Annotated in this window: 119 protein-coding genes, 2 tRNA genes, 2 pseudogenes, 2 riboswitches and 1 other annotated feature (2 of these 126 cut by a window edge); of the genes and pseudogenes, 16 read left to right on the top strand and 107 right to left on the bottom strand. The window is 34.1% G+C overall.

Annotation, left to right across the window (positions count from 1 at the left end; translation table 11 throughout):
• From EJN67_RS01135 to EJN67_RS01105, 7 genes are all read right to left on the bottom strand, one after another.
• Positions 1 to 570 carry the 5' portion of a YncE family protein gene (locus tag EJN67_RS01135; protein WP_129721450.1) on the bottom strand. Its footprint begins 342 nt before the window's first position, so only the first 570 of its 912 coding nucleotides appear in the window; the start codon lies at positions 568 to 570; the stop codon falls past the left edge of the window.
• 63 nt (positions 571 to 633) lie between these two features.
• Positions 634 to 870: a hypothetical protein gene (locus EJN67_RS01130; protein WP_129721449.1), complete on the bottom strand. Its 237-nt coding sequence runs from the start codon at positions 868 to 870 to the stop codon at positions 634 to 636.
• Positions 871 to 923: 53 nt separating this feature from the next.
• Positions 924 to 2,216, bottom strand: a complete 1,293-nt coding sequence (locus tag EJN67_RS01125) for a bifunctional folylpolyglutamate synthase/dihydrofolate synthase (protein ID WP_129721448.1) — start codon at positions 2,214 to 2,216, stop codon at positions 924 to 926.
• A 3-nt stretch (positions 2,217 to 2,219) separates the two neighbouring features.
• Positions 2,220 to 4,877: a valine--tRNA ligase gene (locus EJN67_RS01120; RefSeq protein WP_129721447.1), complete on the bottom strand. Its 2,658-nt coding sequence runs from the start codon at positions 4,875 to 4,877 to the stop codon at positions 2,220 to 2,222.
• A 14-nt stretch (positions 4,878 to 4,891) separates the two neighbouring features.
• Positions 4,892 to 5,095, bottom strand: a complete 204-nt coding sequence (locus tag EJN67_RS01115) for a hypothetical protein (RefSeq protein ID WP_129721446.1) — start codon at positions 5,093 to 5,095, stop codon at positions 4,892 to 4,894.
• Positions 5,096 to 5,139: 44 nt separating this feature from the next.
• Positions 5,140 to 5,362 (bottom strand) — a binding site (T-box leader).
• Between the two features lie 60 nt (positions 5,363 to 5,422).
• Positions 5,423 to 5,499 (bottom strand) — tRNA-Pro (locus tag EJN67_RS01110).
• A gap of 5 nt (positions 5,500 to 5,504) precedes the next feature.
• A tRNA-Thr gene (locus EJN67_RS01105) sits at positions 5,505 to 5,580 on the bottom strand.
• Positions 5,581 to 5,723: 143 nt separating this feature from the next.
• Here EJN67_RS01105 and EJN67_RS01100 point away from each other — a divergent pair.
• From EJN67_RS01100 to EJN67_RS01080, 5 genes are all read left to right on the top strand, one after another.
• Positions 5,724 to 6,707, top strand: coding sequence for an ABC transporter substrate-binding protein (locus tag EJN67_RS01100; protein WP_129721445.1), 984 nt, complete (start codon positions 5,724 to 5,726; stop codon positions 6,705 to 6,707).
• A gap of 12 nt (positions 6,708 to 6,719) precedes the next feature.
• A complete protein-coding gene (locus EJN67_RS01095; protein ID WP_129721444.1) occupies positions 6,720 to 7,493 on the top strand; it encodes an ABC transporter ATP-binding protein in 774 nt (257 codons plus the stop codon).
• Positions 7,483 to 8,307 (top strand): ABC transporter permease, encoded by an 825-nt coding sequence (locus tag EJN67_RS01090; RefSeq protein ID WP_129721443.1) that lies wholly within the window; start codon positions 7,483 to 7,485, stop codon positions 8,305 to 8,307. Before EJN67_RS01095 ends, EJN67_RS01090 begins: the two co-directional genes overlap by 11 nt.
• A gap of 113 nt (positions 8,308 to 8,420) precedes the next feature.
• Complete coding sequence (locus tag EJN67_RS01085; protein WP_165000670.1) at positions 8,421 to 10,538, top strand: SpoIID/LytB domain-containing protein; 2,118 nt, start codon at positions 8,421 to 8,423, stop codon at positions 10,536 to 10,538.
• A gap of 3 nt (positions 10,539 to 10,541) precedes the next feature.
• Positions 10,542 to 11,819 carry a CCA tRNA nucleotidyltransferase gene (locus tag EJN67_RS01080; protein WP_129721441.1) on the top strand — a complete coding sequence of 426 codons (1,278 nt, stop codon included), beginning with the start codon at positions 10,542 to 10,544 and terminating at the stop codon, positions 11,817 to 11,819.
• Here the strand turns inward: EJN67_RS01080 and EJN67_RS01075 are convergent.
• The 8 genes from EJN67_RS01075 to htpG form a co-directional block, all read right to left on the bottom strand.
• A complete protein-coding gene (locus EJN67_RS01075) occupies positions 11,806 to 12,843 on the bottom strand; it encodes a YkvI family membrane protein (RefSeq protein WP_129721440.1) in 1,038 nt (345 codons plus the stop codon). The genes EJN67_RS01080 and EJN67_RS01075 overlap by 14 nt on opposite strands.
• Before the next feature lie 55 nt (positions 12,844 to 12,898).
• Positions 12,899 to 14,617, bottom strand: a complete 1,719-nt coding sequence (locus EJN67_RS01070; RefSeq protein ID WP_129721439.1) for a tetratricopeptide repeat protein — start codon at positions 14,615 to 14,617, stop codon at positions 12,899 to 12,901.
• Between the two features lie 90 nt (positions 14,618 to 14,707).
• A complete protein-coding gene (hslO, locus tag EJN67_RS01065; RefSeq protein ID WP_129721438.1) occupies positions 14,708 to 15,595 on the bottom strand; it encodes an Hsp33 family molecular chaperone HslO in 888 nt (295 codons plus the stop codon).
• 37 nt (positions 15,596 to 15,632) lie between these two features.
• The gene (locus EJN67_RS01060; RefSeq protein ID WP_129721437.1) at positions 15,633 to 16,367 is read right to left on the bottom strand and encodes a class I SAM-dependent DNA methyltransferase; all 735 of its coding nucleotides are present in this window, start codon (positions 16,365 to 16,367) and stop codon (positions 15,633 to 15,635) included.
• A gap of 50 nt (positions 16,368 to 16,417) precedes the next feature.
• Positions 16,418 to 16,612 carry a small, acid-soluble spore protein, alpha/beta type gene (locus tag EJN67_RS01055; RefSeq protein WP_394347498.1) on the bottom strand — a complete coding sequence of 65 codons (195 nt, stop codon included), beginning with the start codon at positions 16,610 to 16,612 and terminating at the stop codon, positions 16,418 to 16,420.
• Positions 16,609 to 17,430: a YesL family protein gene (locus tag EJN67_RS01050; RefSeq protein WP_129721435.1), complete on the bottom strand. Its 822-nt coding sequence runs from the start codon at positions 17,428 to 17,430 to the stop codon at positions 16,609 to 16,611. The genes EJN67_RS01055 and EJN67_RS01050 overlap by 4 nt, the downstream gene beginning before the upstream one ends.
• Positions 17,431 to 17,528: 98 nt before the next feature.
• Entirely contained in the window at positions 17,529 to 18,677 is a 1,149-nt protein-coding gene (locus EJN67_RS01045) for a M20 metallopeptidase family protein (RefSeq protein WP_165000669.1), read from the bottom strand.
• 127 nt (positions 18,678 to 18,804) lie between these two features.
• A complete protein-coding gene (gene htpG, locus EJN67_RS01040) occupies positions 18,805 to 20,667 on the bottom strand; it encodes a molecular chaperone HtpG (RefSeq protein WP_129721433.1) in 1,863 nt (620 codons plus the stop codon).
• 238 nt (positions 20,668 to 20,905) lie between these two features.
• Positions 20,906 to 21,087, top strand: a riboswitch (Lysine riboswitch).
• A 179-nt stretch (positions 21,088 to 21,266) separates the two neighbouring features.
• Here htpG and EJN67_RS01035 point away from each other — a divergent pair.
• From EJN67_RS01035 to dapB, 3 genes are read left to right on the top strand one after another with little or no spacing between them, the layout of a single operon-like run.
• The gene (locus EJN67_RS01035) at positions 21,267 to 22,283 is read left to right on the top strand and encodes an aspartate-semialdehyde dehydrogenase (protein ID WP_129721432.1); all 1,017 of its coding nucleotides are present in this window, start codon (positions 21,267 to 21,269) and stop codon (positions 22,281 to 22,283) included.
• A 7-nt stretch (positions 22,284 to 22,290) separates the two neighbouring features.
• Positions 22,291 to 23,169: a 4-hydroxy-tetrahydrodipicolinate synthase gene (gene dapA / locus EJN67_RS01030; RefSeq protein ID WP_129721431.1), complete on the top strand. Its 879-nt coding sequence runs from the start codon at positions 22,291 to 22,293 to the stop codon at positions 23,167 to 23,169.
• Between the two features lie 36 nt (positions 23,170 to 23,205).
• Complete coding sequence (gene dapB, locus EJN67_RS01025; protein WP_129721430.1) at positions 23,206 to 23,976, top strand: 4-hydroxy-tetrahydrodipicolinate reductase; 771 nt, start codon at positions 23,206 to 23,208, stop codon at positions 23,974 to 23,976.
• A 6-nt stretch (positions 23,977 to 23,982) separates the two neighbouring features.
• Here the strand turns inward: dapB and EJN67_RS01020 are convergent, their stop codons facing one another.
• The 11 genes from EJN67_RS01020 to EJN67_RS00970 form a co-directional block, all read right to left on the bottom strand.
• Positions 23,983 to 24,324 (bottom strand): phage holin family protein, encoded by a 342-nt coding sequence (locus tag EJN67_RS01020; protein ID WP_165000668.1) that lies wholly within the window; start codon positions 24,322 to 24,324, stop codon positions 23,983 to 23,985.
• A 25-nt stretch (positions 24,325 to 24,349) separates the two neighbouring features.
• Positions 24,350 to 24,709, bottom strand: coding sequence for a hypothetical protein (locus EJN67_RS01015; protein ID WP_129721428.1), 360 nt, complete (start codon positions 24,707 to 24,709; stop codon positions 24,350 to 24,352).
• A complete protein-coding gene (locus EJN67_RS01010) occupies positions 24,678 to 25,076 on the bottom strand; it encodes an SHOCT-like domain-containing protein (protein ID WP_129721427.1) in 399 nt (132 codons plus the stop codon). Before EJN67_RS01010 ends, EJN67_RS01015 begins: the two co-directional genes overlap by 32 nt.
• Before the next feature lie 202 nt (positions 25,077 to 25,278).
• Positions 25,279 to 26,538, bottom strand: coding sequence for a phosphoribosylamine--glycine ligase (gene purD, locus EJN67_RS01005; protein WP_129721426.1), 1,260 nt, complete (start codon positions 26,536 to 26,538; stop codon positions 25,279 to 25,281).
• Between the two features lie 21 nt (positions 26,539 to 26,559).
• Positions 26,560 to 28,107, bottom strand: a complete 1,548-nt coding sequence (purH, locus tag EJN67_RS01000; RefSeq protein WP_129721425.1) for a bifunctional phosphoribosylaminoimidazolecarboxamide formyltransferase/IMP cyclohydrolase — start codon at positions 28,105 to 28,107, stop codon at positions 26,560 to 26,562.
• Positions 28,108 to 28,124: 17 nt separating this feature from the next.
• Entirely contained in the window at positions 28,125 to 28,742 is a 618-nt protein-coding gene (gene purN / locus EJN67_RS00995) for a phosphoribosylglycinamide formyltransferase (protein ID WP_129721424.1), read from the bottom strand.
• Positions 28,739 to 29,767 carry a phosphoribosylformylglycinamidine cyclo-ligase gene (gene purM, locus EJN67_RS00990; RefSeq protein WP_129721423.1) on the bottom strand — a complete coding sequence of 343 codons (1,029 nt, stop codon included), beginning with the start codon at positions 29,765 to 29,767 and terminating at the stop codon, positions 28,739 to 28,741. Before purM ends, purN begins: the two co-directional genes overlap by 4 nt.
• 13 nt (positions 29,768 to 29,780) lie before the next feature.
• Positions 29,781 to 31,193 (bottom strand): amidophosphoribosyltransferase, encoded by a 1,413-nt coding sequence (gene purF, locus EJN67_RS00985; protein WP_129721422.1) that lies wholly within the window; start codon positions 31,191 to 31,193, stop codon positions 29,781 to 29,783.
• Between the two features lie 43 nt (positions 31,194 to 31,236).
• A complete protein-coding gene (purE, locus tag EJN67_RS00980; RefSeq protein WP_129721421.1) occupies positions 31,237 to 31,734 on the bottom strand; it encodes a 5-(carboxyamino)imidazole ribonucleotide mutase in 498 nt (165 codons plus the stop codon).
• Positions 31,735 to 31,826: 92 nt separating this feature from the next.
• A complete protein-coding gene (locus EJN67_RS00975) occupies positions 31,827 to 33,242 on the bottom strand; it encodes an NCS2 family permease (RefSeq protein ID WP_129721420.1) in 1,416 nt (471 codons plus the stop codon).
• 191 nt (positions 33,243 to 33,433) lie between these two features.
• A riboswitch (purine riboswitch) is annotated at positions 33,434 to 33,535 on the bottom strand.
• A gap of 91 nt (positions 33,536 to 33,626) precedes the next feature.
• Positions 33,627 to 34,892 carry an HNH endonuclease family protein gene (locus EJN67_RS00970; protein ID WP_129721419.1) on the bottom strand — a complete coding sequence of 422 codons (1,266 nt, stop codon included), beginning with the start codon at positions 34,890 to 34,892 and terminating at the stop codon, positions 33,627 to 33,629.
• Positions 34,893 to 35,368: 476 nt separating this feature from the next.
• On the opposite strand from EJN67_RS00970, the gene EJN67_RS00965 reads away from it, so the two are divergent.
• Positions 35,369 to 36,322, top strand: coding sequence for a hypothetical protein (locus EJN67_RS00965; RefSeq protein WP_129721418.1), 954 nt, complete (start codon positions 35,369 to 35,371; stop codon positions 36,320 to 36,322).
• 21 nt (positions 36,323 to 36,343) lie between these two features.
• Entirely contained in the window at positions 36,344 to 36,892 is a 549-nt protein-coding gene (locus EJN67_RS00960) for a hypothetical protein (RefSeq protein WP_129721417.1), read from the top strand.
• 468 nt (positions 36,893 to 37,360) lie between these two features.
• Here the strand turns inward: EJN67_RS00960 and EJN67_RS00955 are convergent, their stop codons facing one another.
• The 13 genes from EJN67_RS00955 to EJN67_RS00895 form a co-directional block, all read right to left on the bottom strand.
• Positions 37,361 to 39,319, bottom strand: coding sequence for a M56 family metallopeptidase (locus EJN67_RS00955; protein WP_129721416.1), 1,959 nt, complete (start codon positions 39,317 to 39,319; stop codon positions 37,361 to 37,363).
• A 13-nt stretch (positions 39,320 to 39,332) separates the two neighbouring features.
• Positions 39,333 to 39,695, bottom strand: coding sequence for a BlaI/MecI/CopY family transcriptional regulator (locus EJN67_RS00950; RefSeq protein ID WP_165000667.1), 363 nt, complete (start codon positions 39,693 to 39,695; stop codon positions 39,333 to 39,335).
• An 807-nt stretch (positions 39,696 to 40,502) separates the two neighbouring features.
• A complete protein-coding gene (locus EJN67_RS00945; RefSeq protein ID WP_129721414.1) occupies positions 40,503 to 41,681 on the bottom strand; it encodes a hypothetical protein in 1,179 nt (392 codons plus the stop codon).
• Positions 41,674 to 42,627, bottom strand: coding sequence for a hypothetical protein (locus EJN67_RS00940; RefSeq protein ID WP_129721413.1), 954 nt, complete (start codon positions 42,625 to 42,627; stop codon positions 41,674 to 41,676). The genes EJN67_RS00945 and EJN67_RS00940 overlap by 8 nt, the downstream gene beginning before the upstream one ends.
• Before the next feature lie 32 nt (positions 42,628 to 42,659).
• Entirely contained in the window at positions 42,660 to 43,769 is a 1,110-nt protein-coding gene (locus EJN67_RS00935) for a restriction endonuclease subunit S (RefSeq protein ID WP_129721412.1), read from the bottom strand.
• Positions 43,759 to 45,633: an HsdM family class I SAM-dependent methyltransferase gene (locus tag EJN67_RS00930; protein ID WP_129721411.1), complete on the bottom strand. Its 1,875-nt coding sequence runs from the start codon at positions 45,631 to 45,633 to the stop codon at positions 43,759 to 43,761. Before EJN67_RS00930 ends, EJN67_RS00935 begins: the two co-directional genes overlap by 11 nt.
• Before the next feature lie 6 nt (positions 45,634 to 45,639).
• The gene (locus EJN67_RS00925; protein WP_129721410.1) at positions 45,640 to 45,855 is read right to left on the bottom strand and encodes a helix-turn-helix domain-containing protein; all 216 of its coding nucleotides are present in this window, start codon (positions 45,853 to 45,855) and stop codon (positions 45,640 to 45,642) included.
• 78 nt (positions 45,856 to 45,933) lie between these two features.
• Positions 45,934 to 46,275 (bottom strand): plasmid mobilization protein, encoded by a 342-nt coding sequence (locus tag EJN67_RS00920; RefSeq protein WP_129721472.1) that lies wholly within the window; start codon positions 46,273 to 46,275, stop codon positions 45,934 to 45,936.
• 338 nt (positions 46,276 to 46,613) lie between these two features.
• Entirely contained in the window at positions 46,614 to 47,861 is a 1,248-nt protein-coding gene (locus EJN67_RS00915; RefSeq protein WP_129721409.1) for a VapE domain-containing protein, read from the bottom strand.
• Positions 47,848 to 48,792, bottom strand: coding sequence for a hypothetical protein (locus EJN67_RS00910; protein WP_129721408.1), 945 nt, complete (start codon positions 48,790 to 48,792; stop codon positions 47,848 to 47,850). Before EJN67_RS00910 ends, EJN67_RS00915 begins: the two co-directional genes overlap by 14 nt.
• Before the next feature lie 93 nt (positions 48,793 to 48,885).
• On the bottom strand, positions 48,886 to 49,206 hold the full coding sequence (locus tag EJN67_RS00905) for a plasmid mobilization protein (protein ID WP_243641194.1): 321 nt from the start codon (positions 49,204 to 49,206) through the stop codon (positions 48,886 to 48,888).
• On the bottom strand, positions 49,199 to 50,320 hold the full coding sequence (locus EJN67_RS00900) for a tyrosine-type recombinase/integrase (RefSeq protein WP_129721406.1): 1,122 nt from the start codon (positions 50,318 to 50,320) through the stop codon (positions 49,199 to 49,201). Before EJN67_RS00900 ends, EJN67_RS00905 begins: the two co-directional genes overlap by 8 nt.
• Before the next feature lies 1 nt (position 50,321).
• Complete coding sequence (locus EJN67_RS00895; RefSeq protein ID WP_129721405.1) at positions 50,322 to 50,510, bottom strand: helix-turn-helix transcriptional regulator; 189 nt, start codon at positions 50,508 to 50,510, stop codon at positions 50,322 to 50,324.
• A gap of 274 nt (positions 50,511 to 50,784) precedes the next feature.
• Between EJN67_RS00895 and EJN67_RS00890 the strand changes: the two genes are divergently transcribed.
• Positions 50,785 to 51,213: a helix-turn-helix domain-containing protein gene (locus tag EJN67_RS00890; protein WP_129721404.1), complete on the top strand. Its 429-nt coding sequence runs from the start codon at positions 50,785 to 50,787 to the stop codon at positions 51,211 to 51,213.
• A gap of 312 nt (positions 51,214 to 51,525) precedes the next feature.
• On the opposite strand, the gene guaA is transcribed toward EJN67_RS00890, so the two are convergent.
• The 5 genes from guaA to nth form a co-directional block, all read right to left on the bottom strand.
• Entirely contained in the window at positions 51,526 to 53,061 is a 1,536-nt protein-coding gene (gene guaA / locus EJN67_RS00885) for a glutamine-hydrolyzing GMP synthase (RefSeq protein ID WP_129721403.1), read from the bottom strand.
• Positions 53,062 to 53,285: 224 nt separating this feature from the next.
• On the bottom strand, positions 53,286 to 54,743 hold the full coding sequence (gene guaB / locus EJN67_RS00880; protein ID WP_129721471.1) for an IMP dehydrogenase: 1,458 nt from the start codon (positions 54,741 to 54,743) through the stop codon (positions 53,286 to 53,288).
• Positions 54,744 to 54,905: 162 nt separating this feature from the next.
• The gene (locus tag EJN67_RS00875; protein WP_129721402.1) at positions 54,906 to 55,772 is read right to left on the bottom strand and encodes a DNA-3-methyladenine glycosylase family protein; all 867 of its coding nucleotides are present in this window, start codon (positions 55,770 to 55,772) and stop codon (positions 54,906 to 54,908) included.
• 108 nt (positions 55,773 to 55,880) lie between these two features.
• On the bottom strand, positions 55,881 to 56,705 hold the full coding sequence (locus EJN67_RS00870) for an Asp23/Gls24 family envelope stress response protein (RefSeq protein ID WP_129721401.1): 825 nt from the start codon (positions 56,703 to 56,705) through the stop codon (positions 55,881 to 55,883).
• A gap of 11 nt (positions 56,706 to 56,716) precedes the next feature.
• Entirely contained in the window at positions 56,717 to 57,355 is a 639-nt protein-coding gene (nth, locus tag EJN67_RS00865; RefSeq protein WP_129721400.1) for an endonuclease III, read from the bottom strand.
• Between the two features lie 114 nt (positions 57,356 to 57,469).
• Between nth and EJN67_RS00860 the strand changes: the two genes are divergently transcribed.
• Positions 57,470 to 58,606 carry an aminotransferase class V-fold PLP-dependent enzyme gene (locus tag EJN67_RS00860; protein WP_129721399.1) on the top strand — a complete coding sequence of 379 codons (1,137 nt, stop codon included), beginning with the start codon at positions 57,470 to 57,472 and terminating at the stop codon, positions 58,604 to 58,606.
• 38 nt (positions 58,607 to 58,644) lie between these two features.
• Here EJN67_RS00860 and EJN67_RS00855 read toward each other — a convergent pair whose 3' ends face one another.
• From EJN67_RS00855 to EJN67_RS00845, 3 genes are read right to left on the bottom strand one after another with little or no spacing between them, the layout of a single operon-like run.
• A complete protein-coding gene (locus EJN67_RS00855; RefSeq protein ID WP_279387706.1) occupies positions 58,645 to 59,397 on the bottom strand; it encodes a S8 family peptidase in 753 nt (250 codons plus the stop codon).
• Positions 59,398 to 59,418: 21 nt separating this feature from the next.
• A complete protein-coding gene (locus EJN67_RS00850; protein WP_165000665.1) occupies positions 59,419 to 61,014 on the bottom strand; it encodes a recombinase family protein in 1,596 nt (531 codons plus the stop codon).
• 12 nt (positions 61,015 to 61,026) lie between these two features.
• On the bottom strand, positions 61,027 to 61,209 hold the full coding sequence (locus EJN67_RS00845; RefSeq protein ID WP_129721396.1) for a hypothetical protein: 183 nt from the start codon (positions 61,207 to 61,209) through the stop codon (positions 61,027 to 61,029).
• Positions 61,210 to 61,914: 705 nt separating this feature from the next.
• On the opposite strand from EJN67_RS00845, the gene EJN67_RS00840 reads away from it, so the two are divergent.
• Positions 61,915 to 62,337, top strand: a complete 423-nt coding sequence (locus EJN67_RS00840; protein WP_129721395.1) for a helix-turn-helix domain-containing protein — start codon at positions 61,915 to 61,917, stop codon at positions 62,335 to 62,337.
• Between the two features lie 34 nt (positions 62,338 to 62,371).
• On the opposite strand, the gene EJN67_RS13960 is transcribed toward EJN67_RS00840, so the two are convergent.
• Both EJN67_RS13960 and cptIN read right to left on the bottom strand, forming a co-directional pair.
• Positions 62,372 to 62,509, bottom strand: a complete 138-nt coding sequence (locus tag EJN67_RS13960) for a hypothetical protein (protein WP_165000664.1) — start codon at positions 62,507 to 62,509, stop codon at positions 62,372 to 62,374.
• 47 nt (positions 62,510 to 62,556) lie between these two features.
• Positions 62,557 to 63,096: a type III toxin-antitoxin system CptIN family toxin gene (cptIN, locus tag EJN67_RS00835; RefSeq protein ID WP_129721394.1), complete on the bottom strand. Its 540-nt coding sequence runs from the start codon at positions 63,094 to 63,096 to the stop codon at positions 62,557 to 62,559.
• 664 nt (positions 63,097 to 63,760) lie between these two features.
• On the opposite strand from cptIN, the gene EJN67_RS00830 reads away from it, so the two are divergent.
• Entirely contained in the window at positions 63,761 to 64,123 is a 363-nt protein-coding gene (locus tag EJN67_RS00830) for a helix-turn-helix domain-containing protein (RefSeq protein WP_129721393.1), read from the top strand.
• 40 nt (positions 64,124 to 64,163) lie between these two features.
• Here EJN67_RS00830 and EJN67_RS00825 read toward each other — a convergent pair whose 3' ends face one another.
• Together EJN67_RS00825 and EJN67_RS13955 are read right to left on the bottom strand one after the other, a co-directional pair.
• Positions 64,164 to 64,883 carry a Fic/DOC family protein gene (locus EJN67_RS00825; protein ID WP_129721392.1) on the bottom strand — a complete coding sequence of 240 codons (720 nt, stop codon included), beginning with the start codon at positions 64,881 to 64,883 and terminating at the stop codon, positions 64,164 to 64,166.
• Positions 64,884 to 64,890: 7 nt separating this feature from the next.
• Complete coding sequence (locus tag EJN67_RS13955; protein WP_165000663.1) at positions 64,891 to 65,058, bottom strand: hypothetical protein; 168 nt, start codon at positions 65,056 to 65,058, stop codon at positions 64,891 to 64,893.
• 581 nt (positions 65,059 to 65,639) lie between these two features.
• Here EJN67_RS13955 and EJN67_RS00820 point away from each other — a divergent pair.
• Positions 65,640 to 66,014, top strand: coding sequence for a helix-turn-helix domain-containing protein (locus EJN67_RS00820; RefSeq protein ID WP_129721391.1), 375 nt, complete (start codon positions 65,640 to 65,642; stop codon positions 66,012 to 66,014).
• A 193-nt stretch (positions 66,015 to 66,207) separates the two neighbouring features.
• Here EJN67_RS00820 and EJN67_RS00815 read toward each other — a convergent pair whose 3' ends face one another.
• From EJN67_RS00815 to EJN67_RS00585, 48 genes and pseudogenes are all read right to left on the bottom strand, one after another.
• Positions 66,208 to 66,915: a hypothetical protein gene (locus EJN67_RS00815; RefSeq protein ID WP_129721390.1), complete on the bottom strand. Its 708-nt coding sequence runs from the start codon at positions 66,913 to 66,915 to the stop codon at positions 66,208 to 66,210.
• Between the two features lie 78 nt (positions 66,916 to 66,993).
• Positions 66,994 to 67,317, bottom strand: coding sequence for a hypothetical protein (locus EJN67_RS00810; RefSeq protein ID WP_243641193.1), 324 nt, complete (start codon positions 67,315 to 67,317; stop codon positions 66,994 to 66,996).
• Between the two features lie 556 nt (positions 67,318 to 67,873).
• On the bottom strand, positions 67,874 to 68,455 hold the full coding sequence (locus EJN67_RS00805) for a hypothetical protein (RefSeq protein WP_129721389.1): 582 nt from the start codon (positions 68,453 to 68,455) through the stop codon (positions 67,874 to 67,876).
• Positions 68,456 to 68,750: 295 nt separating this feature from the next.
• On the bottom strand, positions 68,751 to 69,506 hold the full coding sequence (locus tag EJN67_RS00800) for a hypothetical protein (protein WP_129721388.1): 756 nt from the start codon (positions 69,504 to 69,506) through the stop codon (positions 68,751 to 68,753).
• 215 nt (positions 69,507 to 69,721) lie between these two features.
• Positions 69,722 to 69,979 (bottom strand): hypothetical protein, encoded by a 258-nt coding sequence (locus EJN67_RS00795; protein WP_129721387.1) that lies wholly within the window; start codon positions 69,977 to 69,979, stop codon positions 69,722 to 69,724.
• A 51-nt stretch (positions 69,980 to 70,030) separates the two neighbouring features.
• Positions 70,031 to 70,297 carry a hypothetical protein gene (locus EJN67_RS00790; RefSeq protein WP_129721386.1) on the bottom strand — a complete coding sequence of 89 codons (267 nt, stop codon included), beginning with the start codon at positions 70,295 to 70,297 and terminating at the stop codon, positions 70,031 to 70,033.
• Positions 70,274 to 70,382, bottom strand: a pseudogene (locus EJN67_RS14485) (UPF0236 family transposase-like protein); the annotation flags it as partial. The gene EJN67_RS00790 and the pseudogene EJN67_RS14485, both read right to left, overlap by 24 nt.
• A gap of 124 nt (positions 70,383 to 70,506) precedes the next feature.
• On the bottom strand, positions 70,507 to 71,478 hold the full coding sequence (locus tag EJN67_RS00780) for a hypothetical protein (RefSeq protein ID WP_129721385.1): 972 nt from the start codon (positions 71,476 to 71,478) through the stop codon (positions 70,507 to 70,509).
• Positions 71,479 to 71,575: 97 nt separating this feature from the next.
• On the bottom strand, positions 71,576 to 72,274 hold the full coding sequence (locus tag EJN67_RS00775) for a Fic family protein (protein WP_129721384.1): 699 nt from the start codon (positions 72,272 to 72,274) through the stop codon (positions 71,576 to 71,578).
• Positions 72,275 to 72,343: 69 nt separating this feature from the next.
• Positions 72,344 to 73,363, bottom strand: coding sequence for a hypothetical protein (locus tag EJN67_RS00770; RefSeq protein ID WP_129721383.1), 1,020 nt, complete (start codon positions 73,361 to 73,363; stop codon positions 72,344 to 72,346).
• A 4-nt stretch (positions 73,364 to 73,367) separates the two neighbouring features.
• The gene (locus tag EJN67_RS00765; protein ID WP_243641192.1) at positions 73,368 to 74,150 is read right to left on the bottom strand and encodes a C39 family peptidase; all 783 of its coding nucleotides are present in this window, start codon (positions 74,148 to 74,150) and stop codon (positions 73,368 to 73,370) included.
• A gap of 150 nt (positions 74,151 to 74,300) precedes the next feature.
• Positions 74,301 to 76,124, bottom strand: coding sequence for a VirB4 family type IV secretion system protein (locus tag EJN67_RS00760; RefSeq protein ID WP_129721381.1), 1,824 nt, complete (start codon positions 76,122 to 76,124; stop codon positions 74,301 to 74,303).
• Positions 76,125 to 76,235: 111 nt separating this feature from the next.
• Positions 76,236 to 76,925 (bottom strand): hypothetical protein, encoded by a 690-nt coding sequence (locus tag EJN67_RS00755; RefSeq protein ID WP_129721380.1) that lies wholly within the window; start codon positions 76,923 to 76,925, stop codon positions 76,236 to 76,238.
• A gap of 107 nt (positions 76,926 to 77,032) precedes the next feature.
• Positions 77,033 to 79,486 (bottom strand): carboxypeptidase-like regulatory domain-containing protein, encoded by a 2,454-nt coding sequence (locus EJN67_RS00750; protein ID WP_129721379.1) that lies wholly within the window; start codon positions 79,484 to 79,486, stop codon positions 77,033 to 77,035.
• Positions 79,487 to 79,564: 78 nt separating this feature from the next.
• Positions 79,565 to 80,377, bottom strand: coding sequence for a hypothetical protein (locus EJN67_RS00745; protein WP_129721378.1), 813 nt, complete (start codon positions 80,375 to 80,377; stop codon positions 79,565 to 79,567).
• A gap of 68 nt (positions 80,378 to 80,445) precedes the next feature.
• Positions 80,446 to 81,306 carry a hypothetical protein gene (locus tag EJN67_RS00740; RefSeq protein ID WP_129721377.1) on the bottom strand — a complete coding sequence of 287 codons (861 nt, stop codon included), beginning with the start codon at positions 81,304 to 81,306 and terminating at the stop codon, positions 80,446 to 80,448.
• Between the two features lie 68 nt (positions 81,307 to 81,374).
• A complete protein-coding gene (locus EJN67_RS00735) occupies positions 81,375 to 82,796 on the bottom strand; it encodes an RCC1 domain-containing protein (RefSeq protein ID WP_129721376.1) in 1,422 nt (473 codons plus the stop codon).
• A 58-nt stretch (positions 82,797 to 82,854) separates the two neighbouring features.
• Positions 82,855 to 83,388: a hypothetical protein gene (locus EJN67_RS00730; protein ID WP_394347497.1), complete on the bottom strand. Its 534-nt coding sequence runs from the start codon at positions 83,386 to 83,388 to the stop codon at positions 82,855 to 82,857.
• 5 nt (positions 83,389 to 83,393) lie between these two features.
• On the bottom strand, positions 83,394 to 83,798 hold the full coding sequence (locus tag EJN67_RS00725; RefSeq protein ID WP_207207935.1) for a DUF4320 family protein: 405 nt from the start codon (positions 83,796 to 83,798) through the stop codon (positions 83,394 to 83,396).
• Positions 83,799 to 84,668: a secretion protein F gene (locus EJN67_RS00720; RefSeq protein WP_243641191.1), complete on the bottom strand. Its 870-nt coding sequence runs from the start codon at positions 84,666 to 84,668 to the stop codon at positions 83,799 to 83,801.
• An 11-nt stretch (positions 84,669 to 84,679) separates the two neighbouring features.
• Positions 84,680 to 85,612, bottom strand: a complete 933-nt coding sequence (locus EJN67_RS00715) for a type II secretion system F family protein (protein ID WP_243641190.1) — start codon at positions 85,610 to 85,612, stop codon at positions 84,680 to 84,682.
• A 12-nt stretch (positions 85,613 to 85,624) separates the two neighbouring features.
• The gene (locus EJN67_RS00710; protein ID WP_129721374.1) at positions 85,625 to 86,959 is read right to left on the bottom strand and encodes an ATPase, T2SS/T4P/T4SS family; all 1,335 of its coding nucleotides are present in this window, start codon (positions 86,957 to 86,959) and stop codon (positions 85,625 to 85,627) included.
• Positions 86,952 to 87,773 carry an AAA family ATPase gene (locus EJN67_RS00705; protein WP_129721373.1) on the bottom strand — a complete coding sequence of 274 codons (822 nt, stop codon included), beginning with the start codon at positions 87,771 to 87,773 and terminating at the stop codon, positions 86,952 to 86,954. The genes EJN67_RS00710 and EJN67_RS00705 overlap by 8 nt, the downstream gene beginning before the upstream one ends.
• The gene (cpaB, locus tag EJN67_RS00700; protein WP_129721372.1) at positions 87,754 to 88,530 is read right to left on the bottom strand and encodes a Flp pilus assembly protein CpaB; all 777 of its coding nucleotides are present in this window, start codon (positions 88,528 to 88,530) and stop codon (positions 87,754 to 87,756) included. Before cpaB ends, EJN67_RS00705 begins: the two co-directional genes overlap by 20 nt.
• A 41-nt stretch (positions 88,531 to 88,571) precedes the next feature.
• Positions 88,572 to 88,982 (bottom strand): prepilin peptidase, encoded by a 411-nt coding sequence (locus EJN67_RS14480; RefSeq protein ID WP_129721371.1) that lies wholly within the window; start codon positions 88,980 to 88,982, stop codon positions 88,572 to 88,574.
• Between the two features lie 2 nt (positions 88,983 to 88,984).
• Positions 88,985 to 89,302, bottom strand: a complete 318-nt coding sequence (locus tag EJN67_RS00690) for a hypothetical protein (RefSeq protein WP_129721370.1) — start codon at positions 89,300 to 89,302, stop codon at positions 88,985 to 88,987.
• Positions 89,303 to 89,319: 17 nt separating this feature from the next.
• Positions 89,320 to 89,532, bottom strand: coding sequence for a mercury transporter (locus EJN67_RS00685; RefSeq protein ID WP_129721369.1), 213 nt, complete (start codon positions 89,530 to 89,532; stop codon positions 89,320 to 89,322).
• An 11-nt stretch (positions 89,533 to 89,543) separates the two neighbouring features.
• On the bottom strand, positions 89,544 to 90,371 hold the full coding sequence (locus EJN67_RS00680) for a conjugal transfer protein TrbL family protein (RefSeq protein WP_129721368.1): 828 nt from the start codon (positions 90,369 to 90,371) through the stop codon (positions 89,544 to 89,546).
• 64 nt (positions 90,372 to 90,435) lie between these two features.
• Positions 90,436 to 90,672: a DUF6133 family protein gene (locus EJN67_RS00675; RefSeq protein WP_129721367.1), complete on the bottom strand. Its 237-nt coding sequence runs from the start codon at positions 90,670 to 90,672 to the stop codon at positions 90,436 to 90,438.
• A gap of 19 nt (positions 90,673 to 90,691) precedes the next feature.
• Positions 90,692 to 91,018, bottom strand: a complete 327-nt coding sequence (locus tag EJN67_RS00670; RefSeq protein ID WP_129721366.1) for a hypothetical protein — start codon at positions 91,016 to 91,018, stop codon at positions 90,692 to 90,694.
• A 23-nt stretch (positions 91,019 to 91,041) separates the two neighbouring features.
• Positions 91,042 to 93,007: pseudogene (locus EJN67_RS00665) on the bottom strand (VirD4-like conjugal transfer protein, CD1115 family).
• On the bottom strand, positions 93,000 to 93,281 hold the full coding sequence (locus EJN67_RS00660) for a hypothetical protein (protein WP_129721365.1): 282 nt from the start codon (positions 93,279 to 93,281) through the stop codon (positions 93,000 to 93,002). The pseudogene EJN67_RS00665 and the gene EJN67_RS00660 overlap by 8 nt, the downstream one beginning before the upstream one ends.
• Complete coding sequence (locus EJN67_RS00655) at positions 93,278 to 93,847, bottom strand: HD-GYP domain-containing protein (RefSeq protein ID WP_165000662.1); 570 nt, start codon at positions 93,845 to 93,847, stop codon at positions 93,278 to 93,280. Before EJN67_RS00655 ends, EJN67_RS00660 begins: the two co-directional genes overlap by 4 nt.
• Before the next feature lie 90 nt (positions 93,848 to 93,937).
• Positions 93,938 to 95,929 (bottom strand): hypothetical protein, encoded by a 1,992-nt coding sequence (locus EJN67_RS00650; RefSeq protein WP_129721363.1) that lies wholly within the window; start codon positions 95,927 to 95,929, stop codon positions 93,938 to 93,940.
• A 53-nt stretch (positions 95,930 to 95,982) separates the two neighbouring features.
• On the bottom strand, positions 95,983 to 96,141 hold the full coding sequence (locus EJN67_RS14110; protein WP_207207934.1) for a hypothetical protein: 159 nt from the start codon (positions 96,139 to 96,141) through the stop codon (positions 95,983 to 95,985).
• Positions 96,142 to 96,243: 102 nt separating this feature from the next.
• Complete coding sequence (locus EJN67_RS00645; protein ID WP_129721362.1) at positions 96,244 to 96,891, bottom strand: hypothetical protein; 648 nt, start codon at positions 96,889 to 96,891, stop codon at positions 96,244 to 96,246.
• A 280-nt stretch (positions 96,892 to 97,171) separates the two neighbouring features.
• On the bottom strand, positions 97,172 to 97,282 hold the full coding sequence (locus EJN67_RS00640; protein WP_129721361.1) for a putative holin-like toxin: 111 nt from the start codon (positions 97,280 to 97,282) through the stop codon (positions 97,172 to 97,174).
• A 354-nt stretch (positions 97,283 to 97,636) separates the two neighbouring features.
• Positions 97,637 to 98,728 carry a relaxase/mobilization nuclease domain-containing protein gene (locus tag EJN67_RS00635; protein WP_129721360.1) on the bottom strand — a complete coding sequence of 364 codons (1,092 nt, stop codon included), beginning with the start codon at positions 98,726 to 98,728 and terminating at the stop codon, positions 97,637 to 97,639.
• Between the two features lie 134 nt (positions 98,729 to 98,862).
• Positions 98,863 to 99,192 (bottom strand): plasmid mobilization protein, encoded by a 330-nt coding sequence (locus EJN67_RS00630; RefSeq protein ID WP_129721359.1) that lies wholly within the window; start codon positions 99,190 to 99,192, stop codon positions 98,863 to 98,865.
• 202 nt (positions 99,193 to 99,394) lie between these two features.
• The gene (locus tag EJN67_RS00625; RefSeq protein ID WP_129721358.1) at positions 99,395 to 100,099 is read right to left on the bottom strand and encodes a JAB domain-containing protein; all 705 of its coding nucleotides are present in this window, start codon (positions 100,097 to 100,099) and stop codon (positions 99,395 to 99,397) included.
• The gene (locus tag EJN67_RS00620) at positions 100,087 to 100,326 is read right to left on the bottom strand and encodes a hypothetical protein (RefSeq protein ID WP_129721357.1); all 240 of its coding nucleotides are present in this window, start codon (positions 100,324 to 100,326) and stop codon (positions 100,087 to 100,089) included. The genes EJN67_RS00625 and EJN67_RS00620 overlap by 13 nt, the downstream gene beginning before the upstream one ends.
• A 302-nt stretch (positions 100,327 to 100,628) precedes the next feature.
• Positions 100,629 to 101,609, bottom strand: coding sequence for a DUF3991 domain-containing protein (locus EJN67_RS00615; RefSeq protein WP_129721356.1), 981 nt, complete (start codon positions 101,607 to 101,609; stop codon positions 100,629 to 100,631).
• Between the two features lie 12 nt (positions 101,610 to 101,621).
• Positions 101,622 to 102,047 carry a hypothetical protein gene (locus EJN67_RS00610; RefSeq protein ID WP_129721355.1) on the bottom strand — a complete coding sequence of 142 codons (426 nt, stop codon included), beginning with the start codon at positions 102,045 to 102,047 and terminating at the stop codon, positions 101,622 to 101,624.
• 99 nt (positions 102,048 to 102,146) lie between these two features.
• Positions 102,147 to 102,932: a Fic family protein gene (locus EJN67_RS00605; protein WP_129721354.1), complete on the bottom strand. Its 786-nt coding sequence runs from the start codon at positions 102,930 to 102,932 to the stop codon at positions 102,147 to 102,149.
• 75 nt (positions 102,933 to 103,007) lie between these two features.
• Positions 103,008 to 104,021 (bottom strand): ParB/RepB/Spo0J family partition protein, encoded by a 1,014-nt coding sequence (locus EJN67_RS00600; RefSeq protein WP_243641186.1) that lies wholly within the window; start codon positions 104,019 to 104,021, stop codon positions 103,008 to 103,010.
• Positions 104,018 to 104,815: a ParA family protein gene (locus EJN67_RS00595; RefSeq protein ID WP_129721353.1), complete on the bottom strand. Its 798-nt coding sequence runs from the start codon at positions 104,813 to 104,815 to the stop codon at positions 104,018 to 104,020. Before EJN67_RS00595 ends, EJN67_RS00600 begins: the two co-directional genes overlap by 4 nt.
• Before the next feature lie 86 nt (positions 104,816 to 104,901).
• A complete protein-coding gene (locus EJN67_RS00590; RefSeq protein WP_129721352.1) occupies positions 104,902 to 105,411 on the bottom strand; it encodes a hypothetical protein in 510 nt (169 codons plus the stop codon).
• Between the two features lie 89 nt (positions 105,412 to 105,500).
• Positions 105,501 to 105,725, bottom strand: coding sequence for a hypothetical protein (locus EJN67_RS00585; protein WP_129721351.1), 225 nt, complete (start codon positions 105,723 to 105,725; stop codon positions 105,501 to 105,503).
• Positions 105,726 to 105,913: 188 nt separating this feature from the next.
• On the opposite strand from EJN67_RS00585, the gene EJN67_RS00580 reads away from it, so the two are divergent.
• Entirely contained in the window at positions 105,914 to 106,858 is a 945-nt protein-coding gene (locus EJN67_RS00580; RefSeq protein ID WP_129721350.1) for a hypothetical protein, read from the top strand.
• Between the two features lie 362 nt (positions 106,859 to 107,220).
• Here the strand turns inward: EJN67_RS00580 and EJN67_RS00575 are convergent, their stop codons facing one another.
• The 8 genes in view from EJN67_RS00575 to fmt are tightly spaced (at most 25 nt apart) and all read right to left on the bottom strand, a layout consistent with a single transcriptional unit that may run on beyond the window.
• A complete protein-coding gene (locus EJN67_RS00575) occupies positions 107,221 to 107,856 on the bottom strand; it encodes a thiamine diphosphokinase (protein WP_165000661.1) in 636 nt (211 codons plus the stop codon).
• Positions 107,856 to 108,509, bottom strand: a complete 654-nt coding sequence (gene rpe / locus EJN67_RS00570; RefSeq protein ID WP_129721348.1) for a ribulose-phosphate 3-epimerase — start codon at positions 108,507 to 108,509, stop codon at positions 107,856 to 107,858. The genes EJN67_RS00575 and rpe overlap by 1 nt, the downstream gene beginning before the upstream one ends.
• Before the next feature lies 1 nt (position 108,510).
• On the bottom strand, positions 108,511 to 109,380 hold the full coding sequence (gene rsgA, locus EJN67_RS00565) for a ribosome small subunit-dependent GTPase A (RefSeq protein ID WP_129721347.1): 870 nt from the start codon (positions 109,378 to 109,380) through the stop codon (positions 108,511 to 108,513).
• A complete protein-coding gene (gene pknB / locus EJN67_RS00560; protein WP_243641196.1) occupies positions 109,377 to 111,335 on the bottom strand; it encodes a Stk1 family PASTA domain-containing Ser/Thr kinase in 1,959 nt (652 codons plus the stop codon). The genes rsgA and pknB overlap by 4 nt, the downstream gene beginning before the upstream one ends.
• Positions 111,336 to 111,343: 8 nt before the next feature.
• Positions 111,344 to 112,105, bottom strand: coding sequence for a Stp1/IreP family PP2C-type Ser/Thr phosphatase (locus tag EJN67_RS00555; protein ID WP_165000659.1), 762 nt, complete (start codon positions 112,103 to 112,105; stop codon positions 111,344 to 111,346).
• Positions 112,106 to 112,130: 25 nt separating this feature from the next.
• Positions 112,131 to 113,195, bottom strand: a complete 1,065-nt coding sequence (rlmN, locus tag EJN67_RS00550; protein ID WP_129721464.1) for a 23S rRNA (adenine(2503)-C(2))-methyltransferase RlmN — start codon at positions 113,193 to 113,195, stop codon at positions 112,131 to 112,133.
• Position 113,196: 1 nt separating this feature from the next.
• Positions 113,197 to 114,531: a 16S rRNA (cytosine(967)-C(5))-methyltransferase RsmB gene (rsmB, locus tag EJN67_RS00545; RefSeq protein ID WP_129721344.1), complete on the bottom strand. Its 1,335-nt coding sequence runs from the start codon at positions 114,529 to 114,531 to the stop codon at positions 113,197 to 113,199.
• Positions 114,532 to 115,343, bottom strand: the 3' portion of a protein-coding gene (gene fmt, locus EJN67_RS00540; protein ID WP_207207933.1) for a methionyl-tRNA formyltransferase. It continues 157 nt past the right edge of the window; the window shows 812 of its 969 coding nt (coding positions 158-969); its start codon lies off the right edge, out of view — the gene reads right to left on this strand; its stop codon occupies positions 114,532 to 114,534. It lies immediately after the preceding gene.

Raw genomic sequence — 115,343 nt, 5'->3', positions numbered from 1 at the left:
ACATCCTATATTATCACAGTGACTAAAAAAGCATCCTATATATAAATAGTTACCATCTTTTGAAAATTTGACTTTACAAGGATAATGATATGCATCTATTTTTTTTATTACATTATATTTATGACCATCCATAATCCATACATCATTTGAATTGGTATTGGCAACCGCCAATATATTCTTATAAATGTTGTAATCTATTGATTGTGGCATATATCCTGCTTCTATCTGTCCTATTGTCCTCATGTTTTTCATATCTATTATTGAAATACAATCTGAATCTGCATTGCATACATATGCCAACCCTATATTATCCAGTGCAATACTACTAGGACTGCACCCTACATAAGCCTTGCCCATGATATTGAAACTTTTCTTATCTATAAAAATTATGCTGTCATCATATAATCCAGTTACTATAATACGGTTATAGATATTATCCAATGCAAGACAATAAGGACCAAAACCTTCTTCAAGATGTACATCACTCAGTCTAGTATTATTTTTTAGATCTATTATGGATAATGTGCTATCAGCTGTATTAGCTACAATAATCTTGTCTTTTATTCCCATATATAGGCATCCCCCTACGCAAATAATGTTAATTCATTATATGGCAGGGAGATGCAAAATGTACTAACGAGAAGTCTTAAACCATGATTTTTGAGGACAGGAAGAAAGTATAAAATCTAAAAGTTCTTCGCGACTCAAAGTCAAATTACGTTTTTTTGCTTCCTTTAAGAGACATTCATACTCTTCCTTTAGAATATCAGATACAATCCCATCACCAGAAGCTCTCCATTTATCTTTTGCTTCTACTATTGCCTTTTTAAGGGTTTTATCGTCCATGTTTTCCACATCCAATTGCATCATACATCATTCCTTTTTCCATGGGTATATAATATTGTATGATAACAACTAGACAATCATTCATTATATTTTTTTAGTATGCTTCTCGCTTCACCTACGAGATATAAGGAACCGCATATGAGTATTAGGTGTTCGGGCGTAGCAATCTCAAGGGCTTTCTCAATGGCTAAATTAATGCCCTCTATATACACTACATTTTTACAGTATTTAAATGCCCTATGACCCAATTCTTCAGGCAATAGGGCCCTTGGATTATCAGGAGCAGTTGCAATTATATAATCTCCCAAAGGACATACATTGGATAATATATCATCCACTGCCTTATCCTTCAATATACCTATGATCAATATTATCCGTCTGCCTTTGTAATATGCCCTTATTGCATCGGAAAGCACAGCCGCCCCTGAAGGATTATGAGCTCCATCTAATATTATATCCGGCCTTCGCCTTACAAGCTCCAACCTACCAGGCCATCTCACATGCGCCATACCATCATATACCGCCTTATCTGGTATATCAATCCCCTGCTTCTGTAGAAGCATAATGCATGTAAGGGCAGTCGCAGCATTTAATACTTGATGATGTCCTGAAAGATGGAGCACTATATTTTTATAGATTTTATCATAAAACGTAAAATCAAAGACTTGGCGCTCAATTTCTAATGACACCTCTTTAATATTTTTAATATCTACAGGTATTATAGGTGCATTACGTTGCTTTCCTACATCGGATATTACAGACATTACACCCTCCTGTTGGGGATATACAACTACCGGTCTAGATTTTTTTATTATACCAGCCTTTTCAAAAGCTATGGCCTCAAGGGTATTCCCTAATATATGCATATGATCATAGCTTATTGAGGTAATAACGGAAACCATTGGATCTATCACATTTGTAGAGTCTAGCCTCCCGCCTAGCCCTACCTCCACCACAGCAAAATCTACATTATGCCTTGCAAAATATACAAAGCCTATGGAGGTTATAATGGCAAATTCATTGAAATAAATCCCCTGCCCATTTAGATAATCCACTTCTTTCTTCACCTGCTCAGTAATACTGCACAGCTCTTCCTTAGGTATGGGATTAAGACCTATCTGTATCCGTTCGGTAAACTCCTCTAAAAATGGTGATATAAACATTCCCACCTTGTAACCGGCTGATATCAATATATTGCCTATCATGGCGGTTACAGAGCCTTTTCCATTGGTACCTGCAACATGGATGCATTTAAATGCCCTTTGAGGCTTTCCTAATCTATCCAAAAGTCTATTCATATACTCCAAATTCTTTTGGTGTCCCAATTTGGGCATACCATGAATATAGCTTAAAGCCTGCTCATAGTTCATATATTATTTCCCCATCATATTTTTTAGATGCTCAATCTGTCCAAGTACCTTATCCATCATATCCTTATACTTTACCAATTTACCCCGTTCTTCTTCAACTATATTAGCTGGTGCCTTTTCCACAAAATTTCGATTGGATAGCTTGCCATTGGCCCTAGCTAGTTCCTTCTCAAGCCTATCCCTTTCCTTTAGCAGCCTATCCATTTCCTTATCAAAATCTATAAGATCCTCTATAGGCATAAATATCTCCGCCTTGGAAGCTACTGCTGAAACTGCCGTCTCTGGTATACCTGTTTTCTCTGCCTTTATAATTACCTCAGATGCATTAGCCAATTTTTCGATATATATCTTTTCACTACTAAATATATCCATATATTCAGAAGATGGAATCAGTATTATCTTCGCCGGCTTTGATGGTGCTACTTCCATCTCTGCCCTTATATTTCGTACACTTTTTATAATTTCCATTATGGACTCCATCTGTCCTTCCGCTTGTTCATCTATCTCACTAGCATTTGCAATAGGCCAATTAGATATCATTATGCTTTCCCCTTCATGTGGCAGGTACTGCCATATTTCCTCGGTAATAAACGGCATAAACGGATGAAGCAATTTTAAAGTATTTGACAATACATATGTCAATGTATACATAGCAGTTTCTCTCGCCTCGTCATCCTGCCCATACAGCCTTGGTTTTACCAGTTCTATATACCAGTCGCAGAATTCACTCCATATAAAGTCATATAACTTCTGGACTGCTATACCTAGCTCAAATTTTTCAAGATTCTCAGTAACTTCTCCCGCCAGCTTATTATATTTGCTTATTATCCACTTATCGGGTAGTTCCAGATTACCCTGTTTAGGATTTGTAATATTAAAATTTCGCAAATTCATAAGTACAAACCTTGAAGCATTCCAAATCTTATTTGCAAAATTTCGACTGGATTCTACCTTTTCCCAATAGAATCTCATATCATTACCAGGTGAGTTACCCATTATAAGACTAAATCTTAGTGCATCTGCACCATATTTATCTATTACCTCCAATGGATCTATACCATTGCCAAGGGATTTACTCATCTTACGACCTTCAGAATCCCGTACTATGCCATGTATCAATACATGACTAAAGGGTACCTCACCCATATGCTCAATACCTGAGAATATCATCCTGGCTACCCAGAAAAATATTATATCGTATCCGGTTACCAACATACTGGTAGGATAGAAATACCTAAGATCCTCAGTATCATCTGGCCATCCCAATGTCGAAAAAGGCCAGAGTGCAGAACTAAACCATGTATCCAAAACATCCTCATCCTGCTTAAATGCATTTTTACCACACTTAGGACAAACCTTTGGTATTTCCTTAGCCACTACCATCTCACCGCATTCTTCGCAGTAATATGCAGGTATGCGGTGACCCCACCAGAGCTGCCTGGATATACACCAATCCCTTATATTCTCCATCCAATTGAAATATATCTTTTCAAATCGTTCAGGTACAAACTTTACCTCACCTTTTTTTACTGCTTCAATAGCAGGCTGGGCTAAAGGCTCCATCTTTACAAACCACTGCTTTGATATTATAGGTTCAACAACCGTATTGCATCTATAGCAATGGCCTACATTATGATTGTGTGATTCTATTTTTACAAGGAGTCCTATGGATTCTAAATCCTCTACTATGGCTCGCCTAGCTTCATATCTGTCCAATCCCGCATACTTACCGGCGTTATCAGCCATACTCCCGTCATCATTCATTACCCTAATCATGGGCAATTTATGGCGCAGACCTACTTCAAAGTCATTTGGGTCATGGGCGGGAGTTATTTTTACCACACCTGTACCAAATTCCATATCTACATAATCATCGGCAACTACAGGTATCTCCCTATTTACCAACGGCAATATAACAGTCTTGCCTATTAGATGGGCATACCTTTTATCCTTCGGATTAACAGCAACTGCAGTATCTCCCAGCATGGTCTCTGGACGGGTGGTAGCTATAGTTACCATATCTTCCCCATCCTTTACAGGATAGTTTACATACCAAAACTTTCCTTCAGCCTCCTCATATTCAACCTCTGCATCTGACAGGGCTGTTTTACATTCAGGGCACCAGTTTATTATCCGGTCACCCCTGTAGATAAGTCCCTTTTCATACAGTTTAACAAATACCTCTACAACAGCCTTGTTACACCCTTCATCCATAGTAAAACGTTCCCTAGACCAGTCAAGGGAAGATCCCATCTTTTTGAGCTGATCTACTATACGCCCCCCATATTGATCCTTCCATGTCCATGCCCTGTTTAAAAACTCTTCACGACCTAGATCATTCTTAGTCTTACCCTCTTTTGCAAGACTCTCTACAATTTTTACTTCCGTAGCAATGCTTGCATGGTCGGTACCAGGCAGCCACAGCGTGCTATAACCCTGCATTCTCTTCCATCTTATTATGATGTCTTGCAGTGTATTGTCAAGGGCATGCCCCATATGCAGCTGTCCCGTAATATTCGGTGGAGGAATAACAATGCAAAATGGTTCCTTATCCTTATCTACTTCTGCTCCAAAATACCCTTTCTCCATCCATGTATTATATAGCCTATCCTCTACCTGTTTAGGATCATACGTTTTAGCAATGATCTCTTCTTGACTCATAAATAAAACCTCCTTTATAGAATTCCAAATATCTTAAGCATCCCCAATATGGCAAAAATATTGCCTGCAATTTTTAATCCAATATTTATCTTTACTGCACTATCCCCCTCAAGATTTAAAACCCGTTGCGTTATAAACTTAGAGCCATATCCTAAAAAAAGTGCCAGAACCATCATGCATATACCCACCTTATTCACCGGGAGTATTCTCTTGGTCATATAATCCCCCCAATCAGCAAAAACTAAAAAAGCCTCCATCCTTTTAAAAGGACGAAGACTTACTCCGCGTTACCACCTTAATTTTTGTACATAAATATATACAAACGCTCCCATTGTATAACGGCATTACCCGTTTTGGCCTAACCAATTTCAGCCAAAAAGCTCAAAAGCGACATTCCATCCATCGTTCACTAGAAAATCTCTCAGCCTATGGATCTTCCTCTCTTTAGCTATATGTGATGTACTCCTCTTTTTCATAGCCATAAATATATGAATATCCCTTTTATAAAATATTATAACCTAATTAATCTATCTGTCAATACAAAATGGTCGGGGTGACAGGATTTGAACCTGCGACCTTCTCGTCCCGAACGAGACGCGCTACCAAACTGCGCCACACCCCGACAAATGGAGCCAACGAGGGGACTCGAACCCCTGACCCGCAGTTTACGAAACTGCTGCTCTACCAGCTGAGCCACGTTGGCACTTATGTTGCGTACAGTTAGTTATTATAGCATACATCTCCAGAAATGTCATCCCCATTTTTTCATGATTTTTGCCATTTGCACATTTTTAATTTATCGGAATATTATAAAGTATTAGTGAAGTGTATCAAGGAGGTCAAATCATGAAAAAAATAGTATCCCTTTGCAGTATAGTAATTTTAATTTTTGCATTGATAATACTATCCACGGCTTGTGGTAAACAAAAAGTAGATAAAATCAGGCTCTGTGAGGTTACCCATTCTATCTTCTATGCCCCACAATACGTAGCTATAAATAACGGCTACTTCAAAGAACAAGACATAGAGATAGAACTAACAAATGGCGGGGGTGCTGACAAGGTCATGACAGCAGTACTTTCGAATCAGGCAGATATAGGATTTATGGGACCGGAAGCCTCTATCTATGTGTATAACGAAGGAAAAGAGGATCATCCCGTAGTATTTGCACAGCTAACTCAAAAAGACGGTTCTTTTTTAGTAGGGCGGGAACCTGAACCGGATTTTGAATGGGAAAATCTTAAGGATAAAACCATCATAGGAGGACGAAAAGGCGGAGTACCCGAGATGACATTGGAGTTTGTACTTAAAAACTATGGTCTAGTACCTGGAGAAAATGTAGAAGTGCTAACCAATGTTCAATTTAATCTAATGGCTGGGGCTTTTACAGGTGGAACAGAAGATTATGTAACATTATTTGAGCCCACTGCTTCCATGATAGAAATGGAAGGCTCAGGATATATAGTAGCATCTGTAGGTGCAGCCGCTGGTAATGTACCCTACACGGCATATACAGCTAAAAAGAGTTATATAAACAAAAACAAGGATTTGATAACCCGTTTTACAAAGGGTATATCCAAAGGATTAGAATATGTTCACTCCCATAGCGCAGAAGAAATTGCGGAGATAATAAAGCCTTCATTTCCAGATTCCGATATTGAACTTTTGACCAAAGTAGTTGAAAGGTACAAACAACAAGATACCTGGCCCAGTACACCTGAAATGACAGAAGATTCATTTAACCATCTCCAGGATATAATCGAGATGGCAGGAGTACTTGATAAAAGGGCACCCTTTGATGATGTGGTCACCAATGAATTTATAAAATAGAAAGGTGATAGTATGGCAAAAGGTATAGTGAGTTTTGATGATGTTTCAATGACTTATCATAGTCTTGAAGGAGAAACCAAGACACTTGAGAAAATATCGTTCAATGTTGAGGCGGGAGAATTTATAGGAATAGTAGGTCCTAGCGGCTGTGGCAAAACCACTATACTCTCGTTAATTGCCGGACTTATAGCTCCTACATCCGGAGATGTGTATGTAGATGGGAAAAAAGTAAATGGCCCTTCCCCTCTAGTTGGTTATATGCTACAGCAGGACCATTTGTTTGAATGGCGTACAATATGGCAAAATGTAATGCTAGGGCTTGAGATACAAAACAAGGTCACCAGTCAAAATATAGATAAAGTCAACAAATTATTGGATATCTATGGCTTGGGAGAATTTAAAAATCACTACCCTCACCAACTTTCCGGCGGAATGAGACAGAGAGTTGCTCTAATAAGAACTTTAGCAATTGATCCTAAAATACTCCTTTTAGATGAACCATTCTCCGCATTAGATTATCAGACTAGATTAGCAGTGTCAGATGAGGTAGGTACTATTATAAAAAAGGAAAACAAAACAGCACTCTTAGTAACCCATGACATAGCAGAGGCTATATCTATGGCTGACAGGGTAATAGTGCTTACAAAAAGGCCGGCAAAGATAAAGAGTATTCATACCATAAATCTTACCTGTCAAGATCATAGTCCAATAAAATGCCGTCAAGCTCCTGAATTCCGCCAATATTTCAATAAAATATGGGAGGAGCTGGATATACATGTACAATAAAAATATAGATAACATTACTGCCATATCCAAGGAGCATGAAGCCTATCTGAAAAAGATTAAACAAAGGAATAGAATGATAGTCATAACTCAAATCGCAATATTGGTAGTGATATTTGCATTATGGGAGATCGCCGGCAGACTAGGTTGGATTGATCCATTTATTACCAGTCAGCCTTCAAGAATGATAAAAACCCTTCATAACCTAGCACGGGAAGGGCAATTATTCCACCATATATATGTAACTATTATGGAAACTATTATAGGTTTTGTACTAGGTACTGTACTCGGTACTGTCATTGCCATCCTCCTTTGGTGGTCAGATTTTGCTGCCAAGGTATTGGACCCATACCTGGTTATATTAAATAGTCTGCCGAAAGTCGCCCTTGGTCCGGTATTAATAGTATGGATAGGCGCTGGCCCTAGTTCTATAATAGCCATGGCATTATTTATATCTTTAGTAGTTACAATAATAAGCGTTTTAAATGGATTTTTAGAAGTAAGTCCTGATAAAATAAAACTTTTAAAGACATTTGGAGCCTCAAAGTGGCAAATATTACAAAAAGTCGTGCTCCCTGCCAGCATACCAACCATAATATCCGCTTTAAAAATAAATGTTGGTATGTCATGGGTAGGTGTAATAGTAGGAGAATTCCTAGTATCAAAGGCCGGTTTAGGTTATTTGATAGTATATGGTGGTCAGGTCTTTAAATTAGATCTTGTTATGGCCAGTGTTCTTATACTAGCAATTGCAGCCGCCCTGATGTACAAAGGAGTGGCATGGTTAGAGAAAAAATATGTCAAAGGACGATACTAGCATCTAAAATAGATGCTAGTATTATTTTTATTCCTATTACCATATATTATATAGATAGACAATACTATAATAGAATTAATCGTATACAGTTATCTATATACTGGAGGGATTATATGAACAAACAGTTCTTAATATTTTTTATATGTATACTCACCTGTGCCATAGTTTTTTTGTCTTATCAGGCATTAAACGCTGAAAAAGAAGTGGTAAAAAGATTTTTAAATCGGCTTTTCACTGGTAATGAAGAATATACCCTTTTTATATCCAAGGAAATAAGACAGCATCCATTTATAAGCTTTGGAAAGGGAAAAACATCTTTCATGGGATATAAGATATTAAAACGCCAAAAATCAGAAAAAGGATGTACAAAGATATGGGTAACCATATATTTTGACGACAATCCCATAGATATTCCTATCACTTTGGAAAAGCAGCACAGGCAATGGGTAATTACATCTTTGCCTAGTATAACCTATGTACCTTGTGCATTGCCCTTATCCAATAAAAGTAGAAAAGACAATTGGACCGAGTTAGTCATGCAAACATTCGAAGGACAGATAGTATGTATGCAGTCATCTAAGGAACAAATACAGATAAACAAGCCCATATCTGTACTATTATTGGAAGACCATATAATAAATTTTAGTCCACTTAAATCTATACATATATCAAAAGTAGTTTCAATGAATGACAGCTTTATAGAAGATACACTTCTGGGTAAAATCCCCATACTAAATGATTTTTGGACATTCGGAGATTCAAAAACTCTGCCTATAGGAAGCCAAGATTTTGATTTGTACTGCAATCCTGATATGAAAGGGCAAATGGCCATAATAAATAAAGACAACCTACCTAAGACAGAAATTCGTATAGTACTTAATAACACTGACACCAATAGTCTTGTTCATCCCCAGGTTAAAATAAAATGCACCCATACATTTGAAGTACAGACCCAATCAAGTATTCATCCTATAAATTATATATTTGATAAGGAAGATATATTGTTATTAAAACCTAGCTCAGAAGGCATTGCAATATATAAAAATGGTGGAAGGTTAGATATCTCACCCTGTAGAATATATATATATTCTAATAATAACGATGGCGCTTTTTGTATAAATCAAAGTAAAAATTTATATAGTGGGAAAATAGAGATATCAAAATTTGAAGATGCCCTTATAGTTAATAATGAATTGGATATAGAAGAATATCTATATGCGGTGGTACCAAGTGAAATGCCCGTATCTTTTGGTGTAGAGGCATTAAAGGTACAGGCCATAGCTGCCCGGGCATATGCTATACGTTCCCTTCTGAACACTGGGTTTGCTCCATTTGGTGCCCATGTAGATGACAGCGTAGCTAGTCAGGTATATAATAATGTAGTAGAACAGACCTCAGCTATACAGGCAGTAAATGATACACGGGGTATGGTACCTGTATTTGACGGCAAAATAGCCGATACACGTTTTTTTTCAACATCCTGCGGTTATACTGCCAATTTTCACGAGGTATGGAGCGATAAGCAAAATCAATTTCCAAGTGATAAGGTACCATACCTCATATCCCTACCCCAATATCCTGGTAATGCTCCTAGTCTATATAACGAAGAAAATTTCAGGGCATTCATAAATAACAAAAATATACAATCCTATGATAGATTTTCCCCATTTTTTCGATGGAATGTTGTTTTTTCAAGGGAAGAACTAGAAGCTATACTGGATAATACGCTACACCTACTGCAGCAGAGGCAACCCTTTTTTATACTAACTAAAGTAGATAAAGATACTTTTATACAAAAAGAAGTACCTAAAGATTTAGGAAAACTATTAAACCTTCAGGTAATAAAGCGAGGACAGGGTGGAAACATTATGGAACTAGAGATAACTACTACTAAGGGTGTGTTTAAAGTAATAAAAGAACTTAATATACGCGAAACTCTAAAGCCTGTAAACTATGTCGAAGGTGGTAAGCCCATAGAAATACAATGTCATGATAATACTATAAAGAAGGATTTCCCTATACTGCCTAGTGCTTTCGCGTATATTGATTTAGATAGAAATAACGATGGTCATATTACAAATATATCCATAGTAGGAGGTGGATATGGCCATGGCGTAGGTATGAGTCAGCAAGGCACCTATGGCTTAACCCTCATTGGATATTCATATTCCCAAATAATAAAACACTACTATCCAGATACTCAGTTAGTAAATATATATGAGGAGAGATAAACTATGCAGAATTATCCCAATAATATATACATACCAGATCAAATAATTTATATAATAAATAAAATCATGGCCGCAGGGGGGCAGGCTTACATAGTAGGTGGTGCCTTAAGGGATGTAATATTAGAAAAAAAACCTACAGACTGGGATATTGCTACCTCCCTCCCGCCTAAAAAAGTAGAAATAATATTTGATAATACCATCCCAACTGGCAAAAGATTTGGCACCATAACTGTCATAGTAGATGATATGACTATAGAGGTTACTACATTTCGCGGAGAATGCAATTACAGTGATTTTCGCCATCCTGATCAAATAGAATTTGTAGAAAACATAGAAGCAGACCTCTCGCGCAGGGATTTTACTATAAACGCCATGGCATATAACCCCTTTACATCAAAAAAGTGGGTAGATCCATTTTTGGGCATAGAAGATATTAAATATAGTAATATAAAAACAGTAGGAAATCCCAATGAACGCTTTCAGGAAGATCCTTTGAGAATGATGCGGGCAATACGTTTCGCCTCCCAACTAGGCTTCGATATTGATATTAATACCAAGAAATCTATATACACAAACAAATTACTAATAAATAATATACCTAAAGAAAGGACAGGCGATGAACTCTATAAGATACTTATATCACCTTATGTAATAAAAGGTATAAGTCAACTTAATATATTAGGGCTGTCAAAAATAATTTTAGGATACGATATTTCTCCATCTCCAAGTATTATATCCTATTGTCCACCAGATTTTCCTCTACGAATGGCAGCCTTCCTATACACAGGAATCATAAATCGAAAAGATGTAGCACTGGATTACGCAAAAAAAACTATGCGAAATTTACGTTATAGCAACAAATTGGTAAATGATGTAATATGCATATTACGCTTTGCATCTATAGAACTTGATGAACATCAAGATGCCTATCAGGTTAGAAAAATGATGTCTAAAATAGGTGTAGTTAACACTATAAAAGGGCTACATTTGAAGCGGGCAATTTTAATGGATAATAACCCATCTAAGTATCAGAAAGGGCTTTTAGAACTCTACAAAATAGAATATATTGTATATGAAATAATGCAAAATAAAGATCCCCTATCTATCTATCAATTAGCCATAGACGGGCATGACATAATAAGGCTTGGCATTGGACAAAAAGATAAAAAAGATATAGGAAAGGCATTGGGCATGGCCCATGAATGGGTACTGAAAGATCCTTCCCTAAATAACAAAGAAGTTCTACTCTCCCGCCTAAAGTACACCTTTAGGATAGAATAATAATAAGTCCTATCAATATATATCCTATAAGTCCTAATAGGGGATACATTAGTTTCACTATAAGGGACAAACCGAATTGGGAAAAGTATAAAAGCAATCCGGTAATAGATATTACATTTATAGACCATGGAATATCTATTACTTTGTCTACTATAGAACAAATGGAAAACAACGTGCCTACACATGTGGTAAATATTGCACTCCATACTACAAATATATATACAGTGCTAAATATGGGATGCATCTTATTTACTATATGTAATATGGGGATTTGCATCTCTTTTACCTCGGATATATTGATGCAAACACAATAATTTAACATGGATATCAAAACTAAGATTATTATTCCTCCCAAGATTCCCCCTTTTTTTAATGAATCTCTGTCGTCGATTTTCCCGCCTAACGAAACAATTACACCTATACTCATTATAATATTATATGATGCATATAAAATACCTGAGTTTATCACTTCCAATGGTTTTGCATCTGGCAATAGATCTATCGAATATTGATAGTGTGTATTTAGTACGCCATATATGAATACTCCAATATTAAATATGATTATACAAGGTACAATAAATGAATTGGCAGTTATAATACCATCCATGCCAAACATGGCGGTTATCATTGTTATTATGGCCATTATAAATGCTCCCGCCCAAAAACCTCCTGGTATATTATGTTCCACAAATAAAGCCCCTGCTCCAGCTAGCATGGCACAACCCATAACTAGAAATGCAAAAAACATATATGCGTTTACAAAAGTCGATAATTTACCAAACACATAGTTAATAAATTCGTGAAACGATCTTACCTTTAGCCTATTTCCTATGATTAGCATTTTAGTACCAACGCAAATAAATAATATAGAGGCACATATTATTCCGAAGATAGAATACTTACCATATATGCTAAAAAAGGTCATAATCTCCTGACCAGAAGCAAAACCTGCCCCTATTATGGTACCTACATATGTAAATGCAATCTTATAAATATCCCTATGTTCATCTTTATACTTAGACAAAAAATATCCCCCTTAGAATATACTCAATATAATGCATATTCTAAGGAGGTATCTATCATGCCTGTACTTCCAATACATTTACCAATTTCTTATAGTTAGTATCAAGGGTTTTATAGCTTATTCCATAATAATCAATTATTTCGCCCTTGCTTATCTTTATATCATTTTTCATACAATAGTATAATTCCAATGCTGCTGCCCATGCCTCTTTTTTCCGTATCCTAGGAACTTTGTCCGGATATTGAGCCTTTATAAATTTGACCCATAAATCCTTTATCTGTTCCTGATAACCACTGGAATATCTATCTTCCATATTACTTATGGTAAAATCCGCAATATTTTGAAGCTCCTTGGGTATCTTTATGCGGCTCATGTCTATTATATTTACCTTTACCTCTACTATATTATCATCTACGTATGCAATATAAGGTTCCTTTGCCCCTATTTGCTTTAGCATAGTCAAAGCATCTTTTTTTAAGTCTTTGTTTTCATCCCGTCTCAATATAAAATCCCGTAAAAAGCGTTCAGCATTCTGATCTCCAAAGGAAGCAACAGTATTTAATATGGCCCTTTTTATGGTGTCATCATTGAGCTCCAATCCCCAGATAAGTAAAGCCTTTAGAGAGTCATTACTCTCCCATTTTTCTTTTAGTTCGCTTTTAGGTGTATTGAATATTTCGTTTATCTTTTTTACCCTAAAAACTACTTCTTCATATGGTACTTGAAATCCATAAGGCAATTCCTTAAATTCTCCATTATATCTCAAAAGATTCTGAGTATAGCGTTTATAAAAATTGCTTATGGTATTGTATGGGGACAATTTATCAACTTTGTCCCAATACTCCATTGCTTCTCGAAATCTTCTTAAATTGAAAGCAGATACAGCTGTATAATGTAATATTTTAACATCATACGGTTTATACTGTAAAAGCATTTTTAGATATATATTAGCTTTCTGATGCTCCTTTAATTCACACAGAGTTACAGCCATCTTATGGAGATCCTCCACATCATCGGTGGGAAGGTTTAAAATGCTGTTTGTATATTTTTGCTTTCCTTCACTATCTCCTTTTTCCTGCAAAAATATAGCCATATTGCAGTTTGCATGAACATTAGATGGAAATACATCCAGTACTTCTTTACTCAATTCTATAGCCCTATCCAGTTTGCTCATACAAAAATATGCAAGTGCCAGATTATTCTTAGCGAATACCAGCGTTGGATCTAACTTTAACACTTTTTGCAGCTGTCTTGCCGCCTTTTCATATTCTCCATCATCCAATAATACCTTGCCCTTGCTCGCCATTTTATATATCTTTGGATCAATAAATTCAAATTCATCAAAAACATCTAGATAAAATTGCTCATCCCTTAAAATCTCCAGAAGTTCCTTTGCATCTTCATAGTATACTCCATTAGGCGCCCTATCTAGATATTTTTCAAAACATTCCTCAGCCTTATCGTATTCCTGCAATCCTAAAAAGTTGCAACCTAAGCCAAAATAGCAGTCAGATACAGAGTCATCATTTTCCAAAATGGAAAACAACAATTTGTTCGATTCGTCAAAATATGTCATCTCTGTAAAAACCTCTGCTAAGTCCAACATATAATCTATATTCTCTGGTTCCTTTTCCACTGCCTTGCGATAAAAATTTAAAGCATCTATATATCTATTATCTTTTACATACTTACACGCTTTTCTATAAAAAAATTCTCCATCCTGATCGAATGGAATAACGTTACTTTTATTCCTTGCAAATAATTCTTTTGCCATAATAATCTCCCATTTAAACCAATAGTATTTACATATTATTATAACACAATATATGTTGGTGCTCCATACCTTATAGGATTTTTTGGAAAGCTATTTGTCCAATGCCTGTTTAAGCAATATCTCCAGCTCATCCTTCGTAAACACATATTTATTATTGCAATAGTGGCAAGTAAGCTCAGCCAGACCATCCTTTTCTATCATATCCTCTAATTCGTCCTTACCAAGGCTTATAAGAACAGATTCCAAACGTTTTTTGTTACAATCACATTCGAAATATGGATAAACCTTATCGTTTATTTTTAAACCATAATCTCCAAGCATATCCCATAGAATATCCTCCGGTTTCTGCCCTTCAGCTATTCTATGGGATATAGAACCTACAGAAGAGATCTTGTTTTCTATATGATCTATAACCTCATCAGGTGCACCCGGCATAGGTTGTAAAATTATTCCTCCTGCTCCATCTATGCTGAAATCCTTATCTACCAATACCCCTAAAATAACTGCCGACGGCTTTTGCTCCGAAACTGCAAAATAGTATGTAATGTCTTCTGCTATCTCTCCTGAAACTAATTTAGTCTGGCCTATATATGGTTCTTTTAATTTATAATCCTTTATAACAGTAATAGTACCATTTTTGCCGACTGCAGATGATACATCTAGTTTCCCATTAGGTTTTAAAGGTAAATCCAATTTAGGATTTGATACATAGCCTTTAATTCTTCCACTTGACACTGCTACTACAACTATATTACCTATTGGCCCTCCTCCTTTTATTATCGTGGAGACTTCTGCATTATCGTCCTTTAAGTCTATCGCCATCATGGTCGTAGCTGTCATTGTACGCCCTAAAGCAGCTGATGCCACCGGAGATAGTCCATGTATTTTCCGTGCATTGTCTACCATAACAGTTGTATTTGCAGCAAAAGCCCTTATATATCCATCTGCTGCCGTTGCCCTCACTATATAATCTTTCATAGTCAATTTATCCTTTCTACCAAATTCTTATTTAAGGCTATCTTTGAGCTACAAAGACTAAACGATGCGCCCGCTTTTTGGCTTGATCGAAAGTAAACGGGTGATAACAAGATACACTATCAAAACCAACATGATAAATAGCTTCCGTTATCTCTTCCCTAGTATAAGCCCGTTGAAAATGCACCTCATCAAACCTTTTATATAGATCTCCTTTAGCTACGAAAAAAGTAAGCTCCATTTGGCATATCTTATCACTTTTGTCAAAATGGTTTTGCCATATAAAGCTTATCTCATTATCAGTATCTACCATAGTATTGCTACCCAAAATACTGGATAATTTATAATATGAACTTATATCAAATATTAATATTCCACCTGGATTTAGCAATTTGTATATATTTTTAAACGCTTCTTCAAGCTCTTGAAGGGACAGTATATAATTAAATCCATCACACATGCATGTTATGGCATCTACTGGATGGTGGAGCATTATATATCTTATATCCTGACATATAAACTGTATATCAAAACCCTTCGCCCTAGCCTTTTGTTTTGCCACATTAAGCATATCTGCCGATTGATCTATACCTGTTATAGCATAACCTTTATCTGCCAGGCCTATGGTTATACTTCCAGTACCGCATGCAAGGTCCACTACATTATTTGGTACTACGCCACATCTATCGAATATTTTTCGTATGTAATTTATCCACTTCGGATAATTGTAATCTTCCATAAGATTATCATATACATATGCAAAATTCCTGTACACTGTATTCACCTCCTAAAAAAAGCCTTCTTATAAGAAGGCTTTTTTTAATACTATTTATCCTTTTTCATGGCTTTTTTTCTTTTACCAATAAAACCGCCTATGCGCCCCGTCTCCTGTGCCGTAAGTCCGCTCCATCCTTCCTTTTGTACCTTCTCCCACAATCCAAGTTCTTTTGCTACCTCTATTTTGATTGGATCTACCTTAACAGCCTTCTTCAAAACTGTTCCTCCTCTATCTTGTGTTATTCCAGTTCTTCTACTTCATCTTGAGCTTCATTTTGTTGTTTCAGTCTCTTATTTATATATTTGTCAAAAACCCAATTAGTATACGAATTCACTACCAAAGCAGGTAACGTAAATCCTATAATAAATACTGGAATAGTATAAAGTTCAACAGTTGCAATAAATATGCCTACAGCTATTGCAAATATTCCGAGGGTCCTAGGTAGTTCTGCCATGGTAAATATAAAGGCATTTTTAAGTATCTGTCTAACATTTAGCGTATAGGTAACCAACATGGGAAATATAAACATATTCATCATGGAATAGATTATACCTATGCACCAGATAAAATAATAGAGCACTAAAAATCCAAAACTCTTTGCCACCATTCCCCTATAAAATCTAATATTTACATAGAACAGCATAAGAGCTAAACCATTTATTAGCATTATTATAAGGCTTTCTTTCCAATTTTGCTTCCAGGCGTCCTTAAAATCACTCCATATCCAAGCATGCTCGTCCCTTGCCCAATTACGTATAACATATGTTATCCCAGCTGTAGCTGGACCCGTAAGTAATAAGCATGGAATAAGCAGTAAAAAGAACAGAAGACTCAGTGGTTCTTGGAGCTTTATGGATACCAAAGCTTGAGTATATACTAAAAAGAATGTAGGTATCCAAAAAAGTACATACATCAGGTTAAGCTGTACCAATTTCCAAAAACGCACCTGAAGTACGGTAAAGAACAGTTTAAAACGGCCTACGTTTTTTACATCCTCTTTATCTAAATCGGGCTTACGAGGATCACCATAGTACATCTTATCAAAAAATCCACCAAACATTAAAAAACCCTTCCTATTTTGATTATTCTATATAATTCATTGTAACAGCCTTTAACTTCAAGTTCAATACATTTTTAAATCAAAGCTCTGTACTTTATTCAATAGCCAGAGCAGGCTATTTTTATGCATAATTTTATTCCATCCATCAATATTTTTTCATCAAAATCGAACTTGTTGCTATGAAGGGGCATTGTATATCCCATTTTCTGATCATTGCTACCTAAAAAAATATATACTCCGGGCACATTTTGTTGATAATAGGAAAAATCATCCGCTATCATAATAGGCGTTATCTCCATTACTTTATGATCATCTATCATATGTTTTATCGTATTCGTCCAATAAGCATCATTTTGCACTGGGGGATAATATACTACCTCTTTATAGCTGCTGACTGTTTTAAATCCCCTATCTATTCCCTTCAAAAGACTTTGTATGTCATCTTTTATCTTTTTATAGTCCGCATCTGAAAACGTACGTATAACACCCTGTATTGTTGCATATTCTGCTAATATATTGCGATTATCTCCCGCCTCTAATTTGCCTACCGTTATAACTGCATTATGCATAGGATCTATCATCCTACTTGTGACAGATTGAAGGGATGATATAAAAAAGCTAGTGGCAAGTATGGCATCCACCCCTTTATGTGGCATGGCACCGTGGGCACTTTTACCCATTATCTCTATGTCAAATTCACAGGTTTGTGCCATAATAGTCCCCGGACTTATACCAAAAGACCCTTGTGGTATCTCGGGCATTATATGAAATCCAAAAATTGCATCTACCTCTGGATTTTCCAATACTCCCCCATCTATCATATTAAGTGCCCCACCTTCTGTCTCTTCTGCCGGTTGGAATATAAGCACAACATTGTGCTTTAAATGCCCTTTATTATCGCCAAGCCACCTGGCAAATCCTAAAAGCATGGCCATATGCCCGTCATGTCCACATGCATGCATATATCCTTCCCATTTAGAAGCAAATGATAATTTCGTCTCTTCAGCTATAGGGAGTCCGTCCATGTCAGCTCGAAAAGCGAATGTATAGCCTGGGTCTTTTGCCACCATAACTGCCTTTATACCGCAGGCTATAACTTCTATCCTGTCAAAATTGCATCTTATTAGGTGCTTTAGTATGTATTCTCTAGTATAATCTACATCATTATCTATCTCTGGATGCTCATGAAGCTGTCGCCTGTACTTTACCACTTCATCCTTTAAATATTCTATATTTGTAAATTCCATGCCACCCTCCATAAACGCTTCATTTTTTAGTATATTATAACATATACAAGATATATCTTCATATTTATCTTTAAATTATAAAAATCATGGGCAATACAATTAAGTATTGCCCATGATTTTTAACACACTATTTAATTAAACTGCATACATCATTTGCAAATTGTACAGGATCATCTATGGGAAGCCCTTCAATTAATAATGCCTGATTATATAAAAGGTTTGCATACATCTTTAGTTTATCCTTATCCTCTGAAAAAGCCTTCTTTATGGCATCAAACATTTCATGATTCGTATTTATTTCTAATATTTTATCTGCCTTGATATTTGGATTATCTGGCATCATATTAAGTACCTTCTCCATCTCGATGGATACCTCTCCCTCATTTGCAAGACAAACGGGATGGGTCTTTAAGCGTTTTGAAGCCCTAACTTCCTTAACCTTACCATTTAAGGCCTCCTTCATAAAATCAAATATATCCTTGTTTTCATCGGTATTTTTGCTATCAGTATCAAAATCTAAATCTCCACTGGAAACGGACTTAAATTCCTTATCCTTATAATTCATAAGCATCTTGATTGCAAATTCATCGATATCATCTGTAAAGTATAATATCTCGAAGCCCTTATCCTTTATCATTTCCGTCTGTGGTAATTTTTCAATCTTTTCTATACTTTCACCCGTAGCATAATATATATGTTTTTGATCCTCTTTCATACGGGAAACATATTCATCGAGGCTTACAAGCTTTTTCTCCGTAGAAGAATAGAACATCAACAAATCTTGCAATTCTTCCTTATGCGTTCCAAAATCAGAATAAATTCCATATTTAAGCTGTCTACCAAAATTCCCATAGAATTCCACATACTTTTCCCGTTCATCCTTAAGCATGGATAAAAGCTCTTTCTTGATCTTATCATTTATTTTCTTTGCAATAAATCTAAGCTGCCTATCATGCTGCAAAAGCTCCCTTGAAATATTGAGAGAGAGGTCAGCAGAATCCACTAAGCCTTGTACAAAACCAAAATAGTCAGGAAGTAGATCGGCACATTTCTCCATTATCAACACACCATTTGAGTAAAGTTCAAGTCCCTTTTGAAATTCCTTTGTATAAAAATCATAGGGTGCTCTAGAAGGAATAAAGAGTATGGCATTATAGCTTACCACCCCTTCTACCTTTGTATGTATTACTTTCAACGGTTTTTCATAGCCAAAGTGTTTGTCCATATAGAACTGATCATAATCCTCTGGCTTTAATTCATTTTTGTTCTTTCGCCAAATTGGCACCATGCTGTTTAAAATCTCATCTTCGAAATAGTCTTCATACTCATCCTCGCTGCCCTCTTTTAACCTACTTTTCTTTACAATCATTTTTATTGGATATTTTATAAAATCAGAATATTTCTTTACCAATGATCTTATCCTATATTCATCCAAAAAATCATCATAATTCTCATCTTCAGTATTTTCTTTAATCCTTAATATAACATCCGTTCCTACAGTCTCTTTTTCACAAACCTCAATATCATAGCCTTCTGGACCACTTGATTCCCATTTATATGCCTTATCAGAATCTATGGCACGGCTCTTTACAGTTACTAAATCCGCTACCATAAATGCAGAATAAAAACCAACTCCAAACTGTCCTATAATATCTACTCCGTCTTTCATTTCATTCTCGTTTTTAAATGCAAGGGACCCACTCTTTGCAATGGTACCAAGATTGTTTTCCAGTTCTTCTTTTGTCATACCTATGCCTGTATCGCTTATAGTAAGGATTCTTTTTTCCTTGTCTGGAGTGATCCTAATATAAAAATCATCCTTATTAAAAGTAATATTTTTATCTACAAGGGAGCGGTAATAGCTCTTGTCAATAGCATCACTTGCATTTGATATGAGCTCTCTCAAAAAAATTTCTTTATTTGTATAAATTGAATTGATCATCAAATCAAGCAATCTTTTAGACTCTGCTTTAAATTCTTTTGTAGCCATTTTTATCATTTCCTTTCATAATATTTTATTATTTATAACAACCTCTTCTATTTAGTAGAGGCCGTTTTACATCCATTATGTATATATTATTAGCACTCTCCTGTATTGAGTGCTAATAATATATTAGCAATTATTTCTGTTATAGTCAAGAACAAGATGCTTAAATCTGCAAAATATCAAAAAATATTTGACAACAACATATATGAATGTTATTATTAAAAAAATGTATGATGTTTTTAGACAGTTTAGAGGTGCGTTTTCTATAAGTAGGTCATATGAGGAGTATGGGCTCCTATGAACATGATCAAAAGGAGGAATCGCCGAAGGAAACTACCCTCCCATATGGTCGTTTCCTGGTTCATGGATGAATAATCTTTGGACTGTCATCAGTTTTTTAATTGATGGAGCGCTGACTGTCTTCGTTGGACGGGTTTTGCTACCCATATATCATTTGCGACGGAGGCGGCTGGTGTTCTATCAGCCGTTTTTATTTTTTAAAAACTAATCTCACAACCGTTTTTTATAGTGCATATCATAATTATTGAGGATGGTTTAAACTCATAGGTTGTGGATATTATAAATAAACAGGAGGAAATCAAATGAAAAAATACAATATTGCTATAGTTGGAGCTACTGGCATGGTAGGTCGGACCTTTTTAAAAGTATTAGAAGATAGAAAGCTACCTGTAAGCAAATATTATCTGTTTGCCTCCTCAAGATCAGCTGGCAAACAAGTAGATTTCATGGGAGAAAAACATACCATTCAAGAACTTACTGAAGAATGTTTTGATGACAAGGATATAGATATAGCACTATTCTCTGCAGGTGGTTCTGTTAGTAAAAAATTTGCTCCCATAGCTGCCAAAAAGGGCATAGTAGTAATCGACAATAGCAGTGCATGGCGTATGGATGACAACGTGCCCCTCGTAGTTCCTGAGGTAAATCCAAAGGATATATTAAAACATAATGGCATAATAGCCAATCCAAACTGCTCTACTATTCAAGCCATGGTGCCATTAAAACCACTTTATGATGCATATGGCATAAAAAGAATAGTATATTCCACATATCAGGCAGTATCCGGTGCAGGCCGCGGGGGCTATCTGGATCTTGAAAATGGCATAAAAGGCGAAGCTCCACAAAAATTTCCCTACCCCATTTTTTCAAATTGCCTGCCCCATATAGACAGTTTTCTAGATAATGGGTATACTAAGGAAGAAATGAAGATGATTGATGAAACCCACAAAATATTAGGAGATCCTAATATAAAAATAACAGCTACTACTGTAAGGGTCCCGGTATTCAATTGCCATAGTGAAGCTATAAATATAGAATTTAAAAAGGATTTTAAACTTGATGAACTAAAAAAATTATTGTCTGATTTCCCTGGCCTGATGGTAGTAGATGATCCAGAAAACAACCAGTATCCAATGGCTGTGACAGCAGACGGCAAAGATGAAGTCTTCGTGGGTCGAATAAGACGAGATTTCAGTGTGGACAGCGGCGTAAATCTATGGGTGGTGGCAGATAATATCAGAAAAGGAGCAGCCACAAATACCATCCAGATTGCTGAAAAGGTCATTGAATATTGGGAAAATGGAATGTTAGAAAGGTGATAATATTATGAGTATTTTTACCGGTAGTTGTGTTGCCCTATCTACCCCGTTCAATGAAAGTGGTGTAAACTTTGATACTCTAAAAAACCTTTTAGAATTTCAAATATCCCAGTCTACCGATGCCATACTGGTATGCGGTACGACAGGAGAACCTTCCACTATGTCACTAGAAGAACGGAATGCAGTAATAGAATTTACCGTTGAGCAGGTAAATGGAAGAGTACCCGTCATAGCCGGTACAGGTGGGAACTGTACAGATTCAGTCATAAAAGCTTCAAGAGATGCGGAAGGATTGGGTGCAGATGCCCTTTTGATAGTTACACCCTACTATAATAAGACATCGCAAAAGGGTCTTGTAGCTCATTACAATGCTGTTGCTGAAAAAGTAGATCTACCTATAATAATATATAATGTGCCTGGGCGTACAGGACTTAATATAAAACCGGAAACATTATTAGAACTATCAAAGATCAAAAACATCACTGGCATCAAGGAAGCTAGCGGCAATATAACCCAGGCTGTTGAAATGGCTAGGTTATGTCCAAATATGGACATGTATTCCGGAAATGATGATATGGTAGTTCCTATACTTTCCCTAGGTGGTAAGGGTGTAATATCTGTAGTGGCAAATATAGCACCTAAGGATACCCATGACATGGTCATGAAATTTTTGCACGGCGATGTAGGCGGGAGCAGAGAGTTACAATTCAAGTTAAAGCCTCTTATAGATGCACTGTTTTCAGAAGTAAATCCCATCCCCGTAAAAACTGCACTTAACTTAATGGGATTCAATATGGGGAACTTACGTCTGCCTCTGGTTGAACTCTCTGAAAAGAACCTTCAACTGCTTAAAACTCGCATGATGGATTATGGACTTGAAATATAGATTAGTATATAGTTAACAATGAGGAGAGAATAACAAATGACAAATATCATAATACATGGCTGTAATGGTACAATGGGTAAGGTAGTAACCCGGGTAGCAATGTCCGATCCAGATATAAATATAGTAGCTGGCATCGATAAGATAAGTGACAAAGTAGAAAAAGATTTTCCCGTATATCAATCCCTGGAAGAATGCAAAGTATCTGCGGATGTTATAATTGATTTTTCAGTGCATACAGCCGTACCAGCACTAATAGAATCGGCAGAAAAGCGAGGAATACCTGTAGTAATAGCAACTACTGGTCTTTCAGAAGATAATATGAATCTTATAATAGAAAAATCAAAAAACATCCCCATATTCCAATCAGCCAATATGTCACTGGGTATAAATGTAACAGGTGAAATGGCTAAACTAGCTGCATGCGTACTTGGAGATAAATTCGATATAGAGATAGTTGAAAAACATCATAACCAAAAGGTGGATGCGCCCAGCGGCACCGCATATATGCTGGCTGATACCATAAACAGTATGCTTAATCCTAAAAAAGAGTACACATATGGAAGGCACTCTAAAAATGATAAGCGCTCTAAAAACGAGATCGGGATACATGCCATACGCGGTGGTACTATAGTAGGTGAACATAGTATAATTTTTGCCGGTCAAGATGAAGTCATAGAGATAAAACATACCGCTTTTTCAAAACAGATATTTGCAATAGGTGCAATTCAAGCTGCAAAATTTTTGATAGGTAAAACACCTAATCTTTATAATATGGATGATCTAATAGAAACAGGGAGCCTAAACTAGGCTCCCTTATTGTTTTATTGAGTTTATAATTTCATTTAATAATGTTACTATAAGGGCAATCAAAAATGCTGCCCAGAATCCATATATAGTAAGACCATTCACTATTTTACCAGTTAACATTATCATCCAGCTATCCACTACCAATGTGAATATGCCCAGTGTAAATACATTTATCGGTATGGTTATAAGCAGCAACAAAGGTCTTATGAGGATATTGATCACCCACAACACCAAAGCTGCAATAACCAAACCCTCTCCTCCACTTATACTCACACCTGAAGGTATAATCAAGGAAGCTAGATAAAAAGCTAATATATTGCATGCCAATTTTAAAATCTGTTTTTTCAATTTTAAATCCTCCAATTCAGATAAATCAACATAGCTTTATGGATACTCTAGTATCATCACTTTGTACATTTACAAGATCTACACGCCCACATCGTCTTAGTACACGCAGTATATAGTAAAGGGCATTTAATGCCTTATATAAACTCATTTCATTTAATGCTGTAATATTTACCTTCTTTAAAACGGCTTTTTTAAGCCCAGGAATAAATCTCTCCAGAACACAAACTAAATCTGCAACAGAATCAATTGTAGTTTCCATAGCCCATAGGGATAATGGTATTACTATTCTCTTGCCTTCGTCCGTCCTAACCTTTACCAATAGAGTATGATTAAAACAAAATCTAGATAATATGTCATTCCACATATATACGTACCTTGTCTTCACCGTCATTTACATCCACCAATGGTCCATCTAGTACTCCATTATCTATCATGTTTAAAAGCTCATCAATATCTATCTCTTCCAGATCTATTCCCTTATCCCCTAATTCATTTTGGACATCTTCGGGAATGAATTTAAATGCTACATTTTTAAATTTAGCCCCCACCTTTAAAAGAGCCAGCGGTATATTAACATTTACTTTGGTTTCCTCACCATCTTGTACATCAATCCGCAAAAATCTCTTTCTACCATCTTTGCCATACTTTTCAGATTGATTTTCATCCCCCAATGCCTTTAAAAGTTCCATCCCCTCCTCGGCCGTTATCTTACCTTCTTCTACCATAGTCAAGATCTTTAATTTCTCATCCATCTTTATCCCCCTTTTATTATTTAAAGTTGAACTTTAATATATATTATCAGTATAGTTTTATATCTTATAATTGTCAATCTTAATATTAATCTTTTTAATTTTAGTATAAATTTTAAAACGTATATTCCCAATTCCTTATAATTATTATATCAAAAAGCATAGATAAAAGTCCCTGAATTTCTAGAAATTCAGGGACTTTTATCTATGCTCTGCCAATATCTGTACGATAAAACATATCTTTAAAATTCACTTTTGTTATATTATCATATACCTTCTCTGCAGCTGATATTACATCTTGTCCTATGCATGTTATTCCTAGCACTCTCCCGCCATTGGTATAATACTTATCCTCTTTCTTTTTGGTACCGGCATGAAATATAAACAAATCCCCATGTTTTTTTATTTCATCTAGCCCCTCTATCTCATAGCCTTTTTGATATGTCTTTGGATAACCTCCAGAAGCTATAACCACGCAAGCAGCCGATCTGTTATCCCAACTTATATCCATCTCATCCAGTCGCTCATCTATTATGGCGTCAAATATATCTATGATCTCCGTTTTTAAAAGGGGCAATACTGCCTGAGTTTCCGGATCGCCAAACCTTGCATTATATTCTAATAACTTTGGTCCATTGTCCGTTAGCATAAGCCCAAAGTATAAGATACCTTTAAATCTCCTGCCCTCCTTGAGCATTCCCTCTATTGTAGGCTTTATTATATTTTCATATGTATATTTAGCCACCTCTTCTGTATAGTATGGACTTGGAGCAAATGCCCCCATCCCCCCGGTATTAGGCCCCATATCATTGTCAAAAGCCTTTTTATGATCTTGGGAACTTAGCATTGGCACCACCGTCATGCCATCAGTAAAAGTCAATATGGAAACCTCACGTCCGCTCAGAAATTCTTCTATGATTACTCTGCTACCTGAATTACCAAATACCTTCTTTAGCATACAATCATCTAATGCTTCCACAGCCTCTTGTTTGCTACCTGCAATTACAACACCCTTACCTAATGCAAGGCCGTCAGCCTTTATGACTACAGGATATGATATTTTGTCTAGATATTTTATTGCCTCATTATAATCATTAAAAACCTCATATTTTGCAGTGGGTATATTATATTTTTTCATAAAATCTTTGGCATATGCCTTGCTCCATTCCAGTATAGCCGCATCCCTGGTAGGTCCAAATGCCCTTAATCCCGCATTATTTAGTGCATCTACCATGCCTAATGCTAAAGGATCATCGGGAGTTACTATGGTTAGGTCCACAGCATTTTCCCTTGCAAACTCCACCATATGCTCTACATCGGTGGCCTGTATGGGTATACAATCAGCCATATCTCCTATACCACCATTGCCAGGAGCACAATAGATTTTAGATACCTTACTACTCTGCTTTAATTTCCATATGAGGGCATGCTCACGCCCTCCTCCTCCAACTACTAGTACCTTCATCCGTCTCACGCCCTTATAAGATTAATGTTTAAAATGACGCATGCCAGTAAATATCATTGCTATGCCATATTTATTGCATGCCTCTATCGATTGATCATCCCTTATGGAACCACCAGGTTGTATAATAGCAGTAATTCCTGCCTTTGCAGCAGCTTCTACACAGTCTGGAAATGGGAAAAATGCATCTGATGCCATAACCGCTCCCTTTACTTTGTCTCCACTCCTGTCTATAGCCTGCTCAGCTGCCCATATCCTATTGGTCTGTCCAGGACCTACCCCTAAAGTGGCATTATCCTTCGCTATTACTATAGCATTGGATTTTGTATGTTTAACTACCTTCCAAGCAAATATGAGATCTTCCATCTCCCTATCCGTTGGCTTTTTATCAGTTACCACCTCTAAATCCTCCATAGCTGGTAGAAGCTCAGTATCAAAGTCCTGTACTAGCAAACCTCCATATACCTTTTTCATATCCCATGTGCCCTTAGGAGTTTTTGTATTAATATCCCCTAACTCTAACACTCTGATGTTTTTCTTCTTGAACAGTATATCCAAAGCCTCCTCTGTATAGGAAGGTGCCACTACTATCTCTACAAATATCTTGTTTATCTCTGCAGCAGTCTCTGCATCAATCTCCCTGTTAGCAACTATTATGCCTCCAAATATGGATATGGGATCACCATCATATGCCTTTTTATAGGCATCATATATGGTAGAAGCGGTACCAACTCCACAGGGGTTTGCATGCTTTACAGCAACTACAGTTGGTTCATCAAATTCCTTTAGGGCCTCTATGGCACCATTTGTATCGTTTATATTATTGTATGAAAGCGCCTTCCCATGGAGCTGTTTTGCATTTATAAGGCTAGCGGGGATATTACCTACTTCCTTATAGAACACACCTTTCTGATGGGGATTTTCTCCATAGCGCATGGTCTGCACTTTTTCATAGGTAAGTGTAAGAAGCTCAGGGAATTCCTCATCATTTACCTGTTTGCTTAGATAATTAGCAATAAGAGCATCATAATGAGCAGTATGTTCAAATACTTTAGCAGCTAGATAGAATTTAGTCTCTCTTTTAACTTCTCCATTTTCCTCTAGCTCATCTAATACCTTTTCATAATCATTAGGATCTATTAGCACCGTGACATCCTGATAGTTTTTAGCTGCCGCCCTCAACATAGATGGTCCGCCTATATCTATGTTTTCAATAGCTTCTTCTAATTTTACTCCATCCTTTAATATGGTTTCTTTAAATGGATACAGATTTATGATTACAAAATCAACAGGGGTAATATCAAGCTCCCCTAGTTGTTTCATATGTTCACTGTTTTGGCGCATTGCCAAGATACCAGCATGTATATTGGGATGAAGTGTCTTTACCCTGCCATCTAAACATTCTGGGAATCCAGTAATATCGCTTACATTTGTAACAGATACTCCCGCCTCTTGAAGCACTTTAGCAGTACCTCCTGTAGATACTATCTCCACATCAAAACTGCTCAATCTCCTGGCAAATTCTACTATGCCCGTTTTATCCGACACGCTTATTATTGCTCGTCTTTTCATTGTAATAAAAACCTCCTCTATCTAATAATAACCCTTCGCCCATGTATCTTTAGTCTGTCCTCTACCAAGAGTTTTACCGCATCGGGCAATATCCTATGTTCTACTTCCAGCACCCGGCTGGATAAACTCTCTGGATCATCATCTTCCTTTATCATAACTGGTTGCTGGAGAATGATAGGACCGGTGTCCGTACCCTCATCTACAAAATGGACTGTAGCACCGGTTACCTTTACACCATAGTCCAATACTGCCTGATGTACCTTTTCACCATAAAACCCTTTGCCACAAAATGACGGTATAAGGGAAGGATGTATGTTTATTATCTTATTTGGATATGCCCTTATAACATCAGATGATAATATATTTAAATAGCCAGCTAATACCACATAATCTATATTATACTGTTGTAGCTGATCTAAAATAGCCAAATTAAATTCCTCATTGTTTTTATAATGCTTTTTGCATAGGTATACTGCTGGTATACCATTGTCCTTAGCACGTACAAGGCCATAAGCGTCCTTTTTATTTGAAATTACCACGCCTATCTCGGCAGGTATATATCCATTTTTTATATTGTCTATTATGGACTGGAGATCGGTACCTCCCCCGGATATGAGTATACCTAATCTTTTCATTTTACAAACCTCACTCCATCATGACCTTCTATTACTCTGCCTATAATGCTTGCAGGATACCCTAAATCTTTCAAGATGTCTATTATGCCTGATGCATTCTCATTTGAACAGGCCATTACCATGCCAATGCCCATATTAAATGTATTTAACATGGCCCCATCATCCATATTACCCCAGGTTTTGAGAAGGTTGAATATGGGTTTTACCTCCCAGCTTCCAAGCTGTATCTCTGCCTGCAATCCCTTTGGCAACATCCTTGGAATATTCTCTATAAATCCGCCTCCGGTAATATGAGATATACCTTTTATATCAAATTTATTAATAATGCCAAGTACGGCCTTTACATATATACGGGTAGGTCTTAACAGAGCTTCTCCTACCGTACACCCAAGCTCATCATAATATTCATCAATTCTATTTTTCTCATCCATTACAATCTTTCTCACCAAGGAATAACCATTGCTATGAACCCCTGATGATTGAAGCCCAATTAGGACATCACCATTTTGTATTCGTGAACCATCTATTATCTTTTTCCTATCTACTATACCTACTGCAAACCCAGCCAAATCATATTCGTCTTCCTCATAAAATCCAGGCATCTCCGCAGTTTCCCCACCTATAAGTGCACATTCAGACTGCACACATCCATCCGCTACACCACTTACTATTTGGGCTATCTTTTCAGGGTATAATTTACCCGTTGCTATATAGTCTAAAAAGAAAAGGGGTTTTGCGCCCTGGCATACTATATCGTTTACGCACATAGCCACACAATCCTGACCAATTGTGTCATGCTTATCCTGTATAAATGCCAATTTCAGCTTTGTACCTACCCCATCCGTACCTGATACTAAAACCGGTTCCTTCATATCCTGTAGATCCAATGCATATAAGCCGGCAAAACTTCCTATACCACCTATAACATTTTTATTAAATGTAGTGGATATTTTATCCTTCATCAGAGATACCGCTTTATATCCAGCTTCAACATCCACTCCCGCATCTTTATATGTCAATCCCATCAAAAAGCCCTCCTCAATCCTTATTTATCAATGCCCCTTCCACATCCATGGGATAATTGCTATCAAAACATCCTAGACAAAAGTGACACCCGCTACCCTCTACTGTCTTTAAAAGACCTTCCATACTCAAATAGCTAAGGGAATCGGCACCTATTTCAGAACAAATCTTATCAACCGGCAGATTTGCCCCTATAAGCTCATCACGATCTGGTGTGTCTATGCCGAAATAGCATGGATACTTAACCGGTGGAGAGCTTATCCGCATGTGTATCTCCTTTGCTCCAGCCAACCTTAGCATTTCTATTATAGCCTTACTGGTAGTACCCCTTACTATTGAATCATCTACCATTACTATCCTCTTACCCTTTACCGTTCTCCTCAAGGCATTCAATTTTATACGTACACCCTGTTCCCGCATATGTTGACTAGGCTGTATAAAAGTCCTGCCCACATACCTGTTTTTTATAAGACCCTCACCAAATGGTATACCAGATGCTTCTGCATAGCCTAATGCTGCAGTTGTACCAGAATCAGGTACCCCTATTACCAAATCGGCATCTACAGGCTGTTCAAGTGCCAATATCCTACCTGCGTCCTTGCGGGCCATATATACACTTACCCCGTCTATAGTACTGTCTGTACGTGCAAAATATATAAATTCAAATATGCATAGTGAAGACTTCAGAGGCGTAGGCGTCTGTATTGATTTAAGCCCTTCCTTATCTACTATGATTATCTCGCCGGGCTTTACATCCCTTATATACTCGGCTCCAACTGCGTCAAATGCACACGTCTCCGACGCTATAATATATGAATTATCAAGTTTTCCAAGGGCTAAAGGCCTTATACCATCGGGATCCCTAATGCCTATTAGCTTGTCTTCGGTCATTATAACCAATGCATATGAACCCTTTACCTCACTTATCATCCTTTTAATGGCTTCTTCTAAGCCTTCATCACTATATCTAGCCAGCATATTGGCCATTACCTCACTATCAATGGAGGTTTGAAATATAGCCCCCTTGTCCTCCAAATCCTGTCTTAAGGCATGGGAATTTACAAGACTTCCATTATGGGATAATGCCATACTGCCTTTTTTATACTTGGTAACTAAAGGTTGAGCATTATGAAGATAACTCCCACCTTCGGTGGAATACCGCACATGACCTATTGCAATCTTGCCATCTTTCAAAGAATCGATAATCTTCTCATCAAAAACTTCCGGTACTAGACCCATATCCTTGTGATATAATATGTCGTCTCCTGTAGATATGGCAATTCCTGCACTTTCCTGTCCCCTATGTTGAAGGGCATATAGTCCAAAGTATGTGATCTCCCCTACATTCAAACCATCCTTATCAAATATGCCAAATACCCCACATTCATCTTTTAATTTATCCATATCATGATTTAAATAGTTTATCATTTTGCACCACCCATAAATGTGCCCCAATGCATATCTTTTTTATTCATAGCTTTGAAACCTCCACCTGTAATTCGTCATCCTGACTAAATACCCCCTCTGCCATCTCCCGCTTATATGAATTTAATCTGTCAGATAGATGGGGATATTTTATGGACAATATCTGTATAGCCAATAATGCAGCATTTTTTGAACCATTTATAGCTACCGTAGCCACCGGTACGCCTGAAGGCATCTGCACCATTGATAACAAAGAATCCAAACCATCTAGCATAGATGACTTTATGGGAAGTCCTATCACCGGCAATGTAGTATATGCTGCTAGTACTCCCGGCAGATGAGCTGCCTTGCCCGCAGCCGCTATTATTACCTCAAAACCTTCTTCTTTAGCATCTACAGCAAACTTAGCAGATATATCCGGGGTACGATGGGCCGACATTACCCTAGCTTCCACCTCTACATCAAATTCCTTCAAAGTCTTTATGGTTTCTTCTACTATGGGAAAATCTGATTTACTTCCCATTATAACTGCTACTTTGGGCATAAATAAAACCTCCTCAAGCTAAAAATACATTAGTTTTAAAAAGCCAAGATCGGTCAGCCTCAAGGACCGACCGTATTCTTGGCTAGATTAACTTACATAAATAATGTGAGCAACAAATATCTTAGTATAAAGAGCCCTACAAAGATGTACATTACAGGATGTACTTCTTTTGCCTTACCCTTTACAAGTTTTACTATTGCATAGAATATAAAACCTGCAGCAATACCATTTGCTATGCTGTAGGAATAGGGCATTAATACCATTGTAACAAAGGCAGGAAGTGCCTCTTCAAAATCATCAAAGTTTATATTTTTAAGTGAACTCATCATGAGCACGCCTACTATGATAAGGGCGGGAGCCGTAGCTGCACCTGGGATAATTCCAGCAACTGGTGCAAGGAATATGGCTAACAAAAATAATATGGAAACAACTACTGAAGTAAGACCAGTTCTGCCACCTTCGCTTACGCCTGCACTACTCTCTACAAAAGTAGTAACTGTAGATGTTCCTAGAACAGCACCTGCACATGTAGCTATGGCATCTGCAAGCATGGCCTTATTACCTCTTGGCAGATTACCATCTTTATCAAGGAATCCCGCCTTATTGGCAGTACCGATTAGTGTCCCCATAGTATCAAACATATCTACTATAAAGAATGATAATACCACCGTAACTACCGATATAATGGAATTTAACACTCCACCCTTACCAGACACCAAACCAGCAAAATCCATCTTCATGAAGGTTTCTTTTAGTGTAATGCTCTTCATTGAAAAATCAACATCCAAGTTGGTAACACCCATGGGAATACCAATAATGGTAGTAGCCAATATACCTATAAATAGTGCGCCCTTTACCTGTTTTACCATTAATATACCAGTGATTACAAGGCCTATTACAGCCAATAATACTGCTGGATCTGCAAAATTACCAAACTCCAATACCTGAGAACCTGCGTTGTTTACTGCTCCAATCATAGCACCTTTGTCCAGCTTATCAGTAGCATTTATGATATCAATGATAGGACCCTGATTGACATGTATTATGCCTGCATTGTTAAACCCAACAAAAGCAATAAAAAATCCAATACCTGCACTGATAGCATTTTTAAGAGAAAGGGGTATAGCCTCCACTACAGTCTGCCTTATACCTGATATGGTAATCAATAAAAATACAATACCAGATATAAACACTGCAGCCAACGCCTGCTGCCATGTATAACCCAATCCAAAGACTACGCTGAATGTAAAGAATGCATTTAACCCCATTCCAGGAGCTTGTGCAAATGGATAGTTTGACATAAGACCAATAAGTAGAGTACCAATAGTCGCTGATATACAGGTAGCTATCATTACGCTGTTAAAATCCATACCTGTCTGTGAGAGTATATCTGGATTTACAAATATGATATATGCCATAGTAAAAAATGTAGTAATACCTGCGATAATTTCAGTTTTTACATCTGTATTATTTTCTTTTAGTTTAAAAAACTTTTCTATCTTTTCCATAGAAATCCCAAAACCTCCCCAATGTTATAATTTTTATAATATGTATGTAGGCTAATAATTATTAGCTAGTAATTCTCCTCCCTTCTAAAATAAATAAAGCACATGATTCTCCGACCAGAGTGAATCATGTGCTTGACATTTTATAGTTTCAAGCCTTAGAGCCTTAACACTATATAAAGTAGTATAAAGGCTACAGCAGATCATTCACCCATAGTCAGGCAGTTTACGGCTGCCCGGTAGAAACTCCCGGACCATATTTCCAGGATTATATGAGTCTATTCGTTTGACACCTTTATACTAACAAAACATAACCAAAAAGTCAATGAATTTTTGAACATTTTTTGATTTTATGAATAAAACGTTCGGGTTTTTGATTTGTATCTATTATATATCCTCATCTTCTTCCCAATCTGATTCTATTGAGTCACTTTTAGCGCGATTGCAATGCCTATGAAGCAATTGTGCATTGGAAATTTCAGTCATACCTCCTTGAGAATATGGAACAATATGGTCTACTTCTGCATCATCTATATTTAAAATTTCATTACCACAATATGAGCAAATATATCCCGATTTCCATAACTCCTTCTTTATACTTGCTGAAAACACTCTATCTCCCTCATCATTTCCCATACTACCAGTAATTTTTTTCAGCAAATTATAAACAATCATTATTCTTCCAGTCACCCTTCTTTTGCTACCTGTAGCAGCATATGTACATTCTTGATACTCCTCATTACTAATTTTAAGCTCATCAATTGATACCCTAATTTCATTCGCATGTATCATTAATTCATGCTTACTAAAAAAAGAAAAGGGAATAACAATAGAATCATAAACCGAACCACTGAATTTATTGCTCATAATCCCTTTTTCACGATCATAGGCATCAAAAGCATTATCCCCAAGTACCTGTTTTACAATGTCAATTGTTCCATTGAATAATGTTTTTTGCTTATTTATTTCTTCTGGTGAATCATTTTGATGTATCTCCATGTATTTATTCATCGTTTGCAGCATAGAACTACCATATTCGGTGAAATTACGCAATGCAAAGAATCTCAAAATGCGTTCTTGGTAAGTCTTCCGTTTATTACTATCATGAAATAATAATGGCAACTGGTTATTATAATCTGCAATTTCTTCAAGCATAGAATTAAATCGTCCCCTATATATACAATTACGTAATTCTTGAGGTTTGAGAGAAACTGAGCCCTGATTTAATCTAGCAAAAATCTCATATTTTAGATGATTAGATTCTTTTAAAATACAAATAGCCTTAAGTGTAGAAGATTTCAATTTCCTTTGTATTTCTTTTTCTAAATTTTTAAAATACTTGCCATTTAAATCTATCAATTCTTTAAGTCCGCTCAATTTAAATTTATTATCCAAAAAGTTTACAAAAGATGTAATCCTCTGTTGACCATCAATTACTGAATATATTCCTTCATCTTCTTCACTTAGATATATAGTTGGAATTGGGATACCGATTAATATAGATTCTATTAATTTTGATGCCTGTTTATCATTATAAACATAATCCCTTTGATAATCTGGATTAGTTATCAAATCACCATCAGCAACCATCTCCCGCAATTGAGACAATGTAAAGTCTTTTTGCTCTGTAAATACTTTCTCTTTAATATCCACTACCCCTTACCTCCCATATAACAAACTGGATTTATATCCCTTATTGTAAACACTAGTCCTTCTTCTATATATTGAATAGTTGTTATCAGAATAAAAGATTCTCTATCTTGCATTTTTCTTTAGAAGTATACCTTCTATCTATAAAGAAAATATTTTTTAATATGATACAATATTATATCATGAATTTATTATGAAAAGCAAAGAAAAAGAGCCTTTTTGCTTATGATCCTTGACCTTTAGTTCTTCTGCTACTCCCTGGTTTTCATATATCTTGATATTATTAGTTTATTTATTTTTATAGAGGTATTTTTATGATACAATGTATATTATTAGAATGCTTAAAGATTTCTTGTAGTGAGGGAGATATAAATATAATAGGCATAATAAAAAGCCAAAATTCTATAATGATGAATTAAGTACGGGTAATTCCAGTTTTGACTAAATAATAGTATTAAGAAATAAAGGGAGTGATTTTTTTGAATAATCAATCCATATTTGAAATACTTTCAGAAAATATTAGTAATACAAATACCTATAATGATAATTTCAATCTTGATGATATACTAAAAACAAGAAATGAAGATAATATTAGATGGGCTCCTGGTGCACTAGATGGTGTATATTATTACCACACAAATATTAAAGTAATTAATAATGACAGACTGACTCCATATATAATAGAAATACAAAATACCTTCGCTAAAAATGAGAACCTAGAAAATAATTTGCTAGTTGAGCTAGCTAATTTTATTCAGGAAAATACTTTATTTTCAATTATTGACCCTTTACACGATATTTTGATGAATAATGACAAAGGTTTTACAATAGGTGCCTTTCTATCCTTTGCTTTTGAACAATTAATTAAATCTTCATCAGTTGAAATCATTAAATTTGCTCTTGGCATTTTTGAATTGCTAGATATCAGAGCAGTTGAAAGATTTATTCCTAATATTCGAGATATTATAAAAGTATTTGCTTATTATGATGAATTCTCATTAAACTGTATATGGTGGATGAAAAGCTGGCCAGATGCTAATGATGAAATCTTTAAGGTAGCTCAAAAGACAGATGGATGGGGTCGAATTCATGCTTTAAGAGAGATTGATAAATTATCAGATGAGCAACAGGTTTGGATTCTGAATAATGCCATCTCTAATTCTGTATTTCCAGCATATACAGCTTTAGATATTTATCATAAATGCAATGTTCTAACTCGTTTAAAAGGTGATATAGATTCAGATACACTAGATTCTATTGTTTTTCTCATTGTTTCTTTATTAGATGAAGGTCCTGTACAAGGTATTTCCGCATTAAAAGAAGATGAATTTAATACATTATTCAAACTCCTGTTTAAACAGATTGATATCCACAAAGATATGTTCACGGATTATCCTGACATTGTCGATTTATTCTTATATTTTAACGATTAAGATACTAAAAATATAGAATATGTGCAAAAAACAAATACATTGTTACAATCAAATAATTGCAAAGAATTAACACTTAAAGGTATACAAATAGGTCAGCGATCATGGATATATGTTGCCAATCATTTAAATATATCATGCAAAAGTATTATTTTTGATCTAATAGAAAAAGATTTTGACAAAAATATATCCCTAGTTGACCAACTATTTAAAGAAAATGTACCACCTGATTATATAACAAAATTAATCATGAAACATGTTAATCTCAACACTCTATACGGAGAATCTACTAATAAATTAGCCTTAGGAAGTGAAAATGGTTTTTCCTCTAAGCTACCATATATTATGCAATTCTATCGTTCATATCCCTATGAAGGTATACAACTTGTTAATGCATGCTTTCACTCTCCATTTAAGAATGTTAGAAAAGCAGGTAGAGCTGTATTAAATGCTTGGAAAGAAATTACGTCTCTAGATTGGAATATAATGCCCGAAATAAAAAATCAGCTGAACTCTCTATTAACACTACCGCTTGATGAGGAAGAATTAAGTGATTTAAATGAACTTATTTAAAATTAATGTATGGGACATATTAAAACCCTGACTCACTTCGAGCAGGGCCTTTTTCTGTATTTATTCATTTATTAAATTTATTATTCTAGTAATAACTTCACCTTTAGAAACAAAGATTTTTTAGAAAACCTAAAGTCCTTGATCTTATTATATATATGTCCCTTTAAAAACAAAGGCTCTAACACCATCATAATATTTTCTTCAGATGTGTAATGGGCAACTAGGTTCCTTCTTTCCTCTTGATCCATTACTCTTTGGGATATAGTACCATTATTGTCGTTCTATTTTATAAGAAGAGCTATTGTAAGGAATGAGGATTGAATTCACCGCTTCAAACAACTACTTTATTAATAATACTTACATAAAAAAATTCTCTTTTCTGCTTTGAACCTTAGTTTGGCTCTTGCCATAAAAGAGAATTAACAAAAGTCTTGAAATCTTTATCAGCGTAAGTTTCAGCGATATAATTTAATGAAATTCTTCCATATTCACATCATTATACCCATTCCTTTTTAATATTGCAACTACATTATTTTTTATCTCTTCATTTATCTTTTCATAATCTATATTCATAAGTTTATTTGCCATTAACGGTTTGTCTTTACACATTTCTTTTATAGATGGTTTATATTCACTTCCATCTCTAGGTTGAATTACTTCTATTAATTCATATGCATCTCCACTTTTCTCATATATACTAACTGTAGGCATAAGATATCCTGAATCATCTATAACCTTACCATCATTGTATAATAAAACTTCACTCTTTCTTACAACAGCATATATTTTTAAAATATTATCTTTTTCATAAACTCCCTTTACATCTAATGCTATAGCTGTGAATGAATCTTCTTCTTTTTTATATTCTGTAGGATAGTGAGCCTTATACACTAGATCTTCGTATTTATCTGTAAATACTTGACTGTCATCTTCTATTTTTACTGTGCCTTCTGTATTTAATTTATCCTCGACTATTTGACTTATATCTTTCTTACCCTCTTCTATCTCACTTTTAACTTCTTCATAAAATCCTACCAATTTAGTAAATTTGTTTTTACTACTTCCTAACTCACTAGTCTTCCTACCTAAGACAGATGTAGTTATTGAATCTACATAGGCCCTAGTAATAGTTCCAATTTCTATTTCTGCACCATCTTCTTCAACTATATAGATAACATGATCTAAATTATCTATTAAAGAAAACAATATAGCACTGTCAAATTTAAAATCATCTATATTAGCTTCATTTGCATTTCCATTAAAGTATAATTTTAATCCATAGGGTTTTTCTTTAGATAAAATCTCCATAGATTTGTAACTACATTCTTTTGAAAATTCTAATTTTGAAACTATACCACCTACTTTAGAATTATCACCTACATATTTAGTTTTATAACTATATAATTCATCTGCCCAGGTGTTCTCTTCTTTAGTTTCACAACCAATTAAAAAACTAGTACATAATATTGCTAATATCAATGATATAATTAAAGGTTTTCCGGATTTTTTTCTAATATTATCTAATATCTTATCTAATCTTCTTTTAATCATTTCTTTTCCTCCACTATAGCTTGTAGTCAGAATAGGAGCTTTCTTTCTGTTGGATATAGTTTCTATCAGGGTCTTACTATATTCAATCTTATCTTCTCTTACCATATTCACAGTAACTTCTTCATCACAAGACAATTCTATATCCTCATTGGGTATTTTTCCCATAAGATGTATTACTGGATTAAACCAATGTATAGATGTTGCAAGAAAAACAATTAATTTATAAACCAAGTCTTTTCTCTTTAAGTGCACCAACTCATGTGCAAATATATAGTCAATATTTTTTATATTTATATTCTCTGGAACTAATAATATTGGTTTAGCTATACCTATAATCATAGGTGAATCTATTATATGACTCTCCCTTACAATAACTTTACTCTCCGGCACCATATAGGCTTTTATATCATTAAACTTTTCTTCAATATCTTTACTTACAAAGGATAAGCTTTTCTTTACTCTATATTTAAATAATAGATAGAAAAATGAATTATATACAAAATATAGAATAGCACCTGCTAACCAGATATTAAATAAGTTATCTCTTAATGTACTTATAAAATTTAGTTTCTTTGTGCCATTAAAATTTGTCCCGCTATCTTCATATTGAATATTTTCTTTAGAAGGTAAATTTACTTCTACTTGTGTCTCTTGTAGATTATAATTTGACTTTTCGTATTCTTCTATAGGACTACTAAATTTATATATAGAGTTTTCCATACTTATATCAAAAGGCAGTACCAGCCGTATAGCAATAATAATCCAAATAACATAATAAACTTTGCTAGAAAATTTAACACCTCTAAACTTTCTATGAATTAATAGAGGAAGTATTACTAAACTCATTATAAAACTAATTAAAAATAATTGATTCACCCTATTCACCTCTTTATTCTATCTTTTCATCTAAGTATTTTTTTAGTTCTAATAGATCATTATTATCAATGAAATTTGATTCATATAACTCTACTACAAATTTTTTTACAGAATTATCATAAAGCTTTTTTATAATCCCTTTGCTTTTTTTATTTATATAGTCTTGAGAAACTAGTGGTATATATACATTCTTTCTTCCATCCTTTTCTGTTCTTAGATATCCTTTATCTATTATCCTAGATAAAAAATTTCTCACCGTACTCTCTGCCCAATTGTATTCTTTTAATAATTCTATTATCTCTTCTAAATATAAAGGTTTGTTCGCATCCCATATTTTCATCATAATAGATAATTCACTTTCTGATAATTTTTGCATTTTATCACTCCTCAAACACATTACTATAACTGTAGTAATAATTATAATACTACAGTTGTAGTAATGTCAAGTTTGTTTTAAAAAACCTAAAACCTATATTTCGTTCTAACAAGCTTTTTTAAATCATTAACATTGTGATACCTTTTTTAAATTCAAACTTAATCCACGACTAATAAAAGCTTTAATTTTGAGGTCATTTATATTAGATACATTCTTTTTCAAGACTCTAATACCTTTATAATATTTTCTTCAGATGTGTAATAGGCAACTAGGTCCCTTCTTTCCTCTTGATTCATTACTCTTTGGGATATAGTACCATCATTGTTGTTCTATTTTATAAGAAGAGATATTGTAAGGAATGAGGATTGAATTCACCGCTTCAAACAACTACTTTATTAATAATACTTACATAAAAAAATTTTCTTTTCTGCTTTGAACCTTAGTTTGACTCTTGCCATAAAAGAGAATTTAAAAAAGTCTTGAAATCTCTGTTTCCAAAGGTTCCAAGACTTTTGATTACTACTCCCGCCGTAGGTTGCGGGCTTCTAGCTCCCTTTGGTCGCTATAAGCCTCGCCAACCCTGACAGGGGTAACTCCATCAATTTATCTTCGCCCTTTGGGCTTGATAAATTGGGAGTTACTCCCACTCTTTATTTTCTACCATTCGATAAATGCTAAATGGCTTAATATAAAGGTTTATAAACAGCACAGTTTCGTTCTGTTCGTTCCATTTGAGATAGTTCAAGAATTTTTTTACCCATTCCAGTCCCAGTTCCGGTTAAGAAGGTCTATATATAGCCTCTCCACTTACCATGGAAAAGTTAAGAAAAATCTAAAAAACAACAATATTATAATAACCGTAAAAACTAATTTTTGTAGCTTACCTATTTCAGGTTTCTCTATAGTTGTTTCAAACTTGTTTTCACCTTCTCCCGTTTCAAATAATATCTTATCTTTGTAAATTTTTTTGATTACATCATATGTTTTCTCTAAAGATTTTATTTCTAAAACATAAGCAATGAAAATAAAAATTAATGCCGTAATAAACATCAGTATTATAATGCCTTTTTTTGCCCCATTAGACCATAAGAGATATGGAATAATATCTGAACCCTTATAATCAATGACAATTTTAAAGACTTCCATCCCTAAATATCCTAACCATGCAAAAAAAGTTAAATTAAGTGTTCTTAGAGCGCTATTTTCATTCTTTGATAATACTAAAAAGTCATCCTTTAGCTGATTCAGTTGTTCGAAATAATCATCAGTTTTATTAGAAATAATTCTTTTAAAAGCTAGCTTACTATCTTCTAGCAGTTCATCCACATCACTTAAACTTTGTTTATTTATTATAACTTGTCTGACAATATTTAGCTTTACATCGTATGACTCTTTATACTCTTCTCTATTAAAAATCCAATTGTATATTGGAAATAAAAGTAACGGATCAGATTGAAGATCTAATCTAATCCTTAAACTCTTATCACCCTCTTTAAACTCTGCCAGAAATTCTTCAGCTTCAAAACTACTTTTATTAGAAATAGCAAGTAATATAAAAACATCAATTAAGAGTAGAGATTTATGTTTTTTACTATTAAAAACCTCATTTAAAACATTAACTGAAATTGGAAAACTTCTAATATCTCCATCTATCCTATTTTCCCCGATAATTTTTTCATAAATAATTTTATCTCTTGAATCAGCTTTTACTTCCATAAACTCTTTAGTTTCAGGTATATAAAGTTTGCTTATACTCTCATAGTTTTTTTGAGTGTATTTCCTTATTATTGTAACAAGATTTTTTGAGTCCTCAATAAAATCATCCTCTAGAATGTAATAGTTTTTTTGATTTTCTAGAATCTTTGCTTTAACATTATTACGTAAATCTATTCCTTCATTATTTAGTACATCAATAAATATCTCACCTTGCTCAGATAAACTATCAATGTTTAGAGAAGTATTTTTCCATTTTATAACATTATTCATCTTCCAATTTTTCCTTTACATTATTTAAGTAATCTTCGTCAATCATTATCGTTATAGTTTTATTGTTTTCATTGAATATTATCTCGTTATCTCTAAGACTCTCTAAATAATTTTTTGTTTCAACAGTTACTTCTGGTGATGTTTGTATTTTTCTTTGATATTTTTGATTTATTGCCTTTTCAGAAATATAGAAATCAGAATCTATTTTTTTAGAATCCTCAGAATATAGTTCATCTTCTTTTTTTAGTTCGATTAATCCACTACTATTTAATTCATTGAATAAATCAGATTTATCAAATTTCTTATTATCAAATAAATAGTATTCGGTAAATCTTTTAACTTCATCATAATTGTCTCTGTCAACTAAAGTTTGCTGAAATAATTTGTCTTCTCCGAGTAAATTTACCACATCCTTAGTATTATCCTCAGGTGTTCGCTTCCTAGTTAATCCTAAGAATTTCTGATACCAATATTTGGCAGCAGTCCTATTTTTATCAATTATCTTTATATCGTCATAATTGCCATTAAATGTGCAAACCTTGAAATAATCTTTCTCCTTACCTAATTCACTTTTAATTTCATAGGAGTCTTTGTCTATAACTTCTAATTTTTCTAGTTTCATTATTGTAATCGAACTATTCGTGGATTTTATAAAGAGCAAGCCTTCACGTATTGTGCTATTACGTGTGTTATCTGTTTTAGACTCGGCTTTCAGGAGATCTTCAGCTATGCGATTATAATCAAACTCAGATTTATTTTCTGATTCGTTGAAATAGTATATTGGACTTAAATCATAACCTGCTAATTCCAAGTTCAAAAAACAATTTGTTATAAGATGCGATTCTTTTGTTAGCTCTTCAAATATCTTTAGTATATTATTCTTCTGAGTTTCATCAATAACATTAGCTATTACCTCTGTGCTAATATCAAACACTTTTACATTCATTAACATAACCTCCTCTCTAAAAATCTTTGTTCTTATACTAATATTCTATCTCCATAGGGTAAATTTTCCATATATTGATCAATCCATTTCCAATTTGGGATAAACCCTTTTTTTGAAAATTTAGATGTTTTATCAATCATAGGGGCTCCATTCTCCATAAGAACTGGCAATTTAATAGTAAAGTCTTTTCTAAAGTGAGAATTAAGCTCTCTTCCAAAAGCTTGATATTTTATTTTACACTCATTTCTAATTAATGTTGCGATGAACAATTTACTATATATCGACATTGGTTCTTTTTCTTGTAAAATACCTACATTTTGTGCAGTATAAAAAGGCTCTTTCTGTATAAAACATGAACCCAAAAAACTACCACCTAATGCAAGTGACATCGAACCTGCAGGAAATGGTTCCTGACCCTCAACTTCATCGACAAAGCCAACAACACCATTACCATTACTATCCCTAGAAACATAATTATATTTTGGATTGTCTGAGGTAGTAGCTATAGCATCAATCCCATTGCCCATAGATGTCTTAAATAATTCATGTAAATAAAACTCTTCCCATTTTTCCGTAGAAAAGTCATCTGAATTAATTGAATTTTTAGTAGTAATTGGCTTATAATTCAAATGTTTTATAAAATCTTCCATCCATTGCCAATCAGGTCTGCCATCTTCAGTAGAAGGTAACTTAAGTTTGGAGTTAATCATCCTTTCAGGTCTCCATTTTCTTCCATAACCCCATCTATACCTATCTTTCATTATGACAGTAGCAACAAATAATCCAGTTAAATAATTAAACTCACCATCCAATCTGTAAAGTGGATTCACATCATGACTACATGTGAATTGATTTTCCTGATAGTAAGCAAACCCCACAGACCCATTATTTGTTACACACACAGCTTTTCCTGGAAATAATTTTTTATTTAATGTATCATTTGGCTCTTTACCTGTCTTTGAAGATGATTCGATTTCTTCCAGGGTATAGTATGCAGTTATTCCATTATTTTTATCTGTAGCTCCTAAAAAAGGTATTGTTCCTATGCCAGATTCTTCGGGCTTTTTGTTGTAAAATCCTTTTTCTATTCTAAAGACATCAGTAAACTTAAATGTTTTCCAGTTATTAAAATTAATTTCCATTTACATAACCCTCTTTAATTAAATAAGATAAATAATCATTTAATACTTTTTGAAAATCCTTGCTTTCTAATGTTGAGTAATCTGTTTCCATATATGCTTCTGCTAGCCATTCATCCTTCCAGGTGACTTTTTTCATTACTGAGAGGCCAGGAACAACTTTTTTGTTTTTGTAAAGATCCAACCACTCTTCCTTAGTTTTTGACCATAGGCTATTGCCTTCAGCATCGGTTGTTTCAACTCTCCCTAATCCTTTTCTTTTAATAAAAGTATCATCCTTAAAGTAGCCAAAAAAAGTATCTTTATTTGATCTCTCGTGTTTTTGTGATAAATCAAAAATCATACAACAAGCTATTGCAGCTGCACCCGGATAAAACATTTCATTAGGCAATGAAAAAACAGCATCCAAAGTATAATTATCTAGCATCTTCTTTTTAAATTTTTTCACCTCAGCACTATTACCAATAGCTGCTTGCATTGGGAGTAATACTGCAATCTTAGTCATACTTGGAACATGACGTGCAATCCATTCTACAAAATGAAATCCTTTTGAAGGATCTTCTTTTACATTTTTTCCCCACTGATCTACATAATCAGGATCACAAAACTTTCTTGTTGCATTGTAAGGGGGATTCATCAAAACAACATTTACATTTTTATCTTTTATCCATTCTGCTCGTTCAAACATCGAAGCCTGAATAACATTAGAATTTCCATCCCCATGAATTAGCATATTTGTTGAAGAAAGTCCAAACGCTCCATCTTCGTACTCAATGCCGAATATCTGATTCCTTTTCACTTCTTCACGTTCTTCTTCAGTTTCACAGTCATCCATAGCATCTGTCATTGCTCGAACCAGGAACGCACCACTACCAGAGCATGGATCCAAAATTCTTGAGTTTTTATTAACTCCAATTGCTTTACTCATAAAATCACAAATATGATCTGGTGTAAAAGCTTGGTTTTTATCTGACTTACCTACATATTTATTAAATGTTGTAAAGAACAGATTTAATAAATCTTGTCCTGCCGTGTTTGTATCATTAATGAATGGAATTATATTAATATCTATATAAACTAAAATAGCTTTCAGTTCGTCATAAGTTAGGCTTGTTATATCCTGATCATCAAGTACTTTATTACTTAAAATCCCTAACTTGCTAGCTTTATTTAAAGCATCAACTCCTTGGTTTTTTGATAATAATCCAGATAAAATATTTTTAATATCTTTTAAAACTACCTTTTCTGGGGTAAGTGTTTTCCCTGTATCAGGATCTAATGTTTCTTTGACTTTTTCGTAACTCAAACCATTTTTTAAAGCTAAAAGACAAGTACCTACAAATTGACTTCTTAGCTTCTCGTTGACCCCATCTGAATGGAGCATTTCATTTAGAACTTTAATCGAATCTACAACTTTAATTTTATCGTTCACTTTTCCAAAAACTAAATCTTCATACTCAGAAAAAGTTTTTAGAACTCGTTCATCTTTTTTTCTATGCTCTTCATCAATAATTACGGACTGTCCATGCCATACCCAGATTTCTTCTCCATCTGTTTCTGCTAGGATCGCAACTATTTTTTTATCTGAATAAGCTTTTTCATAACGGACATAGTCCTGAAGTTGCTTATGTATAACTTCTTTCTTCCAACGATTAAAATTATTTTTACACTCAATTAAAATTACAAGCCTATCATTTTCAAATCGTAGATCTAGAAACTGATGATTAGTCCCTGTATCTCCTTTTTGATAATCTCTTATATCTTTTCCTACAGTACTTAATGCCCGCACATAACTAAATTCTCCAGATTCAGTATTACCGATATGATATTCATTTCCAATCCTGTTAATAATTTCAAACCTATTCATTTCTACCTACCTCTCATACTCCATAATATCCTCTATCTCACAATCTAAGACATAACAAATCTTAGCCAGGGTTTGTAAATCTATTCTCCTGACCTTATTATTACAATAAGAATTAAGCTGGGTTCTTTGAAGTTTGGCTTCTTTCTCTAGCTTGTTTTTACTAATCTTTTTTTCTGCTAAGACCTGATCAATTTTGAAAACTACCTGTCCAAAATCTTCCATATCCTTGTCCCCTTCTGTAAATTTACTCATTATTATAATTATAACAGACTTGGGGTCTAATTACACCTGTAAGTAGTATTAAATATACTTCCTCACCAAGATATTCTGTATTCTCAATATCTCCCTCGATATTTCATCATTCTCTCTTTTAAGATCTTCTATATCCTCCCTATAAATTACTCCTGTTGTATTTACTCTTTTAGCTATCTGGTTAAGGTTATTTACATTTCTCCCAAGAAGGGTTTGCATCTTCCTAAACTCATTCATATCTATTACAAATATAGGAGCCTCCAGGACACATTTCCTTATAAAATGTGCCATGGATTTTGACTTGGAAAGTTCTAATTTTTTCTTAAAAAGTTCCTTTTCTTCCTTAGTTAATTTAATTTCTATTCTTTCATTTCTATATCTATTGGTCATGTTCATCTTCCTTTCTTTCATATTTTTAACTAGGGTCTTAGGGGGAACCCCTAAATCATTCTGATAAGAACAAGCAGAAAATTTTCTATATAAAAGTAGGCCCAACAGGACCCACTTTTATAATTTTCCCGTAGCTGTCCGTACAGCTACTGTGCTTGCTACTAAAGTTTTTAATTTTTTAGCACTTTTGGACTTCTTTATTTTTTTTAAAAAATAGGCACAGAAAGACTTGTAACTGTAACCTGGGATTTCAAAAGTCCTCAAATAAAGCAAATTATAAAAACTAATATCCTGTAAGCCTTGATATTGTCAGCTTTCAGATTTCTCCTAGCCTCTTTCTAATAGTTATCCATTATTTCAGAAAATGACTTTGATTTTATCTGGTAGCCTTGCATAACTAATTCCTTGAAACAAGTTATATTTGGTTCTTGGCTTCTAGGCTTATATTCCTCTAAAAAGTATCTAATATCTTCTACATCTGGATTCAAATATTTAAACTTCTCCTGCTCCCTATAAAGATCTGCTAATAATTCTTTAGGCAGGGTCCAAGAATGTTTCTTCTCCTTATAAAGCTTATAGCCATAGGCAAGAGCCTGATTAAAATCTTCTTTAATAGAAGCTAGGTATTCTTTTTCTGATAGGTTTTCTAGATAGTTCTTGTCTGGATAGATGGCTTTTATTCTCTTATCCTTAAAACATTCTATAGGCAGATACCTTCTTTCACCTGTATGGTCATTGAGAAAGGTTCTTTCATTTAAGGTTCCTATTAGGATACAAGTTCTAGGTACATCAGTTGAAAATTTCTCGTAAGGAATTCTAATCCTATCACTTAGCTTAGATAAAAAAGACTTAGCTTCATTAGCTGATTTAGCATTTCTTAAGGCTACAAATTCTTCTATTTCTACTACTGTCTTTCCCATTAGATTCATTACTGCATCCTTTCCCTGAATATTTTCTATGGTGCAAAACCAATCTTCTTCAATGGCCAAGTATCTAGCAAAGGTAGATTTTCCTATACCTTGACCACCAACTAAGACCATCATTTCATCAAATTTTGAACCTGGCTCCATTATCCTTTTTATTAATCCTACTACCATATGTTCCATAATCCAGGCATTAAGGTCTGTATCTTCTGCTCCTAGATAAGTAGGTAGAAGTTTTCTTATTGCTCCTTCATCTCCATCCCAATTAAGCCTTTCTAAGTACTGTTTAGGTGGACTTACTTCATACTGGTTGGCCACAAATCTAATAGCTTCCCACATTTTATTAGCATTATAGTTTAAGTCATAGTGCTTTTCGATTTCTAGGCCAAGTCTGTTATTTAAAGAGTCATCCCAGAGCCTTATTTGGTTTGGTCTTATCCCTTTTTCTCCTATGATTTTCCCTTGAATCTTAATTTCATTGGTAAATTTATCATAGAAGATCTGACCTTCATATAGCTTTTTAGCCTTAGAATATTTTGGATTTAAAAGAACTGTTACTAGATTACCTACAGATTGTTTTACATTGCCCTTAAGGGTTTTCTGTAGGTTCATGTGAGAATATGACTGGTCTATTTCTTGAAATTCTAGCTTAAAATCTTTCATAGGCCTTCATCCTTTCCTTATAAGCTAAATGATTAGACCAATCAAAGCTTTTAAAATTACCAAGCCTTAAAACCTTGTCTATGGTCTTTTCTAGGTAGTCCATATACTTTCTATCATCTCTTCTCTTTTGACCACTTCCTAAGCGATTTAAGGGAGTCATTAAAAACAATTTCTTCATTAAGTCAGGGTCTCCTCCTGTATAGTTTCTAGCAAGGACTAGAAAAATAAAATCATCTCTACTATGGTCACCTGTTAAACTTGCACCGGAAATAAGCCTACTAGCTTTATCATTAGTTCTTTCCATAGTATCTAGAATCTCATCTAAGGATAAGTTATCCATGCTATAGACTTGATTGGTGGCCTTCTGTCTATATTCCTTAAGCTGCTTAATGGTGGATGGTTTTTCCTGTGTCCATTTCTCATATAGTCTTTCTATTTCTAAGTCTTTATCTAAAAGCTTGTTGCTAATAGGAAAGAACTTACTATCTCCTACATCTCCTGTTAAGGCTATATATCTATTATTTTTGTAGATTTCTATCCCTTTAGATGATAGGTTTAGATTATTTTCTAAGCTTCCCCTGGCAAAGATATGGATACCCCCTCCTGACTGTGATACCTCCATATAGGTCCCTGAAAAATCTTCTATTATTTCTTTTGCCATAAGACTTAGTTTGTCATCTATAATTGCCTTATCTAAATCTATACATACCATTTTATCTTCCTCCACAAGGACAAAACCCAATGGGGAATTTTTATCTTTGGCATCCTCAAAAGTTACCCACTTATCTGACTTATTCCAATTGTTAGCTTGGCCATCTAGTAAAGAAAAAGGTAGCTTGGCTACCTTTTCCTCTAAATCTTCTCTTCTCCAACCAACAAATCTTTTTAAAACCTTCATTTCTTCTGGTAAATATTTATATTTCTTTTCCATTTTTCCCTCCTGGTCTGGTATTTGTTAGACTCCTGTGATAAAATGGATTTGCTTAGAATACATTCCAACAGGAGTGTTGCCTTTGGCCTCGTGCTAAAGGCTTTTTTCTTTTTTGATCTCATAATAAATTTCTATCAAGAATTTTAATATTTCTTGATCCTCATCTTCCAATCTTCCATATTTCTTTATAAGCTTGGCTAACCTAAATACTTCCAAGGAAAACTTATCCTCTAACCTATAATCAGCCTTAATAGTCACAGTAGAAGACAATAAAGCTGAAATGATATAAGCTTGCTTAGTTAAGCCACTTATTCTTACTTTCTCATCTAAAAGATTAGCTTCCTCTTCAGTTGCTCTAAAGGATATAATTTTATTTCTTTTTCTTATGCATGGTTTCTTAGGGTTTTTATTCATCTTCATCCTCCAAAAGTTTTTCCCACTCTTCTTCTAAGTTGGTCTTTCTCATATTAGAGAGTGATATGGCCATTTCATTTTGTTTACTGGGAAATAGGTGGGCATATCTGTAGGTTATATCAATTGATTCATGTCCTAGTCTGTCTGCTATGGCTATAGCTGAATAGCCTAGTTCTATTAACAAAGAAACATGGGAATGCCTTAAATCATGAACCCTTATTCTCTTAACACCAGCCTTTTCACTTCCCCTTGTCATTTCATGGTGTAGATAGGCCTTGGTAATAGGAAAAAGTAATTGATTATCCTTTAACTTGTATATGCCAGCCATATAATTTTCCATTCCCTCTGCTAAAAAATCTGGCATAACCACCGTTCTTATGCTTTTCTTGGTCTTAGGCTCGGTTATAATATTTTCCCTATCTATCCTTTGAAGTGACTGGTTTATTCTGATTGTATTATTTGTAAAATTAAACTTTTCCTTAGTCAAAGCTAATAGTTCACCAGTCCTTAAGCCACACCAATAAAGGATTTCAAAAGTATAGTAAGATATAGGCTTATCCTTAACCGTTTCTATAAATTTCCCATATTCTTCTTCTGTCCAAAATAGCATTTCTGATGCCTCTTTTTCTCCCATAGTCCCAACATCTCTTGCTACATTAGTTTGAAGATTATAATATTTACAGGCATGGTTTAGAACGCTGCTTAATTGAGCATGGATTGTCCTTAAATATGTCTGAGAATATTTTTCACCTTTAGAGTCTACCTCCTTCATTAGTTCATTCTGCCATTTTACTATTGAATTTTTGGAGATTTCATTAACTTTGATGTCACCTAAATATGGAATAACCTTTGTGACTATTATCTGTTCTTTAGTTCTCCAAGTATTTTCTCTTAATCTAGGTCTTACATCTTTTTCATACTGTTTGAAAAACTCTTTGAAAGTCATATCCAGGTTTCCAGCCTGTTCTCTTAAAAAATTCTCTTCCCACTTTAGGGCCTCTTTTTTAGTTTTAAATCCTCTCTTCTTCTTATTAATTTTCTCTCCTCGCCAATTGGTATAGGTAAACTTTGTAAACCAAGTACCATTCCCACTTTCATCTCTATAGGCACCCATTTTAAGCCTCCTTTCCGCCTGGGTAACAATACTTTTCTAGGAAATACTGGCGATTAATTTTTCCTCTTTGAACCCTATAACCTAATTCAATTAATTCTTGATTCATTTCATTTATTAACTGATAGGCTGTGGTCCTGCTTACTTCTAAAAATTCTTGTACTTCTTTTGCTGTCATAAAAATCTTTTCCATTTGCTCCTCCTTATATTTTTTATTTGTAAGCTTCCCATCAAAAATAAATGATGAGCATCAATTTGGTTTCCTTACAATTTTAACAACACATTTATGTGCTATTTGATTATATCAATATCAGCACATTTTCGTGTTGTCAAGTGCCATTTTAAAATATTTATATTTTTACTGCTTTATTTCTTCCTATTTGTTTTATTTTTTAATAGTTCACTTCTGTTGCTATTAGTGATATACTATGATAAAATAGATGTTAATATAGGGAAAGGAGCTCCATATGATTTCTAGTGAAAAGTTAAAAAAACTAAGATTACTAAGAAGATTTACACAAAAAGAATTAGCTATAAAATCAGATCTTACTGATTCAGCCATAAGAAATTATGAACTAGGCTACAGATCTCCCAACAAAGATCAGCTTATAAAAATTGCTGATGCCCTAGACTGTGATGTATCTGCCTTGATTGATTATAGCCCTATTTCTAATTTTCAATTTATGCAAATACTTTTTGATTTTGAAGATATATTAAAGATAAGGCCTTTAGTTGAAGATTCTACAAGAGGACTTATTTCCCATGACATGGATTTTAATGATTTTCTCCTAGAATGGGATGAGATGAGAAGAAAGCATTATAATGGTGAGATTTCTGATGAGGAGTTTGAGGATTGGAAATTATCTTATCCTAAAAAATCTAGATTTATAAAATAAGTCTTATATTATAAAATTATAACTTGAAATTTAAACCCATCGATTTCGATAGGTTTAATATATAAATACTAACCGTGTTTGATTCGACAAGGTTAAATATGATTTCTTTTAAACTGATCGATTTCGACCACTTATAATGCATACAAAAACACCATAGAATCCTCTCCAGATTTCTATGGTGTCTCTATTTGTAAGCCACTTGATACTATTATCTCTATTATTCTAAAAAACTTTTTTACCCAATTTCGTTCCAGTTGACGATTTCAAAAGCCTGTAAGCCTTGATTTTATAGGCTTTCTTCTTTTGTTTTAACTATTCCCACTCAATAGTAGCCGGTGGTTTGCTGGTGATATCATATACTACCCTATTTACATGATTGACTTCATTTACTATCCGATTTGATACGGTTTGCAATACATCATGGGGGATCTTTGCCCAATCGGCAGTCATACCATCTATACTGTTAACCGCCCTTAGAGCTATTGTATAATCATATGTCCTCTCATCTCCCATAACGCCTACACTGCGCATACCAGTCAGTACGGCAAAATACTGCCAGATCTCCCTATCTAAATGGGCATTTGCTATCTCTTCTCTAAAAATAGCATCGGCTTCCCTTAATATATCTAGCTTTTCCCTAGTAATATCCCCTATTACACGCACTGCCAGACCAGGACCAGGGAAGGGCTGACGCCATACTATTTCCTGGGGAATACCCATCTGCTCGCCTACACGCCTTACTTCATCCTTAAATAGATTTCTCAAAGGCTCTATTATCTCTCTAAAATCGACATTTTCCGGGAGTCCACCAACATTGTGATGGCTCTTTATGGTGGCTGATCTGCCGGTACCACTCTCTATAACATCGGGATATATGGTACCCTGCACCAAAAAGTCTACTTTACCAAGCTTTTTAGCCTCTTCTTCAAATACCCTTATAAATTCTTCACCTATAATCTTACGTTTGGTTTCAGGATCAGTCACACCTTTTAACCGATCCAGGAATCTATCCTGGGCATCTACCCGGATAAGATTTAAATGAAACTTATCCTTAAATACCCGTTCTACCTGATCCGCTTCGTCCTTACGCAAAAGACCGTGATCCACAAATATGCATGTAAGCTGATCACCTACTGCCTTATGCACCATCACTGCTGCTACAGAACTATCAACACCACCAGACAAGGCACAAAGTACCTTCCCATCTCCTACCTGACTTTTTATCTCATCTATTGATCGATCCACAAAATTTTGTGTAGTCCAATCCCCTGAACATTTGCATATATTAAATATAAAGTTTCTAATCACTTTTTGACCCAATTCCGTATGGGTAACCTCAGGATGAAATTGAACTGCATATATGCCTCTATTGCTATCTTCAAAAGCTGCAACAGGGCATTTTTCAGTATGGGCAGTATTATTAAAACCACTAGGCAATGTTTTTATATAATCGGTATGACTCATCCAACATACACTTTTATCATCTAAGCCTTCAAACAGTTTTGCATTTACATCCCACTCTACCATGCACTTACCATATTCCCGCTGAGGAGCCTTCTCTACTTGTCCACCAAATAGATGTGCAATGAGCTGTGCACCATAGCAAATTCCTAAGACAGGCACACCTAATTCAAATATCTCCATGCCACATTTTGGAGAATCCGGATTGGCAACGCTTGATGGGCCGCCTGTAAGTATTATGCCTTTTGGATTTTTGCCCTTTATAACTTCCAAAGCTGTATCATATGGCAGTATTTCACAATAGACCTGTTCTTCCCTTACCCTTCTGGCGATCAATTCACTGTATTGACCACCAAAATCCAATACTAGAATAACTTCTTGCTTCATATTAAACCTCCTTGATAAACTCTTATGGCACAATCGTATACTTCCTTAAGCATTATATCCACTACGGTTTCTAATAATTCCTCAATGTATATAATAGCATAAATTTATACTTTGACGTATTATCAATACATACTTATATTATAATGGATATAAAAAGCTACATCAATAAAAATTAGAAGCTGCACAAAAATACGCACAGCTTCTAATTTTAAATTTAAGATAGACTACCCCCTTACGCTGTAATTGGGTGCCTCTTTTGTAATATATATATCATGTGGATGGCTCTCATTAAGTCCCGCATTGGTAATACGTATAAACTGGGCATTTTTACGTAGATGTTCTATATCTGGAGCACCACAATACCCCATACCAGCCCTTAAGCCTCCTACAAGCTGGAATATAGTTTCCGATACTGGTCCTTTGTAGGGTACTCTACCCTCAACGCCTTCAGGTACCAGCTTTTTAGCATCCTCCTGGAAATATCTATCCTTACTTCCTTGAGCCATAGCTGCCATGGATCCCATACCTCTATAGACCTTAAAGCTTCTACCTTGATAGATCTCAATCTCGCCTGGACTCTCTTCAGTACCGGCAAGCAAGCTACCTATCATTATAACGCTGGCTCCTGCGCCTATAGCCTTTGGTATATCACCAGAATATTTTATCCCCCCATCTGCAATTATGGGTATATCATATTTATCAGCTTCCTGAGCACATTCATATACGGCAGTCATCTGAGGTACGCCTATACCTGCTACCACTCTAGTAGTACAAATGGATCCTGGACCTATTCCTACTTTTATGCAGTCAGCACCGGCTTTTATAAGATCTCTTGTGGCTTCAGGTGTAGCTACATTCCCGGCTATTATCTGCAAATCTGGATATTTGTTTTTTATCTTTTCTACAGTATGCAAAACTCCTACTGAATGACCATGGGCAGTGTCTACTGCTATAACATCTACCTTTGCATTTACCAAGGCTTCAACCCTCTCCATGGTATCGTGAGTTACACCTACACCTGCTCCTACCAATAATCGTCCATTTTCATCCTTGGCAGAATTTGGATATCTGATGGTCTTTTCTATATCCTTTATGGTTATAAGACCCTTTAGCATACCTTGTCCATCTACAATGGGCAACTTTTCTATTTTATATTTTTTAAGCGTTTCCTGGGCTTCCTCTAACGTAGTACCCTCAGGTGCAGTAATAAGATTTTTAGAGGTCATAACCTCCTTTATCTTTCTGGTAAAATCTGTTTCAAATCTTATATCTCTATTTGTTATGATACCAACCAATTTACCATTTTCTGTGATTGGTACTCCTGATATCCTGTATTTAGACATCAATGCCACAGCATCTGATATTAAATGATCAGGTGATAGGAAGAATGGATCTACTATTACTCCATGTTCTGACCTTTTTACCTTATCAACCTGTTCTGCCTGCTCCTGTATTGACATGTTTTTATGGATTATTCCAATGCCACCTTCCCGCGCTATGGCAATTGCTAACCTTGCTTCAGTGACTGTATCCATTGCAGCACTAATAATTGGAACGTTAAGTCTTATTTTCTTAGTAAGGTTTGTAGATAGATCTACATCCTTTGGAAGTACTTCTGATCTTTGAGGCACAAGCAAAACATCATCAAATGTTAGCCCTTCCTTTGCGAATTTATCAATAATAGTAACCACGCCCTTTCTAATAATTTGTTTAAAATATTATATATACACGGTATTAAAATATCCCTTAATTCCCCAAGAATATAGAGATATTAGTGTTTAAAATATTAAAAATTAGTGTATCAGATGGGCACCACAGTGTCAAGATAAAAGAGAAATAAAATTTTATACCCCTATTTTTTTCTCCCTAGCATAATAAAAAAGATATTGTTGTGCATAACCCGCTAATTCACCAAACTTTTCTGCAGAAAATGCTTTTATTTTCTTAGGAGTAGCACCATCTTTTAGATAAAAATATTCCATTACTCTCCTTACCCATACATCCACTGGGAAAGCCTCTCCCTTTTCCATAGAAAAAAGCAATATACAATCTGCTACCTTAGGCCCTACTCCAATACATCTTAGCAGTTCTTTATGGGCCCTCTCATATGGCATATTGCTTATCCCATGCAAATCGATTGTACCATCTGCTACCATCTGTGAGGTAGCCTTTATGTATTCTGCCCTATACCCACAACTACATCCTCGCAAATCCTCTATCTTCGCATTAGCTAAAGTATCAGGTTTAGGAAATGTATAATATGTTCTACCTTTCCATTCAATCCTATCTCCATAAAGCTTGCAAATATTTTCTATTATGCCTTTTATCCTTGATATCCCATTATTTGCGGATATTATAAACGAAATAAGGGTTTCCCAAGGATCTTGATTAAGTATCCTTATGCCCCAACCATAGGTAATGGCTTTTGCCAATATGGGGTCATTGGAAAGAACCCTTTTTATGTCACCATAATCCCTGTCCAAATCAAAATATTTCTTCCATAATATATTATAATCTTCCATTGTAGCATTATACAATAATATATCTTCATCCTCTGCAACTACCTTTATAACCTTATTACCTACTATGCCAACATAGCCTTCCCCTTCCCTGTTCCATCTAAAACACTGCCCACATTCAAAGGTATGTACGGGGTCAAAATCTTTTATGCTTTTTATAATTAGACCATCGCCTATAGCTATTATTTTCATTTATAATCATCTCTTCCCTATCTATATTATTGTACCCCAACCACCTTATATTTTAAGCTTTTATCTGTCTTCCCAAAGTCTAATAAAAACTCAATATTCTTTTTTCTCCTATATATGCTCAGGTATTACAATACCCTTTGCATTTACATTTATACTTATTATATTCAAACCGGTAGTCCATGATATATTCTCTTCTACCCGTCTTTGTATCTCCTTTAAGATGTCAATTATTTTCATATTATAGTAGACCTCAACGTCTATATTTATTACAACCCCATCTTCCTGACTTATAACAGATACCTTTAATACCCTAGATACCCCTTCTATATTTTTTGTACTATAGATAATAAGGGATTGTATAGCAGAATTGGATATATAAAATTTGCCCATATAGCTAAAAGTAGGCCTTACTACGGTTTTTTCTATAGATTGGAGCATCCTGCCCTTTGGGCTTATTTTAAACATATTAAGAGCATCTATAAAATATCCGGAAAAATCCTTGCGCACTTCAAATGTAGGCACAGGTATTATATGCTTGCCTTCCTCGTTTCGCTGCTGTTTAGCCAATGCAATCTCCTTTTTAGATGCTATATCATATATAGATATAATATGACTTACTTTGGGCAGATTAAGTGCCGCAACAATCTTATTTATCATATTTACAGAAGTACCTAGTACCAATATAGACGGAGGATTTTCCATCTCTATTGCCTGACTTACCTGCTGTGCATGATCTGAATCAATAAACAATGCCCTACGCACAGCAGCCAGCTTTGTAGGCTCCTTTTTAGCCGAAACTCCCGCCAATATCCTATTATCCTTTATAAGCAAGCCATCATCTATTATGTATAAAATGCCCATTTCATTTGCAAAGGAAATAGCCCTATAACTCTTTCCTGTACCGCTAGGGCCTACTAATGCATAAACCTCCATAAAGAACTCTCCTACTCTAAATTTTTATAATATAAACAGTACTCCTTTAAAAAACATTCACTACATTTTGGATTTCGAGCTGTACATATTTGCCTGCCATGGTGTATTATCCAGTGATGAGCCCTAGACCATTTTTTCTTTGGTATGTTTTCCATGAGCTGCCTCTCCGTATCCTCTACATTCTTTGCATCTGCTAGTCCTAATCTATTTGACACACGAAATACATGTGTATCTACTGCAATGGCATCTACTCCAAAGGCGTTGCTGGCTACTACATTCGCAGTCTTCCTGCCTACCCCCGGTAATTTCTGGAGATCTTCTATATTGCTTGGTACCTCCCCATCATATTGCTCTATTATCATACGACTGGCATTTATTATGTTCTTACTCTTATTTTTATAAAAGCCACAGCTATATATATCTTTTCCCAATTCCTTTTCATCCGCATTTGCAAAACCATGGGCATCCCTGTATTTTTTAAATAAGTTGGGTGTTACCTTATTTACCTGTTTATCCGTACACTGGGCAGATAATATAGTAGCAACAAGAAGCTCAAACGGATTACTAAAATTAAGCCCAGGCCTAGCATCGTAATAGTACTTCTCCAATTCTTCAATTATCTTATCTATATTTTCCCTGCTATTTAACATTATATTATCTTTCCTTTCCCTCCACGCATATAATATACCATAATATAGTTTTAACTAAAAGTAAATAACATAAGGTGTTATAATTAATTTTATCGCATAAGGAGTCAATATATTATGATATATATGGATAACGCTGCTACATCATGGCCAAAACCCCATGGTGTATACAAAGCTGTAGACAAATGTATGAAAAAATATGGAGCCAACCCAGGCAGATCAGGTCATAAAATGGCTATAGAAGCAGGAAATATCGTTCTTTATACTAGGGAAAATCTAGGTAAATTATTCAATGTATCAGACCCTTTTCAAATAATTTTTACCTGTAATGCCACTGATAGCTTAAACCTTGCCATAAAAGGCACACTAAAAGAAGGAGATCATGTTATCACTACATCTATGGAGCATAATTCGGTAGTACGCCCCCTTAAAGAGTTGGAAAAGGCGGGAGTTAAGATTACATTTGTTAAGGCGAATCAAGAAGGTATTATAGACCCTGAAGATATAAAGAAGGCTATAAAGTCAAATACTCGTCTCATAATATCTACCCATGCCTCAAATGTTACCGGAACTATAATGCCAATAGAGCATATAGGCACCATAGCAAAGGAGTACGGTATATCTTTTTTGGTAGATGCTGCCCAAACAGCAGGTTTGCTGCCCATAGATCTAGCAAGACTGCCTATAGATATGCTGGCATTTCCAGGACATAAATCACTTTTAGGCCCCCAAGGGACTGGTGGACTTTATATAAGAGATGGTCTCTCTTTAGATCCCCTTCGTCAAGGAGGTACAGGTAGCCAATCGGAGAGTCTCATTCAACCTATATTCATGCCAGATAGATATGAGTCTGGTACTATAAATACACCAGGCATAGCAGGGTTAGGTGCGGGTATAGATTATATATTAACCAAGGGGCAAAAAGATATTTTAATTCATGAAAGAATGTTTCTTCAAATGTTTTTGGATGGTTTAGCCACCATACAGGGAGTAACTATTTATGGTCCAAAGGATATAAATAGGAGGGCGGGAGTTGTATCCATCAATATAGATGAAAAAGACTCATCAGAAATGGCTAATCTCCTGGATGAACGATATAATATAGCGACTAGAGGAGGGCTTCACTGTGCACCTTTAGCTCACGATACCATTGGTACTTTAAAACAAGGAACTGTACGATTTAGCATTGGCCCATTTACTACTAAAAGTGAAATAAAAAAATGCATAAATGCCATATACCAACTAAGTAGATAAAAATAAAAAGGAGCATGGCACTCCTTTTTATTTTTATATTATATTTTAAATATTGTTCCTATATCCACAATCCCGCTGCCTTCGGCGTATTTGTCATTTGATATGCTGTGGCAATTCTCCATGAACAGCTTCTTAATCTGGTTAGGAGTATAATCTGGATTTTTTTCAAGCATTAATACAGCTAATCCAGATACTATTGGCGTAGATACTGATGTCCCAGATAAAGTTATATATTTCTTCTTCAAAACTGAGGGTATCTGTCCAGATTTATAATTCTTATCGGTATTTAATGATACTACATCCACCCCCGGTGCCACCACATCTGGTTTTACTATACCTCCTAATGCTGGTCCTCTACTTGAAAATTCCGCAATTTCATCATCAGATATATCTGTTGTCCTTTTATCATCTACAGCTCCTACAGTAATAATAGAAGCATTAACGCCTGGTGTAGTGATAGTACCTTGTCTAGGGCCAGAATTACCGGCAGCAGCCACTACCACAATACCCCTTTTCCATACTTCTCCTACCGCCACCGCAAGAGGATCGTTTTTTACAATCGATGATGTCTCAGAACCTAGCGATAAAGACATAACTCTAATATTAAATTCTTTATGATTATCTACTACCCATTGCATTCCTGCCAATATATCGGAGGTATTACCTTGCCCCTTATTATCCATTACCTTTATAGATATTATTTCTGCATCAGGGGCTACACCTGCATATTCTCCCCTTGAACCATATCCATTGCCTGCAGCCACTCCCGCCACAAAGGTACCATGTTCAATAAACCAAAAACTTATTATCCTTTATAGTTTCCAATATACATTAATAATTCTATTTTGTCCATCCTCTTTGGAACCTATTTCAATATAATCTATGGTTTCATTAACTATTTCATGGGTTAACTTGTGATATTTTAAATAAGATTCAATTACTTTTTCTATATTAACCTTTTCGCTTTCTAGCCTTTTCAGCTCATCTAGTTTTTTCTTAATATCTTTTTCCCTTAATTCTAATTGTTCCCTTTCTTCTTGCAACGTAAAAGAGATAGTCCGATAATCTTTCTCCGAAACTATCCCTTTAGCTTTATCTATATATAAATTAGTAAGTATCTTTTCTCTCTCCTTTATATCTCCTTCAATAACCTTCAAAGCACTTACTAATTTTCTTCTTTCTTCAGCATAATCTATTCTCTTTATCTGTCTAGAAGTTGCTTCAGAAGCTTTAGGATTGTTTTTGTATATCCCTATGAGTCTTATAAATTCTGATTCTATATAATTATACAATTCAGTATAGCTAATTCTATTTCTATACTTACAAATCAAATCTCCACCTTTTGCATTGTTCTTACATTTCAAATATACATATGTTAAATCTTCGCTTTTTCTGCTCCTAGTAGTGCTTCTGATCATAGCACCACCACAATGCAAACATCGAACCTTAGTTGCGAATATATGAGCTTTACCTTTCTTTTTCACATTCCTTCTTTTTGAATCAATCAATCTTTGTACTTCATAAAAATCCTTTTCGCTAATTATAGGTTCGTGGGTATTCTCTACCTTTACCCAATCATCTTCATCTAAATATATTCTTTTCTTGTTTTTATACGATATTGTCGTTTCCTTTCCCTGTACAAGAGTCCCTATATATACAGGGTTACGCAAAATCCGCCTTATTGTAGTATGTCCCCATAACCCATATTCACTCATATTAGGTATATTAAAATTTTTTGCATGACTTTGTCGCATGTATATTGCAGGCTTGACTATTCCTTCCTCAGTTAATATTTTTGCTATTTTATGAGTTCCATAGCCTTTTAAATATAAATTATAAATCTTTCTTACTACTTGTGCAGCCTCCTCGTCTATTATTAGTTTATGCTTGTTATTTGGATCCTTCATATATCCATAAGGAGGAAACGCCCCTAAATACTGACCATCTTCCATCTTCGATCTAAATACCGTTCTAATATTTTTAGAAAGATCTTCAAGATACCATTCATCTACCATACCATGAATCTGTCTTGATTTTTTATTACTTTCATCTGCGGTATCTGCACCATCAATTAAAGTTACAAATCTAATTCCCCATTCTAAAAATTTTCCATGTATGATCTTTTCAACTGCTTCAAGATCTCTTGCAAATCTATTTTGAGTTTTACAAAGAACTATCTCAAATTCCCTATTTTCTGCATCTTTGAGCAGTCTGTCAAAGGATGGCCTGTTTCTATCAGCTCCTGAATAATCTTCGTCTACATAAAAATCATATATTTGCCATCCTTTTGAAGCTGCATATTCTGATAACATAAGCTTTTGATTCTTTATGCTTTCACTATCATCTCCTTTAATGATTTTTTTCATATCCTCCTTACTAAGTCTTACATAAATCGCTACCTTATCCATATACATCTTCCTTTAAGATTCTATATAGCCCATAGCCTTTATTTCATCTGTGTTTTCTTTGCTCTCCATGTTTTCTAGATCCCTGTTTATTAAATTAGCTATTATAGTAGACATACTTAGTGCTATCTCTTCTTCGGTTTCTGAATTAAAATGATTATTTATAATTATTTCATTTATTCTTTTTGTCTCTATCATTTTAACCCCCCCTTGATATTAATCCTATATTTAATATATGATTGCAAAAGCTTGTATGATAACAACGATATAGATAATTCCTATCAGCTCTTTTTAATTTTCTATTTATTTCATATAAAAAGATGGCTTATAAAAGCTATCCTTAATAAAGCATTATCTGACTTATGACATTATAAATCCCTCCATGTTATTTTATGTATATAAAAAGGATAGCTCTTAAGCTATCCTTTTTTCGCTATAAGAATAATAGATAAACTAGATACTAGATTAGATCTAATGCATCTATTATCCTTATAACTGTATATAATCAATATAACAGGCTGTCCGTGGTTAGCAGACACATAGCTCCATGCTATTTGCATGTACTCTCCGACATCATCCGAGCCACCCTCCATACGATGAGTTAGGACTAGGTGGAAGTATCATTATCCCCCTTATGGGTCATGGCGATTTAGGTTACCACTCCTAATTTCGGTGTTATATATGGGTTTAACCCGTCCACCAGCTCGCTTCCCGTTTTCAGCCATAAGGGTAATGTACCTGTATATTGGAATATTTATTTTCCAAAGTGCAATACTAGATATACATATAATAACATATGTTTTCCACTATGTCAAACTTGTTGTACTAAAATTTATAATATTTTCCCTACAATATTTAATTTTGTGTCAATTATCGTTTACAATAGTATTAGGAGGTTTTGATATGAATACGTTACAAAAATTATTGAAAAATAAAAGAAAAGAGCTAAAATTAAGCATTAGGAAAGCAGCTGATTTAATCGGTATTAGTCATTCCTATTTGAATATTCTAGAAAAGGGCGTAGATCCTAGAACTAACGCTCCTATTAAACCTACCCCTGAAACGCTGTCTTTAATCAGTGAAGCCTATAAAATAGATTATAATGAGCTAATGATAGCAGCAGGGTATATTGCACCTCAAGAAAATGTAAAAGTTTACAATCCTGAGGAAAGTGAAAAAGCAGTAGATGATATGCTCAACTACTATAGAAGCCTACAACTATCTAATTTAATTCTAAGCCTTTCACCTGAAAATCAAAAAAGGGCAATTGATTATATAAAAATGTTAAAATTCAGTGAGGAGCAAGGCTTAAATTTAGATGAGTAACTGTAATAAAAAAAGACAGCCTGACTGGCTATCCCTATATTTCAATATCCCATTTATCCTGATTATTTATTGAAGATTTTTGAAGAACTTCATTATATGTATTTTTAAAATCAAGCTGATAGGTATCTAGAAAGTTCTCCAATTTGCATATGTTTAAGATTTGATTCTGCAATTTTAGCACCCCCGATTAAGTATGTCCTTCATAACTTAAGGTTCTTTTTATCTTTTTTCAATATCCTTATTATCAGTTGTTGCAGCAACGTAATCTTTCGCAGAAATTGCATCTTCGTATAATTCTAATAGCATCATTTTTTCTATATTTTTAACATCAGGAAAAACAACTTTTTTATTAAGTTTAATAAGGTGTAGCAATTGTTTCATATTTGTATTTATAATTTTTTGAATAGTTGTATGAATCGGGACAGGATTACCTTTCTTCGTATGAATATGATCTAAATATTTTTCTGTTATAGGGAACATATTCTGAAGTAAGAATGCTGCCCTTTTCCCATCATATTTACCTATCACAATAGTTAAACATTTTCCATATCTAGCAACTTGCTTATCATAAATAGCTTGATATTTATCTGCTTTTGAACTCATAGGAATCATCCAAAGTAAACCAGTGTTTTTATCTCTCATACAATAGTATGTTGGCCTATAGTGCCCATTTTCTTTATTATTCATCAAGTAATGATCATTGACATTCTTGAAAAAATCGTCTTTAATATGATAAGCATATCCACTTTCAATCTTCATAAGCTACCCCTTATAATTTTAGCCCCATCTTATAAGGATGGGGCTAAAGATTTTCCTACCAGGCATTTATTAGTCGCAGCTGGTAAGCGACAATATTTATCGAGCCAGACATTTATTAGTCGCAGCTGGTAAGCGACAATATTTACAACTCTTCTAATTATTATATCCTGAAAAAGATGTTTTAGCAATATTATTTCAAAAAATTATTTTTCATCTATATATCTAGCATAACAGGCTGTCCATGGTTAGCAGACACATAGTTCCATGCTATTTACATATACTCTCCGACATCATCCGAACCACCCTCCATACGATGAGTTAGGACTAGTCGGAAGTATCATTATCCCCCTTATGGATCATGGCGATTTAGGTTATCACTCCTAATTTCGGTGTTATACATGGGTTTAACCCGTCCACCAGCTCGCTTCCCGTTTTGCAGCCATAAGGGTAATGTACCTGTATATTGGAATATTCATTTTCCAAAGTGCAAATACTTATATTCCTTTTATATATAATACTTAATCACTTTTCGCAACAAATTTATTACTTGTAGTTATAATTTTATTGTATGTCTATAGGTCATAACTATCAAGTATTATTTTTATTAGTCATATTCGTTTGTGACCTATGGGAATAATACTATAATAAAGATGAGGTGATTTTAATGTTTCCATACCGTTTAAAACAGCTTCGTGAAAATGCTGGTTTAACACAAGATGAACTTGCTAAAAAATTAAATCTAACACAAAGTACCATAGCTTATTATGAAAGTGGAAGAAAAATGCCAACTTTAGAAAATGCAATAATAATAGCAAAATTATTTGATATTAGCTTTGATTATTTGCTTGGTCTATCTAATGATAGAAAAACAATTAAGCAATCAAAAGAAATCACCTCTACTACTGATAAACTCTCTGAAGAAAAACATAATCTATCCCCTGAAAACCAAGAGGAAGTAAAAAAGTACATAGAATTGCTGAAGTTACGGGAAAAAGATAGCTTAAATGATGACAACAAAAAAAGATAGCTACAATAGCTATCCTTCATTTTTATAACATCTATTAACTTTATTTTCCCATTTCCCATTCATTTTCTATCGTTAAATCTTTATTAGAATATCTTTCATAAACTTTTAATATCGGGCTATTTTTTAATGCTACCTTATTAATAAATTCTTCTTGTTCTCTATTATCAATAGGATTTGTTATCTTTGCAAATATTTCAGTCATTTTGCCATAATTACAATTAAAAGAATCTATACAGGCTTTTATCATTTCCATGCTAGATACTTTAGAGAAATCAATGTTATATCCTGCAACTTGTGCTAAATATTCTATTATAACTCTTTGACTTCTTCCATTTCCTTCTCTAAAAGGATGTAAAACATTAATTTCAGATAAATAATATCCAAGTCTTTCATATATTTTATCTTTTGATAATCCTATTAAATAATCTTCTTTTTTTAGTTCATTAAATATAGTTTTAGCACCATCTATTATATACATATGATTATAAAAATGTGTTCCCTTTGAGATATTTACAGTTCTTAGTTCGCCTGCCCAATCATAAATGTCCCTAAAAATATGACTGTGTATATCTTGTAAATGTTTTAAATCAAAATTTCCTCTAATAGGATTTACTTTTATCTCTGCTATTGCTAGTGATGTATATTCTCTTTCAGCTAACTCAAGTTTTTTACTATCCTTAATATTAAATTTATTTTTTAATACTTCAGAACTTGAATAGCAATATTTACTATCCCACTCATAGCTATAATTATTATCCATAAAGCACCTACACTATTATAGTATGTTTTTTAATGATTTTTCTTTTCATATCTTCAAAAGTTATCTTTTCAATTAAGCACTCTCTAATCCTATCTTTATCTTCTTGATTTAAACTCATTCCCTCAATAGACATAGAACCGTCTACTTCTTTAATTATTTTATCTATATCCCTCAAAGTTATCACACTCCCTATTAATCCTTTAACAATATTATACCACAAAATAAATCTTTATATAAAAAAGATAGCTCTTAAGCTATCCTTTTTTCGTTATAAGAATAATAGATAAACTAGATACTACTGATTAGATCTAATGCATCTATTATCCTTATAACTGTATATAATCAATATAACAGGCTGTCCATGGTTAGCAGACACATAGTTCCATGCTATTTGCATGTACTCTCCGACATCATCCGAGCCACCCTCCATACGATGAGTTAGGACTAGGTGGAAGTATCATTATCCTCCTTATGGGTCATGGCGATTTAGGTTACCACTCCTAATTTCGGTGTTATATATGGGTTTAACCCGTCCACCAGCTCGCTTCCCGTTTTCAGCCATAAGGGTAATGTACCTGTATATTGGAATATTTATTTTCCAAAGTGCAATGTATAAATTGAAAATAAATGCCTATAATTATATTATAGTGTATTTATTGAACATTGTCAACGAATTATCGATTGAATAGTTCTTGTTTGACACTATTCTTTATAATAATTACTTTTAAATATATAATTAAAATAGGAGGGATATCTATGGAGTTTGGACAAAGATTAAAGCTATTAAGAAATATAAAAAAAACGACACAAGAAGAATTAGCTAATTTTCTAGGGGTAGGTAGACCAACCATCGCTGGATATGAAACAAAAGGCACACAGCCTAGTTTTGAGATTCTAGAAAAAATAGCTGATTTCTTTGACGTTTCTATAGATTATCTCCTAGGGCGCAGTGATATTCCTAAGCCATATATACTAGACAATGATGCAGCTTCTTATAAAATTTTTGTGGAAATAAATAACCTATCCCCTGAAAGTCAAAAAGAGCTAGAAAAGTTAATTGAGTTATATAAACTTAGGGATATTCAAAAACGCAACTCAGAAACCTCTGATGAATTAACTGGTTTAGACTAAGAAGGTGTATTAATGACGTAAAGAAATCTTTAATTAAAGAGCTCAAACAAGGATTGTAAAATATCTATTATAGAATATCCCAGAAAGGTGAATGAGGGAGACAAGTTATAAAAAAAACCTATACAATTCATAATATCATTACAATAAAAGGCCCGCTTTATTAGCGAACCCTTTAATCAATAACTGTTTTTTGTTAATTGTTAGTATTTACCGAATAGTCATACCCTCTGACAACTTCATTGAAACTTCCTCTAACAGGTCGCCACGAATTAGGGTACCTTACATCAAATACTTCTGCGGTATAAGTCCCTTTATTTCCTCTCCATCGTATATAGTAATTCGTGGCATTATATTTAGAATCGTGTGGAGGACCAGTAAAGATATATGTAGCTTTATAAGATCTTACACCTTCTGCTGTTAAAGATAAGTCTAATGGCGATAATTCACCCGAAGCGCTTGATTTGAACTTAAATGTCTTACCAAATGTAAACTTTTTCGTAGCACCCCTTGCAACCGAAGTTACAAAAGTAGAGCCTATAATTGCGTTTGTTTGGGTAATTTTCTTTCTTATATTTCTTGGGCCAGGTATAATAACTATCATATCGGGTTGATTATCGGGTTGGCTGTTTAAGGCTGCAGCATCAACTTCAAATACATTATGAATCGTGATACGCTCTGCTTCTGGATGATCATTAACAAGCTCTTCTAGTTCGTCAAGCTCAAATAAAGAACTCAAATTATCTTCAATAACAAATTCGACATCTTTGCCAGCCTCATTTGTGATATAAATATGGTCCGTATTCTCCTGTACACTACTTGCCTGTACAAAGACTGGTTGAACTAGTAGTGAGAGTATACCCATGAAAAGAAACACTTTAAACATACTTGTCCTTTTTTTCATTATCACCATCCCCTTTACTTGTATTATAAGTATATTGTACCACAATTTAACACAAAAGTGAATCAAATTCAGTAATAATTACCTTTTATCAATGTTATTTATATAATGTATAAACAATATGGATGAAAATATTATCGTTAATATGATTAACGATAAACCAATTATGATTGGAATAAGTGTACAACCCAGAATCATGCCTTCTGATACTACCCAAGCATCCAATTGGCGTGCCCTTGATAGGCTTGAAGCAATAGCCTCCCCTTTAACAAATCCGATAGAAAGGAATATTATCCCGCTTAAAAAGAGTAGAAATATTAAACTAATTGTTTTTTTAAATTTAAACAAATACCCATCTTTCTGAATTGTAAATGTTTTAAGTTTATTAGGGATTTTAAAAGACATTGCAAAAGCCTCCATCTTTAATAATAAAATTGGTAATGAGTGTTACCCCGGTAATGGTATAATTACCATGTACATGATAATTATACCATTACCGGGGACACTTATCAATGATTTCAGAGATGTTAACACAATAATCTAAATTGCAATATTAAATGCAACACTGGTTATATATGCAAATCCTATGACTCTAAGTTGCTCTATATCGTAAAGATCTATTACCGTACCTAATCACCAATATACCCAGGCAAACCTAGCACCTTTATCGTTTAAATTGAGCAATCTCGCCGAAACAATCATCATTATTAATGGTATAGATTCTATGTGCAAATACGCAAATAAAAAAAGAATGATGCTTTTGCAGTATCACTCTCAAGCTAAACATTGGTTGATGCCCATACCGCTACCAGCGTTACATTATCTTCCTAACCAAATAAAAACATCTCTAGGATACTGTACGGTATTCAACTGTTAATGTTTAACGAACACGGAATTACTACTCAATTACAACCTGAATTCCATTGCAATTTAACGCTGCTCTTTATGGCACAACTCCATATTACCAACCAGAAAAGCCGATAAAGTAATTCCCTTTAATATCACTATTAAGATTATCATATACTTCTTTATAAAAATCATCATCGTTATAAACCTGGAAATTCTTATTTTTAGATCTTTCGCTCAACCAGTTAGCAATTGTTTTTAGATCAGCTATAACCATCGCAATCTGGTCGGTATGCACATAAGATCCATTTTTGTTACTTATTAGATATTTTCGATACGATCGGAGTTCTTGCAGGTAACCGTTTATTAAATCCCGCGACTGTATGTAACTAAAAGATTGACCTTTATTAAGTTGATGTTCAGTAACACATTTTGATGCTGCAAGATAATATAAGTCTGCTGCTTGAATGCTTTCGATAAAATTACTTAAATTTGCCGGATCTGCAATATACTCCATTATGTCTTGATCAGTTACTGCAAATGCATTCATGAATGTTACCTCTGATGTACTCATATAGTATTTCGCCATATTCATGTTAATTTCTTTTTCATCAATAATTTTTCTATATTGATATATATTCAATCCAATTGAAGCTATAAAAAGTAAACATACTGTAATTACCAATACTTTCTTCATTCCAAAATACACTCCTATTATAAAAGTAAGTATTTTTTTACTCTCAGTTAATTATTAATTATTAAATTATGTAGCTTATAATGCGCCTTATCTACTGTTTGAGATTTGGACAGCATTGGACTTTATTTTGTATCGCAAACTCATCCGTCCATACCCGGCTTTATATGAGACTTCTGTTCGTAGGCTCGGAACCTTGCCCACCGGAGCTCTTCACTGCCAAGTTATCGAGCGTGCTACTAAAAATGGTAATTATGATGCATATATATTATAATTACTATTTTTAGTTATATAGCTATCAACGATAATGGCATGCTGCTGTTAGTTGTCCGCTGCCTAGCTTACTTGTGTTGTTAACATTAAACCCCATATCGTAAGCGAAAACTGCTCTGCTTAATTTATCTTGAGTAGATAGTGATACTAAATCCTTTGTCATAATAAGAGAACATTGATCATCAGCTGCATTTAAAGCATAGACGAATGGTACTTTTATGCCACATATCTTATTACTATAGGAAAATGTTTTTGGGCCAGAATCGGTTACAACAGTTGTAGTTGGACTCCACGATACACTTAGATTAACTAACTTACCAATAGTTAACGTAGGATTAGAAATTGTTAACCCGCCTACCTTTTTAGTATAACGAATTCCCCAATCTGCTATCGTAATTACATCTTTATTTGTGGTACTGGAAGGAGAAGTGAGAACTTCAGTTCCTATAGTATTAAAAACATACAAAAAATTATAATTTGGTTGCTGTGTACCATTATAGAAATATTTTTGATTTACTACACACATACCAAATCCATCTGTTCGAGGGCTATTGCCATTATAATTATATACGTTAGCAAATGCCTTTAATGTTATTTGATACTCATAACAATTTCCAGGACCGTTATAATATGTATAAGTCATAGTATCTGTATCTTCTGTAGGTGGGTTAGTTGCAGTTATCGATATTAGGCCATTATTTTTTACATTATTGTTAGCCGCCGAACTATGTGTAATTGAAGGTTTAAAAAGGGTTACCACCATTGAATAGGATTGCGTCAATTTACTGTAGGGAAAAGAAAAATACAGCCATCCTGATAAATAAATTAGCATTGTATCCGGTCACACCCTTGACAACAAGCATCGCCCATATGATTTGTCAGCCAGGGCGGCCTCCCTTATTGTGGGCATGTCTATCCGATTTTATGGCTACCATTTCATCCATTATACCATATTGTCCCTATTGTTGTAAAGGGGTCGCTTTTGCTGCTTTCTACCTACAGACCACGTATGCTACTAAGGCCTCTTAATTCATTATATAAACCAGTCTTTTTGCCTTTAGTTGTAACAACTAAATCACTATTCCACGCATTTGCATATTTACTAGATGCTTTTCTCCTCAAGTCTTTTACCATTCTATCCTGTATCTTATGCTTTTTCTCTTTCGCCTCATTATGTTTTTGATCCATTACCAAATCATAGACCTTGCCACCATTCTTTATATATCCTAAGCTCAGCCATCTTTTTAACACCAATCTCTGACCAGTTTCTAGGTCTGCTGCTTAGCCTATCTGATAGAATATGGCTTACATGACCTTTGCACTACAGCCTATTATTTCAAAGCCCTTATCTGCCTTTATCTCTATCCCATCCCACTGATTCAATATATATCGCCCTGATTCTTTAATCGACTTCTTTTTACTCTCAGAATCAGTCAGTTTAAGTATTTTTTTAAATACTTTCCTTGTCTTTTCTTTACTGGGCCAATCCAATGTATCTTGCATCTCCTGATGGATTGTATTATCGTCTAAATGGGGTAGATGTTCTGACATATTTCTGTAGATAGTATTCATCTAGGACAAACCTGCTTTTTGGAATCCAATGAAGACCCTGCTTAATCCATGAAGCACCATCGTCTGAAATATATATGGTTTCTACGGGTTAATTTATCAGAATTTTAAGGCAGAAACTATTAACAAAAAGTGGTATGCTGATACAACCTACATTCATGTCCTAAAAGAGGAATGGACGTATCTGGAATCTGTTTTTTAGCTATAATCTTTTATATATTTTCTAAATCTTCAAATAGAAAATCAAGCTCCCCATCTTCATAATGATGCTGCTCAAATGAACCAAAATTATCTCGTTTGAAAATCCCAATGGCTTTTTGATAATTTGGAGGTTTTACATTGTTTTTAGCAATATAAAATAATAATCCTACTGGATTCGGAACATCTTTTGTTTTCAATATACTTTTAGCAATTGCAGGGTAATTTTCAATAGCTGTTTCTATCTCGTATTGCCCATTAGGCCTTTTTAGGTAGTTTTTAAGGTTTTCTTCAATAACTGAACTTTGAGTCACCTCTTCAATTTTTTCTTTTAGATTCTTTAATTCTCTATCATTTACAACAACATTGTTTTGTACTCGAGTAATGTTGTTGTTATTCTCTGTAGTAATCTCTGTGTTAATCTCTGGTAATGGTTGGGTCATTTTGACCTGATCCATTGGGTCATTTTGACCTTTTGCATTAGACCATTTTGACCTTTTACATTGGGTCATTTTGACCTTTTGTATTCCCTTCATCTTCTTTCTCTTCTTAGGAGCTTTGTTAATTTCAGATTTAGCCTCTATTTCAGAGCCATCTTTTTCCTCTGTATCTGCTTCTACCTTTTCTTCTTTTCCTCCCTCTGCTTCTTCTGCTATCTTTTCCAGTATCTCATAATTAATTGTATACCATAGAGTTCTATCACGTCTTTGCTTGTTAAAATTTCCAGTTATCAGAAGGTTTGACTTCCTTAGCTTAGCCAATATCCTCTTAACAGTAGACTCGCTCCAAAAAGGAAACTCCTTATGCCAATCTTCGATAGAATTATATGTCCAGTATTTTCCCTCATGAAAATTCTTATCAGCTTTTTTATTAATTTCTACCCAATAATGTATTTGTTGAAGCACCATAGCTTCATTAAGGCCGATTAATGTTGCCAATTGCTTATCTATCACTAAAGGTTGCTCATTGAATAATAATTTGCTCATGATGTTACCCCCATTTTTTAAAATCATATGTAAGTTTTAAACACAAAAAAGACACCCTTTCGAGTGTCTCTCATTGTATTAGACCAAAAATCGCTATTCAGATTTCTAACTCTTCTTCGCCTTCTCTAGCCTGTTCTTGTTTCAGCACAAGACCATGAATACAGTTATCATATATAAAGCTATCAATTTTGCTATACTCATTAGTATTGTAAAACTCAGTAAGCCTTATATTAAATTCCCGTATATGTTTTTCTGGAATACTTAAAATTCCTTTCCCCTCACTAATTAAAATCTTGTTAGCACATAATATGCTAGTTCTTTTATTTCCATCCCAAAACAATTGATTTCTCATTCCCCATAAGAAATATCTTATAGCTCTTTCTGTAACATTTTCTATGCTCAGAATCTCGTTTATATCATCTATAACATCTTGTTTATTAGGTATAGAGGGAACATAATCCACCCCTGATATAGACACATTTCCATTCCTCAATACCCCCCATTCAAGGCTCTCATTTCTCGCTACAAAATAGTTAATTTTACATGCGAAATCAAGATCGAAGGTTTTTTCTATGTTATCAATTAAGTATTTCCAAGCATCCCTTAAATTTAATATTACTTCAACATCGCTCATCTTCAAGTTTGCTACACTTACACCGTCAAGAATTGTTTTAGTATCAGGAAAAGTTACATTACAACCTTCTAATCTAGCACTATAATATATGTTTTCAACAATTAACTTCTTAGCTAAAAATATGTTTTGCTCTAAAGTTAGATTATATTTGTCCTCAAACATCTTATCTACACCTTCTTCTTGTTAATCTGTACCCTCATTTTAGCATTACGAAGACACTTATACAAGAACCTATAAGGTCTTAGGTACAATATACTCACTTAAAATGGTCCTCCATATTTTTGAATTAATATCGCTATTAAATAAATCTGCCGAAATCTTACTAGAATATACTCTTTCTTTAATCGGTATACCTTTTTTTATATCTGTTAAGGCCTCTGGTAAGATAATATTGAAATTTTTATCATAATCAATAAGTTGTAGAGTTGCTTTTAATTCATTAATCTCATAAGGTTTAGTACCTCCACACAACAATTTTAGATCTCCAATACCAAAAAGCTTCACATTTTTTTCTTTCAATATTCCAATGTCTATAATATTGAAGTTATATTCCATACCTACGGGAATGCTACTGTTAAAGAAGTAATCTACATTACTGTAAGTAAAATAATTATCATTTATAGGGATATTGGAAAAAAAGCAAGAATGTATTTGTGAAAGATGGCCACTATCATTAGCTTCTGTATAGGATACTTTCGCCCCTATACTAGATAGATAACAAGCCATGTTTATTGCTGTAGTCGTTGTTCCTACTCTTGGCATACTTCCTGCTACCATAATCTTTATACTATCCCCCATAAAAGAATATTTAAGATAATCTTCAATTACTATGTCTAAATCAAGATTCATAGATTTAATTAAATAATCTTTAGTCATTCCCAAAGGGCTTACACATACCAATATTTCTTTTTTAATTTTTTCAACTGTCTGGGCTGTCACTATATTATAAGTTTCAGTTTCATCTATAATCCTGTCTAATAGTGCCCTATCAGTTTTTTCTGCAAATATTATTATTCTAGAATCATACATAGTTTTAAAAGCTTTTATAGCTTCTATTATATCATCTTCACTATCTTTTATAGCCTCTAAGTCTATTGCTATGTATGAAAAATGACTTAGATTTCTCATATCGTGCACTACAAATTTTTTGAGCAAAAATTCTCCTGATAATTTTTTTACTAACATACCATTTTCGTCTGTAAGAAAATCAAATAGCCCTAGATTTTCATTACTAGTTAAATATAAAAGCATATTTTCACCTCCAAACAACCCAAAATGGTCCCCGAGCATCTGCTCCTTTTTTTGCTTCTCTTAATATCAATTCTAAATCCCATTCTTGCTCGCTTCTTTTGATACTTATAGGATCTGCTACTAATATCTTTCCTTCTTCCGTTATGCCTCTAAGAACTATAAAATGTCCCGCTTTAGTAAAGTGTCCTTTACCCATTATAGCAATTACTAATTTTTTATTTGAAAGTGCATGGATTATCTTCTCTGCATTAGTTCCTACACCTTCCACATTTAAGCCATAACTTATAGCTCCAGCAGGGATAAGTTTGTGCATTGAACCCGCTCCTTCAGCATAATATCCATTTTTATATGACCATCTTGCCATTTCTACAGGGTTGACAATCTTATTGCCTAAAGTAGAAATAACCATGGCCAATGAAGTCGGGCCACAACCAGATCTTCCTATAGTACCAGTTTTTCCATAAGGTTTATCCTTCCATCTACTATCAGCTTGATTATAATAAACTACATCTATAGAGCTATCCTCAAAATCATATGAACTGAAATCAAGCTCTGAACTATATATATAATCCTCACTCTCTTCTTCTATGCACTGATCTAGGCTGTATTGATTATAAAAATCTTCGGCATAGGCTATCTCATCATCTGAAAAGAAATCCGCTATAAGCTTAAAAGGACTAGTTAATATATAAACAATAGCTGTAAATATTAAAAATTTAACGACAAACGTTGATGATAGAATAATAAGCATGGTTTTTCTTTCCTCTTTATCTTTTGATGAAAACATTACTGATACCCCCATAATAGCTTTTTAAAACCCTTTATATTAGCACATGGAGTATACTGACATGTTTTTTACTTTAAATCATCATAAATAGAGGGATATTTTTAAAGTTTCAAACATATACCCCTCTATTTCTCTCCACGTACTCCTTTTTTAACGTCCTCCAGAGTTACCCATGTATTTAAACTTAAATTCAGGAATCTCAAATTGTATTTGAAGTCTTTTGGAGCCAACAATCATTAAAGCGGAACCTCTTTTCTTAGCCATAATCAAATCTTCTTCCGCATCAGTTAAATTGTATAGATTTTTAGTTTCCTCTAAGTTTTGTCCATCCGTCCCCATGATAATCTTAAAAGTAGCAAGATCTAAAAGTGGTTGCCCATACATTTTTATTTTGGGATCTAGAAAATCTACCACTGAGTGGGAAATAACTGCAATTCCACCTTCATATTTTCTAACTCCTTTAGCTGCATTTCTTAAGAATACTAAAGATTGAGGTACATCTGGATCTATCATAAGATAAGCTTCATCACATATTAAAAGAACTCTTTCATCAGGATTTTTTACAATCTCCTCCCATGCCCATTGAAGAATATTAAAGTATTGGGCACTTATTATATTATCGGGAGAATTTTGCAGATCCTTTGTATCAAGACAAACACACTTAGAATTGACTTCTATCGTTGTATGCCCATTCCATAAAAATGAATCTGAGCCAATTGCCAAGTCCTTTAAATATAATGATAAATCGTCATAATCTTTAATATATGGATTGTTTTTATCTTTAGCTTTTTTAGCTATTTGCTTATAAAGATCTTCTATTATCGGGAAATTTGCATTAGGCAACTTTGATATATCTGTATCCCAAAATATATTAAAATCATTATATAATTCTATTATTTCAGACTTTAAAATAGCCATATGCCTATCAGTTAAAGAAGGGATATAGAGCCTAAAGAATATTTCAAGATTTTTTATATAAAGAGCCATATCTCCCATGCCATAACCTTCATCTTCATATAACTTATCTATTTCACCTTCCTCATCTCTAGGAGAAGTTCTAATTTGCAATGGATTAATCTTACCTTTACTTCCACCACCAGCATTAATCCAATCCCCATCTAGATTTTTACATAATTCCCAATATTCCCGATGTGGGTCAATAAAAATAAGTTTTGTCCCCATCATATATTCAGAAAGAACTATATGTTTAATTGCAGTAGATTTACCAACCCCAGGTACCCCCATAATAACAAAATTTGTATTAGTCCTATCTCCTTCCCTTTTCCATGGGTCAATTACTACTAATCCACCCGAACTATCCCTTGCAAAATAATATCCAGTGCCATCATTATATCCACTAGATGCAAAAGGAAATCCCCCAATAAATGTAGACAGCGGTACAACTCTATTTATTATGTTTTCTACTTCTTTTTCAGAGCTATAAAAAGGTGATAATTGCTTAAATCCTTCTTTTTGCAGAAATGATAATCCCCTTAGCCTACAGTTTATAGCTGTTACCCGGCTTTCCACTTTCCTGCAAACCTTTTCAAAAGTTCCCTCATCCTTTGAAACAGGCATTATTGTAATACCCATTAATCCAATAGCTTCTCCCTGCTGGTCAATACTTCTCATAATCTTTTCTCCATCCTCAGCAGCCTTTTCGGCTCTAGAACGTGTTAGAGGGTCGTTGGTGGAATTTGCCAAACCTTTATTTCTATTGATAGAACGAGCAACATTCTCAACAAAAATGCCACTATCCATTGGTGTAAAATTTATGGAGCATATAGTCCCTGGTATATTTGTTATCCTAGATAACCAACCATAGTTTAAGTCTTGAGGATATTTTATAACTCCATAAACTTTCCCCATGTTTTCACCAATAATCAGATTATTCCTTTTTATTTCAAGCCCCATAGGAGATAGAATATTTAAAAGTGTATTATTAATCCTTATTTCTTCTTTTTTCTTCATCATATTTATAGTAAATCCTCCCCTACATATATAAGCAGGGGAGGATTTACTACTCTACGCCTCCTTTAAGATTTTTATATTTTCAACTTTTCTAGCTCTTTCTAACTAGAAGTTCTAAAGATATTGAAGAAGAAAAGGCATTGCTGTTTCAAAGGTTGTATCTTCTATATTTGTATATGCTGGATTATTTATCAAATTGCACATTCGCACAATTTTACTCTCATTTAAAATATTGGCCTTTATTCCGCCACTTTCAAATTTAGATATGAATTCTATAGTTCGCTTTAAAAGCTCTCTTTCTATGCCCTCTTCATATTCTTCCCATAGCATTATATAAAATTGTCTTTCCACGACTTCGCCTGATAAGGCAAAATTACTAATGGAAAGCATTTCTTGCCTTAAAAGTTCTTTCTGAACTGGGTTGGAAGTATCAGATACTATGCTTTGGTACTCAGTGAGTAATGGGGAAATATCAACAGGACGTGAAACTGCTAAAAACTTAAAAGCATCTCGTTCTGACATTAGTTCTGCTGTTAAAATCCTAGCAAGAGTTATCTTTTCTCTGTCACTTAAGAGATTGGTGTCAATTGGAGTTATCTGTATATAAGTTATTACTTTTCCATCTCTTGTATATAAGAATTGATCCCTTATATCCACCACATTTACGAATTCTTGTGCTGTTTCGATTTTTTTGTTTTCAATATCCCTTTTCTCCTTTGTATCTCTCTTGAGGAAGAATAAGGCGGCACCACCAGCTATTAGAGTTGCTAACAATATGATTATCGGTGTAAAAATATTTTCCATTTCCTTCTCTCCTTATGCTTCTGGCTCTATTTTTTTTCATATTTTTATTAGTTATCTTTAAAAAAGTAAGAGAGCGGCAATTCAAAACTCGCCGCTCCCTTACTTTTTTATTTTAATTTTGACTTAATAACTATATCAAATGTTTCGTCTTTGGGTGCTTTAAACCTTAAAATGATCTGATCTTCATCTAACAATATTATGGTTTTACCTGCTATTTTCTTGGAAACATTCTTTAGGAAGACTACTTTTATATTATGTCCACCAAGCTTGTTAATGTTTAGTAAGTCTTGATGTAGATTTATTTTTATCTCCTTTTTCGCCCATTCTATACGTTTTTTATGAATTAAAACCTCCGTCTCTTTGCCATTTTCATATTTTATAGCATATACTTCAATCTGTTTTCTTAGCCAAAAAACTAGAAAAAGCATTAAAATAGCTAGAAATAGTATACTTACTATACAAACATTAAAGTTACCTAATTTTAAAAAACTGAAAAAGCTGGTATCTGCGCTATTTTTAGAATCATCTACCATAATAATAAGTTCTAAATCCTTTACTAACTCAGAATTTGTAAGCTCAATTTGTGTAGTTTCTACTGCCTCATCTTTTTTAAATTTGTCGTTAATCACGTCTCCAGATAATTCTGATTTAACATTATCATTCTCTCTAACAACTAATGATTTTACTAATATTTTTTCTTTAGAAATAGTATCATCAGCCAAAAAAAGCTTATGATGACCTATTTCTACATCCCTAAATTCAAAAAATCCATTCTCATCTGTGTATGTTATTTTCGGAGCACTATGCAATTCTACCCGTACGTTTGCTATTGGATTTCCATTTTGCGTTTTTAAGTATCCCCTAATAATACCTTTGAGAATAACATTAGCTCTTTTTGAGTGTTCTATAGATATCAATTTTTCTTTTAAGCTTTCTTTAGGCTTTTCAGTATTAAATTGCTTAACTTCTTTGGTTTTTATTTTTTCTGAAACTGACTTAGAATCTTTACTTGTGTTTTTTATCTTATTATCCATTTTAGACGTAGATTTAAGTATGGGCTCAGTCGTAGGTTTAGATACAGAATTTGGTTCAGGATTCACAGGCTTAGGTGCCGACTTTTTATCAGTATGCATATCTTTATATATTTCTATCGATACAATATCCTGCATTTTCTCATATTCTGCCTTAATGCTTGTCACACCTTCACAAATACCCTTTACCTCATCATTCTCTATTAGTGCAATACTACTATCTACACTAGACCATGTTGTTAAGCTTGTTATGTCCCTACTGTTTCCATCAGAATAATATGCCTTTGCTCCAAGCTTAACCTTTTCCCCTACCTTAATTCTCTTTGGGGGCAAATCAACTATAATCTTTTCTAAAATAATAGAAGTAGGCTTAATTTCTATAACATTTATCGTTGCAATATCTTCCATACCTTCGTATTTAACATATATTGTAGCAATACCCCTTGATATACCTTTTGCTATTCCGTTCTCTATTCTTACTATATCTTCATTATCGCTTTTCCATTCTGCCAAATCTGTTATATCTCTACTGCTTCCATCTGAATAATATGCCTTTGCGATGAGCTTTACAGTGTCTTCTGTTTCTATTTGTTGTTGTTTAGGTGCTATAGCTATATTTTTAAGTATTATTGGTTTGGGAATAATATCTGGAATAGATGGAATAGATGGAATAGGAGCTTGTATATCTTTGCTTTTTACTATGACAGTGGCTATATCACTCTTATTTTCATATTCTGCCCTAATAACACTTGTACCATCATTTATCCCTGTTGCTATACCTTCATCTATCTTTACTATATTTTTATCAGTTGACCATGCCGCTAAATTTGTTATATTTTTACTACTTCCGTCTGAGTAATATGCTGTTGCTATAAACTCAATAGTATCCCCTATTTCTATCTCTCTTTGGTTAGGACTTATTTCTATACGTTCAACTACAATCGACTTTGCGCTTTCTATATTTGTTATCTCTATTGTTTCTTCTACTTCATTACCCGCAATATCAATTGCTTTAAAAATATAACTTCCATTCTCAGTTACTTTGAATTGTGCTTCATCCCCTTCAATTTTAGTTTCGTCTGGTAAAACTATTTCCTTGATTTCAATACCCCTGCCAGTAGCCTTGACGTCTACTACTATATCTTGATTAGTTGGTTCAGTTGTACTTGGAGTTAATACCAGTTCAGGCTTTTCTTTAAATATATTAGTGATTTCTACTGTACCCACGGTTTCATTACCAGCATTATCTATAGCCTTAAATGTATAACTACCATTTTCAGTTACTGTAAATCGAGCAATATCACTTTTAGCTTTAAGTCCGTCTGGCAGGACTATTTCTTTAATTCCACTTAGATCATCACTTGCTTCTACTGTTATTTCTATATCTTTATTTGTAGGTAAATCAGTGGATTTAACAATAGTTACATCTATAACATCATTTGCTATTACATTATGACTAACAAATGGCATAAACAAGGTACTAAGTATCATTGTTAATATTAATATTCCACTTATTTTGCCTTTCTTCATATTTTTTCTCCTTTTTAAATGCATAATATTAATTTATTAAATTTTAAAGGTGGGGATATCCCCACCTTTAAAAGCAAACTATTTACCAACAATTATCTTCATTTTGGGTTTTATTTTATCAATATTATTTATTGTTATAACCTTTTCTACCATATTACCATACTCATCTGTTGCTATAAATGTAAATGACCCATTCTCTGTAAATATATAGCTTTCCTGATTTAGAGTTCCTTTGTTAACTGTAGCCTTAACTGCAATATCTTTATTGGTCCAATTTGTTTCATATGGCTCTATAGTTATTACCGGTAGTACTTTATCTATGTTTGTTATCTCTATTGTTTCTTCTACTTCATTGCCCGCAACATCAATTGCTTTAAAAGTATAGCTGCCATTCTCAGTTACTTTGAATTGTGCTTCATCTCCTTCAATTTTAGTTTCGTCTGGTAGAACTATTTCCTTGATTCCAATACCCCTGCCAGTAGCCTTGACATCTACTACTATATCTTGATTAGTTGGTTCAGTTGTACTTGGAGTTAATGTCAATTTAGGCTTTTCTTTGAATATGTTAGTAATTTCCACTATGCCCACAGTTTCATTACTAGCATTATCTATAGCCTTAAATGTATAACTACCATTTTCAGATACTATATAAGTAATCTTTGACTCAGTAGATTTACTTCCATCTGGCAGAATTATTTCCCTAATTCCACTTAGATCGTCGCTTGTTTCCACTGTTATTACTACATCTTGATTAGTAGGTTCATTTGTAGACTGAATAATAGTTACATCTGGATCATCTGATGCTATTGCCCGATTACCACCCATTGGAATAAACAAAGTACTTAATAACATTGTTACCACTAACATTTTACTTATTGTTGATTTTCTCATTTTATCTCTTCCTCCTGATTTATGGTTATATTTTATAAAACATAGCGGCTCCCCGCTTAAATATTAAGTCATTTATCAATGACTATTTTCATTTTGGGTTTTATTTTATCGACCATTAAAATACCCGTATATTTTTCTTCCCTTATTGCTCTACCATCATCAGCAACAACCTTTACAGTTTTAAATATTTGATCCGTATCTAGTATGCCTGAATGTATTCCATGTCCTAGTTCGTTACCTGCCCAGGATAAACTCCAAGATTTATCTGTAGTAGGAGTCTGTAATATAATAGATTTTAATACACCATCAATTTCTGCCGATATCATTACTGATTGAGAATCAGTATCAGTCACTATCCCTGATATTATTATTTTGTCATCTTCATTGATGATTTGTGTACCATCTGGATTATTTATTGTTATCTTCGGCGGTATATTTGTTTTGTGAAATGAATTAGATTTAAAATACAGAGTTTCTCCCGCTATTAAATCCATTTTTACATGATAATAATACTCTCCTGATTTTTTAGGAATGTATTCTACCGTTTGTGGCTTTCTACCCAATAAACCCCAATCAGAGATTTTTGAAGGATTTTCTGTGTCACTCCAAACACCATATATAGATTCTACTACTTCTTCACTAATATCTCCTTCATATGAAACTGTTACCGAAAAAGTGTCAGTTTCTTCACTTCCATTTGGCGTAAATATTACATTGGGTTTTTCTATAAAAGTAATTTCATCTGATATTAATTCATTTACATTTTCTAAACTTATACTACCATCGCTTACACTGGTAAAAAAGCCATCCTTTACAACGTCAAATATTGGTGAAGTGATTATTCCCTGTTCAAATTTTGTTTCTGCATAAACATTTATAGGATAAATCAAGAGTAGTACCACTACAATACCTAATACTGCTTTTTTCATATAAAAGACACCTCCTCTTAAAACTATTCCCTATGCCATATTAAAATAAGTAGCATAGGGAGTAGTTTTTATTTGTATTTTGGTACTACAATAATTCTTATATGTGAAATAAATTCATTAGGCAAAGTCCATAAATATTTATACCTTGTACCTTCAAGAAATCCACCTTTACCATCGTCAATATTTGAAGTGAAAGACTCTGGCGATAATGATGATATTGATACATCTTTTTCTATTACATTCCAAGTATTTTTATCTGTCCAATTTTTACAGGGAGCATAATAAATATCAAAACTTTCTACAGACTTAGAAATCAACTCCCATTCAATAGGTTGTGATTTCCCACCTTCATAAATATTTCTTTCTTTTGGCTTATTAAATTTGTATAACATATGCTGTGGAATTATAGTAGCTCTTCTTTGCCCTTCAAAACAAATTTGTATTGGAGTACTTCTATCAGTTGTACTCCCATCGCCTAGCTCACCATCACTATTTCTGCCCCATGACCATATAGTACCATCAGATTTTAGAGCTACTGAGTGGTAGTCTCCGGCACTGATTTGTACTACATCAGTCAAATCATTAACTTGTACTGGAGAATATTGCCCATATATACTTCCATCGCCTACCATACCGCACCCCCAAGCCCATACAGTGCCATCCGATTTTAAAGCCATTGAATGACTATGTCCAGCACTAATCTGTACTATATCAGTTAACAATGAAATATTAGGCTTATATACTACTTGTACTGGAGTATGTCTTTCTTCAGTAGTTCCATCACCTATTTGTCCATAATTTTCTCCCCAAGTCCATACGGTACCATCTGATTTTAAAGCCATTGAATGAGAGCCCCCAGCACTAATTTGCACTATATCAGCCAAACCTTTGACCTGCACTGGAGTACTTCTATTAGTTGTACCTCCATCACCAAGTACGCCGTGATTATTTTGCCCCCAAGTCCATACAGTGCCGTCCGATTTTAAAGCCATTGAATGAGAGCCCCCGGCACTAATTTGCACTATATCAGCCAAACCTTTGACCTGCACTGGAGTACTTCTATTAGTTGTACCTCCATCACCAAGTTGTCCACTACTATTTCGCCCCCAGCTCCATACAGTGCCATCCGATTTTAAAGCCATTGAATGGTACTCTCCAGTATCAATTTGTACTACATCTGTCAAAAATCCTATACCATTCTCGCCTAATACATCAACAAAATCTATTTTTGTACCAGTTGTACTTCCATCGCCAAGTTGCCCAGAACTATTGGCTCCTATAGCTTTTATCGTATTAGTTCCTGTAAGAAAAAGAGAAAAACAATTTCCTCCACTTATTGTGCCTCTAAGATTTTCTGGGTTCCATACGGTTTCATTGTTTGCTCTTACCCGTTTAGGCGCTTTCAATTCATATGCATGTACTTTGATATTTACAGGTATCAAAACCATTGCCAATAAAAAAGCAATTATAATTTTTTGTTTAGTTTTCAAAAAAATCACCTCTTAATATAATATATTGGTAACATTATCCAGAATCAACTTGCTCTTTTTAAAATTTCGCAGCATACTCAGATTTCACTTTTAATCTTATCTTCATCGGCGATAAATGTTCCCAACCAAATGATAAGGGGACTTCAAGATTTATAAAACTCTCTGCTGAAAATTTATGTTTATTTTTAATAGGTGCTAAAGAAGAATTAATCACTCTCACCTCTAAATTCGACAACTTATATTCATAGCTTTCACCTGCCTTTTTGACATAGTACTTTTCTTGTTTTTCTAGTCCTAATAGTTCACTGAGTTCCTTATAGACATCTCCACTATCTATCACCTCCTTCCAATTATCATTTTTTAATTTGTAACCTCCACTATAGCTCTCTCTAAGCGGGCTATATACATTTTCATAATTCTCCACGCTTACAGATATTACAGCCGATTCAATCGCATCCCTCACCCCCTTTGCAATTATTTGAAGCCTCATATATTCTGTAATACCTGTAAATACAATTAATAATCCTAAAACCATAATTGCTACAAAAGGAAGCATATTGCCCATATCATCCCTGAGTTTGTTTTTTAACATACCTATCAATGCCAGAACACCTCAGACTTTCCTGTTGCTTTACCTTTTAGGGTTATTGGAAATGAACCAAAATTTTCAAATAGCCCTATGTCATACTTTACTGTGGCTGTTACAGTTATCTTTTCATCTAGTTGCACCCTACTATCCGAAATGGTATTTGCTTCCCAAGTAACGATATCAGGCTGAACGCCTAAATTTTCAGCCAAATCACTATAATCTATTTCAATCCTTCCTGTTATCTGCGCTTCTCTTAAAAGTTCATTTGCAAAATGATTAAGCTGATTTTTAATAGTAAAAGCTGGTACCACTTTGACTATTAATGCAAGTATTAGCATTGCAACCAAAACAAAGACAGCTACATCTATGTAGCCGTCTCCATTTTTATTTCTTAATATTTTTAGTATTCTCATTTAGAACATCCCCCTCATGCCCTGTACTATAGCAATTCCTACGATTACCATATACATAAGTAACATGCATCCAAGCATAAAAAAAGAATATTTACGTATTTTCCCTGGTCTTTTAGCTGCCTCATTTTTTAATTTTTGCAACTCTAACGCTTTGAAATCGTGAGCTAGTAATTGAAAATATACGGTAGCATCATCTCCTCTTATGACAGAAATAAGCCCTCGTACTACATCAGATAACATAGGACTTTGTATCCTTGTTTCAAAACGTGTTAAAGCTGTTTCATAGTTCCCCGTTTTCATATCTGCAATAGTTATATCTAATTCTCTTTTAAGACTTTTTCCAGCATTTCTTTTATATCTCTCTAATATTCCTAGTATATCCCTAGTAGACTTTAGTTCTTGTGTTATCTCCCTTGTAAAGCGTGGCAATTCACATTCTATCTTTTCTCTTTCTTCAATCAATTTCTTATCTGCAATTTTACTTTCTTTAAAATATGTTCTAACTGATAATACTAAAGCTATAGGAATAATTATTGGAAAGATAAAAGAAACAGGTATGGATAAAGCTACTGGTAATAAAGTTTTGATCCATGTGGATGCTATATACTTCTCTGGGGTTTCATTAATTCCTACGGTTTTAAGCGTAGCATTTAGTTTGTTTCTTTTGTATCCATCTATAGTAATAATTTTTGAAAGCCTACTTGCTAGTTCATCTAACATTGCATCGAGTTTATATGTCTTCTTATTGCTACCATAGAAAGATATAACCATTTTAGAAGTTGAGTAAGTTGATAATTTGAAAAATTCACTTAAAACCATATATATTCCAAATAGAAATAACGATATAGATATAAATATGGATATACTCAATTAATCACCCCCTAGCTCTTATATTCAACTGGTCTTATTAGTCTTATTACTGCTCCTAAAGATATAAATATCGTTAGTATTAATACGGCTAAAACAGCATGCCCTGGAACAGTCTTTGTAAGTATTTTATACCAATCCTTATTTAACACTTTAATCAGAGGAATATTCGCAAGCAATAGTATTGTCATTGTAATAAATTCTTTCATAGGCTCAAATAGAAGCCCTTCAAGCTCCGCTGATACTATTCTAGTATCAGACAATTTTGCTACTATAGGAATTAATGTAGTCCTAAGATTTCTATTGTCCTGACAAGCAATTAAGGCATCACACCATTCCTTGAAGACATCGTTTTGTATTTTAGATTTCATGTTTTCGATAGCCAATTTAGTATTAGAAGTTATTAATTTTGTCTGCCCTAAGAAAAATTTAAATACTTCCGAAATAGGTGGATTTAAATACTGAATATTTTCTTCTACAGCTGATATAATATTTTCGGAACGAATATAAGAAGTTGTAATAGTAGATAATGCTGTTTCTAATTCCTCATTAATTTGCTTTCTATAGTAATTTGAGGTATATATTACATACCAAAATGGAATTAGTCCCAATCCTATAGATAAGACTGGGACTAAGAAAAAATTTGATATAGATAATGAAAATATGGTTCCAACTACAAACAAGGCAATTGAGGCTAACCATACAACCTTTATTCTATCCTCCTTGCCCATTATCTTTAATGTAGACTTGGCATCTTCTATCACCCTTCTAATACCTTTTTGTTTTTCGTCTCTATTTTGCCTTTTAATAACTGATTTAATATCCGTCTTTTCTTTACTTAAAATTTTTACAATGTCATCTACTATTTTAAGTAAAGATATATCGAATACCTCAAAAAATCCATATACAAGAATCATAAATGAAACTACCTTTAATAAAGCCTCCAAAATTTCACCCCTTTAATTAAGAAATCTTTGTATCATGTTTTTAGGCATCCCATTTTCTAATAGTCTTTTTTGCATTCTATCTGAAATATTATTTATTTTTTTAAATTCTCCAACGACTTGTTTTTTTCCATCAACTTCTTTCACATCCTCCATGTCAAACTTATATAAGGTTCTAATTTTCCTTCCACCAGTAGGAAATATCTCGCATTCTGTTACTTCCATTATTTTTCTAGATTTATCCTCTAGCTGTCTTGTAAAGATAATTATGGGAAAAGCCTCTGTAACAAGATTATAGAGTGTTTCATCTTTCATATCATACTTCTGCTTACATAGAGTAACCATACGTCCATAGGTTGCTTCACAGGAATTGGCATGTATAGTAGTTAGCACTCCATGGCCTGTTCTAGCAGCTTCTTGAGCAGCAAAAGCCTCTGCCGATTTCATCTCTCCCACCACTATTATATCTGGGTTAGAAGTCAATGCATATTCAAGTAGATCTTCCTGATTTATTACCTCATTTGGATTTTCACTTTCTTTAGTTACTGTATGAACTACACTATTTAATATCTCTCCCTTCTCATTTCTTCTAATTAAATCAAATTCTCTTACATTATTTTCTATTGTAAAAATTCTTTTTTCATTCGGAATAGTACTCAATAACCCATCTAAAAGAGTTGTTTTTCCTGAGTTTGTTGCACCAGCAACGCAAATAGAAATACCATATCTAATCATATATTTTAAGTTTTCTAAAATCTCTTTTGTAGCTGTTCCATTAGCTACAAAGTCCTCGATTCCTAGCTTTTTAGGATTTATAATTCTAATTGATGCTGCTACTCCGACTTCTTTATCAATAACAGGAGGGCAAAATGCTGTGATTCTCACGTTTCCTGCTGTAGTTAAATGTCCTCTAACGATTGGGTTAGCATAATCTAATATCATTCCTGATGTTTGGAGTAGCCTTTTTATAACATCAAGTGAGTGTACAGGGGAAAAAAATTTTTCTTCACTAGGTATCTCTTCTCCATTTGATAGCTTAATTTTAATATCTTCCCATGAGTTTATATTTATTTCTTCTACATCTTTAGAAAACAAATAAGGAGTTAAAAAAGAAAACTCAGACATCTCTTGATATATCTTATCTATTAGCTCTTGCATTGTATATCCTTCAACCGTTATTTTATAGTCTATTAAGTATTTTGAAATATACATCTTTAATTGCTTTGCTTGCGCTTCTTTATCATCTATAGCAAAAGTTGAATACTTTGAAGATATATATTCTTGTACTTCCTTTAACACTTCATCAAAATCCTTATTCTTAGACTGAAAAAACAAAAGTGCCTTATCCATATAATACCTCCTCTAATATAAGCTCTACCCCTTTAATATATTTCAAACTTGCCTTATTTTTAAGACTGTCAAATAACTTTCCTTCAGTATATTGCCTCTCCACCTCTGTTGTATATGGGATATATATATTGCTCCCTCTTAATACATCATTTATTGTTTCCCCTGCCTGGAAATCTTTTATGTTTGAAACTACTCTTAGATGTTCTTCTATTTTGAACTTACTATCCATTAATAGTGGTAAAGTAGATTTAAAATATGAAAGCCCTTTGAAATCTGCTGTACTAAGCCTTATAACTTTATCAGCAAATTCAAGGGCTGTAATTGTCAGTAAGCTTTCTGTTATAATACTGGAACAATCTATAATAATATAATCTGCTATATGTCTTAAAAGAATAAATAAATCTACTGTTCTCTCCTTTACATACTCAGAATAGGTTAAAGGATTTTCCCCTTTTTGATAACCTATTACAGCAATATAATCGTTATTTTTTATGGTAATAGAATTATTTAAAATGATACCCTGATCTATATTAGGGCTTGTTAATATCTTTCCCAAAGACTTATTACTATCTTCTAAATTAGGAATTACAATAGGGACAGTAGGACAAAATATATCATCATGAAGTAAAATTACATTTTTCTTTTTACTAGATATCTCTTTTGCTAGCTTAACTGCTAAAGTTGTTTTTCCACTTCCAGGACTTCCCCATACAGCTATTACTTGATTATTCTTCTCATCTATAGATTCTTGTTTTTCTTCATTATTCTTGGGAATCTTTAATATTTTCTTCATCTTAAGCTTCACCTTCTCCATCTACCACATTCCCCTCCTCTTCTAAATCTGATCCTTCTACCTTTAGTTCCATTTCCTCTATATATTTATCTTGAATTTCTATATACTGACTTGCTATCTCTTGGTCGCCTCTATATACAAGCCCAATGTGTATATCACCGTTTTGCTCATATTCAACAAGCTTTTCCGCTTGCTTAGGACTAACTAAAAGAGTAGCAGTCGCATAGAACTCTTCTTCCTTTTCAGAATCGGGCTTTTCTTCCATATCGCTCCCTGACTTGACTGTAAGTGCTAATATTTCCACATATTGAAGCTCCGGGATTATAGAAGCACCATCTTCATTGCTAGATATTAAAGAGACAATATCCCCCGATTTTAATTTGCCAGAAAGCCCAGCGGCAAAATTCTTAACCGTTATAGATACTGCCATTCTATCACCAATCTCATATAGATATGGATCGTCCTTGCCTTTTACATTAGAGATTTTCGTTGACAAAAAATAATCATCTTTATATATATCAGTATTTGCATAACTGCCTATAAGTTTATCAGGGTCTTTAATTATATCTTGTGGTAAATTATACGCTCCAACCTTGACCTTTATAATTTTATCTTTTGTAATTTTTTCACCCTTTCTAATATTTTTTGACGCCCTTACAACTTCTGTTTGTTTTTTCATTGCATTGTTCAGTAGTGGTGTAACACCAAAACTGATTATAAGGGCAAGAATAATACTTGTTATACCTATTGCTGTTCTATTCTTAAAAAACTTCTCCATCCCTACCTCATTACCTCCTTTTAGTTATTGACCTGTAAAAATCAAAAAGAAAATATTAATAAAGATAGGAAAGATCCTATTGCTATGTATGGAGCAAGGGGGAAAGAATCATTCCTATTTTTATTGAAAATAAATAAATTAAAAATAACGGATATAGTAAGCCCAATTATTATCGCTATAGTCCCTTTCCTTAATCCTAGAAAGAAACCTATAGCACCCACTATTTTTATATCACCACCTCCTACGGTATCTTCATTAAAAAAAACTGAAAGAATAAAAGGGATAGGTAAAAACAATAGCCCCGTAATAGATTGACATAGATTAAAGTCTATAAGTAAACTCGATAGCATAATTATTACATGCACTCTGTCAGGGATAATCTTTTTTTTAAAATCTATATATCCTGCATAAATTATAGTTAAAATAAATATTAAATTCTTAAACACTAACATCTCTATTTCCACTCATCTAAATATTTATATGGATAATATTTTTGTGATTTTAAAAATCTTATCATATTTTTAATTTGATCTACTACAGAAAGATTTGTAGTATCTTTAGTTAACATCATGAGACTTCCACCTATTGAAACTAGAAAAAGCACTGCACAAAAAGCTATATTTCTAGTACTAAAATATATTAATGCATCAACAATTCCAATGAATGCAATAAATGTTAGTGCTTTTATGGCTTCTTCTTTACCGAATCCATCCCAAAACTCATTTCTCTCCTTTAAGCCCAATGGTATATATAGAGTATCTCTATCTTGCATCTTTTTCTCCTTCCTACCTAACCAAAATAATACATGGCAATATCTTTTAGCTGCCAGATCGACTCAGCTAACACATAAAATACTAATACATTTCTGATCCTTTTTTTATAAACTCCTGCTTCTTCAGCATCGTTATTTATCATTTTTACATAGCAATATGATATTCGAGTAGCTGTACCAATTCTAATTAGCCATACAAAAGCATTTGATAATTCTTTTAATATATGCATATATTTCGCTCCTATTTAACTGCACTTTTAAGCATCTGCATTAATCTAGCCGATGAATATAGATTATTTGTAATTCCCCCACCGCCTGGAATTATTAAAAATTCCTGTAAAAAGTGTGGAGTTTTAACTGCAAAATAGTTAGCTGCTATGCCCCATATCATATGCCCACTAAACATAAGGGCTAAGCCTAACTTTGCCAAAAGCAACTGTACTATAACAGTAAAAATTGCTTGAAAAAACTTCTGTATATAGGTTTTAAAAACTCCTTTATCTGCATCCATTAGTCCTATACATGCTAAAGGCACTCCGATTCTTAGAATTAATATTTCTAACCCATTCTTTATAAATTGTATATATAAAAGAATGAATATTATAAAAAACACTAAGAAAGATAATACAGAAAACAATCCTCCTGTAGACATATTTGCCAACAAACCTGCAAAATCCATATTTGCATTTAGCCCTACTACTTCTAAAATTTTTTGTGATAGATCCGTTGTTATTTCAGCTAACCAATCATATAAAATTGGGAATGTTAAAGCTATAGCCATCGCTCTAAAAAAATTACTTAGCAAAAGAACGGGATCCGCATCTGCATCTCCATCTGTCCATAGTATATACATCTCAAAACCTTTCTTCAAAAACTTTAAAATGATCATTGATATCCCAAAATCGAGAAATACCTTAAATAGATTATCAAATCCGCCAATGCCCAACCCTTTCATGTATTGTTCTGCATGAAGTGCTAATGGAACAATGCCTGTTAGCATTTTATTGCCTAAAAAATCAAATAGTCCCTCAAGAAATTCTATAATAAGGAGGGTTATTAATTTAGACATATCTATCTCCCTTTTATTTTAGACAAACGGGCTGAATTACTTTTACAGTCCGTTTGTCTACTCATTATTGTCCTTTGTAATTAAACATATCTTGTATTTTTTGCGTTAGTGTTGGTAGTATAGTATCTCCAAAGAGCGCATATAGGCCTGCCAACAATACTGCCCCTATTACTACTGCTATTAAAATTTTAATTCCTGTATCAACATATCCTTCACCAGATCTATCATTTAACTTGTTCTTTATTTTTGTATAGACCTCTATAGAATTTTTGCGCACTCTACCTATAGCTTTCTTAACCATTTTTATCCTCCTTATAAATTTATTTAAAGTAACTGCTTATAACAGTTACAATTACTCCTGCCACTATAGCACCGATTGTGGATACTATGGCTACCTGTATTCTATTAGTCCATTTCTTATAATCCATTTCATCGGCTGCCCCTCTTCTTATAAAACAATATGTTGTAACTACCGTGCCAGCAGGAATAGATATAGTAATTAGTGCCCTACCAATATCCTCTAGTAGCTTATTTATACCTACAACAACCTTACTGTTTTCTACACCCCCTGCATTAGATGTAACTGGAAAAGCCAGTAGTGCGATTAAAAAAACAATAGCGATAATCGTGTATTTTTCCGTTGTCATAAAAACACCTCTCTTTCATAATCTCAAATATATATATCCCAAATTCCCCATAATTTCATATCACTTTCAATGTTCCTTACTTTGCGTCTATTCTCTCTTACTTCTCTGATATTTCTGTTATGCTCTTTATCTCCCAGACCTAGTATCTTATTAAAATAACTTTTTGAAATATCGGGGGCATACATTATAGCAGGGTTACTTCTCCCCATGACAAGACTATATGGTCTTGAAATAAGCTTTATCTCATTAGGATATAATAAGGCTCTACTGGTTAGGTTTATACTCTGTCCAGTTGATGGAGTAGAATATTTGCCTTGAGAGGAGCTAAGAGAATAAGTAGATACTGTATAATTTCCTAATCTCTTAGATAGCTCTTCTAGGGTTTCCATGTCATCTGCCTGTAAATATATCCATGTTTGGCAGTTGCCTCTTATTGTCCTGCTTACCTCCTTCCCATACTTTTCTTCTAACTGAGCAAAAGACTGTAAAAACAGATTAAATCTTATCCCTCTACCACCTCCTACAGTAAGTTTGTTTGCAAAATCAGGGATTTTAGTAAAGTTCCCAAATTCATCTAATATAAAATTAACCCTTCTTTTTAATCTGCCACCCCTTTCATCAGCTACTTTTACTAGCTGTTCATATATTTGCGACACTAAAAGACTAGCCAAACTATAATAGGTTGACTTTTCATCAGGTAGAATAATAAATAAAGCCATCTTTTTTTTACCTAAATCTTTAGGATTAAAATCACTACTAGATGTCATGGAATATATTAAAGGATTAGTAAATAACCTTAGAGTAGTTAAAGCAGCAGTAAAAAAACTCCCTCTTGTTCTTGAAGGAGCTATTTCAGATATGGCCATTAATCCTTTTGCTGGATGATCATCTTTTAAAGTTTTCATATAAGCCTCTATAGGCATTGATTTATCTACCGTTTTGCACATATTAGCTATAAAATAGAATACATTTGTCATGTTTTGATATTGCCTAGTATATTTTGCTCTATTTTCAAAAACTACTGCCATAATGGATGATGCTATAGTCGAAGCTTCTCCGTCTGCCCATATCCTTTCACCTTTCGCTTCGCCAACCAAAGATGAAGTAATATCCCATGTAGCATCTATGGCAGAAGGGGTATCTCCCTTATCTATTGCGTTTATAATAGGTTGCAGAAAATTATACCTATGAGATTTTAAAGGATTTCTAAAGTCTACTGCTACGACTTCATATCCAATACGTTCTAGAAAAGGATAGGTATATTGATATAATTCGCCTTTTGGATCGGATATTACCATAGCTTCTCCTGCTAAAGCCAATGTACAAATTGATTGAAGTACTACCGTTCTTGACTTTCCTGAGCGTGTAGCACCAATGCAAAGAGCATGAACATCATCTGTTATTGTGTACAATATTTCTTTTCCGTTTTTCTCTTCTAATCCAATTACAATGCCACCCTTTTCAAAATATGGCTTTTTTATTTCTTCTACATCAAATATTCTCATCACCTTCTTTTTCAGATTCATCATTAAAAGTACAAGTTTCATTTTCTTCTAAATCATCATACCCATGCTTAATCAAATAATTTATTATCTCATCATCTTTATTTAGTACGCAAATAGGAAACGCCCTCTTTTTCTCTTGCTCCGTCATCCACTTAGCAGAACCAAATTGTCCCTGCCCTGCTGACACTGGCGTGCTTATATAAGGCGTTATTTTAATTAAATCACTCTGGTATACCCTATCATTAGTATTTATAAAAAATATACCTATTAAAAAAATGATTAACTCAAATAAAATAAAAAGCTTAAAATGATTTTTAGCGGTCTTCATGCTATCTATGCATACATTTAAACTCGGTATCATGGATAACTCCGCTTTTTTAGAAAGAATCTGATGCAAAAAGGTTGAGAAAAACAAATTTGATATCGTTCCAAACATAAAAAGCATTATAGCTATTAATACTTTAAACCTTTTACTTTTATCCATTGTTCTTCCTCTTTCCTTGGGTTATTGAAAAGTAAAAATTATCTTCCACTTCCCTAATTAAATACCTTCCTATTCCAAAATCTACTTTTAGAAAACACTCACAGTAGTTTTTATTGCATCTAAACATATAAAAATATTCATATTCTTTTTCAAAAATACCCCTAAAACATATTTTCTTATCACCATTATTTTTATTTTTCTCTAGAATTTCATATTCTCTCCCCAATGTTAAACCTAAATCTATATCCTCTAATCTAAATCCAAACTCCGTCATATGTCACCTACTAACTTTGTGGAAATATTGTCTTTTTCTTTTATCCATAAAAGAAAAGAGTCTAAGAGCTTGCAATCAAAGTTTTTAGACTCCTCGTTCATTAGCCTCAATGCTTCATCTGCCGACATAGCCTTACGATAAGGTCTATTAGTCGTTAAAGCATCAAAGACATCTAGTATTTTTAGTATTCGAGCTCCAAATGGTATCTCTTCCCTAACCAAACCATCTGGATAACCAGAACCATCCCAATTTTCATGATGGTATTTTACTATATCACAAATATTTTTTGGGTATTCTTTATCCTTTAAAATCATATAAGAATCAATAGAATGTTTAGCCACTATATAATATTCTACCTGTGTAAGTTTAGAAGGCTTTTGGAGAATGCGTTTCGGTACATATATTTTACCTATATCATGTAATAATCCTGCCATTTGGACATCTAAACTTGCATCATCCATTCCTAGGTAAAATGAAAACTGATATCCTAACTGCGCTACTCGTAAACCATGTAATTGTAAGTCCCTATCTTGCTTTCTAAATTCATCTATATATGCAGGGTACATACTAACACCACCTTTCATCTTTAGTATGATTAAATAATTTACTTATATCGCATTCAATTGCTTTAATAAGATCATCTTAAGATGACCTTATTACGGTTTTACGGGAACTACCCTCCAATCGTCGAATACATTTCCTTTTATATCAATATAATCATCAAGCCCTATAGTTAACATCCCCGCCGGTGTCCATATATCCATTACTTCTGAATAAGTCATATATCTCTCACCATTTGGAAACCAAAGTGGAGTATAATGTACCCTTCGATTATAGGTTGAATACTTGTTTTGCCTGAATTCAAATTTTCCACCGCCTATCCTTTCTGAAAGCCTGCAATAAGTATCATAATTAAATTCAGGAAAGTAATTAATAACATTCCCCTGCATCGCAATTGCTGAGCTTGGTGCATTTGTCAATACCCTTGTATCTACTTGAATGTTAACTCCATAGCCTGATCCCATCTCCCACCTATTATAAAACTGTTTTGCTGTTGGCACTTTATCATCTGGTTTTAGTCTATAAGTAGCTGAAAGAGTAGCACTATAACTATTCCAAAAGTATTCCCAATCACCTTCATCTACCCATTCCCCTTCGTCAAACCAATCGTATATCTTTTCACCCTTCTCATTATATTTGCCGGTCCATCTCCATTGCCAATCTTCATGCCATACCCAATTAGACTTCCAAAAAGCTGACCAAGTTCCCCATGTAGCACTTGTATTGTTTGCTCTTTTTGGCAACTTAGGAACTTTCCAGCCGTTTGGTTTTGTCACTACCTTACCAGTTTTAGGGTCTTTAGCTCTCGGATCTGGCGGTACATTCTCATTTAAATCTGCTACTTTTACCCACTTACTATTACCATCTATAAAATATGCATTAGAATTTCCTGATATACTAGCACTTACGAGCACCTCTTGAGGTGTAGACGGCGTATGCCATTTTGTCCATACAAGCTGACTACCTCCCTCTGGCAATACTATATCAGTGGATAAAACAGCTCTGCCATCAACGTAAATGGTAACGGTAGCTGGATTATTTGGTGTGATTCTTTCCCCTGTACCCACGGTAAATGAAGTAATTACATCGGTGTCAACCCTATAATCACCCATATTAATATTCATTGATTGGTTGCTATTACCACCATTAGCAGGTGGCTTGATAGGTTCATTTGCATTTTTTCCCTTGGATCCCAAAAATCTCATACCCCACCCCCCACCTTGAATTATTCTATTGTTATCCCATTTAACTTTTGGAGGCGAAGGAGGATATGCAGTAAAGCCAAACCAGTCCTGTTCAAGTACAATAGAATTAGGTAAATTAGCATGAGTCATACCTGCGATATATTGAGCATCATCACCTGAGTAGAAAAAATTAAATAACCCCATCTTTTGAGCTAAAGCATATTCTGTAGCAGTAAAAGCTAGTTTTGTCTGCTTATCTTTAAGATAAGCTATTGTAACGGGTTCATATATAATTACCCAAGGAACTTTGTTTTGATATTTACCATCAGCTCCCTTAATGGGAAGTATATCTTTAGGATCCTTTTTGCCCTTCTTCCCATCTATAGTAAATTTTATATTCCTTATTAATCCTTCTCTTGTAGTACCTTTTTGTTCTGCAAAACCGGTTAGTAACATTTTTAATGTAAGCGTATCTCCAAAATACGATTTAACAGCAGATATCTTTCCGCCATTCGTTATAGGTGGTGGAGGAGGATTGTCGGTAACAATTTTAGGATTATCATTAGATTCTAACCCTGCTCCTTTTAAATAATCGACTTTACTATGTTTCCCAAATATTACTCCACTAGGCAAGGCAAAGCTAGAAGGCTTTATAAATATTGGTGCACTCCCTATCATTTTATATCCAGACAATGAAGTGTGTGTGTTCGCCCTATCAGATAGACCTACATATACAGAAACCTTATACATCCACTCTCCACCTCTATAAAAACCTTTACCCTTTACAGCACCTTTAGTACCACCACCCCCACTATCTGCATTATCGTTTCCTTCTGCAAATACTGATATTGGAAGAAGAGTTATACAGAGTAGAAGTAGAAGGATAGTTTTTAGTTTTTTCATCTTAAACACCTCGCTTTACGCATTAAAAAAAGAACCCTATTATTAGAGTTCTTCTATGGTAGAACTTGTTTAATTTTGGACTCTTGTTTTTCTAGTCTCCTGTCAATTCTCTTTAAGTCATCCCAAACAAACCTTAATTCTTTTCTGATTCCCTTTTGCCCTTCTTTTAGACTTCCTAAATCAGACTTTAAACTGCCTACATCTGTCTTCAAGCCGCCTACATCAGACTCTAAATTACTAAGCTTCTCTAGTACTATTCTTTGGAATTCCTCGTTGGTCATTTCAATTTATGGTTGCCTTTCTGTAGTATTCCATTAAAATTTATCGCCTTCACCAGCAACTTCTCCAGGGTCAAGTAAATCTGAACCTTTTACCTCTTCTACTTTTGTAGCAGGTTTTAGATTAGTTGGATTTCCTTTTAAGTCTCTTACTATACCATCTGAACCTGTACCACCTTTTACAACTTCGGGCTTTTCTTCCTTTTCATAAGTAGGTAGCTTTTCTTGTGTTTTAGGTTGTTCTGTCTTAACTGACTTTGGAGTTGTTTTAGGTTTTGGCTCTGTTATAGGCTTTTCCATTGCCTCTGGAGTTTTTTCCTGCTTTGGCTTAGCTGGTTTATTTTTATTTCCTTTTTCGCTATCTTGTGAAACAGATTTATTACTAGCTTTAGGTTTACTCTCTTCCTTAACTTCCTCTTTAGGTTTTTTCGTTTCTTCTTTAGGATCATCTTTAGGCTCTTCTACTTTATCATCTTTAACTGCAGGATTTGGTGTTTGTATAGGTGGTATAACTACCTCTTGCTTTACTTTGTCTTCTGTATTATTTTCTTCTATTGTATCGTCTATTATATCGTCCGATTCTACTATTTGTTCCGATTCATGTGGTTTAAACTTTATAGTAAGTCCTATTATAAGGGCAATACATAAAATAATGGATCCTCCAATAAATATTTTTTTCCTCATAACAACGACCTCCTTCTTTATTAGGAAAGATTCCTAATAAGCACATTGGTAAAGCATATTATCCTTATTTATATTATACCCCTAAAATAGCAAAATATCAAGCTTTTTGGCTTATCTGGAATCTTTTTGTTGATTTTCTTTTTTCAATATTGATTTTTCCCTAAATGTTTACTTATCTATATTATGTGTTATAATATAGATAAAGGTAATCGGTACCGCATAGGTGCGGTTACCACAGATGATTAGTTTTAAATAATCACTCTGCGGACGGGCAGGGTGATTATTTTTTATCCTTAGTTATTTCCTTTATAAGGACAATAATCAAGGAGATTAGCGATATTATAAACATGCCAAACGATATTATAAGTGATATTGCTTGATATGTATTCATATCGCACCACCTCCTTTCTTCTGTAAAGTGGAGGTGGCAACCACACCCTGCTTTTTTTCCCGATTACCTTGCCTTTATAATAGCATAAAGGCAAGTTCATTGGCAATATAAACATTATGATCTATTATATATTTCAAACTCCCAATCATTTTTTTGGTTTTCTTTTTGATTCTGAATTTTATTAAGTAACTTGTAATTCTATGATAACAATAATTTCTCTTTGAAACTATCAATCTCCCTTTTTATTTCTTTATTTGCCGTAATGAACTTTTGCTATTCAAACAACAGTTTATATAAATTGTTGTTTATTTCTCTTTGGTTAAAATTAAGCTTTTGATACCTTCATGGTAAAAGCTAGCTTTCTTTCTCCCAATCTAGTCCTTCTCCTTTTGATTGCTCTATCATTTTCTCCTTTAGTGCCTGCCCCTCTAGATAAGTCAATGGATAATCCCTATCTCCTAGTTCTGGATTATCTTCTAGCCTTCTTATAGTTTCTAGGACTAGGTTTTGTAAGTTTTTAGCCTGTTTTTGGACTTTATGCTCTGCAGTTCTCTCCTGAAATTGTTTGTTTAGCTCAAACCTTTTTAAAAGAGCTTCTTTAGTATATCTCTTTGGCGGATGGAGTTTATCATTGTTTAATTTTCTTCCATTGGGTAGTGTAAATGTTATATTTTTTCTTTCATCTACCCATCTTATTTGGTATCCTAAACTCTCCATGTTTTCTATAAATTCATCTTTGCTTGTAGCGATCTTAGCACATTCATTTATAGCTAACCATGCTTCGTATTTCCATGACCTCCCTTTTTGCCTAGCTCTATATTCACCACTGGATATGGACTCCCTATTGGTGAATTCATTTGTTTTTGTGTTTATAAAACTATGTTTTAAACCATATTCATAGCAAAGTTTATTAGATAAATCCGTAATATCAAATAAGTCTTTGGTAGAATGTTGCCACTTTAAACCAGTCTCCATATTTACACTATTTATCACATAATGAGTATGAATATGTCCTACATCAACATGTGTAGCTGCTAATATTTGAAACCCTTTAAATTTTTCATGATCTAATAATTTTAGAGAAATTTCATGAGCCATTTCAGAAGTAATATCTTCTTTTGGATGATATGAATGAACAAAATGTTTAAATTGTCTTCCATTGGTCTTATTATAAAGATTTTTAATAAACATCATTTCATCAAATACAGAAGATGGTCTGCAATTAACTCCAGTTATTAGCTTTATATTAGTTTTCTTTTCTTGAGTCACATATTTAAAAATTGCATTATCTGCTCTATTTAACAATCTTTCTATTTCTTTCTCCTCGATTTTCCCTACTTTATCATCTCTTGATACATAATCATTTACAGATTTTAAACTTGCTTTAGTTTGTTGTTTTCTTTTTTTTGTCCCTTTCTTTTTTTCTGTATCGATAAAAGCAGCCATATTATTACTCCTTTTTATACCCTTTTTTAATCCAAACAGAACTATATTTTAGTCCATAATGATAATCTAGGAGTTATATCTTCCTTCATTTTGAGCTACTTTATTTTTATTTAGCACATAGTTAAATCCATATCTTAATTCTTTTTTCTTTTCGTCTTTGCTATTAATGAATTTAATAAGTGCCATACCTCATCGAGCTCCTTTTCTACATAATCTAAATTAGGACAAGTTATTTTACCTTGATGGCATAAAATAGCTAGTTGATTCAAATTTCGTCCTATTGCATTTACCTCTTTGGCAAGTTTATCAATTCCTTTTATTATTATGATATCTTTACCCAAAGAAGATTGCCTTACATACTCACTTACTTTTATATTAGATTCTTTTGCTTTATTTGCTATGCTTTTTAATTCACTTGGAGTTACCCTAAAAGTTATCTTCTCAGTTCTGTTCTCATCTATCATACATATTTAAAACCTCCTTTCTTTTAGAGGGTCTCGGGATACTTCCCGAGTATTAACAATAGAATATGGAGTCAAAAAGCTCCATATTCTATCTATTTGAAGGACAAAGTCCGACAAATAGGAATCTTGCCCTTTCTCCTAAAAGGAGAAAGTACTTCTAAAGGATATTGAAAAAGAAATCTTAGCATTCAAAAGGTTATTCCTATATTTCAAGTTCAAAATCCTCCTTCTCGTATATATCTTTTTCTTTCTCATTAATATCATCTAAATCTATTTCGTCATAGTTAGCTATATATTTCATCTCGGGTATATCTCCGCTTTCAGCCATTGAATGGCATCCATTATAGCTTGCTATAATATGATCTAAAACCTTTATACCTAATGGATGAAATATATCAACCATCTTTTGAGTTAACTCTTTATCTGCTTTTGAAGCATACAATGTGCCTCCTGGATGATTATGGGCAAAAATAATGCTACTGCACCCACTGGCTAATGCCTGTTTCAATACCTCCCGTGGATATATAGTTGACTGATCTAATGTCCCTTCTGATAGTATTTTTGTCTCTATTATTTGATTTTGATTATCTAAAAAAGCTGCCACAAAAATCTCTTTATCTTTTTTATTTGCTAGAAAACCATCAAAATATTTTGCTGCTATAGATGTACTATTTAGTTTTATCTTTTCATTAAAACCAAACCTTCTAATAACATTATAATTACCTATAAACTCCTTTAAAGTTAATAGCTTTTGTAATTGAGCTTTTGTAGGATCTATTACCGATGGTCGTTCTATTATGTTCAGTGGATCATTATCTTTTGCATATTCCCTAACCTTTTCTTCCTCCATGCCTGTTATTAAGCATATCCCTTTTATATATCCTTCTTTATGATCTATTGTAGCCATAAGGCGCCACCTCTTTCTGAGATATGCTTTAAAATATTTTTTAGTGCATATATCTTTTCTTTAATTTCTTGCGGATAATTCTCAAACCTATTACTATTTAAAAAATCCTTTATACCTAATTCTTTTACTCCTTTCTCTATTTTCTCTTTAATTGAATTATCTTCTATGTCTATAAGCTTGATTAATAAAGTTGCCATCTTATTATAATCTTCAGTATTATAAATCATTTTAATCCTCCTTTTCTAATCCTTTATATTTCCAGTTCAAATGTTTCTTCATTACTATCTTCTGGCTCTTTATAGAAACTGCAAAAAAAGTCTTTTCTATATTTTACAAACTCTTTGCTAAGCTCTTTTATATCTTCCGTGTTTAAACCATAATGTAGCTGCAGGAATTCATTTGATAGGTCCAATTAGTTCACAATGTTTACATACTTGCTTATCTTCAACCACGTAATCCCTACATATTACACATGTATCTAACAACGATCCCCTCCTTTCTAATCTTTGTTTTTGGTTGCCTTAAGGGCTTACTGTTCTAAAGCAAATTCTTCTTCATTATCTTTTTCTTCTATTCTTTTATCTTTCTCTTTAATTACTTCCATTTTCTTAATAATGTTTTGCAAATCTTCGTTAAAATCTTTGTTAATAGGATATTCTATTTTGACTTCATATCTATCTGTATATTTTTTATTTATAGCATTAGATGCATTGATCCCTGCTTCATCATTATTGAGGCACAGCACTATTTCATTAATTTGGGGATTATCTTTAAGATACTGATCTAGTGCCACATCTGCAAGCCCTCCTAAAGATATGGCATGATGCACGAATTGGCATCCATTGAAGAGTTTAAATAAGGTTAGATAGCTCATAACCTCAATCGGAGCTTCGTAAACATAGACTTTATTGCTTGATCCTTTAACACAAAAAGGATACGCTTTGTTTGAGTTTTTTACATCACCCCTATAAACTATATTTGCATTAGTACCCCTTTTGCTTGCATAACTCGGGATCCCTTTTTTATTATAACCTACAAAAATGCAGTTCCTGTATCTGTCTTCATATAACTTGCCTTCCCGAATTAATTTATATACTATGTCTTTATCTATTTTCCTTGTGCTAATTAAATATGCTATCATATGTTTATATGTATTATTTTTTTCTGGAAGAATAAACTCTTTCTTATTTTCTTTATAATTCTGCTTTGACACTTCCTTTTGTCTATATAAATCTTGAATAGGGGTAATTCTTATAAGTTCTTTGACTGCATCTACCCATGTTTTGTTTTTCATAAGCATTACAAACTGGATAGGGCCACCTCCTTTTCGTTGTGAAAAGCAATTCCATATATTCTTTCTTGGGTTTATATATAGCCCTCCATAGCCTTCTATTTTGTATGAATCAGTTCCCACCTTTTTAAGTTTGAAACCTTGATTTGCGGCATACTCCATGAGATTTATGTTATTTGCCCGTTCTATTTCTTCGCTGGTAAAACGTTTCTTTTTCATCTACTTACCCCCTTAAAGCTCCATTTCCCATTCGTTTTGTAAATCTTCCTCCATATCATGGAGTATATCGGTTATGCTTCTAGCAAAAATATTTATGCCAGATAATCGTAAATTAAAACTCTCATTCTCTTCAGTTTCATTTGCCAAATCATATAAATTATCTTTTAATCGCTTTAACAGTCCTTCTTGTTTTAACGCTTTATCATCCGGACTATTATCAGTAAATATCTCTAAGTCTGTTATGTTTATTTGGTGTATTTCCATTACATTTTTATAACCTTCTTTAGGTTCATTCCAGCTATATCTTTTCTGTTCAAATATTTCAAGTAATTTTTTCTTAAAATTGTTAGTCTCAAGTATGAATCTATCATATTCTCTTTCTTCGTCTGACTTACGCCAATCATTATCGAAAAATACAGTTATAATCGTCCTGCCCATTTTCTATACCTCCTTATTTTTTTGAATAAAAATAGAGCAGGCAAATATAATCATTCACCTACTCTGTCTAGGAATCTTTTCGAATATTAGATTAGTAAATCAGCATTCTAATTCTTCGCTACCCTTTGATTTTTCTTCTTCGACATTATTAGCTATACCCAAAATAGAAATATATCTTTCCAGCTCTCCTTCTACATATTCTCCTATCATTTTAATTAACATCTGAGGATCTGAGTTATTCAAATGATAATCCGTAAAACAGTCATAGTATCTTTTTCTATCTTTAAATTTAATATTGATAGGCGGATATCCTTCTTTCATAAGTTCAAAATTTAAAAGAAGTCTCCCTGTTCTACCATTTCCATCTATAAAAGGATGTATTGATTCGAACTTTAAATGTAACAGCGCTACTCGTTCAATAAGGTGTTTCTCTTCTATCCACTCATTGTATTGATTAATTAATTGCTCCATCAATATTGGAGCTAGATACGGTTGAGGAGATTCATGCACAGATCCTAAAATAGTAACTGGTATACGCCTATATCTCCCTTTATCTTGAGGTCTATCCATTAAAACAATACTATGAATGTCCTTTATAACATTCTCTGATAAAGGTACTTTTTCTTTAACTAATTCTTCTATATATAAGAATGCTTCTTTATGCCCAATTGCTTCTAAATGTTCCTTCAATGGTTTCTTATCTATAGTAATCCCCTCTTGTAAAACAAGTGCTGTTTCTTGCAATGTAAGAGTATTACCTTCTATAGCATTTGAGTTATAAGTGAAATCTATTAAAAATTCATCTTTAAGCCTTTTTGTTTCTCCTTCTGTAAGAGGTCGATATTCATTAAGTTTCTTAAGTAATTCATCAATTCTTTCAAACACTATATCCCCTCATTTTCCTCCAATTTTTTTGGCTAAGTTCCTACAGCGTATATTATATCATTAATACTAATATAATTACATTTCAATTTCATTATCCACTTCCCTATCTTGAGAAAAATATGTTTCAAGAGCTTGCTCTATAATGCTTTCTATCTCCGTTTGGCTTTGATTTTTATCAAAGTATTTGCTTAGTTTTTTCTTAAACTTAGCTGTAAATTTAAAGTTCTTGGGTTTTTTGGGTTTATCAAAGAACTTACCCGATACAATATCATATATCTTCTCATAATCAAGTCCTTTTTTTTGTGACACCTCTTTTAATGCATTAGATTTTTTTAGTGTTATTTTAAACCCATAGGTTTCTAGAATGTCTTCTACTATATCTTGTTCCACCTGTTGTAGGAATGAAAGATCTACACCTGCCATAAAAGGTATCTCATCATTATCCAGTCTTTCTTTTAATTCGTTGGTAAGAGTATCTATTCTTAAATAATATGTTACCATTCTTGGTGAAAGATCATATTTGTCAGCAACTATATCCCGAGTTCTTCCTTGTGGGCAAACTTTGCCCACATCCGAGTTTTCCGCTAAATCATCGGCTTTGCAGAGGTTTTCGACTTCGTTTATTAAATCCATTCTTTTGCCCTGCTCCTTAATTGCATTGTGTCTTTCCGTAAGTATTCTTGCTTTTTCTGAGTGGTTTAATTCCGAAAATGCCCTTTGTATAAGATTAGTTTCCGTCACTATGAGCATTGCCTCTTCATTGGTTAAATCTTCTTTTATAACTACTGGTGCTTTTATGAGTCCCGCTATCTTTCCAGCATTAGCCCTATTATGTCCTGAGAGTATCTCATATTTTCCATGCTCCGTCGGTCTTACTATTAACGGCAGTATTATTCCATGTTCTTTAATACTCTCTACCATATCGTCTAATCTATCGCCTTCGTATAACTTGAAAGGATGGTTTTTAAAAGGCACTAGCTGAGATAATTCTACTTCTTTTATTCCAGTATTATCTTCGGTTTCTTTAATTTGATCATCTTCAATACCAAGTAAGTCGTTTAGATTAACTATTGTAGGCTTTTTGGTCACTTTGTATCACCCCATTCTTTAGCAAAGCTTTTATATGCACTAGATACTTGATTTTTGGGTTCATATTCAATAACAGATTTTCTGTGCAATATCGCTTCACCAGCTTTTACTGATATTGGTATCATATTGTCAAATACCTTTATATCAAGATCATACTGATTTTTAATATATCCCGTACTTTCATTTATTGCCTTAACCATTTCTTTTGATAAGTTAGTTCTTTTATTTAACATTGTAATAAGTATTCCATCTATTTCTATTCCAGGATTAATTCTTTTCTTTATAAGATTTATATTTCTTACTAAAAGGCCTAACCCTTTGGCTGACAGGTACTCAGGGGTTACTGGAATTATTACACTATCACATGCTGCTAAAGCATTTATTGTAAGAGTACCTAAAGATGGTGAACAATCTATTAATACATAATCGTAATCTTTTTTTATTTCATCTATTATAGATTTTAGTATTGTTTCTCTGCTCATTACATTTACTAATGTCATTTCTATTCCTGCTAAATCTAATGTTGAAGGTATTAAATCTAGATTTTCTTTAATGCTGATTATATAATTTCCTTCTGTCTCCATTTCTTCTATAGCGGCACTCATTAATGTATGTATGTTTGCTTTGTTATCTGCTTTTATACCCAGTGCTGATGAAAGGCTTGCCTGTGGGTCAAAATCTATCAAAAGTACTCTCTTACCTTCCTCCGATAAAGCATACCCTAAGTTTAAAGCTGTAGTAGTCTTGCCTATTCCACCTTTTTGATTTACAATTGCAGTTACCTTATTTTCCACAAACAATTCCTCCTTATGTAAAATAAAAAGATGAATAAAATCAATTACTCATCTTTTTGATAACAAAAAAGACTATATAAAGCCATTTATAGCGTTTGGCTTATCGGACATGGAACAAAGGTACCATGACCATTATCATCATAGGCACTAATTTTTTTATTTACAAAATCCTTAAAAGCAATTATGCGATTTCTAGGCATGGTAAGATCGGGATGGGGATATGTTCCCGTATCAAGAATGGCAATACCGACACCCTTACCAGTATATCCACTTCTATTGGCAATTCTGGCCCCTACCTCCTGGGTGGCTATATTTAAAAGAGATTCTATATCGGTATCATCTGAAATATACCTAACAATATCGGATCTAGCCATCGTTTCAAGTTTTGTACCGGGAATCTCTACAGCATAAGCCTTAATAAAAGGAAGATTATATTTTATCTGTATATCCATATCCTGCAGATATTCTTTGCACTGCTCACAATCATCTTCACAAAAAAATATTATGGCAGAAACATTATCACTCCCTAGAGTTTGTACTTTTTGTATAAGTCTCTCATCTATTTTATCAAGTATAACTTTTTCGCGTCTAAGCACCATTATGCCCCCTTTCAACAACTCTTATCTAATACATCCTATGTGTATTAGATAAGAGTTGTTAAAGTATGGGGATATTTTTTTGTTGTTTATTGCATAAGTCTGTTTATAAGCTTTTGAATCTTTCTTCTCTGACTTTGATCCAGCATAGGAGCCATGGTTTTAAGCATTTCAATTGCCCTTTGTGTGCTGACTCCCAGCTGCCCTGACTTTATCATTTGAGACAGTTCCTCTATAACTTCATTCTCCGGTTTGCCTTGCATCTCCTGAGCAATTCTCTGCATATTTTTTAAATCCTGATTGCTTATATTCATTTAGCTACACACCTTTCTCCTAATTAACGTTCCCTAATATTTATCCTATTCACCAAAAAAAATATTGATACCCCTTTAGGCTTGTACTTATCTTTAAATTTGGTAAACAGTTTAGGGGATATTGCATACTATTAATTGAGGAGTATTTTTTAGTGTAATTAAGTTTTTCTTTATTGAGGAGGTAAGGCATGAGACAAAATTATCGTTTTACACCTAGAACCGATTTTTCAGGTACACCACCTTTAAATAGGACACCAAGCTATAACCCTCCATCCACACTGGCTATACCAGGAAATGTATCTTTGCCAACAAAAAAGAGTGAACAAACATCTTATGACAACGACAATGAACCATCAAGCTATACAAAAGCACAATTATTACCCATAGATACATTAAGCAATGAACAAATACATATCATACGGCTTATACTCTTTTTTGTGTTACTTAGAATGCTGATCCAACAAAACAAGGAGGCGGGAGTTGACGTAAGCAAATTCTCATTAGATATAGTAGTAAAAGATATAATTGGAAGTCCTAGTGCTGCAGAGATTTTAGATGCCATAGCCCCGTATTTTGATGGGCCACAACAAAAAAATATATATACGTTTTTAGGCATGCTGGAAGCACAAAATGTTATAAAGGGGTTAACAGACGGAAGCTATCAGCGTTATAGAATGTTAAACGGTCCTCTAATTCTGGAGGATAATAAGACTTTGGGTATGCTGAAAGCTGTAAAACCCTTCATAAGAGAAGAACAACAACCCTTCATCGATAGTATAATAAAGGCACAAACTGTATCTGATAGACTAGCAAAAAATATAGAGGTATATCAAAAAAATAAAATACTAGAAGATACAGCGTATAATCCTTTAGATACTGTACAGGAGCTTGTAAAGGTATTTTTGCCAATTATCCCCGATCAGGAACAAAAAAGGGTAGATAAATTAATTACAATGATAAATTTGATGCAATCCATGGATATGGAAGAAAGTGATGAAGAAAATGTTCCAGATAATGATGAACTGGATGATGATACATTATCTAATCAAGATGAACCACAAGATGATTCTAATGATATGATGGAAATAATAGCGAAAATGGCACAAATTCTATCTCAAAACCCAGAAAAGTGATAGAACGTGTATTATACACGTTCTATCACTTTTCTTTAAGTATCAACTTATCATTTTTGAACACAAGTCTTTTTTATAAAAAGTTTAATAAAATTGCCTAGAAATTTTGGAAGCTTTATAACGCGAATACGTATTCCCAAACAAGTCACCTCCATCCCTTAAGTATAAGCCAACCTAAAAATATGAGTAAACATCCTAGCACACACTTCAGCAACCAGGCAGGTACACATATGATAACAACTATTAATCCTATACAAATCAAGGTTATACCAATGACCTTGATAATAATACCCTTTTTTATACGACGTCTCATAAGGCCACTTCTCCAATCCTAACTAAATATACAAAGTTAATATATTATATTAATCAGTGGCCTTGATTGCTACAACCCAGCCTGATATTATTTTTACCATAGCTGTATTTTCAATAAACTCATTGCTTATACCATAGGGAAAATCCAAAGGCAGTTTTTTATCAAATATTGGATATCTAAGACCCTTAGTATACTCTATATACGTATCTTCACCTAACGGAAGCAGTGATACATACCCGCCTATTTCTCCATTTATAATTAGGACATCATTTGACACCGTTATTATATTGTTGCTGTCAATAATACAACCATCTATACCATGATTTTTTAATCGGCACAGAAGCATTATATTTGCATATGAATGATCCAATCTGCTGCCTAACGCTCCTATAAGTGTTACTCTGTCTGCCCCCATAGAGATAGCCATATCAACGGCTATCTGGCTATCGGTTTCATCCTTTTCCTTAGGGTATGTCTTTATTAAGATATCTTTAGTTTTATAATATTCCAATATGTCCTCTGGTAATGAATCAAAATCTCCCAATATGACATCGGGAATAATCCCTCCTGCATAGGCATACCTTGCTCCTCCATCGGCACATATTATATAATCATAGGATTTTATAGCATCTTTTATGCCACTTATATCGCCCATGCTTCCATTTAATATAATGAGAATATTCATCATATCGCCCTATTTCTCATATTCTGTATAGTCTTTGAAATATCCTCAGCTCCAAAGATAGCAGAACCGGCTACAAATATATTAGCTCCCGCCTTCGCTACATCTTGTATATTTAAAGCAGATATTCCCCCATCTACCTCTATATCCATACAAAGTCTCTGGCTGTCTATCATTTCCCGAACCCTTTTTATCTTGGGTAGCATACCTTTTATAAACTTTTGCCCGCCAAACCCTGGATTTACTGTCATAACTAGCACCATATCAAGATATTCTAGCACATACTCCAGTATACTTGGAGATGTGGCAGGATTTAACGCTACTGAAGCCTTTATACCCTTATCCTTTATATAGTGTATACATCTATCTAGGTGTGGCAAAACCTCCCCATGCACCGTGATAATATCCGCTCCCGCCTCTATATATGCATCTACAAAATCCATAGGGTTGTCCATCATAAGATGGACATCAAATGGCAGATTAGTATACTTTCTTATAGCCTTCACTACCATTGGGCCCATTGTAATATTAGGGACAAAATGTCCATCCATAACATCTATATGTATTATATCCGCTCCCGCCTCATCTAGCCTTTTAATCTCCTCTCCTAACCTGGAAAAATCAGCTGAAAGTATAGAAGGCGCTATTTTTACCATTTTATAAATCTCCCTTCCCCGCCATTAGTTCTTCTATTATACGTATATATCTATCATATCGATCTTTTGCTATATTACCTTCCTGCACTTGTTTCTTTATCTCACAGTTCGGTTCCCGATAATGCAAGCAATCTGTATATCTACAGCTATATGTATATGGAGCAAAATCCGGATAATACTCCGCTACATCATAAGGAGATAGACTCTTTAGCGCCATCATACTAAATCCAGGTGTATCCAATACTTTGCCTCCATGTGGCAAAGTTATTATCTGTACATATCTGGTTGTATGTTTTCCCCTCTTTAGCTTACGACTTATATCCCCTGTCTGTAGACTTAACTGGGGACATATTGCATTTAAAAGGGATGATTTTCCCACGCCAGACTGCCCTGCTAGTGTCGTTACCCCAGATTTTAGCATCTCCTCTACCCGATCTACACCTTGCCCCGTCTTTGCAGAGGTTCCAAGAATGGGAATTTGCGTTCCTTTATAGACATTTTTTATATCTTTCAATACATCCGTCTCTGCAACATCTATTTTATTTATTATAAGAATCGGAGATATATCACTTATAATGGCATACAATATAAGTTTATCTATAAGCAAAAAATCCGGTTTTGGATTTTCAGCTGCCAAAACTATGGCCAAATTATCTATATTGGCAACCGGTGGTCTTATAAGCTGATTTTTCCTAGGGAGTATATGCTCGATGGTGTTATCCTCTAGGGATACTTCCGCATAATCACCTACCATAGGAATTAATCCATCTTTTCTAAACTTACCCCTTGCTCTACACTCCAGTACTTGCCCGTCTATCTCCACAAAATAGAGTCCTCCAACACCTTTTACTATTATTCCAGTGGTTGTCATTCGGCATCTTCCTTTTTACTAAAATCCACAGTCACCCTATCTATCTCCTGATCGTCTATATATATTATAAAGTTCACTACGCCTTTGCCTTTAAGTTGTAATGATACCACATTTTCTCCTATATTATGCTCATTATCATAGTAAATTTCTCCTGTTTCAGCCTCAGCTACCCGTATCCTCACCACCTTGTCTACCTCTCCTTCTTGGTCTTCAGATGGCTTTGGTAGAGGTATCGTAAGGGTTTTGGGATAGGATGGCCTTGGTCCTAGACTCACCCATAATTCCACATTACGTCCTTCCTCGACAAACACCCCTGGCTTAGGCTGTTGTTTTATAACTGCACCCTTTGGCACCTCTTCACTGTATTCTTCAGATACCTTCATTTTAAGTCCGTCATTTTTAATAAGCTGTTCAGCTACACCAATTTGCATCTGGGTATATGTCCCCACTTTTACCACTTTGCTTTCTGGTCCCTTACTCACTACTATCTTTATAGACGAATTATCCGCTACCTCCGTATCCTTTTGAATACTCTGATCTATTACAATACCAGAAGGATATTTATCATTATATTCGTACTCAGGTGTTTCCACCTTAAGCCCCCTATTTTCTAGGGTTATTATGGCATTACGCTCTTCCGCTCCTATAACATCTGGTACTTTTATCATCTTAGGTCCTAGACTTATCACTGCTTCTACTATAGATGATGGTTTTACCTTGGTATTTGGCAATGGATGTTGTGATATAATATGTCCCTCTTCAACATCATCGCTGTTTTTCTCGCCTATGATATCTAACATCAGTTCTGAATCTTTTAGCCTTTCAATAGCCTGTTCTTCGGTATAATTTTTTATATTTGGTACTTCTATTTCCTTTGGAACAAAATTATTTTGAAATATACGACTTCCTATATAAAATGCAAGTATCATTATAAACAAGGCAGGCAGTATAATAAACCATGCCTTTGCACCTAATCTTTTGTTATGCTTTTCAGCCGGTTTTTCTTTTAATCCGTCCCTACTCTTTTCCCCGCTACCTTTAGTATTTGGTGGTTTATACTGTACATTACCTAACGAAGGAATAACCTGCGTAGGGCTATCACTGTCAATATTGTTTCGTATTACAAAATTTCCTTCAGGATCTTTAAGAGATTTTCTAAGATCATCTATCATCTCCTGGGCAGTTTGGTATCTTAAGCATTGGTCCTTTTCAATGGCCTTTTCTATTATATCCTGAAGGCTTTTAGGTATATCAGGATTTAATTGCCCAGGCGGTATTACAGGCTCCTGTATATGCTTCAAAGCCACCGATATGGCACTATCCCCCTCAAATGGTACCGTCCCAGTTACCATCTCATATAATACTATACCAAGGGAATATAGATCGGATTTGGCATCTACATAGCCTCCCCTAGCTTGTTCTGGAGAGAAATAATGTACAGAACCCATAACATTAGCTCCCGCCATGGTAACAGTTGATGATGTAGCCGCCCGTGCTATACCAAAATCAGTCACCTTTATAATCCCGCCGTCACCTACCAGTATGTTTTGGGGCTTTATATCCCTATGTACTATACCATTATCATGGGCATGTTTTATGGCAGAACAGATCTGAACGCCTATTTGTGTAGCCTCTCTGCTATCCAGTATGTGTTTTTTCTTTACATACTCTTTAAGAGTCATTCCCTTTATATATTCCATAACAATATAATGTATATCGTCTTCCTGCCCCACATCATATATATTTACAATATTGGGATGTGATAAACTGGCAGCTGCCTGAGCCTCCCTTTTGAATCTGGAAACAAAATCATCATCTTCTACTAGTTCAGGCCTTAGTACTTTGACAGCTACATATCTTTTGAGTAGATGACACTTGGCTTTATACACGATGGCCATGCCACCACCGCCTATTTTTTCTATAAGTTCATATCGTCCCCCTAATAATTTTCCCACCAAAGCACTCACCTCTTTTCAGCCCCATTCAAATACTTGGCCACAACTACTGTAATGTTATCAATCCCTCCACCATCTAGAGCCTTTTCCCCAAGTTTTTCCGCTATATGCTGTGGCAATCTATTGGACATTATGAATTCTATTTTATCTTCTATATTCACATGGTTTAACAATCCATCAGTGCATAGTATTAGTGCATCATTGGGCTGCATTTTTACTTCGTAATAGTCGATCCTAACATGTTTATCAGTACCTAGTGCACGGGTTATAACGTTCTTTTGTGGGTGATGCTGCATTTCATCAGGGGTAATGCTTCCGTTTTCTAGCAATTCTTGTACCAACGAATGGTCTTTGGTTATCTGTTTTAACTCGCCTTCCCTTATTATATAACCCCTACTGTCTCCTACATGACCTATACATACAGTATCTTCAAAAAAGTAAGCAAGGGTAAGGGTGGTACCCATACCGGAATACATAGCATCAGTAATTGAATATTCATATACCTTTTGATTTGCATTCTGCATAGCCTGATGTATGGCGTCCCTCACATCGTCTATAGATTTTATGTTGTTTTTATGCTGATAAAAATATTCTAAAATATGCTCTACTACCATCCTGCTTGCCAAGTCTCCAGCATTATGTCCGCCCATGCCATCGGCTACCATAGCAATGTCTTCTACCCCTTTCGTTTTATTAGGGATATAAAAGTAATCTTCGTTTCGCTTTCTAACCTTCCCTTTATGTGTATATGCCCCATAAACAATTAACATGGGTATCATCACCCCTTTCAACCTATTAGGTAATTGGCTTGCTCTTTAGATAGCTCCGTTTAAGCTGACCACATGCACCATTTATATCACTGCCCAATTCTCGTCTTTTAGTAACATTTATACCTGAACGTCTTAAAATGGATATGAATCTCTCTACACTTTCCCGGCTTCCCTTCCTGTACATACCATCTTCTATAGGATTTACAGGTATTACATTAACATGGCAATCAAAATCACCTAGAAGTTTTGAAAGTTCAAATGCCTCTTTTTCCCCATCATTTACCCCTTCCATAAGGGCGTACTCAAACGTTACCCTGCGACCGGTTTCTTTAAAATAATAGCGACTAGCATCTATAATATCATGCACTGAATATTTAGAACCAATGGGCATTATCTTCCTTCTTAGTTCATCATTAGGTGCATGAAGGGATAGGGATAAAGTTATAGGCATATCCTCATGGGCCAATTTTATTATATTTGGCACTAATCCGCAAGTAGATAGGGTAATATTTCTATAGCTTATATTCATGCCCATTGGATCATGGATAAGATGTATAAATTTTATCACATTATCATAATTATCAAGTGGTTCACCACTGCCCATAAGCACTATGTTTTTTATTCCCCTATCCCTATCCTCTTTATCCAATACATCCTTATTCGCCGTAAACACCTGAGATAACATCTCTCCCGGGGTAAGATTTCTAACTAACCCCTCTCTGGTAGATGCACAAAATCTACAACCCATCCGACAACCTACTTGCGTAGATAAACACTGTGTATTTCCATAGCTATAAGGCATCACAACGCTTTCTATTATATTACCATCCCTCAACAGAAACAAATACTTTGCAGTTCCGTCATTTTTTGACACAAGTTTTTGTAATATTTCTACCCCACCAATGATAAATCGTCCATCTAACTCCTGTCTCATATGCTGGGAAATATTATTCATATCTTTAAAGCTTGTAACCCCCGTATGTAGCCATTTAAATATCTGTTTTGCCCTAAATGCTGGCTGACCCATATCCTTTACAATATGCTCAATCTCAACTAGAGAATAATCCAATATATTGGGCTTTATATCCATATTATTCGCTCCTTCGTAATCTACAGATAAAGAATCCATCTATACCATCCCGTCCTGGCAAAGTACGCAGCATTCCCCTGTTATATATAGACCCTTTTAATTTTTCAGAAATCGTATCAATTTCGTCTAGTTTGAATTCTTGGTGTTCCTCGAGAAATTTATCTATAACGCACTCATTTTCATCTTTATTGATAGTACACGTACTGTATAGAAGCACTCCCCCGGGTTTTACGTATGTGCTACACCTAGATAATATGTCAAGTTGTATTCTAGGTAGACTATCCAGAGCTTCAGGTCTTAATCTAAGCTTTATATCAGGCTTTTTGTGTACCACCCCAAGACCTGAACAAGGTACATCAACAAGCACCTTATCCATCGTTTCAGACAGACCTAAGACAGGCTTCATAGCATCTTGTACTTTAGCCTCTACGATGGATACACCAAGTCTTTTCATGTTCTCCCCTATAAGTTGCACTCTATGAGGATGGATATCCCATGCAGTGATACTGCCCCTATTTCCCATAATAGCAGCCATATGGGCAGTCTTCCCCCCTGGAGCACTACATGCATCGAGTACCCTATCCATAGGTTTTAGATCCAATATCTGTGATACCAGCATTGAACTCTCTCCCTGCACGGTAAAAAGCCCCTGATTGTAGAATAGGTTTTGTTCCACATCCTTCATACCTTTTAACATAAGTGATTCAGGTATATAAAATCCATCCTTAACCTCAATACCCTCCCTATTTAAGGATTGTATCAGTTGTTCTTTTGAGGTTTTTAGAGTATTTACCCGTACGGTTGTATAGTTATGCGGGACCTGGGTATCCAGTATATACTCTGTATCATTAAACCCATACTGTTTGAGCCATCTGTCCACTAACCACTTAGGATAACTATATTTAAGTGAAAGGTATAGCCCTTCGTTATTTTTATACTTCTCAATATCAATCTTTTCTTTGTTCCTTGATATATTTCGAAGCACTCCATTTACTAGACCACTTAGCCCCTTAGCATAACGTCTGCATAGATTTACCGATTCACTGCACGCTGCAAAATCAGGTACCTTATCTAAATATAGTATTTGATAACATCCCATCCTTAATATATTTACCACCCATGGATTTTTTAACCTCTTGTTTATAAATTGTTCTAGAATGTAATCTATAGTTACCTGTTTCTCTAGGGTACCATATACAATCTGGGCACTAAAAGCATGATCCTTATTATCCAATGCATCATGCCTTAATGCCTCTTTTAATGCTATATTAGAATATTTACCATCTTCGTTTACTGCTTTTAATACCTTAAGGGCGATTTCCCTCGCTTTATCCATCTATCCAAATATCTCCTTTTGTCGTCCCAATATAGTTCCTACTTTTATGTCGTGTCCCTTTAAATAATCCGTATCGGCCATGGGACGTCCACCTGACCCCTGAACTTCAAATAGCCTTAAATATCCATCTCCACAAGCTACAATAAGTCCATCCTTCACATCAGCCACCTTGACCTCACCTGGTATAGTATTATTCTTTTTAACATCCTCCAGATGAACAATATCCACCTTCCATATCTTTAGACGTTCTTTATCTATAAATGTATAACTTCCTGGATATGGAGTAAGAGCCCGTACCCGATTCTTTATATCTATGGATCTATTTGCCCAGTCTATCTCACCTTGGGATTTATCTATCTTTGAACAGTATGTAGCTTGACTGTGATCTTGAGATGTGGCCTCAGCCTTGCCCTCTTCTAGAAGAGTCAATGCCTTTGATACTGCCTTACCGCCTAATTTTGCCAGCCTATCATGTACACTATCTACTCGCTCGTCTTTGCCTATATCTATGCGCTCCTGAAGGATTATGTCTCCAGTATCCATCTCCTCATCCATGTACATTATTGTAATACCACTTTCCGTATCACCATTTAAAATAGCTTGCTGGATTGGAGAAGCCCCCCTGTATTTTGGCAGGAGTGAGGCATGGACATTTATACAGCCTAACCTTGGAATGTCAAGTATCTCCTTTGAGAGTATTCGTCCATAGGCCGCCGTAACTATAATATCCGGCTTTAATGCCTTTATATCATCTATAAACTCTGGACTATTTACTTTTGAAGGTTGATATACTGGTATACCCTTTGCAATAG

This window comes from Xylanivirga thermophila (genome assembly GCF_004138105.1).
Taxonomy (GTDB): Bacteria; Bacillota; Clostridia; order Caldicoprobacterales; family Xylanivirgaceae; genus Xylanivirga; species Xylanivirga thermophila.
This window is presented reverse-complemented; position numbering and strand designations above follow the sequence as displayed.

Excerpts from the sequence above, each read along its gene's own strand:
- EJN67_RS00755 (WP_129721380.1), bottom strand. The coding sequence starts at position 76,925 with ATGGAAAATATTTTTACACCGATAATCATATTGTTAGCAACTCTAATA.
- rsgA (WP_129721347.1), bottom strand. The coding sequence starts at position 109,380 with ATGACAACCACTGGAATAATAGTAAAAGGTGTTGGAGGACTCTATTTT.
- EJN67_RS00905 (WP_243641194.1), bottom strand. The coding sequence starts at position 49,206 with ATGAATAAAAACCCTAAGAAACCATGCATAAGAAAAAGAAATAAAATT.
- hslO (WP_129721438.1), bottom strand. The coding sequence starts at position 15,595 with ATGAAAGATTATATAGTGAGGGCAACGGCAGCAGATGGATATATAAGG.
- rlmN (WP_129721464.1), bottom strand. The coding sequence starts at position 113,195 with ATGGATATAAAGCCCAATATATTGGATTATTCTCTAGTTGAGATTGAG.
- EJN67_RS00815 (WP_129721390.1), bottom strand. The coding sequence starts at position 66,915 with ATGAAAAAAAGGACAAGTATGTTTAAAGTGTTTCTTTTCATGGGTATA.
- EJN67_RS01085 (WP_165000670.1), top strand. The coding sequence starts at position 8,421 with ATGAACAAACAGTTCTTAATATTTTTTATATGTATACTCACCTGTGCC.
- nth (WP_129721400.1), bottom strand. The coding sequence starts at position 57,355 with ATGTTAAATAGCAGGGAAAATATAGATAAGATAATTGAAGAATTGGAG.
- EJN67_RS00675 (WP_129721367.1), bottom strand. The coding sequence starts at position 90,672 with ATGGTTAAGAAAGCTATAGGTAGAGTGCGCAAAAATTCTATAGAGGTC.
- dapA (WP_129721431.1), top strand. The coding sequence starts at position 22,291 with ATGAGTATTTTTACCGGTAGTTGTGTTGCCCTATCTACCCCGTTCAAT.
- EJN67_RS00840 (WP_129721395.1), top strand. The coding sequence starts at position 61,915 with ATGAATACGTTACAAAAATTATTGAAAAATAAAAGAAAAGAGCTAAAA.
- EJN67_RS00820 (WP_129721391.1), top strand. The coding sequence starts at position 65,640 with ATGGAGTTTGGACAAAGATTAAAGCTATTAAGAAATATAAAAAAAACG.
- EJN67_RS00745 (WP_129721378.1), bottom strand. The coding sequence starts at position 80,377 with ATGAGAAAATCAACAATAAGTAAAATGTTAGTGGTAACAATGTTATTA.
- cpaB (WP_129721372.1), bottom strand. The coding sequence starts at position 88,530 with ATGGAGAAGTTTTTTAAGAATAGAACAGCAATAGGTATAACAAGTATT.
- rsmB (WP_129721344.1), bottom strand. The coding sequence starts at position 114,531 with ATGGATAAAGCGAGGGAAATCGCCCTTAAGGTATTAAAAGCAGTAAAC.
- EJN67_RS00630 (WP_129721359.1), bottom strand. The coding sequence starts at position 99,192 with ATGATAGATGAGAACAGAACTGAGAAGATAACTTTTAGGGTAACTCCA.
- EJN67_RS00860 (WP_129721399.1), top strand. The coding sequence starts at position 57,470 with ATGATATATATGGATAACGCTGCTACATCATGGCCAAAACCCCATGGT.
- EJN67_RS00760 (WP_129721381.1), bottom strand. The coding sequence starts at position 76,124 with ATGATGAAGAAAAAAGAAGAAATAAGGATTAATAATACACTTTTAAAT.
- EJN67_RS00655 (WP_165000662.1), bottom strand. The coding sequence starts at position 93,847 with ATGTACCCTGCATATATAGATGAATTTAGAAAGCAAGATAGGGACTTA.
- EJN67_RS00640 (WP_129721361.1), bottom strand. The coding sequence starts at position 97,282 with ATGAATACATATCAAGCAATATCACTTATAATATCGTTTGGCATGTTT.
- EJN67_RS00740 (WP_129721377.1), bottom strand. The coding sequence starts at position 81,306 with ATGAAAAAAGCAGTATTAGGTATTGTAGTGGTACTACTCTTGATTTAT.
- EJN67_RS00625 (WP_129721358.1), bottom strand. The coding sequence starts at position 100,099 with ATGGCTACAATAGATCATAAAGAAGGATATATAAAAGGGATATGCTTA.
- EJN67_RS00580 (WP_129721350.1), top strand. The coding sequence starts at position 105,914 with ATGAGACAAAATTATCGTTTTACACCTAGAACCGATTTTTCAGGTACA.
- EJN67_RS00930 (WP_129721411.1), bottom strand. The coding sequence starts at position 45,633 with ATGAATAGGTTTGAAATTATTAACAGGATTGGAAATGAATATCATATC.
- EJN67_RS01115 (WP_129721446.1), bottom strand. The coding sequence starts at position 5,095 with ATGACCAAGAGAATACTCCCGGTGAATAAGGTGGGTATATGCATGATG.
- EJN67_RS00890 (WP_129721404.1), top strand. The coding sequence starts at position 50,785 with ATGATTTCTAGTGAAAAGTTAAAAAAACTAAGATTACTAAGAAGATTT.
- EJN67_RS00705 (WP_129721373.1), bottom strand. The coding sequence starts at position 87,773 with ATGGAGAAGGTGAAGCTTAAGATGAAGAAAATATTAAAGATTCCCAAG.
- EJN67_RS01095 (WP_129721444.1), top strand. The coding sequence starts at position 6,720 with ATGGCAAAAGGTATAGTGAGTTTTGATGATGTTTCAATGACTTATCAT.
- EJN67_RS00790 (WP_129721386.1), bottom strand. The coding sequence starts at position 70,297 with ATGAATACTATCTACAGAAATATGTCAGAACATCTACCCCATTTAGAC.
- EJN67_RS00730 (WP_394347497.1), bottom strand. The coding sequence starts at position 83,388 with ATGTTAAAAAACAAACTCAGGGATGATATGGGCAATATGCTTCCTTTT.
- purD (WP_129721426.1), bottom strand. The coding sequence starts at position 26,538 with ATGAAGGTACTAGTAGTTGGAGGAGGAGGGCGTGAGCATGCCCTCATA.
- purN (WP_129721424.1), bottom strand. The coding sequence starts at position 28,742 with ATGAAAAGATTAGGTATACTCATATCCGGGGGAGGTACCGATCTCCAG.
- EJN67_RS00895 (WP_129721405.1), bottom strand. The coding sequence starts at position 50,510 with ATGGAAAAGATTTTTATGACAGCAAAAGAAGTACAAGAATTTTTAGAA.
- EJN67_RS00975 (WP_129721420.1), bottom strand. The coding sequence starts at position 33,242 with ATGGAAAAGATAGAAAAGTTTTTTAAACTAAAAGAAAATAATACAGAT.
- EJN67_RS00710 (WP_129721374.1), bottom strand. The coding sequence starts at position 86,959 with ATGGATAAGGCACTTTTGTTTTTTCAGTCTAAGAATAAGGATTTTGAT.
- EJN67_RS01035 (WP_129721432.1), top strand. The coding sequence starts at position 21,267 with ATGAAAAAATACAATATTGCTATAGTTGGAGCTACTGGCATGGTAGGT.
- EJN67_RS01100 (WP_129721445.1), top strand. The coding sequence starts at position 5,724 with ATGAAAAAAATAGTATCCCTTTGCAGTATAGTAATTTTAATTTTTGCA.
- EJN67_RS00660 (WP_129721365.1), bottom strand. The coding sequence starts at position 93,281 with ATGACGGAGTTTGGATTTAGATTAGAGGATATAGATTTAGGTTTAACA.
- htpG (WP_129721433.1), bottom strand. The coding sequence starts at position 20,667 with ATGGCTACAAAAGAATTTAAAGCAGAGTCTAAAAGATTGCTTGATTTG.
- EJN67_RS00620 (WP_129721357.1), bottom strand. The coding sequence starts at position 100,326 with ATGATTTATAATACTGAAGATTATAATAAGATGGCAACTTTATTAATC.
- EJN67_RS00645 (WP_129721362.1), bottom strand. The coding sequence starts at position 96,891 with ATGAGGAAAAAAATATTTATTGGAGGATCCATTATTTTATGTATTGCC.
- EJN67_RS00875 (WP_129721402.1), bottom strand. The coding sequence starts at position 55,772 with ATGAAAATAATAGCTATAGGCGATGGTCTAATTATAAAAAGCATAAAA.
- purH (WP_129721425.1), bottom strand. The coding sequence starts at position 28,107 with ATGAAAAGACGAGCAATAATAAGCGTGTCGGATAAAACGGGCATAGTA.
- EJN67_RS00805 (WP_129721389.1), bottom strand. The coding sequence starts at position 68,455 with ATGAAGAAAGTATTGGTAATTACAGTATGTTTACTTTTTATAGCTTCA.
- EJN67_RS01010 (WP_129721427.1), bottom strand. The coding sequence starts at position 25,076 with ATGGATGAGAAATTAAAGATCTTGACTATGGTAGAAGAAGGTAAGATA.
- EJN67_RS01090 (WP_129721443.1), top strand. The coding sequence starts at position 7,483 with ATGTACAATAAAAATATAGATAACATTACTGCCATATCCAAGGAGCAT.
- EJN67_RS00635 (WP_129721360.1), bottom strand. The coding sequence starts at position 98,728 with ATGGCTGCTTTTATCGATACAGAAAAAAAGAAAGGGACAAAAAAAAGA.
- EJN67_RS00725 (WP_207207935.1), bottom strand. The coding sequence starts at position 83,798 with ATGAGAATACTAAAAATATTAAGAAATAAAAATGGAGACGGCTACATA.
- EJN67_RS00825 (WP_129721392.1), bottom strand. The coding sequence starts at position 64,883 with ATGGATAATAATTATAGCTATGAGTGGGATAGTAAATATTGCTATTCA.
- EJN67_RS00750 (WP_129721379.1), bottom strand. The coding sequence starts at position 79,486 with ATGAAGAAAGGCAAAATAAGTGGAATATTAATATTAACAATGATACTT.
- EJN67_RS00610 (WP_129721355.1), bottom strand. The coding sequence starts at position 102,047 with ATGGGCAGGACGATTATAACTGTATTTTTCGATAATGATTGGCGTAAG.
- EJN67_RS00850 (WP_165000665.1), bottom strand. The coding sequence starts at position 61,014 with ATGGATAAGGTAGCGATTTATGTAAGACTTAGTAAGGAGGATATGAAA.
- EJN67_RS00920 (WP_129721472.1), bottom strand. The coding sequence starts at position 46,275 with ATGACCAATAGATATAGAAATGAAAGAATAGAAATTAAATTAACTAAG.
- EJN67_RS00775 (WP_129721384.1), bottom strand. The coding sequence starts at position 72,274 with ATGTTTGAGGACAAATATAATCTAACTTTAGAGCAAAACATATTTTTA.
- EJN67_RS00575 (WP_165000661.1), bottom strand. The coding sequence starts at position 107,856 with ATGAATATTCTCATTATATTAAATGGAAGCATGGGCGATATAAGTGGC.
- EJN67_RS01045 (WP_165000669.1), bottom strand. The coding sequence starts at position 18,677 with ATGGAATTTACAAATATAGAATATTTAAAGGATGAAGTGGTAAAGTAC.
- purM (WP_129721423.1), bottom strand. The coding sequence starts at position 29,767 with ATGGGATTGACATATAAAGATGCGGGAGTGGATGTTGAAGCTGGATAT.
- EJN67_RS01125 (WP_129721448.1), bottom strand. The coding sequence starts at position 2,216 with ATGAACTATGAGCAGGCTTTAAGCTATATTCATGGTATGCCCAAATTG.
- EJN67_RS00555 (WP_165000659.1), bottom strand. The coding sequence starts at position 112,105 with ATGTTAATTGTTTATGGGGCATATACACATAAAGGGAAGGTTAGAAAG.
- guaA (WP_129721403.1), bottom strand. The coding sequence starts at position 53,061 with ATGAAGCAAGAAGTTATTCTAGTATTGGATTTTGGTGGTCAATACAGT.
- EJN67_RS01080 (WP_129721441.1), top strand. The coding sequence starts at position 10,542 with ATGCAGAATTATCCCAATAATATATACATACCAGATCAAATAATTTAT.
- EJN67_RS01070 (WP_129721439.1), bottom strand. The coding sequence starts at position 14,617 with ATGGCAAAAGAATTATTTGCAAGGAATAAAAGTAACGTTATTCCATTC.
- EJN67_RS00680 (WP_129721368.1), bottom strand. The coding sequence starts at position 90,371 with ATGTCTAAATTAATAACCCTCCTTATTATAGAATTTCTTGAGGGACTA.
- EJN67_RS00945 (WP_129721414.1), bottom strand. The coding sequence starts at position 41,681 with ATGAATAATGTTATAAAATGGAAAAATACTTCTCTAAACATTGATAGT.
- EJN67_RS00650 (WP_129721363.1), bottom strand. The coding sequence starts at position 95,929 with ATGAAAAAACTAAAAACTATCCTTCTACTTCTACTCTGTATAACTCTT.
- EJN67_RS00870 (WP_129721401.1), bottom strand. The coding sequence starts at position 56,705 with ATGGAGGTTTATGCATTAGTAGGCCCTAGCGGTACAGGAAAGAGTTAT.
- cptIN (WP_129721394.1), bottom strand. The coding sequence starts at position 63,096 with ATGAAGATTGAAAGTGGATATGCTTATCATATTAAAGACGATTTTTTC.
- EJN67_RS01120 (WP_129721447.1), bottom strand. The coding sequence starts at position 4,877 with ATGAGTCAAGAAGAGATCATTGCTAAAACGTATGATCCTAAACAGGTA.
- EJN67_RS00935 (WP_129721412.1), bottom strand. The coding sequence starts at position 43,769 with ATGGAAATTAATTTTAATAACTGGAAAACATTTAAGTTTACTGATGTC.
- EJN67_RS00670 (WP_129721366.1), bottom strand. The coding sequence starts at position 91,018 with ATGACAACGGAAAAATACACGATTATCGCTATTGTTTTTTTAATCGCA.
- EJN67_RS00690 (WP_129721370.1), bottom strand. The coding sequence starts at position 89,302 with ATGCAAGATAGAGATACTCTATATATACCATTGGGCTTAAAGGAGAGA.
- EJN67_RS00940 (WP_129721413.1), bottom strand. The coding sequence starts at position 42,627 with ATGAATGTAAAAGTGTTTGATATTAGCACAGAGGTAATAGCTAATGTT.
- EJN67_RS00585 (WP_129721351.1), bottom strand. The coding sequence starts at position 105,725 with ATGAATATAAGCAATCAGGATTTAAAAAATATGCAGAGAATTGCTCAG.
- purF (WP_129721422.1), bottom strand. The coding sequence starts at position 31,193 with ATGATAAACTATTTAAATCATGATATGGATAAATTAAAAGATGAATGT.
- purE (WP_129721421.1), bottom strand. The coding sequence starts at position 31,734 with ATGCCCAAAGTAGCAGTTATAATGGGAAGTAAATCAGATTTTCCCATA.
- EJN67_RS14480 (WP_129721371.1), bottom strand. The coding sequence starts at position 88,982 with ATGTTAGTGTTTAAGAATTTAATATTTATTTTAACTATAATTTATGCA.
- EJN67_RS00780 (WP_129721385.1), bottom strand. The coding sequence starts at position 71,478 with ATGAGCAAATTATTATTCAATGAGCAACCTTTAGTGATAGATAAGCAA.
- dapB (WP_129721430.1), top strand. The coding sequence starts at position 23,206 with ATGACAAATATCATAATACATGGCTGTAATGGTACAATGGGTAAGGTA.
- EJN67_RS01130 (WP_129721449.1), bottom strand. The coding sequence starts at position 870 with ATGATGCAATTGGATGTGGAAAACATGGACGATAAAACCCTTAAAAAG.
- EJN67_RS00900 (WP_129721406.1), bottom strand. The coding sequence starts at position 50,320 with ATGGGTGCCTATAGAGATGAAAGTGGGAATGGTACTTGGTTTACAAAG.
- EJN67_RS00925 (WP_129721410.1), bottom strand. The coding sequence starts at position 45,855 with ATGGAAGATTTTGGACAGGTAGTTTTCAAAATTGATCAGGTCTTAGCA.
- EJN67_RS00615 (WP_129721356.1), bottom strand. The coding sequence starts at position 101,609 with ATGAAAAAGAAACGTTTTACCAGCGAAGAAATAGAACGGGCAAATAAC.
- EJN67_RS00810 (WP_243641193.1), bottom strand. The coding sequence starts at position 67,317 with ATGTCTTTTAAAATCCCTAATAAACTTAAAACATTTACAATTCAGAAA.
- EJN67_RS00830 (WP_129721393.1), top strand. The coding sequence starts at position 63,761 with ATGTTTCCATACCGTTTAAAACAGCTTCGTGAAAATGCTGGTTTAACA.
- EJN67_RS00765 (WP_243641192.1), bottom strand. The coding sequence starts at position 74,150 with ATGTTTTCATCAAAAGATAAAGAGGAAAGAAAAACCATGCTTATTATT.
- EJN67_RS00915 (WP_129721409.1), bottom strand. The coding sequence starts at position 47,861 with ATGAAAGATTTTAAGCTAGAATTTCAAGAAATAGACCAGTCATATTCT.
- EJN67_RS00685 (WP_129721369.1), bottom strand. The coding sequence starts at position 89,532 with ATGCATATATTAAAAGAATTATCAAATGCTTTTGTATGGCTAATTAGA.
- EJN67_RS00910 (WP_129721408.1), bottom strand. The coding sequence starts at position 48,792 with ATGGAAAAGAAATATAAATATTTACCAGAAGAAATGAAGGTTTTAAAA.
- EJN67_RS00950 (WP_165000667.1), bottom strand. The coding sequence starts at position 39,695 with ATGCAAAAATTATCAGAAAGTGAATTATCTATTATGATGAAAATATGG.
- EJN67_RS00845 (WP_129721396.1), bottom strand. The coding sequence starts at position 61,209 with ATGATAGAGACAAAAAGAATAAATGAAATAATTATAAATAATCATTTT.
- EJN67_RS01050 (WP_129721435.1), bottom strand. The coding sequence starts at position 17,430 with ATGTTTGGTGGATTTTTTGATAAGATGTACTATGGTGATCCTCGTAAG.
- rpe (WP_129721348.1), bottom strand. The coding sequence starts at position 108,509 with ATGGTAAAAATAGCGCCTTCTATACTTTCAGCTGATTTTTCCAGGTTA.
- EJN67_RS00770 (WP_129721383.1), bottom strand. The coding sequence starts at position 73,363 with ATGCTTTTATATTTAACTAGTAATGAAAATCTAGGGCTATTTGATTTT.